We start from the raw sequence: 114,019 nt of genomic DNA, 5'->3' as shown, positions 1-114,019 counted from the left end.
GCCCCGGAGTGCGCTCCATGCACTCCGGGGCCGCTGGGCATTCGGCCCGCGGCGGCGACGATGTCCCGCGGGCATTCGGCGAAGGCAAAAGGCAGAGGAACGTACCAATGCGTCAGGTAGCGAAAAAGAGCCTGATCACCGTGGCGGCCGCGAGTGGCCTGCTGGCCATCGGCGGCGGCCACGCGCACGCCGGCTCCGGGGCCGGAGGCTCCGCGTCGGATTCTCCCGGTGTTCTGTCCGGGAATTCCGTGCAGGCTCCCGTGCACGTCCCCGTCAATGTGTGCGGGAACACCGTGAATGTGGTCGGGGTGCTCAATCCGGCCATGGGCAACAGCTGTGTGAACCACTCGCACGGCTCGAAGCCCGGCAAGAACCACGGCGGCGGATCGACGGCCGAGGGGCGCGCGAGCGATTCGCCCGGAGTCGCCTCGGGCAACCAGGTCCAGGCGCCGGTCCACGTGCCGGTGAACGCCTGCGGCAACACCGTCACCGTCGTCGGCGGCGGCAACACCGCCACGGGCAACGACTGCGCCAACGACTCCAGCGGTACCCACAACCCTCCGGGCAAGCCGGAAGAGCCCGGCAAGCCGGGGGAGCCGGGCAAGCCCGGTGAGCCGGGGAAGCCGGGAGAGCCGGGGAAGCCGGGAGAGCCCGGCAAGCCCGGTGAGCCGACCGAGCCCACGCACCCCGGCAAGCCCGGAGAGCCCGGCAAGCCCGGTGAGCCGACCGAGCCCTCGCAGCCCGGCGTGCCCGCCGACCCCGACGAGCCGGCCGCGCCCGGCGAGCCCGGCGGCCCCGACCCGCAGACCGTCACCCAGCCCCACGGCCTCGACGCCCTCGCGCAGACCGGCGCCGGCGCTCCGCTCGGCGTGGTGATCCCCGCCGGTGCGGGCCTGCTGCTGGCCGGTGCGGTGCTCTACCGCCGCTCGCGTTCCGCGGCGTAGCACGGGAAGAACGCCGGTGCGATCCGTGCCGGAAACGGAGCGGGCCCCGCCATCGCGGGGCCCGCTCCGTCTCACCAGGTGGCGCGCACCTGTCGGATGATGCGCCTGCGCAACCGCACGCGGCGGCTGCCGTCCCGGCGCAGACTCAGTCGGTCCAACTCCCAGTGTCCGTACTCGGCATGGTCGGTCAGCAGACGGGTCGCCTCCTTGCGGGAAACCCCGCGAGGGACGTACACGTCGACAAATTCGTATTCCGGCATCGCATCTATTGTGCGGGCAGAGCCCCGGTACGGATAGCGTCTGCACTATGTCTGATGCTGCGCAGCCCACCGCCGCCGAGGTACGCGCCGCCGCCGAGGCGGTCAAAGTCGCGCTCGACCGTCACCTCGAGGCGGTCGAACGCCGCACCGGGGACGACGACCCGGCCGTCTACGACGCGTTCAACGAGCTTGCCGCGGCCGCCGAGGCGTACGACGAGCGGCTCTACGACCGCTACGACGAGGTCACCCCCTTCGAGATCCCCGGATCCGACGACTCCCTGCCGCCCTACGCGGGGCCGGAGGAGCCCAACGCGGTGAGCGTCCTGATCCGCCGCGACTACGCCGTGGTGGAGCCCCAGCGGCTGCTCGCCCAGGCCCAGCGCATCGCCGATCTCGACCCCGACGTCGACGCTCCGGAGATCGAGATCGAGGTCGAGCTCGACACCGACGTCGACGCCGAGGAGCGCGGCAACGCCGTGGCGATCGTCGGGGGCAGCGTCCACGCCGCTCTCGGGGTGCTCTTCGGCGAGTTCGAAGCCGATGAGATCGCCTCCCGGCACAAGGAGTTCGGTCTGGAGGAGGGCGACTCCACGTTGTGGGTGGCCGCCGCGGAGGAGCTGCCCGAGCCGGGGGAGTGGCTGAACGCCCCGTTCGAGGACGCCGACGCGCAGCGGGTGGTGTGCCGCTTCGACGTCAGCTCGGTCTTCGACGACGAGTTCGACGAGACCGACGGCCCCGACCTGGGCTGAGTGGCCGGGCCGGTCGGCCCAGGCGGTCCGGGCCGTGGCCTCCCGACCGGCCCGGACAGGGGCCTTTGCGGCGGCCCGCTAGAGGGCGCCCGGCCCGGCGGCCGCCTCCGGGGCCTGCTCCGCGGCCGGCTCGGCGGGAGGCTGGAGCAGCGTGCGCAGACGCGTGGTGCGCGGCCGGTCCGGGACTTCGGCCACCGCGCGGGGCAGCGCCTGGTCGACGCCGTGCACCACGGACAGGTGGCGCTCCGCCCGGCTGAACGCCGTGTAGATCCACGGGCGGCTCAGCGCCGGGGCGGCGTCGCCGGGCAGCACGACCACGACCGCGGGCCAGCGCATCCCGGCCGCCTGGTGCGCGGTGAGCGCCCACGCGTGACGCACCGCCGTCTCCACCCGCTCCTTCGGCACGACGACGGGCGTGCCCTCGCAGTCGAGGTGCAGACCGTCGGCGTCCGCCGATCCGACCGTGCCGGGAAGCGTCCGGCCGGGCGCCGGGACGTAGGCGACCCGGTCGCCGGGGTCGAAGCCGCCGAACCGGCCCGGGCCCGGGTTGAGCCGCTGCTTGAGCGCGGCGTTCAGCGCGCGGGTGCCCGCCGAGCCGCCGTGCCCGGGAGTGATCACCTGGGTCTGCGCGGGGGAGACCCCGAAGGCGCGCGGCACGGAGTCCGCGACCAGCTGGACGGTGCGGTGCACGGCCTCGCCGGCGTCGCGGACCGGGACGATCACCACCTCCTTGCCGGGCGCCTCGACCTGGTTCAGCTCCCCGATCCCGATGCCGGAGACCAGCTCGCCGATCGGGCCGGGGTCCGGCGTACGCGACACGATGTGCGGGCAGGCGCGGGCGGCCAGCAGGTCGGCGAAGACCCGGCCCGCGCCGGCGGAGGGCAGCACGCCCGGGTCGCCGCTCAGGACGAGCCTGGTGCCGTCCGCCAGCGACTCGACGAGGACGGCGGCGGTCTCCACGTCCAGCTGCGGGGCGTCCAGCACCACCAGCAGGTCGACGGCGAGCGCGCCCTCCTCGTCCCGGCCGGGCCCCTCGGCGCCGGCGAGCAGGCCGGCGACGGTGACCGAGGCCGACGCGTCGTCGAGCGCCGCCGCCAGCCGGCGGCGGCCGTCGGGGCTGTGCGAAGCCGCGTACGCCCGCAGACCGAGCCCGCGCGCCGCGGCGACCAGCGCGGCCGGTTCGGCACGGGCGGCCTCGCCGCCGCTGTGGGCCACCAGGCCGTTCGAGGCGACCGCGCGCATCAGCTCGGCGGCCGACGGCGAGACGCCTTCCGCGTCCCAACCGCCGGTGTCCCCGGCGAACGTACTGGCCAGCCGGGCGAGCCCGTCGGCGAGGCTCTCCTCAGCGAGTGCGTACCGTTCGAGCCCCAGCAGCACCTCCACCGGCTCGTCGCCCTCGGCGGCCTCGTCAGCCGAGCCGTCCTGGAAGACGAGCACCACGCCCTCGGAGACCGCGTGCTCGACTGCCTCGTCCGGGTCGGGCACCTTGTGCTCGGCGAGCGCCTTGCGGACGGCGCCGGACTCGAGGGCGGTGTGCCCCTGGACCGCCGCCCGTTCCAGCAGCCAGCCGGTGAGGGCCGCGATCCGGCGCTCGTCGCCCGGCCCGCACTCCGCGCCGAGCAGGGCGCGGGCGAAGCCGTCGGCCTGTTCGGGCCGGACGCCCGGCACGGACAGCAGCTGCCACGGGTCGTCGCGCAGCACCTGCCCGGCCTGCTCCCCGAGTACGCCGGCCACGGCGAGAGCCAGCGCCTCCGGAGCCCCGCCCTCGGCGAGCACGGCCCGCACCGCGGCCACGGCCTCGGGTGCGGCGGCGGGCCCCGCCACCGGGACCGCCCGCGGGGCGGCCGCCGGACCCGCGCCGCGAGCCGGAGCGGGCCCGGGGGCGACGCGGCGCGGCGCGGGCGCGGGGGACGCGAAGAACGCGTCCCCGGACGTGGCGCCGCTCTCCACGGCCCGTACGGCGGCCAGCAGATCGGCCGCCTGCCCGCTCAGCTTGGCGCCGGCCTCGACCGGCGCGGTCTTCTCGGCCTTGCGCCGCTCGATCCGCTCCCGCAACGCCCGCTGGGCGGCGAGCTCGGCCTCGGCCTCGGACAACCGAGGCCCCGCGTCCGCCCCGTCGTTCTCCGGGGCGGCCGGGTCCCTGGCGTCGTCCGCCGGGGCATCGGTGCCGGCGGGCCGCCCGTGTGCTTCGGCGTCCGAGGGCTCCGACGCACCGGCCGGACGGCCCGCGAGGCGCTCGTCGGCCGCCGGCTGTCCGGCCTCGGCCGGGTCCGGGCCGGAGCTCGGGGGCGCCGGGTCCTCGCCCTCCGGAGCCGGGTGTCCGTCGGTGGCCGGCACGCCTTCGGCAGCGGGCTCCGGGGTGTCGTCGTGCTGCACGTCGGTACCTGCGTCCTCGGTCGCGTCCATCTGCTTCTCCACCGCGCCGGCGCCGGCCGGGGCCCCGGCTCCCGGGGCGGGCTCGATGTGGGGCTTCGCGGCGTCCCCGGCGGGGCCCGGCGCCGGGACCATAGGCTCGGCGGCGGGCTCGGCGCCGGGCTCCGCGGTGTCGCGGTGGTCAGCCGGGGATCCGGGGGTTGCCCCCCGGGGAAGCGCGGTCACAGCGTGCTCCAGTCCTGGTCGGGATAGCGGTGCACGGGCGCCGACACGTCGTCGAGCGCCCGGCAGATCTCGTCTGGAAGACTAAGCGCCTCCACTGACAACGCCGCCGCGAGCTGGTGCGCGTTGCGCGCCCCCACGATCGGGGCGACCACGCCCGGCCGGTCGCGGACCCAGGCGAGGGCCACCTGGAGCGGCGTGGTGGCGAGCCCGTCCGCGGCCGTCGCCACCGCGTCCACGATGCGGCTCGACGCCTCGTCGAGGTACGGCGCGACGAACCCGGCCAGGTGCGGCGTTCCGCCGCGCGAGTCCGGCGGTACGGCGCGCCGGTACTTGCCCGTCAGCACCCCCCGGCCGAGGGGCGACGACGGCAGCAGCCCGACCCCCAGGTCGAGCGCGGCCGGCAGCACTTCTCGTTCCACGCCGCGCTGGAGCAGCGAGTACTCCATCTGCGTACTGGCCAGCCGTGTGCGTGAGCCGGGTGCCGCGAGCTGCCAGGTGGCGGCCTTCGCCAGCTGCCAGCCACAGAAGTTGGACACACCGGCATACCGTGCCCGCCCGCTGCTGACGGCGAGGTCGAGCGCCTGGAGCGTCTCGTCGAGCGGCGTGGCCGCGTCGAAGGCGTGCACCTGCCACACGTCCACGTAATCCGTGCCGAGCCGCTCCAGTGACGCGTCGAGCGCCGCCAGCAGATGGCCGCGCGAGCCGTCGAAGCGCCGGTCCGGGTCCGGCACGCTGCCGGCCTTGGTCGCGATGACCAGGTCCCGACGCGGAACGAGCCGTTCCACGAGCTGCCCGAGCAGGTACTCCGCCTCCCCGTCGCCGTACACGTCCGCCGTGTCGACGAGTGTGCCGCCCGCGTCCCAGAAGGCCTTCAACACGTCGGCGGCGTCGTGCTCGTCGGTGTCCCGGCCCCAGGTGAGGGTGCCGAGCCCGATTCTCGATACGCGCAGGCCCGTCCGGCCGAGATGCCTCTGCTCCATGGGCGCGAGATTACTGGCCGGGAGCCTGTGGGCAGGAGACCTGTGGACAAGTCCTGTGGACGAGTGCGCCCCCTGACGGATGGCGGCCCCGCGCGCTAGAGTCCCCGGCAACAGGGACGTTACTGATCAGTAAGGGGAGCGGCATGCGGCTCGGCATCAACCTCGGTTACTGGGGCGCGGGAATGGACGGCGACAATCTGGCCGTCGCCCAGGAAGCGGACCGGCTCGGCTACGACGTCTGCTGGGCCGCCGAGGCGTACGGCTCGGACGCCGCCACGGTGCTCTCCTGGGTCGCCGCCCAGACCGAGAACATCGACGTCGGTTCCGCCATCTTCCAGATCCCGGCCCGTACGCCCGCGATGACCGCGATGACCGCCGCGACCCTCGACTCCCTCTCCGGAGGCCGCTTCCGCCTGGGCCTCGGCGTCTCGGGCCCGCAGGTCTCCGAGGGCTGGTACGGCGTGAAGTTCGACAAGCCGCTGGCCCGCACCCGCGAGTACGTCGAGATCATCCGCAAGGCCATGACCCGCGAGCGCCTGTCGTACGAGGGGCAGCACTGGACGCTGCCGCTGCCGGGCGGCCCGGGCAAGCCGCTGAAGCTCACCGTTCACCCGCAGCGCGAGCACATCCCGCTCTACATCGCCGCGATCGGCCCCAAGAACCTGGAGCAGACGGGCGAGATCGCCGACGGCGCGCTGCTGATCTTCCCGTCCGCCGAACACATCGAGGACACGGCGATCCGGCACATCCGCGCCGGCCGCGAGAAGGCCGGAAAGACGATGGACGGCTTCGACGTGTGTCCCACCCTGCCGCTCGCGGTCGGCGACGACATCGACGCGCTGGCCGACATGTTCCGCCCGTACACCGCCCTGTACGTCGGCGGCATGGGCAGCCGCAAGCAGAACTTCTACAACCAGCTCGCCCAGCGCATGGGCTACGAGAAGGAAGCCGCCGAGATCCAGGACAAGTACCTGTCCGGCGACAAGGCGGGCGCCGCCGCCGCGATCCCGCAGCGGCTGATCGACCAGACGGCCCTGCTGGGCTCGGTCGAGCGGATCGCCGAGCGGATGCAGGGCTACGCCGCTGCCGGGGTGACGACGCTGACGCTGGCCCCCGCGGGCTTCACGCTCGACGAGCGGATCACCGCCCTGCGGGCCGGCACCGACGCCCTGGAGCGCGCCGGTCTGGCGTAGTCCCGCAGGGGACGGGGGCGGAGAGAAAGTCTGCGGCCGTGGTGGGGGCTCGGGGGTCTTCCCCGCCACGGCCGTCATGCACAACAACGCCGCACGACCCCAAGGGGTTACGCGCCCGTACCACCCCGGGGTTCATTCTTCCGGCGCAGTTGACCGCCGCCCCTGTTGCCTGCCCTCCCGTACCGTTTTTGACTTGTTCTTTGCGGACGCCCGCACGGAGGTACACGGAGGTTCAGTGATGCTGTCGGCCCGAAGTCTCTTCCAGGAAATCCTGGACAACGACGATTCCTTCCAGCTCTTCTGCTCCATAGCGGCCAGCGGCGAGACCCAGGGCGGCTGGGAGAACGGCCGGATCGCGGCCCTGGTGCCCGAGAGCATGAGGCACCTCGCTCCGAAGATCACCCGGCACGGCGCCGACGAGGACAAGCACGGCCGGCTCTTCAACGCGCTGCTCAAGAAGCGCGAGCTCGACCCGGTCCCGGTTCCGCCGGACACCGACTACACGATGCTGCTCGAACAGCGCGGCATCGGCCTCGCCCACGACAAGCTCCGCCGCGACGAGCCGCTGACCGAGGAGGACATCCTCGTCTACCTCTCGCACAGCCGGGTGACCGAGCAGCGGGCCGCCGACCAGATGGACATGCTGGTCAAGCACTTCGGCGACCACCCGGAGGCGGGCCGGCCGATCAGGATGATCTGCGAGGACGAGGAGAGCCACCTCGCGTACTGCCACGAGGAGCTGCTCCGGCTCGCGGGCGCGGGACACGGCCGTACGATCCAGCGCGTGCTGCGCGAGTGTGCCATGGAGGAGTGCCGCGTCTACCGGGACGTGAGCCTCGCCGTCATGGCTCACATGGGCCGCATCCTCACGTGGCCGAAGGCCAAGTCCGCCGCGCTCGCCGCGGGCATCCACGCCATGTACGCGTACGAGCGCCTCGGCGGCTGGCGGCGCATGGTCAGCCTGTCGATGCCGGAACGCCGCGACGCGCTGGGCGGCCCGGCGACGTCGGCCGCCGGAGTCGTCTGACCGGCGCCGCGGGCGGCGGCGGTCAGAGCCAGCCGCGGCGCTTGAACAGCCGGAACAGCCCGACCTCGCAGAACACCATCAGCAGGATCACGGCGGGATAGGCCCACACCCAGGTCAGCTCGGGCATGTGCTCGAAGTTCATGCCGTAGACGCCCGCGACCATCGTCGGGACGGCGGCCATCGCCGCCCACGCCGAGATCTTCCGCATGTCGTCGTTCTGCCGCACGCTCATCTGCGCCAGATGCGCCGACAAGATGTCCGACAGCAGCCGGTCCAGACCGTCCACCTGCTCGTTCGCGCGGGTCAGGTGGTCGCTGACGTCCCGGAAGAAGGGCTGCGCGTGCTCGTCGACGAACGGCAGCCCGGGGCTCGACAGCCGCAGCATCGGCTGCGCGAGCGGTCCCGTCGCGCGGCGGAACTCGAGCACCTGCCGCTTGAAGGTGTAGATCCGCGCCGCGGTGTTCGTGGAGTCGCGGCCGACCGGGGCGAAGACCTCCGCCTCCAGCTCCTCCAGGTCGGTCTGCAGCTCCGCGCCGACCTCTATGTAGTGGTCGACGACGGCGTCGCTGACGGCGTACAGGACCGAGGTCGGGCCGTGCCGCAGCACCTGCGGCTCGGCCTCCAGACGGTCGCGCACGGCCGCCAGGGGGGCGCCCTCGCCGTGCCGCACCGTCACCACGAAGGAGTCGCCCACGAACACCATCAGCTCGCCCGTCGTCACGGTGTCGCTCTCCGGTTCGTACATCACCGGCTTGAGCACCGCGAAGAGCGAATCGTCGTACACCTCCAGCTTGGGCCGCTGATGGGCGCGCAGGGCGTCCTCGACGGCCAGCGGGTGCAGGCCGAACTCGGTCGTCACGAGGTCGAATTCCTTCTCGGTCGGCTCGTGCAGACCGATCCACAAGAAGGAGTCGCCGCCCGCCCGCGCCTCGGAGAGCGCCTCGGAGAAGTCGGAAGGGCCCTCCGTGCGGCACCCTTCCCGGTAGATGGCACAGTCGACGATCACGCGGCGCATCCTCCCCGCGCCGGGGCCCCGGCACACCCCGGAGCCGTCTTCCGCCTAGGCTGGCGGCCATGGCCACGCTGATCCTCGTACGCCACGGACGTTCCACCGCCAACACCGCGGGACTGCTCGCCGGCTGGACGCCCGGCGTCACGCTCGACGAGCGCGGCGCCGCACAGGCGGCCGCGCTGCCCGGCAGGCTGGCCGACGTGCCGCTCGCCGCCGTGGTGACCAGCCCGCTCGAACGCTGCCGCGAGACGCTCCAGCCGCTGCTCGACGCGCGCCCGGGGCTGCCGCTGCACACCGACGAGCGGATCGGGGAGTGCCACTACGGCGACTGGTCGGGCCGCAAGCTCGCCGAGCTCTCCGACGAGCCGCTGATGGCCGCCGTGCAGCAGCACCCGTCCTCCGTGACGTTCCCCGGCGGCGAGTCGATGCGGGCCATGCAGGCCCGCGCGGTCGACGCCGCACGGGACTGGAACGCGCGCGTCGAGGCCGGGCACGGCGAGGACGCCGTGTACCTCATGTGCTCGCACGGGGACATCATCAAGTCCGTCGTCGCGGACGCGCTCGGCCTTCATCTCGACCTCTTCCAGCGGATTCACGTCGACCCGTGTTCCCTGACGGCCATCCGGTACACCGGGCTCCGCCCCTTTCTCGTGCGGCTCGGCGACACCGGGGACCTCACCGCCCTGGCGCCGCGCGAGAGCGGGAGCGACGGGGACGCGGCCGTAGGGGGCGGCGCGGGCGCACCGTGATCGCTCCGCGCAGTAGGGTGGACGCGCCCCCACCGCGCATAGAGACGATTTCGACACTTTCGACACCGGCTTTTCGACATCGACTTCTGAGTCGACGATTTCAAGGGAGACAGGACGTGTCCCGTCAGGTATTCCTCTACGACCCGCCGGACCGCTTCGTCGCCGGTACGGTCGGGCTGCCTGGACGCCGTACGTTCTTCCTGCAGGCATCCGCGGCCGGCCGCGTCACCAGCGTCGCCCTGGAGAAGACCCAGGTGGCCGCGCTCGCGGAGCGGATCGACGAGCTGCTCGACGAAGTGGTACGCCGCACCGGCGGCAACGCCCCCGTACCGGCCGTGGCCCCGGCCGACGTCACCGACAGCGCCCCGCTCGACGCCCCCGTCGAGGAGGAGTTCCGCGTCGGCACGATGGCGCTGGCCTGGGACGGTGAGGAACAGCGCATGATCGTCGAGGCCCAGGCCCTCGTCGAGCTGGACGTGGAGACCGAAGAGGATCTCGCGGAGGCCGAGGAACGGCTGCTCCAGGACGAGGAGAACGGCCCGCCGATGCTGCGGGTCCGACTCAGCGGCGCGCAGGCCCGTGCCTTCGCCAAGCGCGCCCTCGACGTCGTCAACGCGGGCCGGCCGCCGTGCCCGCTGTGCAGCCTGCCGCTCGACCCGGAGGGACACGTATGCCCGCGCCAGAACGGATACCGCCGCGGAGCGTGACTCCGCCGGACGACCTGCTCACCGTGCTGGCGAAGGGCCGGCTCACGGTGCGCGGACGCGTGCGTGAGGCATCCAACGCCGTCCTCTACTGCGACGTCGAGCACGACGGCGTGTCGGCGTCCTGCGTCTACAAGCCCGTCGCCGGCGAGCGGCCCCTGTGGGACTTCCCCGACGGCACGCTCGCGCAGCGCGAGGTGGCGGCGTACGAGATCTCCGAGGCGACGGGGTGGGGCCTCGTCCCGCCGACCGTGCTGCGCGACGGGCCGTACGGCGAGGGCATGTGCCAGCTGTGGATCGAGACGGCCCCCGAGGGGCCCGACGGGGGGCTGCTCGCCCTGATCGAGGACGAGGAGCCCGCCGAGGGCTGGAAGGCCATCGCCTACGCCGAGGTGGGGGAGGGGCGCACGGCGCTCCTCGTGCACGCCGACGACCCGCGCCTGCGCCGGCTGGCGGTCCTGGACGCGGTCGTCAACAACGCCGACCGCAAGGGCGGGCATCTGCTGCCGGCCCCGGACGGGCGGCTGTACGGCATCGACCACGGGGTCACGTTCCACGCGGACGACAAGCTCCGCACGCTGCTGTGGGGCTGGGCGGGCGAGCCGCTGACGGCCGAGGCCGTCGCGGTGGTGGGCCGGCTCGTGGAGGAACTGGCCCCGGGGCGGCCGCTCGCCACCCGGATGGCCGAACTGATCACTGCGGCGGAGGTGGAGGCGCTGCGCGGGCGGGTGGCGGCGCTGCGGGCGACGGCGCGCCACCCGGAGCCGAGCGGGGACTGGCCCGCCATTCCGTGGCCGCCGGTCTAGGGCACGGCGGCGGGCTCGCGCAAGAGTGGCTTACCGGACACGTTTCCGTATCCGGTTCGTATCCGGAACCTGCGTCCGGTTACGCTCAAGGCATGCATGCCTGGCCCGCTTCTGAGGTCCCCGCCCTGCCTGGCAAGGGCCGCGACCTCCAGATCCACGACACCGCGACCGGCGGGTTGATCACCCTCGACCCCGGTCCCGTCGCCCGAATCTATGTCTGCGGCATCACGCCGTACGACGCGACCCACATCGGTCACGCGGCGACCTACAACGCGTTCGACCTCGTGCAGCGCGTGTGGCTCGACACCAAGCGGCAGGTTCACTACGTGCAGAACGTCACGGACGTGGACGATCCGCTGCTGGAGCGGGCGATCCGCGACGGACAGGACTGGACCGAACTGGCGGAGCGCGAAACCGCGCTGTTCCGCGAGGACATGACCGCCCTGCGGATGCTTCCGCCGCGGCACTACATCGGCGCCGTCGAGGCGATACCCGGCATCGTGCCGCTCATCGAGCGGCTGCGGGACGCGGGCGCGGCGTACGAGCTCGACGGGGACGTGTACTTCTCCGTCGAGGCCGACCCGCGCTTCGGCGAGGTCTCGGGGCTGGACGCCGACGCGATGCGGCTGCTGTCCGCCGAGCGCGGCGGCGACCCGGACCGCCCCGGCAAGAAGAACCCGCTCGACCCGATGCTCTGGATGGCGGCCCGTGACGGCGAGCCGAGCTGGGACGGCGCCTCGCTGGGACGCGGCAGGCCCGGCTGGCACATCGAGTGCGTGGCGATCGCCCTCGACCACCTCGGGATGGGCTTCGACGTGCAGGGCGGCGGGTCCGACCTGGCCTTCCCGCACCACGAGATGGGCGCGTCCCACGCCCAGGCGCTGACCGGCGAGCACCCGTTCGCGAAGACGTACGTGCACGCCGGCATGGTCGCCCTGGACGGCGAGAAGATGTCGAAGTCCAAGGGCAACCTGGTCTTCGTGTCGAAGCTGCGCCGCGACGGTGTGGACCCGGCCGCGATCCGCCTCACGCTGCTCGCGCACCACTACCGGGCCGACTGGGAGTGGACGGACCAGGTGCTTCAGGACGCCCTGGAGCGGCTCGGGCGCTGGCGCGCGGCCGTGTCCCGCCCCGACGGACCGTCCGCGGACGGCCTGGTGGAGGAGATCCGCGAGGCGCTCGCCGACGACCTCGACGCCCCGGCCGCACTGGCCGCCGTGGACCGCTGGGCCGCCCTCCAGGCGTCCGGGGGCGGTACGGACGAAGGCGCCCCCGGCGTCGTCTCGCGTGCCGTCGACGCCCTCCTCGGCGTGGCCCTGTAACGCCGCGCGACCCGGCCGCCCCCGGTCCTCCACGCGGAGGGCCGGGGGCGGCTCAGTCGGCGTACCCCTCGGGCGCACGACGACGGGGCGGCGCCCGACGGCGCCGCCCCGCACGTTCACCGTCCGTACGCCCTACTCCTCGGGGGAGTCGTCCGCTCCGTCGGTGTCCTCCGCGCCCCGCGGGGGCTCGGACTCCGCGCGCGGGGGCTTCGGGGGCCGCGTACGGCCGCTGGAGCTGTCGCGCAGGTACGTCCCCGTGCCCTCGCTCCCGTCGGTCGCGTGACCGGGGCCGGGCCCGCCGTCACGCCGCCGCAGGTACCGCTCGAACTCGCGGGCGATCGCCTCGCCGGACGCCTCGGGCAGCTCCGCGGTGTCCCGCGCCTCCTCCAGCGACTGCACGTACTCGGCCACCTCGCTGTCCTCGGCGGCCAGTTGGTCCACGCCCACCTGCCAGGCCCGTGCGTCCTCCGGCAGTTCGCCGAGCGGGATCCGCAGGTCGATGAGGTCTTCCAGGCGGTTCAACAGGGCCAGTGTGGCCTTGGGGTTGGGCGGCTGCGACACGTAGTGCGGCACGGCGGCCCACAGGCTCACCGCCGGCACGCCCGCGTGCGTGCAGGCTTCCTGGAGGATTCCGACGATGCCGGTGGGGCCCTCGTACTTGGTCTCTTCCAGGTCCATGGTCCGCGCCAGGTCCGCGTCCGACGTCACGCCGCTGACCGGCACCGGCCGGGTGTGCGGGGTGTCGCCGAGCAGCGCGCCCAGGATCACGATCATCTCGACGCCCAGCTCGTGCGCGAAGCCGAGGATCTCGTTGCAGTACGAACGCCAGCGCATGGACGGCTCGATGCCGCGGACCAGTACGAGGTCGCGGGGCTTGTCGCCGCCGATGCGCACCACGGAGAGCCGTGTGGTGGGCCAGGTGATCTTCCGGACCCCGTTCTCGAGAAACACCGTGGGCCGGTTGACCTGGAAGTCGTAGTAGTCCTCGGCGTCGAGCGCCGCGAACACCTCGCCCTTCCACTCCCGTTCCAGATGCGCGACCGCGGTGGAGGCGGCGTCGCCGGCGTCGTTCCAGCCCTCGAACGCGGCCACCATGACCGGGTCGATCAGCTCGGGAACCCCCTCGAGCTCGATCACCCAGTGCCCCCTTTCGACGTTCCCTTGTGCACGCACCAACCTTACGGCTTCCACCAGGTGCGGTGACGCCTGATGCGCATGTGGGAAGCGTGCCCGGCGCCCGTCGGATCAACCGCCGGATCCTCAGCACGGGTAAGGGGCAGCCGCCCAGGCGGCTGCCCCTTACCCGTCCCCCCGTGACGCGGGGTCTCAGGCCCTGCGGCCCAGCACGTCCTCGACCTTCGCACGGACCTCGTCCGTGGCCAGGCCGCGGATCGTCAGCGTCGTACGGCGGCGCAGCACGTCGTCCGCGGTCTCGGCCCACTCGTGGTCGCGGGCGTACACGACCTGCGCCCAGATCTCCGGCGCGTCCGGGTGGACGCGCTCGGCCAGCGCCGGGTCCTCGTTGGCCAGGCGCGCGATGTCGAACGACAGCGAGCCGTAGTGGGTGGCCAGGTGGCGCGCGGTGTCGGCCGCCATCCGCGGACCGGGCGTGCCGCCGTCGACGAGCAGCCGGTGCGCGACCGCGTTCGGGTTGGATATACCCGGCAGCGGCTGCCGCTTGGGCAGGCTGGAGATGGGTTCCATGTCCTCGCCCAGCGGGTGGCCGGGCAGCTCCGCCAGCTTGTTCATGACGGTGCGGCCGATGTGACGGAACGTCGTCCACTTGCCGCCCGCTACCGACAGCATGCCGCCGCGTCCCTCGGTGACGACCGTCTCGCGCTTGGCCTTGGAGGTGTCACCGGGCCCGCCGGGCAGCACCCGCAGACCCGCGAAGGAGTACGTGATGAGGTCGCGGGAGAGCTGCTGGTCGCGGATCGAGAAGGCGGCCTCGTCCAGGATCTGGGCGATGTCCTTCTCGTTGACCGAGACGTCCCCGGGGTCGCCCTCGTACTCCTCGTCGGTCGTGCCGAGCAGGAGCTGGTCCTCCCACGGCAGCGCGAAGGTGATGCGGTACTTGTCGATGGGCGTCGCCAGCGCGGCCCGCCAGGGGGCGGTTCGCTTGAGGACCAGGTGCGCGCCCTTGGAGAGCCGGATGGAGGGGGCCGCGGCCGGGTTCTCCATCGTGCGCAGGTGGTCGACCCACGGTCCGGTGGCGTTGAGCACCAGGCGGGCCGTCACGCCGAACTCCACGCCGTCCAGGCGGTCCTTGAGCTCCGCGCCGGTGACCCGGCCGTTGGTGAAGCGCAGCCCGGTGACCTCGGCGTGGTTGAGGACGGTCGCGCCCGACTCGACGGCCGCGCGGACCGTCATCAGGGCCATGCGCGAGTCGTTCATCTGGTCGTCGCCGTAGACGGCGACGGCCCTCAGATCGTCCGTACGCAGCTCGGGAACCGCACGGGCGGCCTTCGCCGGGCTGATGACGTGGCCGACACCGTCCCCGAAGGCGGACAGCGCCGAGTAGGCGAAGACGCCCGCGCCGAGCTTGGCCGCGCCGTGCGGACCGCCCTTGTAGACGGGGAGGTAGAAGGTGAGCGGGTTGGCCAGGTGCGGCGCGACGTCCCGGGAGACGGCGCGCCGCTCGAAGTGGTTCTCCGCGACGAGCTTGACCGCGCCGGTCTGGAGGTAGCGCAGTCCGCCGTGGAGCAGCTTGGAGGAGGCGGAGGAGGTGGCGCCGGCGAAGTCGCCGGCGTCCACCAGGGCCACCCGCAGTCCCGACTGGGCGGCGTGCCAGGCGGTGGAGATGCCCAGGATGCCGCCGCCGATCACCAGGAGGTCGTACGTCGCCTTGGAAAGGTGTTCCCGGGTCTCGGCGCGACTCGTGGAACAGCCGTCGGCCGGGCGCGTCCCGAGGGCCGGGACGCTCTGCAGGGTGGTCATGTTCGTAACTCCTCGTCAGCTCTCGTCTTCGAGCCAGCCCATGGACCGCTGAACGGCCTTGAGCCAGCTCTTGTACTCGCGGTCCCGCGTGGCCGCGTCCATGCGGGGGGTCCACTCGGCGGCCCTGCGCCAGTTGGCACGCAGCTCGTCGGTGCTGGACCAGAAGCCGACGGCGAGGCCGGCGGCGTAGGCGGCGCCGAGGCAGGTGGTCTCGGCGACCATCGGGCGCACGACCGGTGCGTCCAGGAAGTCGGAGAGCGTCTGCATCAGCAGGTTGTTGGAGGTCATTCCGCCGTCGACCTTGAGGGCCGTCAGCTCGACGCCGGAGTCCTTCGTCATGGCGTCGCTGATCTCGCGGGTCTGCCAGGCGGTGGCCTCCAGGACGGCACGGGCGATGTGCGCCTTGGTGACGTACCGGGTGAGGCCGGCGATCACACCGCGGGCGTCGGGACGCCAGTACGGGGCGAACAGTCCGGAGAAGGCGGGCACGAAGTACGCGCCGCCGTTGTCCTCGACGGAGGAGGCCAGCGTCTCGATCTCGGCGGCCGACTTGATGAGGCCCATCTGGTCGCGCATCCACTGGACGAGCGCGCCGGTGATGGCGATCGAGCCTTCGAGGGCGTAGACGGGCTTCTGGTCGCCGATCTGGTATCCGACGGTCGTCAGCAGGCCGTTGTACGAGTTGACCGGCGTGTGACCGGTGTTCAGCAGCATGAAGGTGCCGGTGCCGTACGTCGACTTGGCCTCGCCCTGGGCGAAGCAGGTCTGGCCGAAGAGCGCCGCCTGCTGGTCACCGAGCGCGGAGGCGACGGGCACGCCCGCCAGCGGACCGGCCTTGGCGACGCCGTACACCTCGGCGGAGGAACGGATCTCCGGCAGCACGGCGGCCGGGATGTCCATGGACTGGAGGATCTTCTCGTCCCAGCGCATCTCGTGCAGGTTCATGAGAAGGGTGCGCGAGGCGTTGGTGACGTCGGTGACGTGTACGCCGCCGTCCGTGCCGCCCGTCAGGTTCCAGATGACCCAGGAGTCCATGGTGCCGAAGAGGATGTCGCCGGCCTCGGCGCGCTCGCGCAGGCCCTCGACGTTGTCGAGCAGCCAGCGGACCTTGGGTCCGGCGAAGTACGACGCGAGCGGCAAGCCGGTCTGGCGGCGGAAGCGGTCCTGGCCGACGTTGCGGCCGAGGTCCTTGCAGAGGGCGTCGGTGCGGGTGTCCTGCCACACGATGGCGTTGTGGACGGGCTCGCCGGTGTTCTTGTCCCACAGCAGCGTGGTCTCGCGCTGGTTGGTGATGCCGATCGCCTTGACGTCGGCGGGCGTGATGCCCGCCTTGCCGATGGCGCCGGCCACGACTTCCTGGACGTTGGTCCAGATCTCCGTCGCGTCGTGCTCGACCCAGCCCGGCTTCGGGAAGATCTGCTCGTGCTCCTTCTGGTCGACGGCGACGATCCGGCCGTCCTTGTCGAAGACGATGCAGCGGCTGGAGGTGGTGCCCTGGTCGATGGCCGCGATGAACGGGCCGGTGGTGTGTGCGTCGGTCACGGTGTGCTCCCGGAGGTCTGTAGAGGGTCGGCCGGTCGGCTCAGGCGAACGCGATGTTGTAGATACCCGCGGCGACGGCTCCGCCGATCAGCGGGCCCACGACGGGGATCCAGGCGTAGCTCCAGTCGGAGCCGCCCTTGTTCGGCAGCGGGAGCAGGGCGTGCACGATGCGCGGCCCCAGGTCACGGGCCGGGTTGATCGCGTAACCGGTCGGGCCGCCGAGCGAGAGGCCGATCGAGACGACGACGAAGGCGGTGATCAGCGCGCCGAGCACGCCGAGGCCCTTGCCGCTGTCGTTGAGGCCCTGGGTGAGCACCGCGAGAACGAGCACGACGGTGCCGATGATCTCGGTGGCGAGGTTCTGCCAGACGTTCCGCACCTCAGGACCGGTGGAGAAGACGCCGAGCACGGGGCCGGCCTTGGGCGCGGCCTTCTGGTCGACCATGCCCTCTTCGGCCGGCTGCTCCGCGAGGATCTCCGGGTCCGTGAGGTGGGCCTGGAACTGGCCGTAGTACGCGACCCAGACCAGTGCGGCACCGATCATGGCGCCGAGTATCTGGCCCGCGAAGTAGACCGGAGCGTTGCTCCAGTCACCGTCCTTGATCGCGATGCCGACCGTGACCGCCGGGTTGAGGTGAGCGCCGGAAAGCGTGCCGGTCATGTAGACGGCGGTCATGACGGCGAATCCCCACCCGAAGGTGATGGCGAGCCAGCCGGCGTTCTGGGCCTTCGAGCGCTTGAGTACGACGGCGGCGACCACGCCACCGCCGAGCAGGATGAGCACGGCGGTACCGATGATCTCGCCGATGAAGATGTCGGAGCTGGACACCCGCGACTCCTTTGTCCTTCGTTCCAGGGGAAAGGCGAACCCCGGGTCCCTCCGGGTGGTCCGCGCCCTCGGTGAGGGCCTAGCCGGTCCCTTGGCGTTGCCACACTCTAGCGCGTATTGCCGGTAGGTGTTCGGCATTGCCGACCGATGAACGGCAGTTTTGCCCCCGGTTAAGACGCGCGTCAAGAGTTGTGTGGCCGGTGTCCCGATCGTTACCCGCTCGGCGGGCACGGGCGGGGGCCCGCCTCAGAAGCGGCTGGCGCCCAGGTCCCGCGACACGGCGCGGGCGCAGTCCCGTACGGCCGCCACGAGGTCGTTGCGCAGGCCCTCGTCGCTGCGGACTCTTTCCACCGCGCCGGTGATGCCGACCGCGCCGACCGGCATCCGCCGGCGGTCGTGGATGGGGGCGGCGATCGAGGCCACCCCGTCCCAGGTCTCCTCCACGTCGGCGGCCCAGCCGCGCGCGCGGGTCAGGTCGAGCACCGCCTCGAACTCCTCCGCGTCCGTGATCGTGTGCGGAGTGAAGGACTTGCGCTCGTTCTCGACGACCTCGTTGTGCGCGACCGGGTCGTAAGCGGACAGCACCTTGCCCAGCGCGGAGGAGTGGAGCGGCTGCATGGCCCCGACCTCGAGCACCTGCCGGCTGTCGTCCGGACGGAAGACGTGGTGGACGATCAGTACGCCCTGCTGGTGCAGCACGCCTAGGTAGACGCTCTCGCCGCTGGAGCGGGCCAGGTCGTCGGTCCACACCAGCGCGCGGGCGCGCAGCTCGTGCACGTCCAGGTACGTACTGCCCAGGCGCAGCAGCTCGGCGCCGAGCTGATAGCGGCCCGAGGCCGGATCCTGTTCGACGAAACCCTCCGCCTGGAGGGTGCGCAGGATGCCGTGGGCCGTACCCTTGGCAAGACCGAGGGACGAGGCCACCTCGGACAGCCCGAGCCTGCGCTCGCCCCCCGCGAGCAGGCGCAGCATCGCCGCCGCCCGCTCGAGCGACTGGATGTTCTTCGCCACGCTCGGCCACCTCCACCTCGGTTCGACAATGCTGAACACTATCGGCTCATGCCGACCTGGCGTCACCGTCCGAGGCCCACCCGGCGACCGTGAGCCATGAGAACACGCCACACACACGACACCGTCCGCCCCGTGGGACGCCTTCACGCCACGGACGGGGTCACGGCTACGCTGGCCAGGTGCGCCTTCCGCCGGGAAGGCGCAAAGCCGACAGCCGTCGCACCCCAGGGAGCAGATCCATGGCCTCGTTGCCAACCCCCACGCCTGCCAGCCACAGCAGCCGCGCCGACGCCCTCCGCGAAGCACTCGCCAGCCGTGTAGTGGTCGCCGACGGGGCGATGGGCACCATGCTCCAGGCGCAGGACCCCAGCCTCGAGGACTTCGAGAACCTCGAAGGCTGCAACGAGATCCTCAACATCACCCGCCCCGACATCGTGCGCACCGTCCACGAGGAGTACTTCGCGGTAGGCGTCGACTGCGTCGAGACCAACACCTTCGGCGCGAACTTCGCCGCGCTCGCCGAGTACGACATCCCCGAGCGCGTCTTCGAGCTGTCCGAATCGGGCGCCCGCATCGCCCGCGAGGTCGCCGACGAGTTCGCGGCCAGGGACGGCCGCCAGCGCTGGGTGCTCGGCTCGATGGGCCCCGGCACCAAGCTGCCCACCCTCGGGCACGCCCCGTACGTCACGCTGCGCGACGCGTACCAGCAGAACGCCGAGGGCATGCTCGCGGGCGGCGCCGACGCGCTCCTGGTGGAGACCACCCAGGACCTGCTCCAGACCAAGTCGGCGATCATCGGCGCCCGCCGCGCCATGGACGTCGCCGGCGTCAGCGTCCCCCTGATCTGCTCCGTGACCGTCGAGACCACCGGCACCATGCTGCTGGGCTCCGAGATCGGCGCCGCCCTCACCGCGCTGGAACCGCTCGGCATCGACATGATCGGCCTGAACTGCGCCACCGGCCCCGCCGAGATGAGCGAGCACCTGCGCTACCTCGCCCGCCACTCGCGCGTCCCGATCTCCGCCATGCCCAACGCCGGCCTCCCCGTCCTCGGCAAGAACGGCGCGCACTACCCCCTGTCGGCCCCCGAGCTGGCCGACGCCCAGGAGTCGTTCGTCCGCGAGTACGGCCTGTCCCTGGTGGGCGGCTGCTGCGGTACGACGCCCGAGCACCTGCGCCAGGTCGTCGAGCGGGTGCGCGACCTCACCCCGGCCGCGCGCGACCCGCGCCCCGAGCCCGGCGCCGCCTCGCTCTACCAGACCGTCCCCTTCCGCCAGGACACCTCGTACCTGGCCATCGGTGAGCGCACGAACGCCAACGGGTCGAAGAAGTTCCGCGAGGCCATGCTGGAGGGCCGCTGGGACGACTGCGTGGAGATGGCCCGCGACCAGATCCGCGAGGGCGCGCACATGCTCGACCTGTGCGTCGACTACGTCGGGCGCGACGGCGCCGCCGACATGGCGGAGCTGGCCGGCCGGTTCGCCACCGCCTCCACCCTGCCCATCGTGCTGGACTCCACCGAGCTGGACGTCCTGCGGGCCGGCCTGGAGAAGCTGGGCGGGCGCGCGGTCATCAACTCGGTCAACTACGAGGACGGCGACGGTCCGGAGTCCCGGTTCCAGAAGGTCACCGAGCTGGCGCGGGAGCACGGCGCCGCGCTGATGGCGCTGACCATCGACGAGGAGGGCCAGGCCCGTACGGTCGAGCACAAGGTCGCCGTCGCCGAGCGGATCATCGCCGACCTGACCGGCAACTGGGGCATCCACGAGTCGGACATCCTCATCGACTGCCTCACCTTCACCATCTGCACCGGTCAGGAGGAGTCCCGCAAGGACGGCGTCAACACGATCGAGGCGATCCGTGAGCTCAAGCGGCGCCACCCCGACGTGCAGACCACGCTCGGCCTGTCGAACATCTCCTTCGGCCTGAACCCGGCCGCCCGCATCGTCCTGAACTCCGTCTTCCTCGACGAGTGCGTCAAGGCGGGCCTCGACTCGGCGATCGTGCACGCGAGCAAGATCCTGCCGATCGCCCGCCTCGACGAGGAGCAGATCAAGGTCGCCCTCGACCTGATCCACGACCGCCGCGCGGAGGGCTACGACCCGCTGCAGCGGTTCCTGGAGCTGTTCGAGGGCGTCGACACCAAGTCGATGAAGGCCGGCAAGGCCGAGGAACTCCTGGCCCTGCCGCTCGACGAGCGCCTCAAGCGCCGCATCATCGACGGCGAGAAGAAGGGCCTGGAGGCGGACCTCGACGAGGCGCTGACCGAGCGCCCGGCCCTGGACATCGTCAACGACACGCTCCTCGAGGGCATGAAGGTCGTCGGCGAGCTCTTCGGCTCCGGCCAGATGCAGCTGCCGTTCGTACTCCAGTCCGCCGAGGTCATGAAGACGGCGGTGGCCTACCTGGAGCCGCACATGGAGAAGTCGGACGACGAGGGCAAGGGCACGATCGTGCTGGCCACCGTGCGCGGCGACGTCCACGACATCGGTAAGAACCTCGTCGACATCATCCTGTCCAACAACGGCTACACCGTCGTCAACCTCGGCATCAAGCAGCCCGTCTCCGCGATCCTCGAAGCCGCCGAGGAGCACCGTGCCGACGTCATCGGCATGTCCGGTCTCCTGGTGAAGTCGACCGTGATCATGAAGGAGAACCTGGAGGAGCTCAACCAGCGAAAGATGGCCGCCGACTTCCCGGTCATCCTCGGCGGCGCCGCGCTGACGAGGGCGTACGTCGAACAGGACCTGCACGAGATCTACGACGGTGAAGTCCGCTACGCCCGCGACGCGTTCGAGGGCCTGCGTCTGATGGACGCCCTGATCGGCGTCAAGCGCGGCGTCCCCGGCGCCAAGCTGCCCGAGCTCAAGCAGCGCCGCGTCCCGAAGAGCGCCCCCACCGCCGTGCTCGAGGTCGAGGAGCCCCAGGGATCCGTACGCTCCGACGTCGCCGTCGACAACCGGATCCCCGAGCCGCCGTTCTGGGGCACCCGCGTCGTCAAGGGCATCGGCCTGAAGGAGTACGCCTCCTGGCTGGACGAGGGCGCGCTGTTCAAGGGCCAGTGGGGCCTCAAGCAGGCACGCACCGGCGAGGGGCCGACGTACGAGGAGCTCGTCGAGACCGAGGGCCGCCCCCGGCTGCGCGGCTGGCTGGAGCAGCTCCACACCCGGAACCTGCTCGAAGCCGCGGTCGTCCACGGGTACTTCCCGTGCCACTCCAAGGGCGACGACCTGATTCTCCTCAACGACGACGGATCCGAGCGCACCCGCTTCACCTTCCCGCGCCAGCGCCGGGGCCGCCGCCTGTGCCTCGCCGACTTCTTCCGCCCGGAGGAGTCCGGCGAGACGGACGTGGTCGGCCTCCAGGTCGTCACCGTCGGATCGAAGATCGGCGAGGCGACGGCCGAGCTGTTCGAGTCGAACTCCTACCGTGACTACCTCGAACTGCACGGCCTGTCCGTCCAGTTGGCGGAGGCTCTCGCCGAGTACTGGCACGCCCGCGTCCGCAGCGAACTCGGCTTCGGGGCCGAGGACCCGGCCGCCGTCGAGGACATGTTCGCCCTGAAGTACCGCGGCGCGCGGTTCTCGCTCGGTTACGGCGCCTGCCCCGACCTGGAGGACCGCGCCAAGATCGCGGACCTCCTGCGGCCGGAGCGGATCGGCGTACACCTGTCCGAGGAGTTCCAGCTGCACCCGGAGCAGTCCACCGACGCGATCGTCATCCACCACCCCGAGGCGAAGTACTTCAACGCGCGATAGACCCGGACGAGTCGTACACTGGTCGGTCCAGCGCAGGCCGGTCGCCTTCCCACCACGGGAGACGGCCGGCCTTCTCGTCCCTTCAGGAGGTGTGCCCGGATGACCAGTACCGTCCCCGCGCCCAGTACCCGTACGGCCGAAGGCTCCGCCCTGCAGGCTGTCTTCCTCGACATGGACGGCACCCTGGTCGACACCGAGGGCTTCTGGTGGGAGGTCGAGGCCGAGGTCTTCGCGGACCTCGGGCATGTGCTGGACGAGGCGTGGCGCGACGTGGTGGTCGGCGGGCCCATGACGCGCAGCGCGGGCTACCTCATCGAGGTGACCGGCGCGGACATCACGCTGCCCGAGCTCACGGTGCTGCTCAACGACCGCTTCGAGAAGCGGATCGGGCGGGGCGTGCCGCTGATGCCGGGCGCCGCGCGGCTGCTCGCGGAGCTGGCGGCGCACGAGGTGCCCACCGCGCTGGTGTCGGCCTCGCACCGGCGCATCATCGACCGCGTCCTGCAGACGCTGGGGCCGCAGATGTTCACGCTCACGGTCGCGGGCGACGAGGTGGCCCGTACGAAACCGCACCCGGACCCGTATCTGTACGCCGCGGCCCTGCTCGGCGCCGACCCCGGGAGATGCGCGGTCGTCGAGGACACGGCGACCGGCGTGGCGGCGGCCGAGGCGGCCGGCTGCCGGGTGGTGGCCGTTCCCTCCGTGGCGCCGATCGCGCCCGCGCGCGGCCGGGTGGTCGTGGGGTCCCTGGAAGAAGTCGATCTCGCTTTTCTCACCACCCTGATCACCCGGATGAACTGAGCCGTTCACCGACGGTGCCTTCGCCGGGAGGTGGAAACTCTCGGCATTGGGCCGTGCATTTTCCGTCACAAGCGGAAATAGAAATGCGCAATGGGACAGAAGTATTCAGAAGGTGACCTTGGTCACCCTGTGTGAGATCCGGTGCGGTCCCCGGCGGTGTCAAAGCGCCTCCGTGGGGCCGCATTTGGCGTCCTTGTGTCCCGATTGGTGAAGCGGTGTACGAATCATTCCGGCCCCACCGGGCCGGCGCGCCGGGATCCATGACCGCGGGCCGATGACGCGGAGGCACCGGCCCGGTCCGGCCCGCCCGGCGATTCCCACTAATCTCAAACCCGAGAACTTCGCCGCATCACCACGGGTTCCAGCGCTCAACCAGTTGCTGGGGCAACCGAACCGATCGCTCTGATCCGGCCCGATCGCTCCGCCCCGACCGGGCGGCCGCGGCGGAGTATCCCGTACACCGCTGAAGAACTCAGTGCCGGATGAGGGAGAACGTCCAGGATGAACCGCAAGACCTTGGTGCTGCCGGCCGTGATCGGCCTGCTCGCGCCCGCGCTGGCCGCGTGCGGCGCCGCGGACGTCGGCGGGAAGGGCAGTGACGCCATCGTCGTGGGCACCACGGACCAGTTCGTGGCCACGAAGGACGCGCCCGCGCCCTTCGACCCGGCGTTCGCCTATGACGCCGGCGCCTGGAACGTCCTGCGGCAGACCGTCCAGATGCTGATGCACGTCCCGCGCGGCGGCGGCGAGCCGGTGCCGGACGCGGCCTCCAAGTGCGGCTTCACCGACACCCAGAACGAGAGCTACCGCTGCACCCTGCGCGACGGGCTCCGGTTCGCCGACGGCGACGCGCTCACCGCGGAGGACGTCAAGTTCTCGATCGAGCGCGTGCTGAAGATCAAGAACAACAACGGTCCGGTCGCGCTGCTCTCGAACATCGACATGATCGAGACCAAGGGCGAGCACGAGATCGTCTTCCACCTGAAGACGCCGGACGCCACGTTCCCGTACAAGATCGCGACTCCGGCCGCGGCCATCGTGGACCCCGACGCCTACGAGGCCGACACGCTGCGGGACGGCTTCGCCGCCGACGGCTCGGGCCCGTACACGCTGGAGACCGAGACCGAGGGCGACCGGGTCGTCAAGGCGGTCTTCACCAAGAACCCCGAGTACAAAGGCGACTTGAAGCTCCGCAACGACAAGGTGGAACTGCGGTCGTTCGCCGACACCGAGTCCATGGAGAAGGCGCTGAGGGACGGCGACATCAGCATGATGACGCGCACCCTCCAGCCCGACCAGATCAAGGACCTGTCGGAGAAGCCGGCCGAGGGCATCGACCTCATCGAGATGCCCGGCCTGGAGATCCGCTACCTCGGCTTCGACACCGAGGACTCCACCGTGAAGAGCAAGGCGGTGCGCCAGGCCCTGGCCGCCGTCGTGGACCGCGGGGACCTCGCGAGCAAGGTCTACCCGGCCACGGCCGAGCCGCTGTACTCGCTCATCCCGAACACCATCACGGGGCACCAGAACGCCTTCTTCAACAAGTACGGCGAGCCCAGCCGCACCAAGGCCGCCGGGATCCTCAAGGCGGCCGGCATCGGCACGCCGGTGAAGCTGACGCTCAACTACACGACCGACCACTACGGCCCGGCCACGAAGAGGGAGTTCGAGGTGCTCAAGGAGCAGCTCAACGCCACGAACCTCTTCGACGTCGGCATCAAGGGAACCGAGTGGTCGAAGTTCCGTGACAGCCAGAAGCGCGGCGAGTACGCCGTCTACGGCATGGGCTGGTTCCCCGACTTCCCGGACGCCGACAACTACGTCGCGCCGTTCCTGGACGAGGACAACTTCCTCAACTCCCCGTACGTGAGCAGCGAAGCCAGGAACAAGCTCATCCCCGAGTCGCGCCGCGCGGCGGACCGGGCCACGGCCGCCGGGCCGTTCGAGCGGATCCAGGAGATCGTCGCCAACGACGTACCGGTGCTGCCGCTGTGGCAGGGCAAGCAGTACGTCGCCGCGCGCGACGACATCACCGGCGTCGAGTGGGCCATCAACTCCTCGGCGGACCTGCAGCTGTGGGAGCTGGGCCGCGGCGTCTCCTGACGCCGGCAGGCAGCAGTGCTTCAGAAGCCGGGCCGCGAAGACCGCGCGGCCGGTAGGCAATTCATCGAATCTGTGAGGCAAGGATCCGTGAAAAGGCGTAACCAGTGGCTGACGGCCCCGCTCGCGGCGGGACTGGCGGCGGGGCTGCTCAGCGGTTGTGGAACCGAGAAGGGCGGCTCGGGGGGCACTGACGGCGGTGTGGTCATCGGAATGTCGGACGAGGTGCTGGCCACCGACCCGGCATCGGGTTACGACCCGGGCTCCTGGCTGCTGTTCAACAACGTCTTCCAGTCGCTGCTGAGCTTCCCCAAGGGCAGCTCCTCCCCGCAGCCCGAGGCCGCGAAGACGTGCGACTTCGACAAGGGCGGCAGTACGGTCTTCCGCTGCACCCTGCGCGACGGCCTGACGTTCAGCAACGGCAACGAGCTGACCTCGAAGGACGTCAAGTACTCCTTCGAGCGCTCGCTGAAGATCAACGACAAGGCCGGCCCCGCGGCGGTCATGCTCGGCACCATCGACACGATCGAGACACCGGACGAGAAGAACGTCATCTTCCGCCTCAAGGTTCCGGACGCCACCTTCCCGAGCAAGATCGCCTCCGGCGCCGGCTCCATCGTCGACCACCGCGAGTACGCCTTCGACAAGCTCCGCACCGACAACAAGGCGGTCGGCTCGGGCCCGTACAAGCTGGACTCCTTCGGCCGGTCCGACGCGTCGTTCTCCGTCAACGAGAACTACGAGGGCACCGCCGAGACGAAGAACAACGGCATCACCGTGAAGTTCTTCCACGGTGACCAGAAGGCGCTCGCAGCCTCCCTCAAGCGGCGCGACGTCGACATCGCCTACCGTGGCCTCACGGCCGGTGACATCGCGGACCTCGAGAACTCCACGGCCGACCGCGACAAGGGCATCGAGGTCGTCGAGGGCTCCAGCGCCGAGGTCCAGCACCTGGTCTTCAACGTCAACGACCCGGTCGTGGGCAAGCCCGCGGTGCGCAAGGCCATGGCGTACCTGATCGACCGCGACGCGCTCGTGCGGGACGTCTACCAGTCCACCGCCACCCCGCTGTACTCGATCATCCCGAGCGGCATCGGCGCCCACAACACGGCGTTCTTCGACACCTACGGCGGCAGCCCCCAGCCGGCCAAGGCCGAGCGGGTGCTGCGCGGCGCCGGCATCACCGGCAAGGTGAAGATCACCCTCTGGGCCACGCCCAGCCGCTACGGACCGGCCACCGTCGCGGAGTTCAAGGCGATCGCCAAGCAGCTCAACACGAGCGGGCTGTTCGACGCGAGCGTCGAGTCGGTCGAGATCAACGAGTACGAGAAGAACATCGCGGCCGGCAAGTACGGCGTGTACGTGAAGGGCTGGGTCCCCGACTACCCGGACCCGGACAACTTCACCCTGCCGTTCTTCGGCAAGGACAACGTCCTCGCCAACAACTACGAGAACCGCCGCATCACCGACGGGATCATCCCCGACACCGCCGCCGCCACCGACCGCCCCATGGCGGAGGAGGACTTCAACAAGCTCCAGGACATCGTCGCCGACGAGGTGCCGATCATCCCGCTGTGGCAGGGCAAGCAGTACGCCGTGGCGTACGACGACGTCTCGGGCCTGGAGTGGACCCTGGACGCGTCGACCGTCTTCCGGTTCTGGGAGATCAGCAAGGGCTGAGTCCCGGCCGCCCGGCACACGAGAAGCCGGACCCAGCCCTCCCGGGGGCCGGGTCCGGCTTCCGTCGTACGGTGCTACTGCGCGCCCGGCCTGACCAGGCCGCTCTCGTAGGCGTACACGGCCGCCTGCACCCGGTCGCGCAGCCCGAGCTTCGTCAGCACATGCCCGACGTGCGTCTTCACGGTCGTCTCGCTCACGAACAGGTCGGCGGCGATCTCCGCGTTCGACAGCCCCCGGGCCACCAGCTTCAGCACCTCGAGCTCGCGCTCGGTCAGCGTGTGCAGCGTGTCCGGAACCTGCTCCTCGCCGGACGGGAGGTGATCGGCGTACTTGTCGAGCAGCCGGCGCGTGATGCTCGGCGCCAGCATCGCCTCGCCCGCCGCGACCACCCGGATCGCCTGCACCAGCTCAGTGGCGGGCGCGTCCTTCAGCAGGAAGCCGCTGGCCCCGGCGCGCAGCGCCTCCACGACGTACTCGTCGAGGTCGAACGTGGTCAGCACGAGCACCTTCGCCGGGCCGTCCTTGCCGGGACCGGTGATCTGGCGCGTCGCCTCCACGCCGTCCATCCGCGGCATCCGGATGTCCATCAGGACGACGTCGGGCTGCAGCGCCCGCACCTGGTCGAGCGCCTGGAGACCGTCACCGGCCTCACCGACGACCGCGAGATCCTGCTCGGCCTCCAGAATCATCCGGAAGCCGGTGCGCAGCAGGGGCTGGTCGTCGACCAGTAGGACGCGGATAGCCACGGAGGACTCCTTCTCTAGACCGCGTCCATTCTGCCCTGGCCGTCCCCGGCCGGATCGGCCGGGCGCACCGTCAGCTGCACGGGCAGCGGGTACGCCGGGGGAGTGCCGCCGAATTCCGGACACACCGCGCGGTGGTCGCACCAGCCGCACAGCTTGGTCGGCCGGGGCCGCCACTCACCGGTCTCCGTGGCCTGCTTGATGGCCTCCCACAGCGCGAGCAGCTTGCGCTCCACGCGCTCCAGATCCCCCTCGGCCGGGTCGTACGTCAGCACGTCGCCACTGCCGAGGTACACCAGCTGGAGCCGGCGCGGTACGACGCCCTTCCACCGCCAGATCACCAGCGCGTAGAACTTCATCTGGAACAGCGCGCCCTCGGCGTACTCGGCCCGCGGCGCCTTGCCCGTCTTGTAGTCGACGATCCGCACCTCACCGGACGGCGCCACGTCCACCCGGTCGATGATGCCGCGCAGCCGCAGTCCCGACTCCAGCTCCGTCTCGACGAAGAGCTCCCGCTCGGCCGGCTCCAGCCGGGTCGGGTCCTCCAGCGTGAACCACCGCTCGACCAGCTCCTCGGCCTCCACCAGCCAGCGCGACAGCCGCTCACCCTCCGGGTCCTCGGCAAACAGCTCTGTGAGCTGCGGCTTCGACTCCAGCAGCCGGTTCCACTGGCCGGGCACCAGAGCCTTGGCCCGCCCCGCCGTACGCTCCGTCGCCGGGACGTCGAAGAGCCGCTCCAGCACGGCGTGCACCAGCGTGCCCCGGGTCGCCGCCTCGCTCGGCTTCTCGGGGAGCTTGTCGATGACCCGGAACCGGTAGAGCAGCGGGCACTGCATGAAATCGCTCGCCCGCGAAGGGGAGAGCGACATGGGGCGCCGGGCCGCGTCGGCCCCACCGGAACTCGTCGTCATGCCCAAGACCCTAAGGGCCGCCACTGACAGCCCCGGCACCAATGGCCGCGAAAAGGCCGCAAGGGGGGAGCCGAGGCGGATCGCGCGGGGGCAGTCCGCATACCATCGACGGCAGACCCTCTCGCGCTGCGTGGCCGGCGGACGCCGCGCGAGGACGCTGCGGACGAAGGGCCCCTGTGAACGAGAGCGGCGAGCGCGACAAGCGCGGCGAGAGCGGCGGGAGCGGCGGCAAGCCGCAGAGCCCGCGCGAGCCGGGCGGCGGCCTCCTCATGGGCCGCCCGTTCGGCGTGCCGGTCTACGTCGCCCCCAGCTGGTTCCTCGTCGCCGCCCTCATCACCTGGGTCTTCGGCGGCCAGCTCGACCGCGTCCTGCCCGAGTTGGGCAACCTCCGCTACCTGGTCTCGCTCTTCTTCGCCGTCGCCTTCTACGCCTCCGTGCTGGTCCACGAGCTGGCGCACACGGTCGCGGCCCTGCGCTTCAAGCTGCCCGTGCGCCGCATCCAGCTCCAGTTCTTCGGCGGGGTGTCGGAGATCGAGAAGGAGTCGGAGACGCCGGGGCGCGAGTTCGTCCTCGCCTTCGTCGGCCCGCTGCTCTCGCTCGTCCTGGGCGGCGTGTTCTACGCCGGCATGCGCATCGTGGAGCCCGGCACGGTGCCCGGCGTCCTGCTGGCCGGGCTGATGATCTCCAACCTCATCGTGGCGGCGTTCAACCTGCTGCCGGGCCTGCCGCTGGACGGTGGCCGGATGCTCCGCGCCGTCGTGTGGAAGATCACCGGCAAGCCCATGAGCGGCACCATCGCCGCCGCCTGGGTCGGCAGGGCGCTCGCCGTCGCGGTCCTCATCGGCCTGCCCCTGCTCACCCACACCGGCGCCCTCGGCAACAACACCGAGGACATCGGCGGCATGGAGACCGTCACCGACGCCCTGCTCGCCGCCATCCTCGCCGCGATCATCTGGACCGGCGCCGGGAACAGCCTGCGCATGGCCCGGCTGCGCGAGCACCTCCCCGACCTGCGCGCCCGTACGCTCACCCGGCGTGCCGTCCCCGTCGAGTCGGCCACCCCGCTCTCCGAGGCCCTGCGCCGCGCCAACGCCGCCGGCGCCCGCGCCCTGGTCGTCGTCGACGGCCAGGGGGAGCCCACCGGCGTCGTCCGCGAGGCGGCCATCGTCGGCGTACCGGAGCACCGCAGGCCGTGGGTCGCGGTCAGCGGTCTCGCCCAGGACCTCACGGAGGACATGAAGATCGCGGCGGAGCTGGCGGGCGAGGCGCTGCTGGAGCGGCTGCGGGCGGCCCCGGCCACGGAGTACCTCGTGGTCGAGGAGACGGGCGAGATCTACGGCGTACTGTCCACCGCCGACGTGGAGCGCGCGTTCGTGTCGGCCATGGCCCGCCCGCAGTAGACCGCCCCGGCGCGGCCCGGCCCCTCCCGACGGGGCACCGCGGCGAATCGGGCCGTCAAAAGACCGGTAGGCTGGTCACATGTCCGAACCGACCGGTGCCGCCCGCCGTCGCGGCCCCTTCCAGGTCGGGGACCAGGTCCAGCTCACCGACCCCAAGGGACGCCACTACACGTTCACGCTCGAGGCCGGGAAGAATTTCCACACCCACAAGGGTTCCTTCCCCCACGACGAGCTGATCGGCGCCCCCGAGGGCAGTGTTGTCCGTACCACGGGAAACGTCGCCTACCTCGCGCTGCGCCCCCTGCTCCCCGACTATGTCCTGTCCATGCCCCGCGGCGCCGCCGTGGTCTACCCCAAGGACGCGGGCCAGATCCTGGCCTTCGCCGACATCTTCGCCGGCGCCCGCGTCGTCGAAGCGGGGGTCGGCTCCGGCTCGCTGAGCAGCTTCCTGCTGCGCGCCATCGGTGACCAGGGCATGCTGCACTCCTACGAGCGCCGCGAGGACTTCGCCGAGATCGCCACGCAGAACGTGGAGCGCTATTTCGGCGGCCCGCACCCCGCCTGGCAGCTGACCGTCGGAGACCTTCAGGACAACCTGACCGACACCGACGTCGACCGCGTGATCCTGGACATGCTCGCCCCGTGGGAGTGCCTGGAGGTCGTCCGCAAGGCGCTCGTCCCCGGCGGCATCCTCTGCTGCTACGTGGCCACCACCACGCAGCTGGCGCGCACCGTCGAGTCCATCCGCGAGATCGGCTGCTTCGCGGAGCCGACCGCCTGGGAGTCGATGATCCGCAACTGGCACGTCGAGGGCCTGGCCGTCCGTCCCGACCATCGGATGATCGGTCACACCGGCTTCCTCCTCACCGCCCGCCGCCTCGCGGACGGCGTGGAGCCGCCGCTGCGCCGCCGCCGTCCCGCCAAGGGCGCGTACGGCGAGGACTACACCGGCCCCGGCAGCGAGAGCGGGTCCGCCTCCCGCGGCTGACCCGGCAACGAGCCAGCGCCGCCGCCGAGTTCCCCGACCGACCGGGGAACTCGGCGGCGGCGCTTTTCCGTTACCGGCCCGGGTGCTTTCCGTCACCGGCCGTCGCCCCGCCGGAACCTCACGTGCCGGTCACCGGTACGGACCCTGCCGTTCCGCCGCGCTGTGACGTGTGGCACTATGCTCGCCACCCCACCGGTACAGCCCCAGGAGACATCCGGCGTGCAGACCTCCGCAGCCCTGGACCTCGCGCACACCCGGCCCCGCCCGGTGCACTGGCTCGCCACCGCCGCCGCCATGGCCGCGGTGGTGGCCGCGGCCGGTTTCCTCCAGCCCGAGGCCGCCACCGCCTCCCAGACGGCCCCGGCGGCGGCATCCGGGCCGGTCAGCGCCGCGGCGGCGCCCGCGCCCGACGCGGCGGGCGCGGTGTATCCACTGGAGTGCCACGGGGAGAAGCCCGCCGTGGTCGAACAGGGCTCCGGCGACCTCGACGGCGACGGCCGGCCCGAGACCGTGGCGGTCGTGCGGTGCGTCTCAGGGATCGGCACCCCGCCGAGCGGCGTCTTCGTGCTGAGCGGGCCCTCGCGCGTCGTGGCGACCCTGGTCGACCCGGCCGACGGGCTGGGGATCAGCGATTTCGCCGTGGGCGGGGGAGCGGTCTCCGCGACGCTGCTGGGCTACTCCTCGCCGGATGTGCCGCGGTGCTGCCCGGACCGGCGGGAGAAGGTCAAGTGGCAGTGGAAGGGCGGCAAGTTCGCCCGGACCGTCCTTCCGGACGCGCGCAGTATGTGATCCGTCACTCCGCGTCGGGACCGTAGACCTCGACCTGGTCCGCCACGCGCCGCACGTGGATGCAGTCGCCCGGGCACTCCTTGGCCGAGTCGACCACGTCACGGAGAAGAGTCAGCGGGACGGGCGTTGTGGCGCCCGGGCTCTGCAGCAGCTCGTCGCCGGGGCTCTTCACGTAGGCCAGGCCGTCGATGTCGAGCTCGAAGACCTCGGGGGCGTACTGGACGCAGATGCCGTCGCCGGTGCAGAGATCCTGGTCGATCCACACCTCGAGCGGGTCGCCCGTCTGTGCGCCGTCGTCGGTGGGAGCCTTCTGCTGCACGGTCATATCTCCTGCCGTTTTCTGCGCGGTTGTAGCAATTCGAGCCAGCCCTGACGGGTGTTGAACACTTCGACGATACAACCGGCCGCTTTCCGATGTTGATGGGTGGGTATTCCCCTGACGTGAGGGAGTACGCAAGGGTGAAGATCGGACACACCCCGCAGTCTTTGTGATCTAGGGGTTTCAACCCGCACCCGCCCAGGTAGGGTCAGGAAGCGTCCAGCTCCCCTTGGAGGAGGTGAGGACCGTGGCAGCCCACGACGACGACATCAACCGCGGCATCCGGCCCGGGCGAGGGTCTGAGGACCCCGCCGGACAGGTTGCCTATCTCGAGCAGGAAATCGCCGTCCTGCGCCGCAAGCTCGCCGACTCTCCGCGTCATACGAGGATTCTCGAAGAGCGGATCGTCGAGCTGCAGACCAACTTGGCCGGCGTGTCCGCTCAGAACGAGCGGCTCGCCAATACGCTCCGTGAGGCCCGCGACCAGATCGTGGCCCTCAAGGAAGAAGTCGACCGGCTCGCGCAGCCGCCGGCCGGCTTCGGTGTCTTCCTCACGGCGAACGAGGACGGCACGGCCGACATCTTCACCGGTGGCCGCAAGCTACGGGTGAACGTCAGTCCCAGCGTGGAGCTCGAAGAGCTCAGGCGTGGCCAGGAGGTCATGCTCAACGAGGCCCTCAATGTGGTCGAGGCCATGGAGTTCGAGCGCGCCGGGGAGATCGTCACCCTCAAGGAGGTCCTTGAGGACGGCGAGCGCGCCCTGGTGCTGGGGCACACCGACGAGGAAAGGGTGGTGCGGCTCGCCGAGCCGCTGCTGGACGTCACCATCCGCCCCGGCGACGCCCTGCTGCTGGAACCAAGGTCCGGTTACGTCTACGAGGTCATCCCCAAGAGCGAGGTCGAGGAGCTCGTCCTCGAAGAGGTCCCGGACGTCGACTACGACAAGATCGGCGGTCTGGGCAGCCAGATCGAGATGATCCGCGACGCGGTCGAGCTTCCGTACCTCTACCCCGACCTCTTCAAGGAGCACGAACTGCGGCCGCCGAAGGGCATCCTGCTCTACGGTCCGCCCGGCTGCGGCAAGACGCTGATCGCGAAGGCCGTCGCCAACTCCCTTGCCAAGAAGGTCGCCGAGGTGACCGGCCAGCCCGCGGGGAAGAGCTACTTCCTCAACATCAAGGGCCCCGAGCTCCTCAACAAGTACGTCGGCGAGACCGAGCGGCACATCCGCCTCGTCTTCCAGCGTGCCCGTGAGAAGGCGAGCGAGGGCACCCCCGTCATCGTCTTCTTCGACGAGATGGAATCGCTCTTCCGCACCCGCGGCTCCGGTGTCAGCTCGGACGTGGAGAACACCATCGTCCCGCAGCTGCTCGCCGAGATCGACGGTGTGGAGGGCCTGGAGAACGTCATCGTCATCGGCGCCTCCAACCGCGAGGACATGATCGACCCCGCGATCCTGCGGCCCGGCCGGCTCGACGTCAAGATCAAGATCGAGCGTCCGGACGCGGAAGCGGCGAAGGACATCTTCGCGAAGTACCTCCGCTCCACCCTGCCGCTGCACTCGGACGACCTGGCCGAGCACACCGGCTCCAGGGAGGCCGCGGTCCACGGCATGATCCAGTCGGTCGTCGAGCAGATGTACGCCGAGTCCGAGGAGAATCGCTTCCTCGAGGTCACGTACGCGAACGGCGACAAGGAAGTCCTGTACTTCAAGGACTTCAATTCCGGCGCGATGATCCAGAACATCGTCGACCGGGCCAAGAAGATGGCCATCAAGGCCTTCCTCGACCAGAACCAGAAGGGTCTGCGGGTCTCCCACCTCCTCCAGGCATGCGTGGACGAGTTCAAGGAGAACGAGGACCTGCCGAACACCACCAACCCGGACGACTGGGCCCGTATCTCCGGCAAGAAGGGCGAGCGGATCGTGTTCATCCGCACGCTCGTCACCGGAAAGCAGGGTGCGGACACCGGACGCTCCATCGACACGGTGGCGAACACCGGTCAGTACCTGTAGATCGCAGACGGGCTGCGGGTACCCGCTGGGGTATCCGCAGCCTGCTGTTTTCCAGTCACACCGGCCGCCACAGCGAAACACCAGGGCAATGACGGAATTGATCTCCCTACCGGGGCAGAGGCGTTCTAGGCTCTTCGGTACCGCCGAGTCGCGCAGTGCGGGGCCGGGCGCCGCACACGCACCGGAGAACCAGCGGTACTTGAGTGCCGCCCCCGTCCGGGGGCGACGCCGGGCAAGGAGGGCCGCATGACCGTACGGCGAGTAATGGGCATCGAGACGGAGTACGGGATCTCCGTCCCCGGCCACCCCAACGCCAATGCCATGCTCACCTCGTCCCAGATCGTCAACGCCTACGCGGCGGCGATGCACCGGGCGCGCCGCGCCCGCTGGGACTTCGAGGAGGAGAACCCGCTGCGGGACGCGCGAGGCTTCGACCTCGCCCGGGAGGCCGCCGACAACAGTCAGCTCACCGACGAGGACATCGGCCTGGCCAATGTCATCCTTACGAACGGCGCGCGGCTGTACGTCGACCACGCGCACCCCGAGTACAGCTCCCCGGAGGTGACCAGTCCGCTGGACGCGGTGCTCTGGGACAAGGCCGGCGAGCGGATCATGGCGGAGGCCGCCGAGCGGGCCGCGCAGCTCCCCGGCGCCCAGCCGATCCACCTCTACAAGAACAACACAGACAACAAGGGCGCGTCCTACGGCACGCACGAGAACTATCTGATGAAGCGGGCGACCCCCTTCTCGGACATCGTGCGCCACCTGACGCCCTTCTTCGTGTCCCGGCAGGTCGTGACGGGTGCGGGCAGGGTGGGGATCGGCCAGGACGGCCACGAGCACGGCTTCCAGATCAGCCAGCGCGCCGACTATTTCGAGGTCGAGGTCGGCCTGGAGACCACGCTCAAGCGCCCCATCATCAACACCCGCGACGAGCCGCACTCCGACGCCGAGAAGTACCGCAGGCTGCACGTGATCATCGGCGACGCGAACCTCTCCGAGATCTCGACGTACCTCAAGCTGGGCACGACGTCCCTGGTGCTGTCCATGATCGAGGACGGCTTCATCAACGTCGACCTGGCGATCGACCAGCCGGTGCGCACCCTCCACCAGGTCTCCCACGACCCGGCGCTGGAGCGGCTCATCACGCTCCGCAGCGGCCGGACACTCACCGCCGTCCAGCTGCAGATGGAGTACTTCGAGCTGGCGCGCAAGTACGTCGAGGAGCGGTTCGGCGTCGACGCGGACGACCAGACCAAGGACGTCCTCGGGCGCTGGGAGGACGTGCTGAACCGCCTGGAGAACGACCCGATGAGCCTGTCGGGGGAGCTGGACTGGATCGCCAAGCGGGAGCTCCTGGAGGGCTACCGCAGGCGCGACAGCCTGGACTGGGACGCTCCCAGGCTCCACCTGGTGGACCTCCAGTACGCCGACGTCCGCCCCGAGAAGGGCCTGTACAACCGTCTGGCGGCCCGCGGGAAGATGAAGCGGCTGCTGGACGAGGAGGCCGTGCTGCGGGCCGGTACGAAGCCTCCTGAGGACACCAGGGCGTATTTCCGGGGGCGCTGCCTGGAGCAGTACGCGGACGACGTCGCGGCGGCCTCCTGGGACTCCGTGATCTTCGACCTGCCGGGCCGGGACTCGCTCCAGCGCGTGCCCACGCTGGAACCGCTGCGTGGTACACGTAATCACGTCAAGGAGCTTCTCGACCGGTGCAGGACGGCGGAAGACCTGGTCCGGGTGCTCTCGGGCGGCTGAAAGGGCCGCCGGGTGGGAATCATCGAGATGGTCCCCACGCGTTGTGAAAGTACGGCGCGGATGTCAGACCCCGCTTGTAGGGTCTGATCAAGGACATCGAACCGAGCGAGCGGGGTGAGGTAGAGATGGCGACCAAGGACACCGACGGCGGACAGCAGAAGGCGACGCGCTCCACCGAGGAGGTCGAGGAGACCGCGCAGGACGCGCAGGCTTCCGAAGACCTCAAGGAGCGCCAGGAGAAGCTGTCGGACGACGTCGACTCCGTACTCGACGAAATCGACGACGTGCTCGAGGAGAACGCCGAGGACTTCGTGCGTTCCTTCGTGCAAAAGGGCGGGGAGTAGAGCCCGTTGTCCGTCCCGGTGGCCGTGGACCGAGGTCCGGCACACCGGGACGGATGACCGGCGGCCGTACGGGTATCGTCCCAGCACAGTTCGCAAGATCGGCCCGGCCTCCCAGTGGCGGGCCGCCGCCTATCCGGAAGGAAACGCGTGGAAGCCAACCCTCGTAGCACCGGGCGTCTGCCGGCTGCCTTCCTGACGCCCGGCTCGTCGTCGTTCATGGACTTCCTGGGCGACCATGCGCCCGACATGCTGCCCGGAAGGCGCGTCATGCCGCCCGTCAAGGGCGTCATAGAGGCCCCGCACGGCACGACGATCGTCGCCGCGGCGTTCCCTGGCGGCGTGGTGCTCGCCGGTGACCGGCGGGCCACCATGGGCAACATGATCGCCCAGCGTGACATCGAGAAGGTGTTCCCCGCCGACGAGTACTCGGCGGTGGGCATCGCGGGCACCGCCGGTCTGGCGGTGGAGATGGTCAGGCTCTTCCAGCTGGAGCTCGAGCACTTCGAGAAGGTGGAAGGCGCCCAGCTCTCCCTGGAGGGCAAGGCGAACCGGCTCTCCACGATGATCCGCAGCAACCTCGGCATGGCCATGCAGGGCCTGGCCGTCGTCCCGCTCTTCGCCGGCTGGGACGTCGACCGGGAGAAAGGCCGCATCTTCTCGTACGACGTCACCGGCGGCCGCTCGGAGGAGCAGGGGTACGCGGCCACGGGCTCGGGCTCCATCTTCGCCCGTGGCTCGATGAAGAAGCTCTACCGCGACGATCTGACGGAGCAGCAGGCGACCACGCTGGTGGTCCAGGCGCTGTACGACGCCGCCGACGACGACTCGGCGACAGGCGGTCCGGACGTGGCCCGCCGCATCTATCCGATCGTCACCGTGATCACCGAAGAGGGGTTCCGGCGGCTCACCGAGGCGGAGTCCTCGGAGCTGGCCCGCTCGATCCTCGAGCGGCGGCTGGAGCAGCCCGACGGTCCCCGGGCCGCGCTGCTCTGACGGCACCTGTGCTCCGCATCAACGTGATCGTGACAACGACAGAAAGGGACGGATAGCCGGTGTCGACGCCGTTCTATGTCTCACCCCAGCAGGCCATGGCCGACCGGGCGGAATACGCCCGGAAGGGCATCGCCCGCGGTCGCAGCCTTGTCGTGCTGCAGTACGCCGACGGCATCGTGTTCGTCGGCGAGAACCCGTCCCGCGCGCTGCACAAGTTCAGCGAGATCTACGACCGGATCGGCTTCGCCGCCGCCGGCAAGTACAACGAGTACGAGAACCTGCGGATCGGTGGCGTCCGGTACGCCGATCTGCGCGGATACACCTACGACCGCGAAGACGTGACGGCCCGTGGCCTCGCCAACGTCTACGCGCAGACCCTCGGCACGATCTTCTCCAGCAACGCGGAGAAGCCGTACGAGGTGGAGCTGGTCGTCGCCGAGGTCGGGGCCCGCCCCGAGGGCGACCAGATCTACCGGCTGCCTCACGACGGTTCGATCGTCGACGAGCACGGCTCGGTCGCGGTCGGCGGCAACGCGGAGCAGATCAGCAGCTTCCTCGACCAGCGGCACCGGGACGGGATGACGCTGGCGGAGGCCCTCAAGCTGGCCGTGCAGGCGCTCTCGCGGGACACCAACGGCAGTGAGCGGGAGATCCCCGCCGAGCGGCTCGAGGTGGCCGTCCTGGACCGTACGCGGCCGCAGGAGCGGAAGTTCAAGCGCATCGTCGGCCGTCAGCTGGCCCGCCTCCTGGAGGCGGACGGCGACGCGGCCACCCCCACCGACACCCCTTCGGACACCGAGGAGCCGTAGCCGCTCCGACATCACCCTCCGGGCGCCCCGGGCCGTCCAGCGGCCCGGGGCACCCGTGTGACGCCCCGCGCCTCAGGCCTGGGCGGTGGAGCCGCGGACCATCAGTTCGACGGCGATGTCGCCGCCCTCGGGCCGCCGGCCGTCCAGGACGGCCAGCAGCGCGGCCATGCCCCGCTCCCCGACCTGCTCGGCGGGCAGTCGCACGGTGGTGAGTTCCGGCTCCACGGCGGTCGCCAGGGCGAGGTCGTCGAAGCCGGTGACCGACACGTCCTCGGGCACCCGCAGACCGAGGCGGCGTACCGCCTTGCACGCGCCCGCCGCGACGATGTCGTCATCGCAGACCAGCGCCGTCGGCCGCGGACCCGGGCCGGTCAGGGCCAGTTCGGCGGCCCTTCTCGCACCGCGCACGTCCAGCGGCGCGTGCACCGTGTGCACCACGGCGTCGGGAACCCGGCGCAGAGCCTCCTGGAGAGCGGCCGCGCGCACGTCGAACGTCCAGGACCCCACGGCCGACGCGAGATGGGCGAACCGCCGGTGCCCGAGGGCGAGCAGATGGTCCGTCACCAGGCGCATGCCCTCGGCGATGGCGAGGTTCACGTACGCGGCGGCCCCAGGGTCCGCCGGGTCGCTGTCGAGCATCACGAGCGGCAGTCCCGTGCCCCGGATCGCGCCGAGCGCGCCCGTGGCCATGGAGGACGCGATGACCCCGTCCAGTGCCGCCTGCGCCGAGGCGAAGGGGTCCCTGGCCGGTCCGGTGCCTTCGGGCGACGGGTAGAGGACGACGCCGAAGTCGTGCTCGGCGGCCGTGCGGGCAGCGCCCGCGTAGACCCGGGCGAAGAACTCGTTGGTCAGCGCGGGCACGACGAGCAGTGCCGTCCTGGTCCTGCCCAGCCGCAGATTCCGGGCGGCCAGGTTGGGGCGGTACCCGAGCTCCCGCGCGGCCCGGCGCACTGTGTCCGCGGTGCGCTCCGAGACCCGGCCGCGCCACTTGTCGCCGAGCACCAGCGAGACGGTCGCCTGCGAGACGCCCGCGGCGCGGGCGACGTCCCTGCTGGTCGGGGGAGTGGGGGGCGTCCCGGCGCCTGCGGCGGCGGTGTGGTCCGGGGGGCCGTCCGGGCTGGTCACTCGTGCCTCCGCAGCAAGGGCTCTTCGCCGCGAGGTGGACCCGCGGTCTGGCTCATGGTACGTATGACATCTGACGTTATACGTAAAACTTCGGCGTGCGCCGGAGTGGAGAGGGGCAGACATGGCCGCGGGATACGCGGAACTGCTGAGGACGCGCCACGCCGCGCGACTCCTGGCGGGCACTCTGGTGGGGCGGCTGCCCAACGCCACCGCCCCCATCGCGATCGTGCTGCTCACCCGCGCCGAGGGCGGCAGCTACTCCCTGGCGGGCGGTCTCGCCGCCGTGTACGGCCTGGCCAACGCCGTGGGGCAACCGCTGCTCGGCCGCGCCGTGGACCTGTACGGCCAGCCGCACGTGCAGCTTCCCGCCGCCGTCCTGTCCGCGCTCGGCATGGTCCTGCTCACCCTCTCCGGAATCGACCCGCTGCCGCCGGCGTACGCCGCCGTGATCCTCGCGGGCGTGTTCACCCCGCCCCTCGAAGGGGGCCTGCGGGCCCTGTGGCCCGACGTGCTCGGCCGTGAGGACCGGGTGCACCGCGCGTACGCCATGGACGCGGTCGCGCAGGAGATCATGTTCACCGTCGGCCCGCTGCTCGTCACACTGCTGGTGGCCCTCTGGTCGCCGGCGGCGGCGCTGCTGGTCATCAACGCCATCGGCGTGCTGGGCGCGCTCTCCGTCGTCGTCTCCGAGCCGTCGCGCGCCTGGCGCTCGGCGCCCCGCGAGGCGCACTGGCTGGGCGCCCTGCGCTCGCCCGGCCTGCTGGCCCTCCTCGGCTCGTTCTTCTTCGTCGGCCTCGCGCTCGGTTCCATCACCGTGGCGGGTGTCGCGTACGCCGACGACCACGGCCGCGAGGCGGTGTACGGGTGGCTCATGGCGGCGCTCGGGCTCGGCGCGCTCGTGGGCGGCATGGCGTACGGCGCCCGGCAGTGGGCCGGCGCCCCCGAGCGGCGGCTGCGGTTCATCGTCGCCCTGCTCGCGGCCGGTTACCTGCCGCTGATGCTCACCCCCGGCATCCCGGCGATGGTCGTGCTCGCCGCCGTCTCCGGCGTTTTCCTCGCCCCGGCGCTCGCCTGCGCGTTCATCGTCGTCGACCGGCACGCCCCGCGCGGCACCGTCACCGAGGCGTTCTCCTGGCTGGTCACCACCTTCGGCGTAGGCGCCGCGGTCGGAACCGGAGCGGCCGGACCGGCCGTCGAGTACGGCGGCACCGCGGCGAGCTTCGCCGTCGCGGCCGGGGGCGGAGTGGCCGCGCTGCTGGTGCTGCTGACCACCCGGCGGGTCCTCACGATTCCCGTCGCCGCTCCCCTTCCCCAGGACTCTGTCGCAATCCCTTGCGAAAATGATCGAATCGGAGCGGCCGAACCCGGTTTCAGGACAGGCCATCAGGCGTAATGTTCAGTCATGGACCGCCGCATTTTCGGGCTGGAGAACGAGTACGGCGTCACGTGCACGTTCAGGGGACAGCGCCGACTGTCTCCTGACGAAGTGGCGCGCTACCTCTTCCGCCGTGTTGTGTCATGGGGCCGCAGCAGCAATGTCTTCCTGCGGAACGGCGCCCGCCTCTACCTCGACGTGGGATCGCATCCGGAATACGCAACTCCCGAATGCGACAACGTGACCGAGCTCGTCACCCACGACAAGGCCGGCGAGCGCATTCTCGAAGGCCTGCTCGTCGACGCTGAACGCCGCCTGCACGAGGAGGGAATCGCAGGCGACGTCTATCTGTTCAAGAACAACACCGACTCTGCGGGAAACTCCTACGGCTGCCACGAGAATTACCTGGTTGCCCGCCACGGAGAGTTCTCCAGGCTCGCGGACATCCTCATCCCGTTCCTCGTCACCCGGCAGCTCATCTGCGGCGCCGGCAAGGTGCTGCAGACCCCGCGCGGCGCGGTCTTCTGCGTCAGCCAGCGCGCCGAGCACATCTGGGAGGGCGTCAGCTCCGCGACGACCCGCTCCCGGCCGATCATCAACACCCGCGACGAGCCGCACGCCGACGCCGAGCGCTACCGCAGGCTCCACGTCATCGTCGGCGACTCCAACATGTCGGAGACGACGAACCTCCTCAAGGTGGGCGCCACCGACCTCGTCCTGCGCATGATCGAGGCGGGCACGGTGATGCGCGACCTCACCCTGGAGAACCCCATCCGGGCCATCCGCGAGGTCAGCCACGACATCACCGGCGCGCGCAAGGTACGCCTGGCCAGCGGACGTGAGGCGTCCGCCATAGAGGTACAGCGCGAGTACTACGAGAAGGCCGTGGACTTCGTGGATCGCCGCGGGATCCGCACCGGCACGGTCGAGCAGGTCCTCGAACTGTGGGGCCGCGCGCTCGACGCCATCGAGGCCGAGGACCTCGACCGGATCGGCACCGAGATCGACTGGGTCATGAAGTACAAGCTCATCGAGCGCTACCGCGCCAAGCACAACATGACCATGTCGCACCCCCGGGTCGCCCAGATAGACCTCGCGTACCACGACATCCACCGTCGGCGAGGGCTGTACTACCTGCTGGAGAAGAAGGGACAAGCCGCTCGCATCTGCAACGACTTGAAAATCTTCGAAGGCAAGTCGGTGCCGCCGCAGACCACCCGCGCGCGGCTGCGCGGCGACTTCATCCGCAGGGCCCAGGAACAGAGGCGGGACTTCACCGTCGACTGGGTGCACCTCAAGCTCAACGACCAGGCACAGCGGACCGTGCTGTGCAAGGACCCCTTCCGGTCGGTCGACGACCGGGTGGAAAAGCTCATCGCCGGTATGTGATCCGGCCATTCCGGGATCTCCGGAACACGACCCGGGCCCCGCACGTTCCTCGTGCGGGGCCCGGGCCACGCCTTAGAGTGGCGGGCGACTACTGTGCCGTCTGAGATCTGAGGAACACGTGCGCCGACTTGCCGGCCTACTTGTCGTCCCCCTGCTGCTGCTCTCTACAGCGGCGTGCGGCAGCGACGACAAGGGCTCCGACTCCACCTCGTCAAAGAACGGACTGCCGGCGATCACCGCGGGAGCCAAGTTCGGGGAGAAGCCGACCCTCGCCAAGGGGGAGGGTGATCCGCCCAAGGAACTGAAGACCGAGGTCCTCAGCAAGGGCAAGGACGATGCTGCGACCCTCAAGAAGGGCGACGCCATCGAGGTGAACTACCTCGGCCAGCAGTGGGACTCCACGAAGCCCTTCGACAACAGCTTCGACCGCAAGCAGCCGTTCCCGCTCACCCTCGGCGCGGGCATGGTCATTCCCGGCTGGGACAAGGGTCTGGAAGGCCAGAAGGTCGGCAGCCGCGTCGAGCTGGTCATCCCGCCGGAGCTCGGCTACGGCGCCCAGGGCCAGCCCCCCACGATCAAGCCCAACGCCACCCTCGTCTTCATCGTGGACATCCTGAAGGCGAAGTCCATCCCGGCGTCCGCCAAGGGCACCGCGGTCGCGCAGGACAACATCGACCTGCCGAAGGTCGGCACCAACACCGACGGCAAGGCGCCGAAGGTGACCGTGCCGAAGAAGTCGGACCCGCCGAAGAAGCTGGTCTCCAGCTACGTACTGGAGAGCGACGGCCCGGCGGTGAAGGACAGCGACACCGTCTCCGTCGCCTACCAGGGGCTGCTCTGGAAGGACGGCAAGCTCTTCGACAGCACCTACGCGCAGGGCAAGACGCAGCAGTTCGCACTGCCGCAGGTCACCCTGAAGGGTCTCAAGAACGGACTGATCGGCAAGAAGGCCGGCAGCCGCGTGCTCCTCGTCATCCCGCCGGACCAGGCCTTCGGCGACAAGAAGCAGCAGTCCATCCCCGCCAACTCCACGCTGGTGTTCCAAGTGGACATTCTCGCGGTGATGTAAGACTGTCCAGGTTGCCCAGTTCGTAGTACAGAGGAGCATTTTCCGTGAGCATCGAGAAGCCCGAGGTCGACTTCCCGGGTGGCGAGCCGCCGAAGGACCTGCAGATCAGGGACATCTGGGAGGGCGACGGCGAGGTGGCCAAGGCGGGTCACAACGTCAAGGTCCACTACGTGGGTGTGGCCTTCTCCACCGGTGAGGAGTTCGACTCCAGCTGGAACCGCGGCACCCCGCTGCAGTTCCCGCTCGGTGCCGGCCGCGTCATCGCGGGCTGGGACCAGGGTGTGCAGGGCATGAAGGTCGGCGGCCGCCGAGAGCTGATCATTCCCCCGCACCTCGCCTACGGCGACAGCGGCGCCGGCGGCGTCATCAAGCCGGGCGAAACGCTGATCTTCGTCTGCGACCTGGTCGCGGTCTGACCGAGGCGCTCTCTGATCAACTGAGAGCGGTACGAGGGCCCATGCCGTCCGGCATGGGCCCTCGGCTTTTGCCGCGACACCCCGGGGCGGTACGGTCGAGGGTCGAAGAGCAAGAGAGAGGGTGCCGATGGCGATCGCCAAGGCCGAACGGTTGATGAACCTGGCGTTGTGCCTGCTCGGCACCCGGCGCCCGCTCAGCAAGCGGGAACTGCGGGCGTCCATCGAGGCGTACCTGGAGGCCGGCACCGACGAGTCCTTCAACCGGATGTTCGAGCGCGACAAGGACGATCTGCGCGAACTCGGCCTGGTCATCGACACTGTCGAGAACCTCGACGGCGAAGCCGGCTACCTGGCCCGTCGCGACAGCAACCGCCTGCCCGCGATCACCCTCGACGCCGAGGAGGCCGCCGCCCTCGGCCTCGCCGCCAAGGTCTGGCAGCAGGCCCGGCTCGCCGGCGCCGCCAGCGGCGCCCTGCAGAAGCTGCGCGCGGCGGGCATGCCGGAGGCGGAGGACCCCTACGAAGGCCACCAGAGCGCGCTGGAACCCCGCATCCCGGTCCACGAAGCGGCCTTCGAACCGCTGATGCTCGCCTGCCGCGACCGGCGCCCCGTCGTCTTCGACTACCGCAAGGCCAACGCCGCCCGCCCCGAGACCCGGCACGTCGAGCCGTGGACGCTGGAGTGCTGGCGCGGCCACTGGTACCTCGCCGGCTGGGACCGCGAGCGCGGCGCCGAGCGCGTCTTCCGGCTCTCCAGGATCACCGGGAAGGTCCGCTCCCGCGCCGGTGCCTTCACGGCCGAGGTCCCGGACGTGGTGACCGTGCGCGAGACCGTCGAGAGCTGGGCCGGCGAGACCGCCACCCGCAGCGCCCTGATCAAACTGCGCCAGGGCTCCGGCTACCCGCTGCGGGCCAGGGCCACCGCCGTACGGGACCTGGGTGACGGCTGGGACGAGCTGGCCGTTCCGTACGGTCACGGGCTCGACGCCTGGCTCGCGGAGCTCGGCCCCGAAGTCGTCGTACTGGAGCCCGCGGACCTGCGGGCGGACGTCGTGGACCGGCTGCGCGCCGTGGCCAAGGACTGAGAAGGACTGAGAGGAACGCCTTCATGGCCACGAACGCGATCGACCAGACCCGGCGGATGCTCTCCCTGGTGACGTATCTGCGCGAGCGCCCCGGCGCGCACGTCAGCGACGTCGCCCGGGCCTTCGGAATCACCGAGGACGAGCTGATCTCCGACCTCGACGTGCTGCCCATGTGCGGCACCAGCTTCCGGGGCGGCGACCTGCTCGACATCGACACCGACGGCGACCGGATCTGGTGGCGCAACCCGGACGCCTCCGGCTCCAGCACGGCCGAGCCGCTGCGGCTCGCCGCCGACGAGGCGACCGCGCTGCTTGTCGCCGCCCGCGCCGTCTCCACGCTGCCCGGCCTGCGCGAGGGCGACCGCCAGGCGCTGCTGCGCGCCACGGCGAAGCTGGAAGCCGCGGCGGGGGAGGCGGCCGGCGCCAGCTCCCGCCTCTCGGTGACCTTCGAGTCCGAGGGCGGGGTCTTCGCGGACGTCGACCGGGCGATCGCGGAGCGGCGCCGGCTGTGGCTGCGCTACTACTCGCCGGCGCGCGACGAGCTCACCGAGCGGGAGGTGGACCCGATCCGGCTCTTCGCCGTCGGCCACACCTACATGGAGGCGTGGTGCCGCCTCTCGGAGGCGCGGCGTACGTTCCGGCTCGACCGGGTGGCCGAGATCAGGCTGCTCGACGAGCCGTCGGTGCCGCCGGAGATCGAGCTGCGGGACCTCTCGGAAGGGCTCGTGCACCCCTCGGCGGACGATCCCGAGGTCGTGGTGGAGGTCGGGCCCGGCGGGCGCTGGGTCGCCGAGTACTACCCGCACGACAGGGCGGACGAACTGCCCGACGGCGGTCTGCGGATCACCCTGCGCACCCCGGAGCCGGCCTCGCTGCGGCGGCTCGCGCTGCGGCTCGGCAGGGACGGGCACATCGTGTCGCCGCCGGAGCTGGCGGTCAGCGCGCGGGAGGCGGCCCGCGAGGCGCTCGCCGCGTACGAGAGCGCCGGCCAGGTCTGAGGAGAGGGTGGACATGACGCTACTGCCAGCTATCCCCACGCAGGTGGGCCCGGTCCTCTTCAAGGCGGGCTGCCCCGACTGCGGCGCCCGCTTCGAACTGTCGGCGGGCTCGCTGCGCCTCGCGATCGGCGCCAGCCGCCGTACGACCTTCTACTCCTTCACCTGCCCGGAGTGCGAGGCGGCGGTGCGCAAGCCGGCCGGGGAGCGGATCGTCGAGCTGCTCACGGGGGGCGGAGTGCGGACGTTGCGGCTCCACTCGACCGTCTGAGCGTCTAGGCTCTGCGCATGCTCTGGCCGATGCTCGCAATCGCTCTTGGTTTCTGTGGTCTTGCCGTACTGGGCGTGCTGGCGATCCGCGTGTTCGTCGAGGTCCAGCGCCTCGGACGGCAGGTCGCCACCACCTCGCGGGAGATCAACCGAGCCGCGGAGAACCTGGAGCGCGCGGCGGAGGACCTGGCGCGCACCGGCGAAGCATGGCGGTAGCCCGGCGCGGCTGCGGCCGGTCCCGGGCGGGGGCGTACGCTGGTCGGGCGGCTCCTGAGCGAGGCGCGGGCCGCAATCCGTAGTACGCACGGGCATTGCCCCGCGTTTACTCCTACGGGTTACGATCGCTTACAGCGTTGAAGGGCGGACACAGGTCCGACCGGAGGGACAGCCCCGTAGTACCAACCCAGCCGCCTCGGTGAGAAGGAAGTCGCACATGATCGGCAATATGAAGCCCCTCGAGATCATTCTGATCCTCGCCGTCATTCTGTTGCTCTTCGGTGCCAAGAAGCTTCCGGACATGGCACGTTCCCTCGGCAAGTCCGCTCGAATCCTGAAGAGCGAAGCCAAGGCGATGAAGAAGGACGACGAGGCGGCGGCTCCGGCGGACGTCACGCCCACGGCCCCCGAGCAGCATGCACCGGCACCGCGCACGATCAAGGCCGCGCCCGGCGACGTCACCAGCGCGCGTCCGGTGAACGACCCGAGCCACACCACACAGAGCTGACGCGGTTCAGCCGAAGCATCAACTGACAGCTGCCGCACGAGACGAGGGGCGTGGGTTGCTCAAGTCTGCCCGCAAGCAGGTGAAGGACGACGAGGGGCGCATGCCCCTCGCCGAGCACTTGCGTGAGCTGCGTAACCGACTGCTGAAGTCTGTGCTCGCCATCGTTGTCATGGTGATCGTCGCAGCGTTCTATCAGCGCGAGATCTTCCGGTTCCTGATGCAGCCGATCCTGTCCTCGGTCGGTTGCGTCGACGGCGCCCTCACCATGCGCAACGGCAAGCCGTGCGCGTCGATGACGACCAACGGCCTGCTGTCCCCCTTCACCATCGCGCTCAAGGTCTCGCTGATGGCGGGCGTGCTGGTGGCCACTCCGGTATGGCTCTACCAGCTCTGGGCGTTCGTCGCGCCCGGCCTGCACCGCGCGGAGAAGCGCTACTCGCTGGCCTTCGTGGCGGCGGGGGTCCCGCTCTTCGCGGGCGGCGCCTACCTCGCGTACGCGATCCTCCCGCAGACCGCCGAGATCATGCTCAGCTTCACGCCCGACGACGCGCAGAACCTTCTGCCGCTCGACGACTACCTCGACCTGATCACCCGCATGGTGATCGTTTTCGGTCTGGCCTTCGAGCTGCCGCTGCTGCTCATCCTGCTCAACATCACCGGCGTCCTCACGGGCACGCGCATGCTGCGCTGGTGGCGCGGGATGCTCGTCGGCCTCACCGCCTTCGCGGCCATCGCGACTCCGGGCGGCGAGCCGATCTCCATGCTGCTGCTGGCGGGCCCGCTGGCCGTCCTCTACTTCATCGCGGTCGGCTTCTCGCTGCTCAACGACAAGCGGCGGGCCCGCAACAACCCGGACGCCGAGCTCGACGACGACGAGGCGTCGCGGCTCGACCTGACGCCCGAGGCGATCGGGGAGATCGAGCCCGTGCCCGCCGCGCGCGCTCTGCCCGAGCAGGCAGGCAGCCCCGAGAACGCCGGGCCGAAGCAGCTGAACGGCTACGACGACATCACGTGACCTTGTAGGGTCCGCCGGGTGGCCAGTGAGATCACCCTCTTCGTCAATCCCACCGCCGGACGCGGCCGGGGCGCGCACGCCGCGCAGCCGGCCGCTTCCGCTCTGCGGGACGCGGGATTCTCCGTACGCACGGTCCTCGGCCAGGACGCGGACGACGCCCTGCGGCGGGCGCGCGACGCCGTGGCGGAGGGGACCGGAGCGCTCATAGCCGTCGGCGGGGACGGGATGGTCTCGCTCGCGCTGCAGGCCGTCGCCGGGACGCGGACGCCGCTGGGCGTGGTCGCCGTCGGGACCGGAAACGACTTCGCCCGTACGCTCGGCCTGCCCGTGCGCGACCCGGCCGGCGCCGGGTCCCTGGCCGCCGAAGCGCTCAAGGGCGGGCGGATCGCGGACGTGGACCTGGGGCGGGTGGGGGAGAAGTGGTTCGGGACCGTCCTCGCCTCCGGCTTCGACTCGCGGGTCAACGACCGGGGGAACCGGATGCGGTGGCCCAGCGGGCGGCTCAAGTACGATCTCGCGATGATCGCGGAGCTGGCCTCCTTCAAGCCCGTCCCGTACCGGATCACGCTCGACGACGGTGACGTGCGCGAGGTCGAGGCGACGCTGGTGGCGGTCGGGAACGGCACGTCCTACGGCGGCGGGATGCGGATCTGCGCCGGCGCCCGGACCGACGACGGGCTCTTCGACCTCACGGTGGTGGGGGACTGCTCCCGTACGACACTGATCAAGGTTTTCCCCAAGGTCTACCGGGGCACGCACCTCGGCCACCCCAAGGTCTCCGTGCACCGCGCGGCCAAGGTCGAGCTGGTCGCGGCCGGCGTCACCGGCTACGCCGACGGGGAGCCGCTGGGGCCGCTGCCGCTCACGGCAGAGTGCGTGCCCGGCGCGGTCCGGGTGCTCGGCGGACGGGTTTCTCCGGGCTGAATTAAAGATCGGGCTGACTGTCATACGTGGCGGGTAGGCTCGAAGACAAGATGACAGAGGACCTTTCTCCAGCTGAGCGTTACACCGCTGCCCGGATCCGCGCCGCCGAGCAGGCCACCGCGCTCGCCCCCTTCCGCGAGCTGTACGACTTCGATCTGGACCCGTACCAGGTCGAGGCATGCAAAGCCCTGGAGGCCGGGAAGGGCGTGCTCGTCGCCGCCCCGACCGGTTCGGGCAAGACCATCGTGGGCGAGTTCGCCGTGCACCTCGCGCTGGCCGAGGGCCGTAAGTGCTTCTACACCACGCCCATCAAGGCGCTGTCGAACCAGAAGTTCCAGGACCTTGTGCGGCGCTACGGCGCCGACAAGGTCGGGCTGCTGACCGGCGACAACAGCGTCAACGCCGACGCCCCGGTGATCGTCATGACCACCGAGGTCCTGCGGAACATGCTGTACGCGGGGTCGCAGGCGCTGCGCGGGCTCGCCTACGTGGTCATGGACGAGGTGCACTACCTCTCCGACCGGTTCCGCGGCGCCGTCTGGGAAGAGGTGATCATCCACCTCCCCGATTCGGTGACGCTGGTGTCGCTGTCGGCGACCGTGTCCAACGCCGAGGAGTTCGGCGACTGGCTGGACACCGTCCGCGGGGACACCGAGGTGATCGTCTCCGAGCACCGGCCCGTGCCGCTGTGGCAGCACGTGCTCGCCGGGCGGAAGATGTACGACCTCTTCGAGGAGTCCGACGACGGCAGGGGCGGCCGGCGTGAGGTCAATCCCGACCTGGTGCGCATGGCCCGCATGGAGAACAGCAGCCCGTTCGCGCGCGGCCGCGGCCGCGGGAACCTGCGGGAGGCGGACCGGGAGCGGGAGCGCAGGCAGCGCAGCCGCATCTGGACGCCTGCCAGGCCCGAGGTCATCGAGCGGCTCGACAACGCGGGCCTGCTGCCCGCGATCACCTTCATCTTCAGCCGGGCCGGCTGCGAGGCCGCCGTACAGCAGTGCCTGTACGCGGGCCTGCGGCTCAACGACCAGGACGAGCGCATGCTGGTGCGCGAGATCGTCGAGGAGCGGACGGCCTCGATCCCGGGCGAGGACCTGCACGTCCTCGGGTACTACGAATGGCTCGAAGGTCTGGAGCGGGGCATCGCCGCGCACCACGCCGGGATGCTCCCGACCTTCAAGGAGGTCGTCGAGGAGCTGTTCGTACGGGGCCTCGTCAAGGCCGTCTTCGCCACGGAGACGCTGGCGCTCGGCATCAACATGCCGGCCCGCTCGGTGGTGCTGGAGAAGCTCGTCAAGTGGAACGGCGAGCAGCACGCCGACATCACCCCCGGCGAGTACACCCAGCTGACCGGCCGGGCCGGGCGGCGCGGTATCGACGTCGAGGGCCACGCGGTGGTGCTCTGGCAGCGCGGAATGGACCCGGGGGCGCTCGCGGGCCTCGCCGGAACGCGTACGTACCCGCTGCGCTCCAGCTTCAGGCCGTCGTACAACATGGCGGTCAACCTGGTCGAGCAGTTCGGGCGGCACCGCTCGCGCGAACTGCTGGAGACGTCGTTCGCACAGTTCCAGGCCGACAAGTCGGTCGTCGGGATCTCGAAGCAGGTCCAGCGGAACGAGGAGGGCATCGAGGGCTACCGGGAGGGCATGACCTGCCACCTCGGAGACTTCGAGGAGTACGCGCGGCTGCGCCGCGAACTCAAGGAGCGCGAGACCGAGCTGGCCAAGCAGGGCGCGACGCAGCGAAGGGCGGCGGCGGCCGCCTCGCTGGAGAAGCTCAAGCCCGGCGACGTCATCCATGTGCCCACCGGCAAGTTCGCGGGACTGGCGCTGGTGCTCGACCCGGGGCTGCCCGCGGGGCGCGCCAACGGGCACCGCGGGTTCGACCAGCACGACGGTCCGCGGCCCCTGGTGCTGACCGCCGAGCGGCAGGTCAAGCGGCTGGCCTCGATCGACTTTCCGGTGCCGGTGGAGGCGCTGGAGCGGATGCGGATCCCGAAGTCGTTCAACGCGCGGAGCCCGCAGTCGCGGCGTGACCTGGCCTCCGCGCTGCGGACCAAGGCCGGGCACATCGCGCCGGAGCGGCACCGCAAGCAGCGCGCGGCGGCGGCCGACGACCGCGAGATCTCGCGGCTGCGCACCGAGCTGCGCGCGCACCCGTGCCACGGTTGCGACGAGCGTGAGGACCACGCCCGCTGGGCCGAGCGCTACCACCGCCTCCAGCGCGACACCAAGCAGCTGGAGCGGCGCATCGAGGGGCGCACGAACACCATCGCCCGTACCTTCGACCGCATCTACGCCCTGCTGACCGAGCTGGACTACCTGCGCGGCGACAAGGCCACGGAACACGGCAAGCGGCTCGCGCGGCTCTACGGCGAGCTGGACCTGTTGGCGTCCGAGTGCCTGCGCGAGGGCGTGTGGGAAGGGCTCAAGCCCGCCGAACTGGCGGCCTGCGTCTCGGCGCTGGTCTTCGAGGCGCGCCAGGCGGACGACGCCGTCGCGCCGAAGGTGCCGACCGGGCCCGCGAAGGTGGCGCTGGCCGAGATGGTCCGCATCTGGGGCAGGCTCGACGCCCTGGAGGAGGACTTCAAGATCAACCAGGCCGAGGGCGTCGGTCAGCGCGAGCCCGATCTCGGCTTCGCCTGGGCGGTGTACATGTGGGCCTCCGGCAAGGGGCTCGACGAGGTGCTGCGCGAGGCGGAGATGCCGGCGGGGGACTTCGTCCGCTGGTGCAAGCAGGTCATCGACGTACTGGGGCAGATCGCGGCGGCGGCGCCGTCCTCGGCGGAGGGCAGCACCGTCACGAAGAACGCGCGCAAGGCGGTCGACGCCGTGCTGCGGGGCGTGGTCGCTTACTCGTCTGTGGGCTGACGGGTTGCCGAGTCGAAGCTGACGGGCCGGTGAGCCGACGGTTCGTCGGCCCGGGCGGGGTCTTCGGTGCGCCGCCCTCTCCTGGGCCTCGTGGGTGAGGCCGGAGGGGGCGGCGCACTGGTATGCGTGGGGTCAACGGGGCCTGTGTGACGCGTGGTTGAGAGTTGTCCACAGGGGTGGTGCGGTGTCGGACCTGTGCGCTTCCATGGGGTCATGCGCGGCGTACGACACGGTGTGCGCCACCTGAGCAGGGGAGACCCGTCATGACCACGGAAACCGGTGCCGACTCCGGCGTGCGGCCCAAGGGGCCGGGCGCGCCAGGGACGACCGTGGAGGGTCCGCGCGGGGTGCCGGTCCTGGGGAATCTGCCGCAGTTCGGGAAGGACCCGCTCGCGTTCTTCGAACGGCTGCGCGCCCGGGGGGACCTGGTGCGCTGGAGGTTCGGCCCGACACCGTCGCTGTTCCTCGCCGATCCGGAGCACATCGGTGAGCTGCTGAGGGAGACGGAGGGGACCTTCGACCAGCCGGACCTGGGCATCGCGTTCCGCACCGTGATGGGAAACGGGGTGGTGGTGGCGCGCGGACCGGAGTGGCGGCGGAAGAGGTCGCTGGTGCAGCCGTCCGTGCGGCCCAAGCAGGTGCGGTCGTACGCCGCCACGATGGCGGGGTGCACGGTGGAGCTCGCCGACCGGTGGTCGGACGGCGAACGGGTAGACATCAAGCGGGAGATGGCCGTCCTCACCCAGCGGATCGCTGTCCGCACCATCTTCGGCGCGGACACCGGCGCGGACGCCGACGCGATCGGGCGGGCGATGGATGTGGCGCAGCGGGAGATCGGCGCGGAGTTCAGCGGGATCGGCGCGCTGCTGCCGGACTGGGTGCCGACCCGGGGGCGGGCCAGGATCAAGCGGGCCGCGGAAGTCATCGACGCGGAAGTGGCCCGTGTGGTGGCACAGCACCGGCAGGGCGACGAGGACCGGCCCGACCTGCTGAGCAGGCTGCTCACCGCGCAGGACGAGACGGGGGCGCGGCTCTCGGACGCGGAGATACGCGACGAGACGGTCACCCTGTACATCGGCGGCCACGAGACCACCAGCAGCACGCTGGTGTGGGCGTGGTACCTGCTGGCACGCAACCCGAGGGTGCGGGAGGCCCTCGCCGGCGAGCTGGACCGGGTGCTCGGCGACCGCGAGCCGGGCTTCGAGGACTACGCGCGACTGACGTACGCGCAAGCGGTGGTGAAGGAGACGCTGCGGCTGTACCCCACGATCTGGCTGCTCACCGGGGTGGCCAGAGAAGGGGCGCGGATCGGAGGACTGCCGCTGGTGCCGGGGACGCGGGTGTGGAGCAGCCAGTGGGTCACCCATCGCGACGCCCGGTGGTTCCCGGAGCCGGAGGAGTTCCGGCCCGAGCGGTGGGATCCGGACACCGGCGACGAGATACCGGAGTACGCCTGGTTCCCGTTCGGCGGCGGGCCACGGGTCTGCCTCGGGGCGCGGTTCGCCATGGTCGAGGCGGTGCTGGTGCTGGCGGTGCTGGCGCGGCGCTTCGAGCTGGACGTCGACCCCGGGGAGATACGGCCGGCGCCGTCGCTCACTCTCCAGCCGGACCGCGAGGTACGGGCCACGGTGCGGGCCCGGTAGGGCACGGGCGGTGGGGGTGCGGCGGGGCGCCGGGCGCGCGCCGGGGCAGGTCAGCGGCCTGTGTGCGACGATCGGCGGCATGAGCACCACAGGACGGCGGGTCGGACGGCCGCGCGTCCGGCCACGGCCGGACAACGGATTGACGCCCCGTGAGGAACTCCTCGAAGCGGCGGCGGAGTTGTTCACCACCCACGGTTACGCGGCCACGACGACCCGGGCCGTCGCCGAGCGCGCGGGGATGCGACAGGCGACGATGTACCACTACGTCGCCGGCAAGGAGGAGCTGCTGGCCGGCCTGCTCGAGTCCACCGTCGCCCCGTCCCTGGCGCTGGCCCGCCGGCTGCTCGCCGACGGGACGGCCCCGGCCGAGGCGAGGCTTTGGCAGCTGTGCCGCTCCGACGTGGAGCTGCTGTGCGGCGGCCCGCACAACCTCGGCGCGCTGTACCTGCTGCCCGAGGTGAGGACCGAGGCGTTCTCCCCGTTCCGACAGGTGCGGGCGGACCTGAAGAAGGCCTACGGGCAGCTGCTCGCCGCGACCGAGGTCTGCGGCGCCCTCGGCCCGGACGAACTGGCCCTGCGTACGGACCTGGTCTTCGGGCTCATTGAGGGCGTCATCCTGATCCACCGCTCCGACCCGGGCCGCCCGCCGGAGTCGTTCGCCGCCGCGACGGCGGACGCGGCACTGCGCATCGCGGGCGTCGCGGAGCCCCCGGCCGGCTGAGGGGCGACGGCCGCCCGGGGCGCCGTGCGCCGGCACCGGCCAGGGGCGGCTGGGCCGCCCGGGCCGGTCACGGCGTCGGACGTCGGTTACTTGGGCATCAGGACGGTGTCGATGATGTATACGGTCGCGTTGGCGGTCCGGACGTTGCCGCAGACGACGTTCGCCGTGTCGTTGACCTTGTACGACTCACCGGAGCCCGAGGTCGTCAGCATGCCCTTCTGGAGCGTCTCGAACGAGCCGTTCTCGAGCTGCTTCGGTGTGAGCTTCTGGCCCACCACGTGGTAGGTCAGGATCTTGGTGAGCGTCTCCTTGTCGTTGAGCACCTTGTCGAGGTCCGCCTTCGGGATCTTCGCGAAGGCGTCGTTGGTCGGCGCGAACACCGTGATGTTCTCGGCGCTGTTGAGCGTGTCGACCAGTCCTGCCTTCTTCACCGCGGTGACGAGGGTGGAGAGCGCGGGGTTGTTCGACGCGGCGGTCGCCACCGGGTCCTTCGCCATGCCGTCGAAGCTGCCGGCCCCGTCCTTGGGAACGGTGGCGCATCCGGGGCCGAACGGCTTGTCCGCCGTCGCCGCCTGGTCACCCGTCGTGGGCTCGGAGGACTCCTGACCCGCACTGGGCGAGCCGGCGGCGCCGCTGTCGCCACCGTCGTCGCTCGAACAGGCGGTCAGCGACAGGGGAAGCAGCGCGGCCCCCGCGACGACGACGGCGATGCGCTGGAAGCGGGTGGTCTTCATGGTGTTCTCCTTGCAGGGAAACGTACGAAAAGGGGGGGCCGAGAGAGGTCTGCTGGGCGTCGGGCCGGCGCTGAGCTGCCTTGCCCCGTACCGCCGTTGCTTTCCGGTCCCGGCTCACACCCCCTATTCGGCGCCGTCCCTGCCGCGGATTGGTTGTTCCCCCGATCCGGTCAATCTCCGTACGGGTGATCGGAGGATCGGGCGGGTGCGGCGCACGGGCGACCGTGATCCGCACTGTGCCGCCCACGCCTCGCTCGCCCGCCCCGCCCTCGTCCGCCCCGCACTCACATCAGGCCCCCACTCACAACAGTCCCCGCGCCCGCTCGAACCGGGCGCGTCCCTCGGCGAGGTCCACCACCGGGTCCGGGTAGTCGATCCCGGCCCGGCCCGCACCCGTGAGCGTCCACGGCTGATGGACGGCCGCTCCCGCGACGCCCGCGAGTTCGGGCACCCAGCGCCGCACGTAGTCGCCCTTCGGGTCGAAGCGCCTGGCCTGGGCGAGGGGGTTGAGCAGCCGGTTGGGGCGTGTGTCGGTTCCGGTGCCCGCCACCCACTGCCAGTTGAGCTGGTTGTTGGCGATGTCCCCGTCCACCAGCAGGTCCAGGAAGTGCCGTGCGCCAACCCGCCAGTCGACGTACAGCGTCTTGCTCAGGAAGCTCGCCGTCAGGAGCCTGCCCCGGTTGTGCATCCATCCCTCGTGCCGCAGCTGGCGCATGGCCGCGTCGACCACCGGATAGCCCGTGCGGCCCTCCTGCCAGGCTGCGACCTCCTGGTCGTCCGTACGCCACCGGTCGCCGCGCGGGCGGTAGTCGGTCCAGGACGCGGCGGGCCGGGCCGCGAGGACCTGGTAGTGGAAGTCCCGCCAGGCGAGCTGACTTACGAACGCGTCCGCGCCCGGGCCCCCCTTCTCCCGCGCGCGGTGGACCATTTCGGCGGCCGAGAGGCAGCCGAAGTGGAGGTGGGGCGAGAGCCGGGAAGTGGCATCGCCGGCGAGGTCGTCCTGACGTTCTCCGTACTCCCCGACGCTGTCCGCCAGCCAGGCGCGAAGCCGCTTCCGCGCCTCCGGCTCACCGCCCTTCGCGAGGGCGGGCGACGTTCCCGTGACGGCGTCGCGCGACGGCAGGGGCCCGCTTTCGACCGCGTCGGGCACGCGCAGGGTCCGGGGCGCCGGCGCCGTGGCACGTACGCCGACCGCCTCCCACCTGCGCAGGAACGGCGTGAAGACCGCGAAGTGGCCCTTGCCCTGCGGCGTGACGCGTCCGGGGGCCACCGCCGTCACGACCGCGTCGTGGACGTGCAGGGCGCACCGGACCTCATCGAGGGCGGTGCGCAGCCGTTCCTCCCGGCGGGTGGCGTACCCGCTGACGCCGCCCGCGACGTGCACCTCCCCGGCCCCCGTCAGGGCCACCACCCGGCAGACCTCCTCCACCACGTCCCCGGTGCGGACCACCAGGCGCCCGCCCCGCTCCCGCAGTCCGTCGTCCAGGGCGGCCAGGCAGTCGGCCAGGAAGGCGCGCCGGTTGGGCGCGCCGAAACCGGCCTCCGTCACCCCCCGGTCCTGTACGAACAGGGGCACCACCTCGTCGGCCCGGCGCAGCGCCGCGCCGAGCACCGGCTGGTCGTGCAGCCGCAGATCGGAGGTGAACAGCACCACGGCGACACTCATACGCGCTTCCTTCGTCCTCTGGTGTCTTTTCGGTCGGCTCGTGGCCGGCGCCCGGTCCCGTCCGGTCAGGCGCCGGAGAAGGCCATCAGCGCCAGGGGAGCGGTCGTCGGGCGCGGGGAGCCGCCCGCCGGTTCGACGGTGATGCCCATGCCCTCGGCCGAGTCGACGGGGCCCTGCATCAGCACCGAGGTCGCCCGCCCGGCCTGCGCCGACCGGTCCATCAGGCCGGCGGACCGCATCGTGCCGCCGTCGTCGAACCACAGCTGGTACACCTTGCCGCTGGGCGGCTCCGGCATCCCGGAGGCCAGGAAGACCGCGCGGTTCCGGTCGCGCGAGACGACGACCGTGCCGGTCGCCCCGTCCGTCAGCTTCCCCGTGGTGACCTCGGCGTCCGGGGCGGCGAGCACCGAGGCCAGCGCCTCCGAGCGCTGCTCGGACCGCTGCGCCTGCTCGCGGGCGTCGCGTGCCTCCTGGTGCTGCCACACCGCGGCCCCGCCGAAGGCGGTGGCCGCCGCCAGGCAGGCGGCGAGCACCAGGCGCGGCAGGGCCCGACCCCGGCCGCGGGTGGCGGCGACGGGTGAGGGCTGCCGCACCTTGGGCGGGTCCTGGCGCTCCGTGGTGATCCGCCGCATCACCTGATCCTTGAGGGCGGCGGGCGGCGTCACGGTCACCGCGAGTCCCAGCCGGGCGGCGGTGGCGGTGAGTTCGCGCACCTCCTGGGCACAGGGCGCGCAGTCCTCCAGGTGCCGTTCGAACTCCGCGCGCTCCTCGGCGCTCAGCGCGTGCAGTGCGTACGCTCCGGTCAGCGTGTGCAGCTCAGCCGTGTTCATGCGCTCACCCCCAGGCAGTCGCGCAGCCGGATCAGTCCGTCGCGCAGGCGTGTCTTGACCGTGCCGAGCGGTACGGCGAGCAGTTCGGCCACCTCGCGGTAGGCCAGTCCGCGGTAGTAGGCGAGCGTCACGGACTGCCGCTGGAGTTCGGTGAGGGTGCGCAGGCAGCGCCGTACCTGCTCGCGTTCGAGACGGCTCTCCACCTCCTCGGTCACCTCGTCGAACGCGGGCGTCTGATCCAGCAGCGCCGCCCTGCGCTCGCGGTCCGAGGACGCCTGCGCGGATCGCACGCGGTCGACCGCCCGCCGGTGCGCCAGCGTCAGGACCCAGGTCATGGCCGAGCCGCGGGACGGCTGGAAGCGCGCGGCGCCCCGCCACACCTCGATCAGCACCTCCTGGGTGACCTCCTCGGACTGGGCCGGGTCGCGCAGCACGGCGCGCACCAGACCGAGGACGGGCCCGCAGACCGCGTCGTAGACCTGGCTGAAGGCGTCACGGTCGCCGCGGGCCACCCGTCCCAGCAGCTCCTGGAGATCGGGCGGCGCCGAGGCGATGCCCCCGATGTGCACGACTTCGTTCACGCGGCTTTCCTCCACGGTGCGGACCGGCGGGCCCGGAACGGGCTTCACCCCGCATTCGGAGCCGCGGGTCGCCCGGATTGGTCCTCGGCGAAGATCGTTCCACCGTGGCGGGCCGTCCGCCGTCCGCCGCGCGCGGGGCGGGCCGTTCCCGTGAAAACGCCACGGCCCCCGCCGACGCCGGCGGGGGCAGCGAAGAGGGAGCCGGTGATCAGGCGGCGGACTCCTGCTCGCGCTCGACCTGCTCGTTCCACTCGCGCTTGACCGCGCGCCACGCGTCGTCGTCCTGGCCGAGACGCCAGTACCCGGAGACGGAGAGCCGCTCGCGCGGGATGCCGCGCTCCATGCGCAGGTGGCGGCGGAGGTCCTTCACGAAGCCGGCCTCGCCGTGGACGAAGGCGTGCACGTCGCCCGCCGGGAAGTCGAGACCGCGCACCGCCGCGATCAGGGCCTCGCCCACCGGGGCGCCGCCGCGGTGCAGCCAGGAGACCGCCACCCCGTCGGGCGTGACGATCTTCTGCTCCTCCTCGGGACCCGCCACCTCGACGAAGGCGTGCACGACGGCGCCTTCCGGCATCCGTTCCAGCGAGGCGGCGATCGCCGGCAGCGCGCTCTCGTCGCCCACCAGGAGGTGCCAGTCGGCCGCCGGGTCCGGCGCGTAGCCGCCGCCGGGACCGAGGAAGCGCACCCGCTCGCCGGGCCGCGCGGCCGCCGCCCACGGGCCGGCGAGGCCCTCGTCGCCGTGCACCACGAAGTCGACCGTCAGTTCCCCGAGCGCGGCGTCCCAGGCCCGGACGGTGTACGTCCGGGTGACCGGCCACTGCTCGGCCGGGAGCTCCTCGCGGATCCGCGCCATGTCGAACGGCTCCGGGTAGGTCACGCCGGCCGGCGGGAACAGCACCTTGATGTAGTGGTCGGTGAACTCGTCGGCCGCGAAGCCGGCCAGCCCCTCACCGCCGAGGACGACGCGCACCATGTGCGGCGTGAGCCGCTCGGTGCGCACGACCTCCGCCTCGCGGGCCTGCGGTGTCCTGCGGGCCGGTCGTTCTGCCACGTGGCTCTCCCTGACTCTCGCTTGCTCGACGCATGCTTAGGGTTACCTAAGTTAGCAGCCTAGCGTCGCAATGTCGCCAGCAGCCGCTCCAGGGAGCCGCCGAGCCCCCACCGCGCCGCCAGCGCGTCGAGCGCGGCCGGGTCGCGCGGCTCGGTGGGCAGCGCGGGATGGAAGTCGGGCAGCGGCACGTCGGAGGCGACCCGCACCACCGTGGGCGCGACCGCGACGTAGTCCCGCGCCTCGTCGAGCCGCTTGCGCTGCGAGGGCGTCAGTCCGGAGGCGGGGTCGGCGACCGCCGCCATGATCCCCGCCAGGTCGCCGTACGCGGCGATGAGCTTCGCGGCCGTCTTCTCGCCGATCCCGGGGACGCCCGGAAGTCCGTCGCTCGGGTCGCCGCGCAGAAGCGCCAGATCGACGTACCCGGGGCCGTTCACTGCGTACTTCTCGCGGAGCCACGCCTCGTCGGTGACCTGGAGCGTGCCGACCCCCTTCAGCGGGTAGAGCACGCGGATCCGGCGAGCGTCGTCGACGAGCTGGTAGAGGTCGCGGTCGCCCGTGACGATGTCGACCGGGCCGGTGGCCCGCCCCGCGAGCGTCCCGATCACGTCGTCCGCCTCGTACGGCTCGACGCCCACCCGGGCGATCCCGAGCGCGTCGAGCACCTCCTCGATGACCGGCACCTGCGGCGAGAGCGTGTCGGGGATCTCCTCCTCGTCGGGTCCGGTGACCGTCTCCTCCGCGACTCGGTGCGCCTTGTACGACGGGATCAGCTCCACCCGCCAGTGCGGCCGCCAGTCGGCGTCCATGCAGGCGACGAGATCGTCGGGGTGGTGGTCCTGGACGAGCCGGGTGATGAAGTCGAGCAGGCCGCGTACGGCGTTGACGGGCGTGCCGTCCGGGGCGCGCACGGAGTCCGGGACCCCGTAGTACGCGCGGAAGTAGAGGGAGGCGGTGTCGAGGAGCATCAGGCGTCGCGTCACCCCCCGATCATGCCGTACGCCCCGGCGGGGGAAGAGCGACGGCCGCCGGCCGAGCCGGGGGCGCGGATGCATCACCGCAGCTCGCGGAAGGGGCGGGCCTCGTCTTGTGGCGAGGCCCGCCCCTCGGTGCTGTCCTGGACAGGGGGGTCTTCCCTGACGTATGTACGAAACCGGCGGGCGAAGCTGCGTAGGCTGCACTCAGCGTTGACGACCACGAGACAGGGAGGGAGCCGGAGCGATGGACGACAAGGAAACTCTTCGGGTCGGTACGGCCGTCCGGAGGCGCCGCAAGTCCCTGGCCCTCACCCTGGCCACCGTCGCGGCGCGCAGCGGCCTCTCGGTGCCGTTCCTCAGCCAGATCGAGAACGAACGGGCGAGACCCAGCACCCGCTCCCTGGAGAGGGTGGCCAAGGCGCTGGAGACCTCCGCGGCCGAGCTGATCGCCGCTGCCGACTCGGGCCGTACGGTCGACGTCGTACGGGCCGGGCGGTACGACGGCGGCCCGGGCGGCGAGGCCGTGCGCTGCGTGGTGCGCGGCCGGCACCAGCTGCGGGCCACCGAATACACCGGGGAGCAGGACACCGGACGCGAGTTCCAGCACCACGGCGACGAGCTCATGTACATCGCCGACGGCGCCGCCGAGGTGGAGGCGGAGGGCCGCGCGTACCGGCTGGAGCGCGGGGACACGCTGTTCCTGTCCGGCGGCGTACGGCACCGGTGGCGCGCCACAGAGGAGGGCACCCGGATCCTCGTCGTCGCGGCGGCGGGAACCGTCGGGCACGACGACGAACGCGAGACCGGGCCGGGCCTCGACGGCGGCGACGCCGGTCACGACGGCTGACGGGCCGCCGTGCGCGTCGTCTCCCTCGTACCGTCCCTGACGGAGGCCGTGGCCGTCAGCGCGCCCGGCCTGCTCGTCGGGGCCACCGACTGGTGCAGTCACCCGGCGGACCTCGACGTCGTCCGCGTCGGCGGAACCAAGAACCCGGACGTCGAGGCGGTCGTACGGCTGCGCCCGGACCTGGTGATCGCCAACGAGGAGGAGAACCGCGCGCCCGACCTCGCCGCCCTCCGCGAGGCCGGCCTCACCGTCCTGGTCACCGTGATCCGCGACCTCCCCGAGGCACTCGCCGAACTGGAGCGGGTCCTGGTCGGCGGCTGCGGCCTGAACGCCCGGCCCGGCTGGCTCGACGCGGCGGGGGAGGCGTGGAGCGGCCCGCTGTTCTCCGGCTCCCGGCTGAAGGCGGTCGTGCCGATCTGGCGCAGGCCGTGGATGGTCCTCGGCCGTGACACGTTCGCCGGTGACCTGCTGGCCCGCCTCGGCGTGGACCACCTCTACGCCGCTCACCCCGAGCGCTACCCGCGCGTGCCCCTCGACGCACTGCGCGCCGCCGGTGCGGACCTCGTCGTACTGCCCGACGAGCCCTACCGCTTCACCGCCGACGACGGCCCCGAGGCGTTCCCCGGACTGCGCGCCGCGCTCGTCAGCGGGCGCCACCTCACCTGGTACGGGCCGTCCCTGGCCGAGGCGCCCCGGGTGCTGCGAGCAGCGCTCCGCTGACCAGGCCGCGCAGCGTCCGTACGCCCGCGACCGCCCAGGCGAGGACCAGCGCCGCGTAGAGGGCCGCCGCCAGCCAGCCGAAGGCGTCGAGCCCGGTGTGGCGGGCGAGCCCGGCGGCGCCCGTCACGCACGTGCCGACGGGGAAGGTGAACGCCCACCAGGTCATGGCGAACGGCATGCCGCCGCGGGCCGCCCGCACCACCATGGCCGCCGCGAGCGCCAGCCACAGCAGCGCGAAGCCCATCACGGGCACGCCGTACAAAACCGCGAACGCGCCGAGCGCGTCGGCGTACGGCGCTCCCGTCGCGCCCGGGGCCACGTCCGCGAGGGCGTTGACGGCGGTGGTCGACTGGCCGAGCGGTCCGAGGACGAGGAACAGTGCCGGGGTGAGCACGAGCGGCAGCGGCCCGCCGTGGACGAGCCGGCCGAAGATCAGCGGCAGCATCAGCAGCGTGGCGAGCAGGCTCAGACCGAACATGGCGTAGCAGCCGAGCAGCATCGCCTCCCGCCACTGGCCCGCGGGCAGGTGGGGGACGAGCTGCGGTCCCAGCGCCGCCGACACCATCGGCGCCACCACCGGGAGCAGCCACACGGGCGAGGCGCTGCCGGGCTCGACCCGGTGGCGTACGACCATCAGGTACGGGATCACGACGGCGGCGGTCAGGCCGACGGCCGTCCCCAGGCACCACAGCACCGCGCCTGCGGCGAGGGCGGCCTCCGGACCGACGGCGTCCGCGCCCACCGTCACGGTCGCGCCGCCGACCGCGAGCAGGGCCATGGCCAGGCAGCCGTAGAAGGGGGCGACCGCGGGGTCGAGGAGGTGCGCCCCCGCCTGGTCGCGGTGGTACGTCCAGTGGCCGGCGCGCGCGAGCAGCAGGGCCCCGAGCAGCACCGCGGACAGCGCCCATACGCCGGTGAGCACCGGGCGCGCGCCGGCGACCGTGAAGGGCAGTGCCGCGCCGGCGTTGGCGACGATGGCGGTGCCCATGACCGCGGCGTACCAGTTGGGGCCCAGGTGGCGCAGCGCGGGCAGGCGCGGGGAGACGACGAGGGGACGCGGCTGCGCACAGATGGCCATACGCCCACGGTGGACGCGCGAAGGGGCCCCCGCCAGAGACGGTAGGTGTATGAGGTCATAAACTGACGTTATGAGCGTCAACGGTCAGGGTCACGAGCGCGGTCACGGTCCCGAAGCGGGTCACGGGCCGGGCGCCGGCCACGAGCCCGGTCCCACGTCCGGCGAACGGGCTCCGCTCGCCCACCGGGTGCCCGACCTCGGCGCGATGGAGCTGCTGCTCGGTGTGGCCCGGCTCGGCAGCCTCGGGCGGGCGGCGCGGGAGCTGGGCATCAGCCAGCCCGCCGCGAGCAGCCGCATCCGCTCCATGGAACGCCAGCTCGGCGTCGCCCTCGTGGACCGTTCGCCGCGCGGCTCGCGCCTCACCGAGGCGGGCTCGCTCGTCACCGACTGGGCGCGCCGGGTCGTGGAGGCGGCCGAGGCGTTCGACGCGGGGGCGCAGGCGCTGCGCGGGCGGCGGGACTCGCGGCTGCGCGTCGCGGCCAGCATGACGATCGCCGAGTACCTGCTGCCGGGCTGGCTGATCGCGCTGCACGGACAGCGCCCGGGTACGGCGGTGTCGCTGCTCGCCGGGAACTCCTCGGCCGTCGCGCAGCGCCTGCTCTCCGGGGAGGCCGATCTGGGCTTCGTGGAAGGGCTTTCGGTGCCCGACGGGCTCGACGGGGTCGTCATCGGACACGACCGGCTCGTCGTGGTCGCCGCCAAGGAGCACCCCTGGGCCCGCAGGCGCCGCCCGGTGGCCGCGTGGGAACTGGCGGAGGCATCGCTCATCCTGCGCGAGAAGGGCTCCGGCACCCGGCAGGTTCTGGACGCGGCGCTGGCCGGGTACGGAGGGCTGGCCGTACCCCTGCTCGAACTCGCCTCCACCACGGCCGTGAAGGCGGCGGCCGTCAGCGGCGCCGGGCCCAGCGTGCTGAGTGAACTGGCCGTTCGGGAGGAGCTGGCGTCCCGCCGCCTGGTCGAAGTACCGGTCGAGGGCGTACGGCTGAGCCGCGATCTGCGCGCGGTCTGGCCCACGGGGCCGAAGCCCACCGGGCCCGCTCGTGACCTGCTGGGCCTGACGCGTCCGGCGCGGGAAAAGGGTTGACTGTTTGTCACGGCCTCGAACGGATACCCGAAGGGTATGACTGAACAGGACAAGAACACCAAGACCAAGGCCAACGCCACCGCGACGCGCGCCGCGAACGGCGCCACCGGCAAGGCCGCCAACGCGGCCGGCACCGCCAAGTCCGCCGCCTCCGGCACCACCGGCAAGGCCGCGGGCACGGCGAAGGCCGCCGCCTCCGACACCACCGCCAAGGCGGCGAACATGGCCGGTTCCGCGAAGGCCGCCGGCCTCAAGGGAGTCGAGGCGAGCCGTCAGGCCCTCGGGTCCGCGGCCGGCAAGGTGGCGTCGACCGCGTCCACCGCCTGGGTGCTGCTCAACGCCCGCAAGGCCGTCGTCGCGGGTGCGGGCGCGGGTGCGGTGGCGATCGGCGCGGCCTCGTACGTGGCGGGCCGCAAGGCCGAACAGCGGTCCCTGGGCCCGGTCACGCGCCTGCTGGCGGGCCGCATCTGACGTCGCGTCCGATGCCCGATCGGAGCCGGTGGCGGTCCCGCCGCTCAGCGCCGCGCCGCTCGGGCCCCGGCGCGGCGCACCCCGGCCCGTACGCAGATGCGCCGACGCGATATGCCCGATACGCCGATGGCGAGGCGCGCGGCGGCTGTCAGGGCGACAACTCCGCAGCGCGGAGCGTGACAGGCCGCCCCCGGCCCCCTGATGTCAGACCCGGACCTGCTGTTCCCTCAGCACCGAACGGCCGACGGCGGCAGCCGCCACCAGCGCCTCCATCACCCGCGCGTCCTCACCCGCCTCCGGGTGCCACTGGACCCCCAGCACCCAGGGTCCGCCGATCAGTTCGAGCGCCTCGGGCGTCCCGTCCTCGGCGTACGCCGACACCACCAGGCCGTCACCGATCCGGTCGGCGGCCTGGTGGTGGTACGTCGGTACGCCGGTCTCCTCCGGCACGGCCGAGGCGTAACGCGTGCCCGGTACCGGCCGCACCGTGTGCCGGCCGAAGACGCCCGGGCCGCCGGTGTGGCCGTCCAGGTGCTGGACGAGGGTGCCGCCGCATGCGACGTTCAGCAGCTGCATGCCCCGGCAGATGCCGAGCAGCGGTGTGCCGGACGCCAGTGCGGCGTCGATCAGGGCGAGTTCCCAGGCGTCCCGTTCCCGGGCCGGCGGCCCGGTGCGCGGGTCCGGCTCGGCGCCGTACCGTACGGGCTCGACGTCCGGCCCGCCCGCGACGACCAGGCCGTCGAGGCGGGCCACCACCTCCTCGGCGTACGACGGCGCGTCGGGCGGGACCATCGCCGCGAGACCCCCCGCCGCCTGCACGAGACGCGGATACCCGGCGGGGAGCAGGGCGGCGGGCAGGTGCCACACCCCCCACCTGGCGGGCTCCAGGTAGGTGCTGATGCCGATGAGCGGCTTGGACACGGATCCTCCGGACGGTGTGGGGCGTGTTGCTCGGGGCGGGCGGCGGTACGTCGGCCGGCCGGTCAGCCGCGTTCGAGTTCCGCCTCGGCCTCGGCCAGGGCGGCGAACTCCTCCTCGGGCGCCGTGGCGACGAGCCGGTGCCGACTGTAGAACGCGAAGTAGGCGAGGGCGACGCCGTACACCACGAGCGCGATGAACGCCGCGTCCTTGTCCACGAGGAACGTGGCCACCAGCGCGGACAGCGCCAGCACGAAGGCCACGGACGAGGTGAGCACGCCGCCCGGCGTGCGGTACGGCCGGTGCAGGCCGGGCTCGCGGCGGCGCAGCACGATGTGGGAGAGGGCCATGAGGGCGTACGAGATGGTGGCGCCGAAGACCGCGATGTTCAGCATCCGGGCGCCGTCACCGGTGCCCGCCGCCAGCGCGAAGCCGATCGCGCCGGGGATGAGCAGCCCGAGGTACGGGGCCTTGCGGCTGCTCGTCAGGGACAGGAAGCGCGGCAGGTAGCCGGCCCGGGAGAGCGCGAAGAGCTGCCGCGACCCGGCGTAGATGAGCGAGAAGAACGAGGCGACCAGGCCCGCCAGGCCCGCGTAGTTGACGAAGCGGCTGAGCGCGGTCGGATCGCCGTCGCCCTGGAGCGCCACGACCAGCGGGTTGCCCGCGTCCTGGACGGCGGCCGAGCCGCGCGCGCCGGTGGCGGCGAAGAAGGTGACGAGGGCGAGCAGCGCGAGGACGGCCATGGAGATGGCCAGGGCACGCGGCATGGAACGCACCGGGTCCTTGGCCTCCTCGGCGGCCAGCGGCACGCCCTCGACCCCGAGGAAGAACCACATGCCGAACGGGAAGGCGGCCCAGATCCCCAGCAGTCCGAACGGCAGCCAGGAGTTCGCCCCGAACGCCCCGGCGTCGACCGGGATGTCGTTGAGCCGCTCCGCGCTGAACTCGGTGAACGCGCCCACGGCGAAGATCAGCAGCGCCGCCACGGCGATGGCCGTCACCACGAGGCTGAAGCGCAGCGCCTCACCGACGCCCCACAGGTGGATGCCGATGAAGACGGCGAAGCAGGCGAGGTAGACGGGCCACCCGGCCGTGAGCCCGAAGAGGTTCAGGGACTCGACGTACTGGCCGATGAAGATGGAGATGGCCGCGGGAGCCAGGATGTACTCGATGAGGATGGCGGTGCCGGTGAGGAAGCCGCCCCAGGTGCCGAGCGCGCGGCGGGCGAAGCCGTAGCCGCCGCCGGCCGTGGGCAGGACGGCCGACAGTTCGGCCAGGGAGAAGACCAGGCAGGCGTACATCACGCCCATCAGCAGCGTGGCGATCGCCAGGCCGCCGAAGCCGCCCTCGGCGAGGCCGATGTTCCAGCCGGAGAAGTCGCCGGAGACGACGTAGGCGACGCCGAGTCCGGTGAGCAGCAGCCATCCGGCGCTGCCCCGGCGCAGGGTGCGCCGCTGCAGGTAGCCGCTGTCGGCGGCGGCGTCGGGGGAGGCCGGCGCCGCGGGGGGTGGTGGGGTGCGCGAGTCGGTGCTGTCGGCCATGAGCCGCTCCTGCCTCGGGTCAATGGTGGGTGGCCATACCTTTGTGGTTCGGCAGGTCCCCGCGCAAGCCCTCTGCGGCAAGCAGCTGTTACGGATCCGCATCGCCCGGCGCGCGCCGGTGGAGCGCGGCCGGGGTCACATGAGGAAGCCCCGCAGGAGTGCGGCCGTGCCCGAGCAGTGCTCGCGCATCACCTCGCGCGCCCCGTCCGCGTCGCCGTCGAGCACCGCCTCGACGAGTGCGGCGTGCTGCTGCTGGGAGTGCTCCAGGTTGCGTACGAGCAGCGGGATGCAGTCGAGCAGCCCGTTCACCGTGGCCCGTACGGCGGCGTACTGCGCGGTCAGCGTCGGCGACCCGGACAGCTCCGCCAGCGTCAGGTGCAGCAGGGTGTCCAGCCTGCGGTAGTCCGCCAGCGGAGCGTCGTGCGTCGCCGCGAGCGCCGCCCGCAGCCGCCGCTCGCCTTCGTCGCCCAGCCCGTACGCCGCGCACAGCCCGGCCGCGCCCACCTCCAGCACCTCGCGGAAGCGCAGCGCGTCCTCCACGTCGACGGCCGCCACGCGCCGGCGCAGCTCGTCCTGTCCGGAGGCGTCCGGGCGCGGCAGTACGAACGTTCCGCCGTACCTGCCGCGCCGGCTCTCCACGAGCCCCTGGTCCTGGAGCACCTTCAGGACCTCGCGCAGGGTGACCCGGCTGATCCGCAGGCGGTCGGCGAGCTCGCGCTCGGCGGGCAGCCGCTCCCCGACGGGCACCAGGCCGAGGCGCAGAACCTGCAGGATCTGCTCAAGCGCTTCCTCGAAGCCGTTCCCCGCCCGCACGGGGCGCAGCACCGGCGTCAGGCGGTCCGCGGAATCGATTTCGCTCGCCACGTTGCGGTTTCCCCTTCCCAAGCAATGGTCTTCAGCAATACCTTATGGCTTCCGGCTGACCGAAGGAGGAAGTTTCCGTGGCAGACCGCACACCCCCGCTCGCTCTTGAGGAGCTCCGCGCCCTCGTCGCGAGCGGCGAGATCGACACAGTCGTCCTGGCCTTTCCCGACATGCAGGGTCGCCTCCAGGGCAAGCGGTTCGCCGCCCAGTTCTTCCTCGACGACGTACTGGACCACGGCACCGAGGGCTGCAACTACCTTCTCGCCGTCGACACCGAGATGAACACCGTCGACGGGTACGAGATGTCCTCCTGGGACAGCGGCTACGGCGACTTCGCCATGCACGCCGACCTCTCCACGCTGCGCCGCGTGCCCTGGAACGAGGGAACCGCCCTGCTCGTCGCCGACCTGGCCTGGAACGACGGCTCACCCGTCGTCGCCGCACCCCGCCAGATCCTGCGCCGCCAGCTGGAGCGCCTCGCCGAGCACGGCTATACCGCGCACGTCGGCACCGAGCTCGAATTCATCGTCTTCAAGGACAGCTACGAGGAGGCCTGGGACCGCGGCTACAAGGACCTCGTCCCCGCCAACCAGTACAACATCGACTACTCGGTCCTCGGCACCGGCCGCATCGAACCCCTCCTGCGCCGCATCCGCAACGAGATGACCGCGGCGGGCCTCACCGTCGAGTCGGCCAAGGGCGAGTGCAATCCGGGCCAGCACGAGATCGTCTTCAAGTACGACGAGGCCCTCGTCACCTGTGACCAGCACGCCGTCTACAAGACCGGCGCCAAGGAGATCGCCTCGCAGGAGGGCTTCTCGCTCACCTTCATGGCGAAGTACAACGAGCGCGAGGGCAACTCCTGCCACATCCACCTCTCCCTGCAGTCCATCGAGGAGGCCGGCCGCACCGTCATGGCGGACGCCGCCGCCTCCGACGGGATGTCCCCCGTCATGCGGTACTTCCTCGCCGGGCAGCTCGCCGCACTGCGCGACTTCTCCCTCCTCTACGCGCCCAACATCAACTCCTACAAGCGCTTCCAGCCCGGCTCCTTCGCCCCGACCGCCGTCGCCTGGGGACACGACAACCGCACCTGCTCGCTGCGCGTCGTCGGACACGGCCGCTCGATGCGCTTCGAGAACCGGCTCCCCGGCGGCGACGTCAACCCGTACCTCGCCGTGGCCGGTCTGATCGCGGCCGGCCTGCACGGCATCGAGCACCAGCTCGAACTGCCCGAGGTCTGCACCGGCAACGCCTACACCGGCGACTACGCGCACGTCCCCACCTCCCTGCGCGAGGCCGCCGAGCTCTGGGAGAACAGCCCCATCGCCAAGGCCGCCTTCGGAGACGAGGTCGTCGCGCACTACCGCAACATGGCGCGGGTCGAACTCCAGGCGTTCGACTCCGCGGTGACCGACTGGGAGCTCCGCCGCTCCTTCGAACGACTGTGAGGCCCGCCGTGACCTTCGAGCACCACATCCTCAATCCGGCCACCGAAGAGGTCGTCGCCACCGTCGCGGCCTCCACCGCCGCGGACGTCGACGCGGCCGTCGTACGGGCCACCGCGGCGCAGCGCGCCTGGGCGGCCGCCGCCCCAGCCGACCGCGCCCGCCTGTTGCGCCGCTTCGCGGCCACGGTCGACGAGCACGTCGAGGAACTCGCCCGGCTTGAGGTTCGCGAGGCGGGCCACACCCTGGGCAACGCGCGCTGGGAAGCGGGCAACGTACGCGACCTGCTCGACTTCGCCGCCGGGGGAGTGGAGCGGCTCAGCGGCCGCCAGATCCCGGTCGCCGGCGGCCTGGACATCACCCTCCTCGAACCGCTCGGCGTCGTCGGCGTCATCGCCCCCTGGAACTTCCCCATGCCGATCGCGGCCTGGGGCACGGCACCCGCCCTGGCCGCGGGCAACGCCGTCATCCTCAAGCCCGCAGAGACGACGCCGCTGACCGCCCTGCGGCTCGCCGAACTCGCCCTCGACGCCGGGCTGCCCGAGCACCTGTTCCAGGTCCTGCCGGGAGCGGGCGACGTGGTGGGCGACGCCCTGGTCGAGCACCCCGGAGTGGCGAAGATCGTCTTCACCGGATCGACGCGCGTCGGCAAGCAGATCATGGCCAAGTGCGCGGACCGCGTGAAGCGCGTGACGCTCGAACTCGGCGGCAAGAGCCCCAACATCGTCTTCGCCGACGCCGACATCGAGACGGCCGCCGCCGCCACCCCGATGTCCTTCCTGGACAACTCGGGCCAGGACTGCTGCGCCCGTACGCGCATCCTCGTCCAGCGCACGGCGTACGACCGCTTCCTGGAGTTGCTCGCGCCGGCGATCGAGGCCGTCGTCGTGGGTGACCCGTCGGACGACAAGACGCAGATGGGTCCGCTGATCTCCAGGTCCCAGCTGGAGCGCGTGCGTTCGTACGTCCCCGAGGACGCGCCGGCGCTGCGGGGCAACGCCCCCGAGGGACCCGGGTTCTGGTTCCCGCCGACGGTCCTCACGGGCACCGGCCCGGACGCGCCCGCCGCGACGGAGGAGGTCTTCGGCCCCGTCGCCGTGGTCCTGCCCTTCGACGACGAACAGGACGCCGTCCGCCTCGCCAACGCCACGCAATACGGGCTGTCCGGATCCATCTGGACGCGGGACGTGGGCCGTGCCCTGCGCGTCTCCCAGGCCGTCCGGGCGGGCAACCTGTCCGTCAACTCCCACAGCAGCGTGCGCTACTCCACGCCCTTCGGCGGCTACAAGCAGTCGGGACTCGGCCGCGAACTGGGCCCCGACGCGCTCACCGCTTTCACCGAAACCAAGAACATCTTCATCAGCACGGAGGCCTGAGACCATGACCGGAACTGTTGAGAGCGCCGGAACCGACGCCGCCGTCTGCCGCCGGCTGGTCGGCCGCACCGCCGTGGTCACCGGCGCAGGCAGCGGCATCGGCCTCGCCGCCGCCCGCCGCCTGGCCTCCGAGGGCGCGCGCGTCGTCTGCGGCGACATCGACGAGAGGGCGGGCAAGGCCGCGGCCGACGAGGTGGGCGGCACGTTCGTACGGGTCGACGTCACCGACGCCGAGCAGGTCGAGGCGCTCTTCAAGGCGGCGTACGACACCTACGGCTCGGTCGACATCGCGTTCAACAACGCCGGCATCTCGCCGCCCGAGGACGATTCGATCCTGACCACGGGCCTGGAGGCGTGGAAGCGCGTCCAGGACGTCAACCTCACCTCCGTCTACCTCTGCTGCAAGGCCGCCATTCCCTATATGCAGCGCCAGGGCCGCGGTTCCATCATCAACACCGCGTCGTTCGTCGCGATCATGGGAGCGGCGACCTCCCAGATCTCGTACACGGCGTCCAAGGGCGGCGTCCTCGCGATGTCGCGCGAGCTGGGCGTGCAGTTCGCCCGCGAGGGCATCCGGGTCAACGCGCTCTGCCCGGGGCCGGTCAACACCCCCCTCCTCCAGGAGCTGTTCGCCAGCGACCCGGAGCGGGCGGCGCGCCGGCTCGTGCACATCCCGGTCGGCCGTTTCGCGGAGGCGGACGAGATCGCGGCGGCGGTGGCGTTCCTGGCCAGCGACGACGCGTCGTTCGTCAACGCCACCGACTTCCTGGTCGACGGAGGCATCGCGGGCGCGTACGTCACCCCGCTCTAGCCCGTGAACGGGAGGCCGGGCGCCCGGCCCGGCCTCCCGCCCTACAGGAAGGTCCGCCCCTCACCCCGGTACGTCGGCACGGTCGCCGTCACCGCGTCGCCCTCTATGAGCCGGAGCGCGTCGAACCGCTCGCACAGCTCGCCGGCCTTCGCGTGCCGGAACCACACCTTGTCACCGATCAGCAGATCGTCGGCGGGGGAGCCGATCAGTGGCGTCTGCACCTCGCCGGCCCCCTCCTGGGGGTCGTACCGCAGACCCTCCGGCAGGTACGGCACGGGCGAGCGGTCGGGCCCGGCGACCCCCGATGCGGGGTAGCCGCCGCCGAGCACCGTCACCACCCCCACGCCCGGCCTGCGGACGACGGGCTGCGCGAAGAGGGCGGCGGGCCGTCCCCTGAACGACGAGTAGTTGTCGAAGAGCCGGGGGAGATAGAGCCCCGAGCCCGCCGCGATCTCGGTCACGGCGGGTTCGGCGGCGGTGTGCTGGACGCTGCCGGTACCGCCGCCGTTGACGAACTCCAGCTCCGGGGCGACGGCGCGCACCGCCCGTACGACCGCCGCCCGGCGGGCCGCGAGCTCCTTGCGCGCCGCGTCCTGCATGACCCGGATCATCCGGGAGCGCAGCGGCCGCCCCACGACCGCGTCGCCGACCCCGGCGACATGACCCTCGTACGCCATGATGCCGACCAGCCGGAAACCGGGGCGGCGGGCCACCGACCGGGCCAGTTCGGCGAGCTGGGCGGGCTCACGCAGCGGCGAGCGCAACGCGCCGATCCGGACACGGCCGCCGAGCAGGCGCAGCGACGTGTCCAGTTCCAGGCAGACCCGGATCTCCTCGCGGCCGCCGTCCCTCGCCCGGTCGATCAGTTCCAGCTGCGCCGGGTCGTCGACCATCACGGTGACGGCGGCGGCCAGTTTGGGATCGGCGGCGAGCTCCGCGAACGCGCCCCTGTCCGCCGACGGATAGGCGAGCAGGACGTCCTCGAAGCCCGAGCGCGCGAGCCACAGGGACTCCGCCAGCGTGAACGACATGACGCCCGCGAACCCGTCGCGCGCCAGTACGCGCTCCAGCAGGGCCCGGCAGCGTACGGACTTGCTCGCCACCCGGATCGGTTTGCCGGCGGCCCGGCGCACCAGGTCGGCGGCGTTCTCGTCGAAGGCCTCCAGATCGACGACGGCGACGGGAGCGTCGAGGTGGGCGGTGGCCCGGTCGTACCTGGCCCGGTCGGCAGCGCGCGGTGTCATGGCCAGAGCTTGCCAGAGCGGATTACCACTGGGTAGGGGGATCATCCGGTCAGATGCCGCGAGGCCGGGGACTGGTTCCCGCCGGTCCCCCGTCAGCCCGTAGAGTGACGCCCACGCGGTGAGGACGGCTCGAACGGACCTGCCCCGAAAGGCGATCGGGCACCGCGGGGCACAGGCCGGGCGGACCATGAACTGGGGGGCGGATGAACACCGAGGCACACCGCGCCCCGCTCCCCCCGACCCGGCCCCCGCACCCCCCTGCGGCCTCCACCCCGCCGACACCCCCGCAGAGCACGGGTACGCCGCAGGGCCGGCCCGCAGGCGACCGGATCCCGCCCGCCCCCGCCGCACCGCCCCACCGCGCACCGACGCCACCGGGCGAGCAGCGCGCGCACACCCCTGCCGCACCGCGCCCCCCGGCATCCGCTGGCGGCCGGCACCCCGGCGCCGCTCCCACCGGGCCCTCCGGCGGCGCGAGCGCTGGTTCTCCTGCGGCCCAGCGCCATCCCGGCTCCGCCCCCGTCACCGGCGGAGAGCCCTCCGGCGTCGAGACGGCCGCCGCCCCCGCCCCGTCGCCGCGGAACCCCGGTCCGATGCCGCCGCATGCCGTGCCCGGCGGGACCCCGGCCGAGACCACCGCGCGCCTCCGGCCCGTGCCCGCCGCGCCGGGCGCGCTGCCGGCGCAGGCCCCGCCGCCGCCCGCGGCCCCGCCGGCGGGCGGCCCCGTCGCGCCCCGTCGCAGGCCCGTTGGCTCCATCGACCTGGGCCCGCAGCCCGGCGCGCCCCGGCCCGCCCACTTCGCCGCGCCCCGGCACTGGCCGGCGCCCGAGACGCCGGCCGAGACCACCACCCGGCTGCGACCGGTCCGCACCCGCCGCCCCGCCCGCGTCGCCGCCGCCGCGGCCTGCCTCGTACTGGGCGTCGGACTGATCGGCGGCGCGGTCACCGGGAGCTGGCTCACCGGAGGCGCGGACGCCGAGGCCGCCGCGCCCAGCGGGTACGCCGAGGCACGCGGCCTCTGGCACAGCACGCCCGTCGACAAGCTCTTCCCGCCGACGCTCGAAGGCGACGGCGCGGGCCCCGGCGGCGCCGACCGCGTCTGGACGCGCATCGCCGTCGCCCCCGACAGCGGCTGCGCGAAGGCGTTCGACCCGCTGCTGCTCAAGGCGCTGGAGCCGGTCGGCTGCCTGCGCCTCCTGCGCGCCACCTACACCGACGCCACCACCAGCGGCGTCACCACCGTCGGCCTGCTGTTCACCGAGGCCGACGCCTCCGCGATGACGGCACTGCGCACCCGCTTCACCACCGAGGGCCTCGGCGACCGTACGGACCTCATGCCCCGCACCTACCCCGCCGAGGGAACGGCCGCCGCCGGGTTCGGCTCCCGGCAGCGCGCGAGCTGGACGGTGCGCGTGCTCACCGACGTACCCGTCGTCGTGTACGCCGTCTCCGGCTTCGCCGACGGCCGCACGGTCCCCGACCCGCAGCCCGCCGGCCGGGCCACCGTCGCCGGCGCGACGAACGCCCCCGCCCAGGCCGGCCTCGGCCACGAGGCGAAGGGCGTCGCCGACCGCATCGAACGAGGTCTCCGCAGGACCGCGCACCCGGCCACGGAGCCGCCCCGATGAACCACCCGACCGACGCCCCCCGCACGCCCGCCCACCACGCACCCGTCCGGGCGGTCTCGGCGGCCCCGCCCGCCGAGACCGCCCGCGCCGCCGCCCCCCGCCGCACCGCCCGCCGCGCCCTCGCAGCCGCCCTGGTGGCCGTCGCCGTAGCCGTGCTGCCCGCGCCGGCCGCGTACGCCGACAGCATCCGGGCCCAGCAGTGGGCGCTCGACGCCCTCCACACCGAGCAGGCGTGGCGTACGACCAAGGGCGAGGGCGTCACCGTCGCCGTGCTCGACACCGGCGTGGACGGCAGCCATCCCGACCTCACGGGCCGGGTACTGAAGGGCAAGGACCTCATAGGCTTCGGCGCGGGGAAGGGCGACCGGGCCTGGGCCAGACACGGCACCGCCATGGCCGGCATCATCGCCGGCCACGGCAGCGGTCCGGGCCGCGCCGACGGCGTCGTCGGCATCGCGCCCGAGGCGAAGATCCTCCCGGTCCGGGTGATCCTCGAAGGCGGCGACCCGGCGCGCAAGCGGGCCCGCAGCACCCGCGGCAACGCCCTCGCCCAGGGCATCCGCTGGGCCGCCGACCACGGCGCCGACGTCATCAACCTCTCCCTCGGCGACGACAGCAAGTCCGCCCACCCCGAGCCCGCCGAGGACGCCGCCGTCCAGTACGCCCTGGCCAAGGGCGCCGTCGTCGTGGCCTCCGCCGGCAACAGCGGCGAGGAGGGCGACCACATCTCGTACCCCGCCGCCTACCCCGGCGTGATCGCGGTGGCCGCCGTCGACAGATCCGGCACCCACGCCTCCTTCTCCACCAGCCGCTGGTACGCCACCGTCAGCGCCCCCGGCGTCGACGTGATCATCGCCGACCCGGACCGCCGCTACTACGAGGGCTGGGGCACGAGCGCCGCCTCAGCCTTCGTCTCCGGCGCCACCGCGCTGATCCGCGCGGCGCACCCCGACCTGACCCCCGCCCAGATCAAGAAGCTCCTCGCGGACACCGCCCGCAACGCGCCCGAGGGCGGTCGCGACGACGCCCGCGGCTACGGTTTCGTCGATCCCGCCGCCGCGCTGGAGGCCGCCGCCGAGCTGCGCCCCGCACGGCTGCGCCCGGCCTCCGCCCCGCACGGCGAGAAGTACTTCGGCGCGGGCCCCGACCCGCTGCGCCAGCCCGGCGAACCGGCGGGCTGGTTCGCCCCCGCGGCCGGCGGCGCCGGCGCCCTCCTACTGGCCGGCGCGGTGGCCCTGTGGCGCACCAGCCGTCCCACGGCCTCCCGCCACTTCCACTGACGTCCGCTCGACCACCGCGATCCCCGCCTCCCTGGTGGCGTGCCCCTCCGACAGCACGGCCATCAGCAGCACCCGCCCGTCCGCCGCCCGCACCCGCCCGACGCTGTGCACCGCCCACAGCCCGGTGGCGTCCCGCGGCATCCACCCGTTCTTCAGCGCGGCCCCGCGGCCGGCCGCCGACACGCCCCAGTCCTGCCCCGGCGCGACCTGCCCCATAAGGGCCGCGATGTACGTACGCGCATCCTCGCCCAGCACACCCGCCCGGCCGCCCCGCCCGCTCCCCCCGGCGTTCCCGAACACCGCCCGCAGGAGGGTCACCTGATCCCGCGCCGTGGTCCGCGTACGCCCCCAGGCCCGGTCCGCCGTCGTCTCCGTGAGGCCGAGCCGCGCGTGCGCCGCGTCCAGCCCCGCCGGGCCGCCGATCGCCGCCCACAGCGCCGACGCCGCGTCGTTGTCGCTGCGCCGGATCATGGCCGCAGCGCCGCCAGGATGCCGACCTTGACGACGCTCGCGGCGGGGAAGCGCCCGTCCCCGTGCCAGGCGTCGTCCCGGCCCGTGCACGAGGAGACGGCGTAGGAGAGCTTCACGTCAGGGGCGGTGCCCGTGGGCCCCGTGCGGAAACCCGCGCCGCCCGGCGGATAGTCTCGTGACGTGGCGCTCAAGAACATCCCGGACCCCGGTTTCTCCGACGACGACGGCACCGCCGACCCGCGGCTCAGCGCCGCGCTGGCCGCCTGGGCCGAGGACCCGGCCGCCGAGCCGCAGGTGCTCGCCGCGCTGGCCGGCGCCCGGCTCCTGGTCCCCGTCGTCGCCGTGCTCGGCGAGGCCGAGACCGACGAGGAGACGGGGCTGCGGCGCGAGAAGAGCAGCGACATGGCCGTGCCGACGCTCCAGGCCGGCGAGCGCCGCGCCCTGCCCGCCTTCACCTCCACCGAGGCCCTGGCCCGCTGGAACCCCCAGGCGCGCCCCGTCGCCGTACCCTTGCACCAGGCGCTTCAGGCGGTCGCCCACGAGCGGGCCGACACGCTGGTCCTGGACCTGGCGGGCCCCGTGCCGTACCAGCTCACCGGGTCGGCGCTGCTCGCCGCCGCCGAGGGCCGCACCAGCGCGGTGCCGCTGGACGACCCGGCCGTCACCGAAGCCGTACGGGCCGCCGTCGCCGCCGAGCCCGCCGTGCTGCGCGCCCACCTCGGACCGGGCAGCGCCGACGGCACCCTCGCGCTGGTCCTCGCCCCAGGAGCCGAACCGGCCGGGGCGGCCCGCCGCGTCGCCGGGGCCCTGGCCGCCGACGAAACGCTGAGGGCCCGCCTGGTGCGGGGCCTCGACCTGGCACTGCTGCCAGCCGGTGCCACGCCTCCCGGCGAGCCCTTGTTCGTACGCGGGTAAGAAGTGAAGGGGCCGGTCAGCCGTACACCGGGCCCGTGTACTTCTCGCCCGGCCCCTGGCCGACCTCGTCCGGCACGGCCGACGCCTCGCGGAAGGCCAGCTGCAGCGACTTCAGCCCGTCGCGCAGCGGTGCCGCGTGGAAGGAGCTGATCTCGGTCGCGCTCGCGTCCAGCAGACCGGCCAGCGCGTGCACCAGCTTGCGGGCCTCGTCGAGGTCCTTGTGCTCGTCGCCGTCCTCGGTGAGACCGAGCTTCACGGCGGCGGCGCTCATCAGGTTGACCGCCACCGTAACGATCACCTCGACTGCCGGTACTTCCGCGATGTCGCGCGTCATGGCGTCGAAGTCGGGAGATTCATTGGGGGAGGTCGCGTCACTCATGACGCACACGATATGCCCCGCCCCGCGGGCGGCCACCGCCGCGACCGGGGTCGCCGCTTCCCGGCGGAGCTGCTAACCTTGTGTAACGACCGGCCGGACACCTGTGTGCCCGGCCCACAAGTGGAGGCTCCGATCTCCCACCTGGCTGTCCTCACGGACGGCGGGTCACCGGTCAAGCGGTCCCCATCGTTCCGTACGGACGATGGAGCGCCGCTCGATGTGCGCCCCGCGGTTGATGCGCGGTGGTGCTCCGGTATTTCCAGGAGCCCCGCCTGTGTTCCCGTCCGGGGCATTTTTCATGGCTCCCTGAGGTTGGTCTCACGAAACAGACGTTACGCGGCTGTCTGCCAGACAGTCGTGTGGTGCTACTGAGGAGGATCCATCAGCGCTGAGCCCCGCATTAACGACCGGATTCGCGTTCCCGAGGTGCGACTCGTCGGACCCAGCGGCGAGCAGGTCGGCATTGTGCCTCTTGCGAAGGCCCTGGAGCTTGCGCAGGAGTACGACCTCGACCTGGTCGAGGTCGCGGCGACCGCCCGTCCGCCCGTGTGCAAGCTCATGGACTACGGGAAGTTCAAGTACGAGTCGGCCATGAAGGCCCGTGAGGCGCGCAAGAACCAGGCGCACACGGTCATCAAGGAAATGAAGCTCCGGCCGAAGATCGACCCGCACGACTATGACACCAAGAAGGGTCATGTCGTCAGGTTCCTCAAGCAGGGCGACAAGGTCAAGATCACGATCATGTTCCGTGGTCGTGAGCAGTCCCGCCCCGAGCTCGGCTTCCGACTGCTTCAGCGTCTGGCTTCGGACGTCGAGGACCTTGGCTTCATCGAGTCGAATCCCAAGCAGGACGGCCGGAACATGATCATGGTTCTCGGCCCGCACAAGAAGAAGACCGAGGCCATGGCCGAGGCACGCGAGGCCCAGGCGGCCCGCAAGGCCGAACGCCAGGGCAGCGCGACCGACGACGCCGAGCAGGCGGAGTCGGCGGACGAGGTCGCCGAGGCTCCGGCCGAGGCCCAGTCCGAGACCCCTTCCGAAGCGTGATCCGCGGGGCTGCCATCCAGGTGGCCCCGGGTTCGGCCAGGAAGCCCAGCCCCCATATCACTGACTGACGCTCCCGCTCTCCGGTACACGCACCGGGGGAGCGCCACTGACGAGGAGAGAACGGCGCTATGCCGAAGAACAAGACGCACAGCGGTGCCAGCAAGCGCTTCAAGGTCACCGGCTCCGGCAAGGTCATGCGCGAGAAGGCAGGCAAGCGCCACCTCCTGGAGCACAAGTCCTCCAAGAAGACCCGCTCGCTGACCGGCGCTGTCGTGGTGTCCCCGGCGGACGCCCCGAAGATCAAGAAGCTTCTCGGCAAGTGACGTCGCGGCTCCGGGTGACCGGAGCCCCTCGTCGGACCGACCGAGACCAATACGTTTCCGGGCCGTGTGAGTTCCACCGCGGCCCCGCTACAAGGAGTTAACAAGTGGCACGCGTCAAGCGGGCAGTCAACGCCCACAAGAAGCGCCGGGCAATCCTCGAGGCGGCCAAGGGCTACCGCGGTCAGCGTTCGCGCCTGTACCGCAAGGCCAAGGAGCAGGTCACCCACTCCCTGGTCTACAACTACAACGACCGCAAGAAGCGCAAGGGCGACTTCCGTCAGCTGTGGATCCAGCGCATCAACGCCGCTGCCCGCCAGAACGGCATGACGTACAACCGCCTCATCCAGGGTCTGAAGGCCGCCAACATCGAGGTGGACCGCAAGATCCTGGCCGAGCTCGCGGTCAACGACGCCAACGCGTTCGCCGCGCTCGTCGAGGTCGCCCAGAAGGCGCTCCCGAGCGACGTCAACGCCCCGAAGACCGCCGCCTGATTCCAGGCAGCCCCTCTTCGTCCACCGGACCCGCAGGCGTTCGCCGCCTGCGGGTCCGGTGCGTTGTACCGGACGTGCACGACCCCTTTCGTACGCAGAGATACGCAGAGAAGTGAGCCGCCGACCATGGGCACCCCCGAGCTGATCTCCCCGCGATCCCCGCGCGTCACCGCCGCCAAGCGGCTGGCCAAGCGGAGCTTCCGCGGCAAGGAGCGCCGGTTCATCGCCGAGGGGCCGCAGGCCGTGCGCGAGGCGGTCGAGCACCGCAGCGACGGCGAACCGACGCTGATCGAGCTCTTCGCCACCGCCGAGGCCGCTGAGCGGTACACCGACATCGTCGCCGCCGCCCGCGCCGCCGGAGCCCGCGTGCACCTGGCCCCCGACGAGGTGCTCGCCGAGGTGTCCCAGACCGTCACCCCGCAGGGCATCGTCGGCGTCTGCCGCTTCCTGGACTCGCCCTTCGAGGAGATCCTCGCGGCCGGGCCCCGGCTGGTCGCAGTCCTCGCGCACGTCCGCGACCCCGGGAACGCCGGCACAGTGCTGCGCTGCGCGGACGCCGCCGGAGCCGACGCCGTCGTCCTCACCGACGCCTCCGTCGACCTCTACAACCCGAAGTCGGTCCGTGCCTCGGTCGGCTCCCTCTTCCACCTGCCGGTCGCCGTCGGCGTCCCCGTCGAGCAGGCCGTCAGCGGGCTGAAGAGCGCCGGCGTACGCATCCTGGCGGCCGACGGCGCGGGTGACGAGGACCTCGACGACGAACTGGACGCGGGCACCATGGGCGGGCCCTCCGCCTGGGTCTTCGGCAACGAGGCGTGGGGCCTGCCGGAGGAGACCCGGGCGCTGGCCGACGCCGTGGTGCGCGTCCCGATCCACGGAAAGGCCGAGAGCCTCAACCTCGCCACCGCCGCCGCCGTGTGCCTCTACGCCTCCGCTCGTGCGCAGCGCGCTTCCGGAGGGTGCCGCAGCGTCACCTCCAGCTAGTAGGGTGGCGGGCTCGGGGGCCCTCCCCCACGCTCTCGGCTTCTCCCCAGGTTCTCGGCTTCGCCCGAACAAGGGGACCCCCTTGGGCGGGGAGGCACCCCCACCGCCATTCGGAAGAGGTGGGATACGGGGATGGCTGTCGGCACGAGCGGTCCGTCGCGGGCGAACGAGGCTTTACCGCACCGGTACGCGCAGGACGGACACGGGATCGATCCCGACGACCTGCCCGACGGCCTCGCCGTCGCGGACGAGAACGGCCGCGTCGTCTGCTTCAACGCCGCCGCCGCCCGGATCACCGCCATCCCCAGGGAAGCCGCCCTCGGCAGGCCCCTGGAGACCGCGCTGCCGCTCGAGGACCTCGAAGGCCGGCGCTGGTGGAGCCTGACCGATCCGTACGGCGGACTGGCCACCCGCGCCGGGCAGCCCGAACGCAACCTGCTGCTGCCCGGCGGCCGCGAGGTGCTCGTCTCCGCGCGGTACGTGCGCCACGAGCCGACCGGGCCCGTGCGGCGGGTCGTCGTGTCCCTGCGCGGCACGGAGGCCAGGCGGCGCACCGAACGCAGCCACGCCGAGCTGATAGCCACCGTCGCCCATGAACTGCGGTCCCCGCTGACCTCCGTCAAGGGGTTCACGGCGACGCTGCTCGCCAAGTGGGAGCGCTTCACGGACGACCAGAAGAAGCTGATGCTGGAGACAGTCGACGCGGACGCGAGCCGGATCACCCGGCTGATCGCCGAGCTGCTCGACATCTCGCGCATCGACTCCGGCCGCCTGGAGGTGCGCCGTCAGCCCGTGGACCTCCCCTCGGCCGTAGGCCGGCACGTCCAGGCGCACATCTCCAACGGCCAGCCCGCGGACCGCTTCCTGGTCCGTGTCCAGCAGCCGCTGCCCGATTGCTGGGCAGACCCGGACAAGATCGACCAGGTGCTGGGCAACCTGCTCGAAAATGCGGTGCGCCACGGCGAGGGAACGGTCACCATCGAGGTGGGCGCGACCCCGACGAAGAACACCGACCCCACAGCGAAGGGAACAGCCGTCACCGTGAGCGACGAAGGCACCGGCATTCCCGAGGAGTCGATGGGGCGCGTCTTCACCCGGTTCTGGCGGGGGAGCAAGCGCGGTGGCACCGGCCTGGGGCTGTACATCGTCAAAGGCATCGTCGAGGCGCACGGCGGCTCGATCACCGTCGGCCGCGGGCCCGGCGGCGGCGCCGAGTTCCGATTTATCCTGCCCGTCGGCGCTCCGGCCTACCTCGCCTGAGCAGCCCACGGGCTTCTTCACCCCTCACGGCCTTTAGACTCGACCTTTGGCACCTTTGCGTCCTCAGTCGTCGAGCGGGGGCCACGCCACCAGCCAATCGGAAGTACGGGAAGAGATGTCCGCACCCAATAAGTCGTACGACCCTGTTGAGGTCGAGGCGCTGAAACCGGAAGAGATCGAGCGCATGCGGGACGAGGCGCTCGCCGCCTTCGACGCCGCGGCGGATCTCGACGCGCTCACCCACGCGAAGACCGCGCACACCGGCCCCACCTCGCCGCTCTCGCTCGCCAACCGTGAGATCGGCGCCCTGCCGCCGGCCGCCAAGGCCGAGGCGGGCAAGCGCGTGGGCATGGCCCGCGGCGTGGTGAACAAGGCCCTCGCCGCCCGGCTCGCCGCCCTGGAGGCGGAGCGGGACGAGCGCGTGCTGGTCGAGGAGGCGGTGGACGTCACGCTGCCGTACGACCGCGTCCCGGCCGGCGCCCGGCACCCGCTGACCACGCTGATGGAGCGCGTCGCCGACGTCTTCGTGGGCATGGGCTACGAGGTGGCCGAGGGCCCCGAGGTCGAGGCGGAGTGGTTCAACTTCGACGCCCTCAACTTCGTCCCGGACCACCCGGCGCGCCAGATGCAGGACACCTTCTTCGTACAGGGCGCGGACGGCTCCAAGAGCGACGAGTCCGGTGTCGTCCTGCGCACGCACACTTCTCCCGTCCAGGCCCGCGCGCTGCTCGACCGTGAGCCGCCCGTGTACGTCGTGTGCCCCGGCCGCGTGTACCGCACCGACGAGCTCGACGCCACGCACACCCCCGTCTTCCACCAGATCGAGCTGCTCGCCGTCGACGAGGGCCTCACCATGGCCGACCTCAAGGGCACCCTCGACCACATGGTCCAGGCGCTCTTCGGCGAGGGCATGAAGACCCGGCTGCGCCCGAACTACTTCCCGTTCACCGAGCCGTCCGCCGAGATGGACATGGTCTGCTACGTCTGCCGCGGCGAGTCCGTCGGCAAGCCGGACCGTCCCTGCCGCACCTGCGGCAGCGAGGGCTGGATCGAGCTGGGCGGCTGCGGCATGGTCAACCCGAAGGTGCTCACCGCCTGCGGCGTCGACCCCGCGAAGTACAGCGGATTCGCCTTCGGGTTCGGCATCGAGCGGATGCTCATGTTCCGCCACAACGTAGAAGACATGCGAGACATGGTCGAGGGTGACGTCCGGTTCACTCGGCCCTTCGGGATGGAGATCTGATGCGGGTCCCGCTTTCCTGGCTGCGGGAGTACGTCGATCTCCCCGCCACCGAGACCGGCCGTGACGTACAGGCCAAGCTCGTGTCCGCGGGCCTGGAGGTCGAGACGGTCGAGCAGCTCGGCGCCGGCCTCAAGGGCCCCCTGGTCGTCGGCAAGGTCCTCACCATCGAGGAGCTGACGGAGTTCAAGAAGCCGATCCGCTTCTGCACCGTCGACGTCGGCACGGCCAACGGCACCGGCGAGCCGCAGGAGATCGTCTGCGGCGCCCGCAACTTCACCGTCGGCGACAAGGTCGTCGTGGTCCTGCCCGGCGCCGTCCTGCCCGGCGACTTCGCGATCGCCGCGCGCAAGACGTACGGCAAGACCTCGCACGGCATGATCTGCTCCGGCGACGAGCTGGGCATGGGCGACGACGGCAGCAACGGCATCATCGTGCTGCCGCCCGAGTACGAGGTCGGCACCGACGCCATCGAGCTGCTCGAACTCGTCGACGAGGTCCTCGACATCGCCGTCACGCCCGACCGGGGCTACTGCCTGTCGATGCGGGGCGTCGCCCGCGAGGTGGCCACCGCGTACGGCCTGCCGCTCCGCGACCCGGCGCTGCTGGACGTGCCCGCGCCCAACTCGTACGGCTACGCCGTGAAGATCGCCGACCCCCGGGGCTGCGACCGCTTCACCGCGCGCACCGTCGTCGGCCTCGACCCCGAGGCCCGCTCCCCGATCTGGCTGCGGCGCAGGCTGCAAAAGGCCGGGATGCGCCCGATCTCGCTCGCGGTCGACATCACCAACTACGTGATGCTGGAGCTCGGCCAGCCGCTGCACGCCTACGACCGGTCCCGCATCGACGGGCCGATCGGGGTGCGCCGCGCCGAGCAGGGCGAGAAGTTCACGACGCTCGACGGCACCAAGCGGGTCCTCGACGCCGAGGACCTGGTGATCACCGACAACCGCGGCCCCATCGGGCTCGCGGGTGTCATGGGCGGCGCCAACACCGAGATCGCGGACTCCGTGACCGACCCGGAGACGGGCGTGGTCAGGGGCACCACCGAGGTCGTCGTCGAGGCGGCGCACTTCGACGCGCTCTCCATCGCCCGTACCGCCCGCCGGCACAAGCTCGCGTCCGAGGCGTCCAAGCGCTTCGAGCGCGGCACCGACCCGCAGGCCGCCTCCGCGGCGGCCCAGCGGACCGTCGACCTGCTGGTGCTGCTCGCGGGCGGCACCGCCGAGGCGGGCGTCACCGAGGTCGTCGCGCCCTCCGGACCCCGCACGGTCACCATGCCCGCGAACCACCCCGACCGGGTGGCGGGCGTGGACTACGGCCGGGAGACCGTCGTACGCCGCCTCCAGGAGGTCGGCTGCGACGTGTACGGGCAGGACGAGCTGGTCGTCACCGTGCCGTCCTGGCGCCCCGACCTGGCCTACCCGAACGACCTGGCCGAAGAGGTCATCCGCCTCGAGGGCTACGAGAACCTCCCGTCGACCCTGCCCACGCCGCCCTCGGGCCGCGGGCTCACCGACCGGCAGCGGCTGCACCGCCGCATCGGGCGCGCGCTGGCCGGGGCGGGTTACGTCGAGGCGCTGAACTACCCGTTCATCGGCGACGCGGTGCTCGACCAGTTCGGCCTGGACGCCGACGACGCGCGCCGTCGTACGGTCAAGCTGGTCAACCCGATCTCCGACGAGGAGCCGGCGCTGCGCACCACGCTGCTGCCCGGCCTCCTCGGCGCGCTGCGCCGCAACGACGGCCGCGGCTCGCACGACCTGGCGCTCTTCGAGACCGGCCTGGTCTTCAGGCCGACGGGTGTAGAGCACAAGGCCGCGCGGCTGCCCGTCGACCGGCGTCCGACCGACGAGGAGATCGCCGGTCTCAACGCCACGCTGCCGCGCCAGCCGCGCCGCGCCGCCGTCGTCCTCGCGGGCGCCCGCGAGCAGACCGGCTGGTGGGGCAAGGGCCGCCCGGCCACCTGGGCGGACGCCGTCGAGGCGGCGCGTACGCTCGCCCGCGAGGCCGGCGCCGAGCTGACCGTCCGGGGCGACCGGCACGCGCCGTGGCACCCCGGCCGCTGCGCCGCGCTGTACGTCACGGTGAACGGCGAGGAGACCCTGGCCGGGCACGCGGGTGAGCTGCACCCGCGCGTCATCAAGGCACTCCACCTGCCGGAGCGCACCTGCGCCATGGAGCTCGAGGTCGACGTACTGGAGCGGGCGGGCACCGGCGCCGTCCGGGCTCCGCGCATCTCGGCCTTCCCGGTGGCGACCCAGGATGTCGCGCTCGTCGTCGCCGACGACGTCGCCTCGGCGGACGTCGAGGCGGCGCTGCGCGAGGGCGCCGGCGAACTGCTCGAATCGCTGCGGCTGTTCGACGTGTTCACGGGTGCGCAGCTCGGCGAGGGCAAGAAGTCGCTCGCCTACGCGCTGCGCTTCCGCGCCGCCGACCGCACGCTGACGGTCGACGAGGCCACGGCCGCACGCGACGCCGCCGTGGCGCTCGCGGGCGAGCGCACGGGCGCGGTGCTGCGCGGGGTGTAACACCTGGTGAAGCGGTAGTACCGAGGGGCGTGTCCGGGTCACGGACGCGCCCCTCACTCATTCGGGTGAGAAGTGGGGGCGAGGCGCCCGGAGGGACCCGGACGCTCGACACAATCGTTGCGGCCGACGGGGGCCGGCGTCGTTCGGGCAGCGGGGTACAGGGCCAGGGCCTAGGGGGCCGTCGGGATGATCCGTACAACAACCTGGCGAGACGTGCGGCGCGCGTGCGCTCCCTTCGCGCGGCGCGCTCTGGTCTTCGGGCTTCCCGCCGTCTGGCTCGTCGCCGCGACCGTCTGGGAGCTGGCCTGCCCGTTCGGCTCCCACGACGGGATGGCGCCGCGCTTCGTCACGTGTGCCGCCTTCCTGGCGCTGGTCGCCTATCTGCTGACGAGCGTACGGCTCGGCCTCGTACGGGAGTTGCGGCGCACCCGCGAGATCGCGCGCGCCGCCCAGCAGGTGCTGCTGCGGCCGCTGCCGCCCCGCCTGGACGGGCTCGCCCTCGCCGCGGGGCAGCTGTCCGCGAGCCGAGGCGCGACCGTCGGGGGCGACCTGTACGAGGCGGTGGCCACCGTGCACGGGGTCCGCGTGGTCATCGGAGACGTACGGGGCCACGGGCTGCCGGCGATCGGGGCGGTGGCCGCGCTGCTCGGCAGCTTCCGGGAGGCGGCGCACGACGAGGCCGAACTGGCGGGCCTCATGCGGAAGCTGGAGCGGGCGCTGCGACGGCACCTGCGCGAGAGGTCGCGCTCCGAGCACCCGTCGGTGAGCGGCACCGATCCGGACAACCCGCTGGCGGAGGAATTCGTCACCGTGCTCCTGCTGGAGATCCATGAGGACGGCGAGGTGCTGGCGCTCAACTGCGGCCACCCGTGGCCCTACCGGCTGCACGGGGCGGCCGAGCCCGTCGCGGGCGGGGAGGTGCTGCCGCCGCTCGGGCTGTTCCCGCTGCCCGACGGCCTGTCGGCGAGCCGGTGCACGCGTCTGCTTCCCGGCGAGGCGCTCGTCCTGCACACCGACGGGGCGGAGGACGCGAGAAACGCCGACGGGGCGTTCTTCTGCCTGCGGCGTGCCCTCACCGAGGCGGCGGCGCTGGGGTCGCCGGTCTCACCGGCCGTCGTGGTGCAGCGCGTTCACACCGCGCTGCTGCGGCACACCGGCGGCCGGCTCGCCGACGACGTCGCGCTGCTCGTGCTGCGCAACGACCGCAGCCGCGTGCCGGCGCAGCCCGGGGATCAGGGGCTGCGCCGTTCGCGCGCGGAATCCTCCAATCGGTGACCGGCCGTCGCTCCGGACCCGCTGGTACTGCTCCGTCCGCTCTGCCGTGGAGTGTCGGGCAGACCGGCAGGGCGGACGGAGCGGGATCGGGCCGCCGCACTGTACGAGGGGGGAGCCGGCGGCCCGGCCGCCTCCGTGAAGAGGCAGAACGAAGTCAATCGGACCCGGGGGCGCAGCGGGAGAGCACGCGGGGCCCGAGTGCGGGCATTCGGTTCACACCCCGTGTGAACGGGGCTCCACTACGCTGACCCCACCGAGCCACCGGAGAGGCCCATGCAGCCGAACACCCTGCTCGACGCCCTGCTCGACGAAGCGGGAATCTCCCACGCCGGCCTCGCCGCCCATGTGAACCAGGCGGGGAGCGCGCGAGGTCTGGCGCTGAGATACGAACACACCGCCGTGGCACGCTGGTTGAAGGGCCAGCGTCCGCGCGGCCAGGTGCCCGACCTGATCTGTGAGGTCCTCGCGGCCCGGCTGCACCGGCCGATAACGCTGGACGACATCGGCTTCGGCATGCCGGGCGAGGCCGCGATGCCGCACGGCTCGCCGCTGACCGGGTTCGTGGAGCGGGCGACCGCGCTGTGGCGCTCGGACGAGCAGCAGCGGCCCCACATCCTCGGCGCCCCGGCGGTGACCGGGACGCCGGCGGTGATGCCCGTGTGGGAATGGGAGAACCCGCCCGAGGACGCCGACGTCTCACGCAAGGGCCAGACGCGGGTCAGCGTCGCCGACATACAGATGCTGCGCGCGGCGAGAGCGCACTACGAGCTGATGTACCGCAAGGCCGGGGGCGTCGCCACGCGGGCGCGCGTGGTGGGCTTCCTCAACGCCGAGACGGCCCCTCTGCTGCGCGGCAGTTACTCCAACGCCATGGGGCGCCAACTGCACCGCGCGACGGGCGGCCTGGTCGCCGTGGCCGGCATCTGCGCATACGACTCGGACGCCCAGGGGCTCGCCCAGCGGTACTTCCACCAGGCCCTGCGGCTCGCGAAGGCCAGCGGGGACCGGGGGCTCGGCGCGTACATCATCGCGCTGCTGGTCAACCAGTCGCTGTTCATGTCCGAGTACCGGCAGGCGGTGGCCTTCGCGGAGGCGGCGCTGCGGACGGCGGGCACGCAGATCACCCCGGCGCTCGCGGCCGACCTGCACGCGATGCAGGCCAAGGCGTACGCCCATCTCGGCGACAGCAAGAACGCGTTGTCCTGCATCCGGCGTGCGGAGTCCGAGGCCGAGTCCATCAGACCGGGCAGCGAACCGGACGAGACGGGCTACGTCCAGCCGGGCCTGGTGAACGTTCAGGTGGCCGAGGCACTGCTCAGTCTGGGTGATCTGCCGGCGGCGCGCGAGCACGCCGACGCGGCGGTCGGCTCGCCCGCGCACGACCGGGGCCGGGTGCACCGGCTCGCCATGCTCACCCACATCGAACTGCGCCAGGGCAAGGCCGACCGGGCCGTGGAGATCGCCACGGAGATGGCGCAGCGGGCCCAGGGGATGGAGTCGCAGCGGATGCGCGATCGCCTGCGGGCGGTCCGCGAACACCTGGTGGGCAGTGGCTGCGCCGGCGCGGAAGAGGCGGCCGAACTGATCGACGGGGCTCTGCGCGTTCCGCTCTGACCGTCCTCCTGCTGCGATATTGCCACCTACTTGTCGGAAGGTGGCAGAACAATGCAGTGGACGAACTTAAGCGAACAGACTGTGTACAAGAACCGTTGGTTCCGCATCAACCTCGCGGACGTCGAACTCCCCGACGGCCGGCACCTCGACCACTTCGTCATACGGCTGCGCCCGGTGGCCGTGGCCACGGTGGTCAACGAGGCCAACGAGGTGCTGATGCTGTGGAGGCACCGCTTCATCACCGACAGCTGGGGGTGGGAGCTCGCCGCCGGAGTCGTCGAGGACGGCGAGGAGATCGAGGCCGCCGCCGCCCGCGAGATGGAGGAGGAGACCGGCTGGCGGCCCGGGCCGCTGACCCCGCTCCTCACGGTCGAGCCGTCCAACGGCCTCACCGACGCCCGCCACCACCTCTACTGGGCGCAGGAGGCGACGTACATCGGGCACCCCGAGGACGACTTCGAGTCCTCACGGCGCCAGTGGGTCCCGCTCAAGCTGATTCCCGACATGGTGGCCCGCGGCGAGGTCCCGGCCGCCAACATGGCGGCCGGGCTGCTGATGCTGCACCACCTGCGCCTCGGCTAGCGGCGCGCGCCTGCCCCGGCGGGAGCGGACTAGCGGCCGAGGGCCTGCCAGAAGGTCACCGCGAGCGCGCCGGCCGCGGTGAGCGCCGAGACGGTGGGCAGGGGCCATCGGGAGTGTTCCAGTGCCGTCACGCGCGCGGCCAGGCCGGCCAGGTCGCTGTCGGCCTGGTCGCCCCGGTGGGCCAGCAGCGCCAGATGGCCGTCGATCCGGGCGAGCCCCACGTCGAGGCTGCGGCGTAACTCGGCGAATTCCTCTACGGCCAGGGTCTGGTCGGGGTCGATGCTCACGGTCGGCTCCTTCTTCCGCCAGGGCGTTGTGGCGGCCCTGTGCATGTGCCACCGATCCAACTCGACCGGTGGCCACGGCGGGAGCGTGTGTGCGGGGCATATGCGTGTACGCCCCGCACACTCCGTGCGAATCGCGGTCAGGAGTACGGGTAGAACCCGGAGCCCGTCTTGCGTCCCAGGCGGCCCGCGTCCACCATCCGCTGGAGCAGCGGCGGAGCGGCGTACAGCGGCTCCTTGAACTCGGAGTACATCGAGTCGGCGACCGAGGCGACCGTGTCCAGGCCGATGAGGTCCGCGAGCTTGAGCGGGCCCATCGGGTGGGCGCAGCCCAGCTCCATGCCGTTGTCGATGTCCTCACGGCTCGCGATGCCGGACTCGAACATCCGGATCGCCGAGAGGAGGTACGGGATCAGGAGCGCGTTCACCACGAAGCCCGAGCGGTCCTGGGCGCGGATCGCGTGCTTGCCGAGCACGTTCTGCACGACGGCCTCGGCGCGCTTGATCGTCTCCTCGGAGGTGGTCAGCGCGGGGATCAGCTCGACGAGCTTCTGCACCGGCGCCGGGTTGAAGAAGTGGATGCCGATGACCTGGTCCGGACGGGAGGTCGCGACGGCCAGCTTCACCAGCGGGATCGAGGAGGTGTTGGAGGCGAGAATCGCGTCCGGCCGGGTCACGACCTGGTCGAGGACCTGGAAGATCTCCGTCTTGATCGCCTCGTTCTCGACGACGGCCTCGATGACGAGGTCGCGGTCGGCGAACTCCCCGAGGTCGGTCGTGAAGCTGAGGCGGGCGAGGGTCTCGTCGCGCTCCTCATCGGTGATCTTGCCGCGTTCGGCGGCCTTCGAGAGGGAGTTGTAGAGCCGGGTGCGGCCGATCTCCAGGGCTTCGCCCGTGGTCTCGGCGACCTTCACCTCGAGGCCGCTGCGGGCACACACCTCGGCAATGCCCGCGCCCATCTGGCCGCAGCCCACTACTCCGACGCGCTGCACATCCGCCATGGAGTCCGTCACATCGTGCCTTTCGCTGATCAACAGTTCGGCAGGCATCCGGTTGTGCCGGTGCCCGCCTCGGCCCCCGACGTTACTCCGGACCTACGTGTGCGTGAGGGGCCGGGGCGGGCATGCTCTGCGGATACGACGGGACGTATGCACCTAGTAAGGGGCGACATATGGTTCAGATCGGTCGAAGAGGGTTGCTGGCGGTGGCCGGGGCGCTGTCCGTACTGGCGGTCACCGGGGACTCCGCGGCGGCCGCCGGCCCGCGGCGACGGAATCCGAAGCGCGAGTTCCGGGGGATGTGGCTGGCGAGCGTCGCCAACCGCGACTGGCCCTCCAGGGCCGGTCTGACCGCGGACCAGCAGAAGGCCGAGCTGCTGGCCCACCTGGACACGGCGGTACGGCGCCGGCTGAACGCGGTGGTCTTCCAGGTGCGGCCGACCGCCGACGCACTGTGGCCCTCGCCGTACGAACCCTGGTCGCAGTACCTCACCGGCGTACAGGGCAGGGACCCCGGCTGGGACCCGCTGGGGACGGCGGTGGAGGAGGCGCACAAGCGGGACCTGGAGCTGCACGCCTGGTTCAACCCGTACCGCGTGGCGAACCACACCGACCCCTCGCGGCTGGTGGAGTCGCACCCGGCGCGCGTCCACCCGGACTGGGTGCTGCCGTACGGCGGCAAGCTGTACTACAACCCGGGGCTGCCGGAGGTCAGGCGCTTCGTGCAGGACGCGATGCTGGACGCCGTGGAGCGCTACGACGTCGACGCCGTGCACTGGGACGACTACTTCTACCCGTATCCGGTGGCCGGGCAGGTCTTCGGGGACGACGAGGCGTACGCGCGCCACGGCGCCGGGTTCCCGGACAAGGCTGCCTGGCGGCGCGACAACACCGACCGGCTGGTCAGCGAGACGGCGGCCCGGATCAGGGCGCTCAAGAAGAAGGGCGGGAAGGTCCGCTTCGGGATCAGCCCCTTCGGGGTGTGGCGCAACGCCTCGACCGACCCCCTCGGCTCGCCCACCCGGGCGGGCGTGCAGACGTACGACGATCTCCACGCTGACACGCGCAAGTGGGTGCGGGAGGGGTGGATCGACTACATCGTGCCGCAGCTGTACTGGAACATCGGCTTCGAGGCCGCCGACTACGCGAAGCTGGTGCCCTGGTGGTCGCGGACCGTGAGCGGCACCGGCGTGGACCTGTACGCCGGTGAGGCGCTCTACAAGGCCGGCGACCCGGCGCAGCCCGCGGCCTGGCAGGATCCGGCCGAACTCTCCCGGCATCTGACCTTCGCCGAGGACTATCCCCAGGTGCGTGGCCACGTCTTCTTCTCGGCGAAGGAGGTCGCGGCCGACCGCATCGGGGCGATGGACCGGGTGGTGGCGGACCACTACCCGTCCCGGGTGCGGCCGCCCGCCTGACCTTCCCCGGCTATTGCGCCGTTCCGCCGTGCTCCGTGCGCCGTACGACGGAGTCGGGGCCCGGCGAGACCAACGCCTCGTGCCCGTCGTCGAAGCGGACACGGTACGGCGGGGTGCCCTCGGAACCCAGCACCTCGACGATCTTCGCGACCTTGTCCTCGTGACCCACGGTCCTGCCGTGCACCAGCAGCTGGTCGCCCACGCTCGCTTGCATCGGGAGTGCCCTTCTCGAGGCGGACTCTAGGTACGGCCAGTCTATGACCGGCGGCGCGAGTCGGCGCATTTCGTTCGGCCGTCCGGTCCTTCGGCCCGGGCCGTCCCGCCGCGCACGGACCGGGGCGGTTCGGGTCCGGGTGCGCTGTGGGTCAGGTCCGGGCGCGCTGGGTGACCGCGATGCAGACGAGTACGCCGACGGCCGCGAGCGGGGCGGCGGGGGAGAGGTGCTCGCCGAGCAGGACGACCGACCAGAACAGGGTCAGCAGCGGCTGGGCGAGCTGGAGCTGGCTGGCCCTGGAGACGCCGATCTCGGCCATGCCGCGGTACCAGACGACCAGGCCGAGGAACTGCGAACCGACCGCGACCCACAGGAGCCCGGTGACGCCGTGCCCGGTCAGGTGCACCGGTTCGATGGTGAGGGCCACGGCCGCCGCCGGCGCGGCGAGCGGCAGGCACATGACCAGCGCCCAGCCGATGACCTGCCAGCCCGGCATCTCGCGCGCGAGACGGCCGCCCTCGGTGTACCCGGCGGCGCAGACCAGCAGCGCGCCGAAGAGGCAGAGGTCGCCGGTGGACACCGCGCCGCCGCTCTGCCCCACGGTGAACGCGATCACCACGGCGGCTCCGGAGAGGGCCGCCGCCCAGAAGGCGCGGGACGGCCGGTTGCCGGTCCGCAGCGCCGAGAGGGCGGCGGTGGTCAGGGGCAGCAGGCCGACCACCACGGCGGCGTGGGACGTCGTGGACGTCCGGAGCGCCAGCGTGGTCAGCAGCGGGAAGCCGAGGACCACCCCAGCGCCGACCACGGCGAGCCCCGCCCAGTGGCGGCGGGCCGGTACGGATACGCGCAGGACCAGCAGGGCGGTGCCGGCGACGAGGGCCGCGAGGACGCTGCGTACGGCCACGAGCGACCAGGGTCCGAAACCTTCGAGGCCCCAGGCGGTGGCCGGGAAGGTGAGCGAGAAGGCGACGACTCCCAGGGCGGCGAGCAGGGTCCCGCCGCGCGCCGAGCCCTTCGGTCCCGGGAGCCCCGGACCGACGCCGCTGTCACTGCTGACCGCTACCGACCTCGCACGAGTAGCGCTATTCTCTGCTGTCATGCACGAGCGTAGCAGTGTCATGGAACTGGCGGAATCCCTGAAGCGTGAGCTCAGCCGCTACTCGCCCGGTGGAAAGCTGCCGTCCAGTCGGGTGCTGGTCGAGCGCTACCGGGTGAGCCCCGTGACGGTCGCGCGCGCCCTCTCCCAGCTCGCCGCCGAGGGGCTGGTCGTCACCCGTCCGGGCGCGGGCGCCTTCCGCGCCGAGCCCCGTACGGACGCGGCGGCGCCCGGCGACACGTCCTGGCAGGAGGTCGCGCTCAGCGCCGACGGCGCCACCGACCTCGTACCGCGCTCGGTCGACGCGTCCGGCGTGCTGGTCACGCTCGCCGCGCCGCCGCCCGGCGTCATCGAGTTCAACAGCGGTTACCTGCACGCCGCCCTCCAGCCCGAGCGCGCCATGGCCGCCGCACTCGCGAGGGCCGGCCGCCGCCCCGGCGCCTGGGGGAGGCCGCCCACCGACGGCGTCCTGGAACTGCGCGAGTGGTTCGCCCGGGGCATCGGCGGCGCGATCACGGCCGCCGAGGTGCTCATCGCCGCTGGCGGGCAGAGCGCCCTGACGACCGCGCTGCGCGCCCTGGCCCCGCCCGGTGCGCCGGTGCTGGTCGAGTCGCCGACCTACCCGGGCATGCTGGCGATCGCCCGCGCGGCGGGACTGCGCCCGGTGCCGGTGCCGGTGGACTCCGACGGCGTACGGCCCGAGCTGCTCGCCGCGGCGTTCCGGGCGACCGGCGCCCGCGTCTTCGTCTGCCAGCCGCTCTTCCAGAACCCGACCGGCGCGGTGCTCTCGGCCGAGCGCCGCCCCGAGGTCCTGCGGATCGCCCGGGAGGCCGGGGCCTTCGTCGTCGAGGACGACTTCGTACGGCGGTTGGTCCACGACGACGCGGGGCCGCTGCCCCGGCCGCTCGCCGCCGACGACCACGACGGCGTCGTCGTGCACGTGTGCTCGCTCACCAAGGCCACCTCGCCCAGCTTCCGGGTGTGCGCCCTGGCGGCCCGGGGACCGGTGCTGGAGCGGCTGCGGGCCATCCAGGTGGTCGAGAGCTTCTTCGTGCCCCGGCCGCTCCAGGAGGCCGCCGTGGAGCTGGTCGGGTCGCCGGCCTGGCCGCGGCACCTGCGGACGGTGTCGCACGAGCTGCGGGACCGCCGGGACACCATGGCGGCCGCCCTGCGCCTCGGCCTCCCCGAGCTGGCTCTTCCGCACGTCCCGGCGGGCGGCTACCACCTGTGGCTGCGCCTGCCCGACGGCGCGCAGGAGAACGCCATGGTCTCGGCGGGACTGCGCGCGGGCGTCGCGATCGCGCCCGGCCGCCCGTACTTCAGCGCCGAACCCACGGCCGCGCACGTACGGCTGAGCTACGCGGGGGTCGCGGGCCCGGCGGAGATCACGGAGGGCGTACGGCGGCTGCGCGGCGCGTGGGAGGGGATGCGGGGGGCGTCGTAGGGCCTTCCGGAGGGGACGCGCGGGTCGCGGGCCCTGCGGTCGCCCCGCGCTAGCGCTTCACCGCGCGCAGGACGACGAACTTCGGGTCGCTCGCGACCAGTTCGCTGCTGCCGAAGATGCGGCGCAGTGCCACGTGGTAGCCGAGATGCCGGTTGCCGACCACCCACAGCTCACCGCCCGGGCGCAACGCGTCCCGCGCCCCGGCGAACATGCGCCGCGCCGTCGCGTCCGTCGTCGTCTGGTGACTGTGGAACGGCGGGTTGTTCAGCACGAGGTCGACCGTGCCGTCCGGTACGCCCGACAGGCCGTCGCCCACCAGGAACTCCGCCTTGCGGTCCGCTCCCGCGTTCGCCCGGAACGTGGCCTCGGCCGACGCCACCGCCTGGAACGACTCGTCGGTGAACGTGAGTTCCGCCCCGGGATTGGCCAGTGCCGCCGCCGTACCCACCACACCGTTGCCGCAGCCCAGGTCCACGACCCGCTCGGCGCCCCGGCGACGCGGGAGGTGCCCCAGGAAGAACCGGGTGCCGATGTCGAGGCGCTCGGCGCAGAAGACGCCCGCGTGGTTGGTCACGGTGAGGCCGGACGCCGCACCGGCGTCCAGGGGCAGGGTGTACGTGTACGGCCAGGGGGCCCCGCCCCGGGCCAGGCCCGGGTCCGGTGTGCAGAAGATGAGCCGTGCCTTGCGCACCGCCAGCGACGTCCGGGTCGTACCGAGGATCCGTTCGAACAGCCTGAGCGTCGAGGTGTGGATCTCCTTGACCATCCCCGTGCCGACGACGACGGTGTCCGCGTGGACGTGCGGGGCGAGCCGGTGCAACTGGTCCTCCAGCAGTGCCAGACTCTTGGGCACGCGGATCAGCAGGACGTCGATCCGCTCCGGCGGCGGCTCCTGGGTGGAGAGCAGCCGTACGGCGGACACGTCGGCCCCGTTGCGCTCCAGGTTCACCCGGGTCGCCCGCTGGGTGAGGAACGAGTCGCTGATCTGGGTCGGGCGGCAGCCGGCGAGGGCGGTCGCCAGCGCGCCCCAGCGGTCACCGACCACGACGACGGTGCCCGACAGATCCACGGGCGGGGCGCCGTCCGCGCCCTCGAGGTGCCGCAGCAGGTACGCGTCGGCCGCGTCCCAGGCGCGGAGCCGGTCGCGGGGGTCCTCGGGGAAGCGAACGAGGTCGTACTCGCCCTGTGACGTCGTCAAATGGTTCATTGTGCCCTCAGGCTAACCGAGCGCCCGCCGCCCTCACTCCCGCCGGGCGGGGCGGCGGCGCCGCCCCTGCCTCGCGATGCACCCGGCTCCGGCACGCGCGGGCAGCCGGCCGGCCGTTCAGGGCGAACACTCAGGCACGCGGGGCGTCCGGAATCCGACCACCGCACGCGCCTTCGGCTGTCGGGCTCACCCCGGCCCTTCGCCGCCCGCCAGCAGCCGCAGCGCCCGGTCGAGCCGGACCTGCCGGGTCTCGGGCGTGAGTGCCTGGAGCAGCGGCAGGATCACTTGGTAGCGCCCGGTCCTGTCCAGTGCCTCGAACGCCTCCCTGGCCCCGGGGTCCGCCTCCAGCGCCGCCGCGAGGTCGGGCGGCACGGCCGCCGTCCGCTGGGACGCGTACGCCGCCGCCCACCGCCCGTCCTGCTGCGCCCGGCGGACCTCGGCCAGGCCGGGCTCGCGCATCCGGCCGGCGGCCGTCAGCGCCGCGACCTTGTCCACGTTCACCCGCGACCACAGGCTCCGGGGCCGGCGGGGGACGTACTTCTGCAGGTAGTGCTGGGCGTCGAGCGACCGCCGCTGCCCGGAGATCCACCCGTAGCACAGGCCGACGTCGACCAACTCGTCGTCCGTGACCGACGGGATGCCGGACTTCTTCTTGGCCACCTTGATCCACAGACCCTCGGTGCGCGTGTGGTTCCCGGCCAGCCAGCTCTCGAACGCCCCGGCGTCCGCGAAGGCGACGATCTCCACTCCGTCAAGCTCGCGATCTTCCACGCGGCTCAGGCTATCGCCGGCCCGGCCGGCGACCCCCCGAACGGAAAAAAACAAAGACAAGGAGGTCGTCCGCTCCTTGCCACTCTCAACCTATAGCGCACCGGGGGCCTTGCGGCAAGACCCCCGTCTTGCCGCAGAATCTCCCGTCGAAGCCGGAACCCCCGCACACCGGGGGACCGGCCACGTACGTGAGGCGTTGATTGCGGGCTCGCGCGCGGGCGCTCGTGTAAAAAACGCCCCGCGCCGAGTGCCGGGCTGCGCCGAGCAGTCGGCCGCCATGCGGCCACGGGGAACAAGGGGGACACATGACAGACGTGATCATTGCCGGCGGCGGACCGACCGGCCTGATGCTGGCCGGCGAGCTGCGGCTGCACGGCGTGGACGTGCTCGTACTGGAGAAGGAGGCGGCGCCGACCCTGCAGTCCCGCGCGCAGGGGCTGCACGCGCGCAGTGTCGAGGTGATGGACCAGCGCGGACTGCTGGAGCGGTTCCTGGCGCTCGGCAAGCAGTTCACGGTCGGCGGTTTCTTCGCCGGCCTCGGCACATCGTGGCCCGAGCGGCTGGACACCGCGCATTCGTACGTCCTCGCCATCCCGCAGCAGGTCACCGAGCGGCTGCTGACCGAGCACGCCACGGAACTCGGCACCGAGATCTCGCGTCGCCGCGAACTGGTCGGGCTGAGCCAGGACGAAGAGGGGGTGACCGTCGAACTGGCTGACGGCACGCGGCTGCGCTCGCGCTACCTCGTCGGCTGCGACGGCGGCCGCAGCACCGTGCGCAAGCTGCTCGGCGTCGGCTTCCCCGGTGAGCCCGCCAGGGTCGAGACGCTGCTGGGCGAGGTGGAGGTGGGCGTGACGCCGGAGGCGCTGGCCGCCGCCGTGGCCGAAGTCCGCAAGACCCAGCTGCGGTTCGGCTTCATGCCTCTGGGCGAAGGGGTGTACCGCGTCGTCGTCCCCGCCGAGGGGGTGGCCGAGGACCGCACGGCCGCGCCGACCCTCGATGAGCTCAAGCAGCAGCTGCGGGTCGTCGCCGGCACCGACTTCGGCGTGCACTCACCGTGCTGGATCTCCCGCTTCGGCGACGCCACCCGGCTGGCCGAGCGCTACCGCGTCGGCCGGGTGCTGCTGGCCGGCGACGCGGCGCACGTCCACCCGCCGACCGGCGGCCAGGGGCTCAACCTCGGCGTCCAGGAGGCGTTCAACCTCGGCTGGAAGCTGGCCGCGGAGGTCAACGGCTGGGCGCCGGAGGGTCTGCTGGACAGCTATCACGCCGAACGGCACCCGGTGGCCGCCGACGTGCTGGACAACACCCGCGCGCAGATGGAGCTGATGTCCACCGAGCCGGGCGCCCGGGCGGTGCGCCGGATCCTTTCGGAACTGATGGACTTCGAGGAGGTGAACCGGTACCTCATCGAGAAGATCACCGCCATCGCGGTCCGCTACGACTTCGGCGAGGGGCACGAGCTGCTCGGCCGCCGGATGCGGGACGTCAGGCTGAAGCGGGGCCGCCTCTACGAGCTGACGCACGGCGGCCGCGGGCTGCTGCTCGACCAGACCGGCCGCCTGTCGGTGGCGGGCTGGGCGGACCGGGTCGACCACGTCGTCGACGTCAGCGAGGAACTGGACGCGCCCGCGGTGCTGCTGCGGCCGGACGGCCACGTGGCGTGGGTCGGTGACGACCAGGAGGACCTGATCGGCGCGCTGCCCACGTGGTTCGGGTCCGCCACCGTCTGAGCGCGGCGCGCGCGGGCGGGGTCTCCACCCGGGTCCGGCGCCCTCCGGTGCCGGACCCGCCCCCTTACGAGGGTGCGGACCCCTGCTCGGCGTCAGTCGCGCGCAGGCGGCCGGCGTGCGGTGAGTTCCGCCTCCCGCAGCCAGTCGGTGTACCAGCGGGCGAAGGTGACCGGCTCCCCGCTGTCGTCGAGCAGTGGGACGAGGTCGGCGTCGTCCACGCGGCAGTCGGACCAGACCGCGCCGCGGTGGGTGCCGCTGATGATCAGCCACTCCCGCTGGGCGCAGCCGCGGTGGGAGATCACGACGGCGCCGGCGGTGCGCTCCGGGGCGAACATCAGGGCGTCCCAGCGTTCGTCCCACGCCTCGACGGCGTCGTCGAAGTCCTCGATCTCGTCGAAGTCCTCTTCCTCGGGGCGTTCGGCGAGGAGCGCGTCGAGTGCTTCGGGGTCGGGGCCGTGGTCGGGAAAGGGCCGGGCGAGCAGGGAGAGGTCGGCCAGGTCGGCGCCGTCGCCCTCCCAGCGCCAGCGGCCCCGCACGCGCCGCACGGGGAAGAGGCCGTACGCGGGACCCGCCCCGCCGGCGCCCACGCAGGTGAGGAAGGCCCGGTAGGCGTCCGGCAGTCGCACACCCACTTGCGCCTCGAGTTCGGCAAGCGCGTCATCGGTCAGCGGGTCGTCCAGGACCCACCTGTGCCCGAACGAGCCGAACACCTTGCCGCTCGACGGCTGCGTGCTCAACGCGGTCACCCGCTGCCGTACGCCGTTCCACTGCTGATCAACCATGGGCAGACCGTAAGCGCAGCCACTGACAGCCGAAGCGGGTCCCGTACGCCGCCGGGCCCAGGACGCTCAGCCGGGCCCTGCGGAAGCCGGCGTGCGCCCGGTGCGCCGGCAACAGTTCGTTGCATAAAAGTGCGGTGTTGCGTATAGTCATGCCATCGACGAGGAGGATTTCGATGGCGGTACGTGCAGCAGTGGCAGGAGCGAGCGGATACGCGGGCGGGGAGCTGCTCCGCCTGCTGCTCGCCCACCCCGGCGTGGAGATCGGCGCCCTCACCGGCCACTCCAACGCCGGACAGCGCCTGGGCTCGCTCCAGCCGCACCTGCTGCCGCTGGCCGGACGGGTGCTGGAGCCGACCACCGCCGAGGTGCTCGCCGGGCACGACGTCGTGTTCCTCGCGCTTCCGCACGGCCAGTCGGCCGCCGTGGCCGAGCAGCTGGGCGACGACGTGCTCGTCGTCGACATGGGCGCGGACTTCCGGCTCCGGGACGCCGCCGACTGGGAGAAGTTCTACGGCTCCCCGCACGCCGGCACCTGGCCCTACGGCCTGCCCGAGCTGCCCGGCGCCCGCGCCGCGCTCGAAGGGGCCAAGCGGATCGCCGTGCCCGGCTGCTACCCGACCGCCGTCTCGCTCGCGCTCTTCCCGGCGTACGCCGCGCAGCTCGCCCGGCCCGACGCCGTGATCGTCGCCGCGACCGGCACGTCCGGCGCGGGCAAGGCCCTCAAGCCACACCTGCTCGGCAGCGAGGTGATGGGCTCCATGTCGCCGTACGGCGTCGGCGGCGGCCACCGCCACACGCCGGAGATGATCCAGAACCTCAGCGCCGCCGCGGGAGAGCCGGTCACCGTCTCCTTCACGCCGACGCTGGCACCCATGTCCCGCGGCATCCTCGCCACGTGCAGTGCCCGGGCGCAGCCGGGCGTGACGGCGGCGCTCGTACGGGAGGCGTACGAGAAGGCGTACGCGGACGAGCCCTTCGTGCACCTCCTGCCGGAGGGGCAGTGGCCCGCGACCGCCTCCGTGTACGGCTCCAACGCCGTCCAGATCCAGGTCGCGTACGACGAGGCCGCCGGCCGCGTCATCGCGATCAGCGCCATCGACAACCTCGCCAAGGGCACGGCCGGCGGCGCGGTGCAGAGCATGAACATCGCACTCGGACTTCCCGAGGACACGGGTCTTTCCACCACGGGAGTGGCTCCGTGAGCGACGCGCGCGCAGCCGCCGGGCTGCGGGTTACGACGAAGGCCGCGCCGTGCGCGGACGACAGAGACACCAGCCGCGACCACGGCTGGGTGAACGAGGAGATGCAGTGAGCGTCACGGCAGCGAAGGGATTCACCGCGGCGGGCATCGCCGCGGGAATCAAGGACAGCGGCGGCCCGGACCTGGCCCTCGTGGTCAACAACGGGCCCCGCCTGGCCGTCGCGGGCGTCTTCACCTCCAACCGCGTGAAGGCCGCGCCGGTCCTGTGGTCCGAGCAGGTCGTCAAGGGCGGCCGGATCTCCGCCGTCGTCCTGAACTCCGGCGGCGCCAACGCCTGTACGGGCCCGAAGGGCTTCCAGGACACCCACGCCACCGCCGAGAAGGCCGCCGAGGTGCTGAACGCCGGGGGTCGGGAGAACCACAGCGCCGGTGAGATCGCCGTCGCCTCCACCGGGCTCATCGGCATCAACCTCCCCATGGACAAGCTCCTGCCCGGCATCGAGAAGGCCGCGGCCGAACTCTCCCCGCACGGCGGTGAGAAGGCCGCGATCGCCATCAAGACCACCGACACCGTCCACAAGACGGCCGTCGCCGGCGGTGACGGCTGGACCGTCGGCGGCATGGCCAAGGGCGCGGGCATGCTCGCCCCCGGCCTCGCCACCATGCTCGTCGTGCTCACCACCGACGCCGACGTCGAGGCCGGCGTACTCGACAGGGCGCTGCGCGACGCCACCCGCCAGACCTTCGACCGCGTCGACTCCGACGGCTGCATGTCGACGAACGACACCGTCCTGCTGCTGGCCTCCGGCGCGTCCGGAGCGACCCCCGGCCAGGACGACTTCGCCGCCGCCGTACGCACCGTCTGCGACGACCTGGCCCGCCAGCTCATCGGCGACGCGGAGGGCGCCAGCAAGGACATCCGAATCGAGGTCGTGGGCGCCGCGACCGAGGACGACGCCGTCGAGGTGGGCCGCTCCATCGCCCGCAACAACCTCCTCAAGTGCGCCATCCACGGCGAGGACCCCAACTGGGGCCGTGTCCTGTCCGCGATCGGCACCACCAAGGCCGCGTTCGACCCGGACCGGCTCAACGTGGCCATCAACGACGTGTGGGTCTGCCGGAACGGCAGCGTCGGCGACGACCGCGACCTGGTCGACATGCGCTACCGCGAGGTCAGGATCACGGCGGACCTGGCCGAGGGCGAGGAGTCGGCCGTCATCTGGGCCAACGACCTCACCGCCGACTACGTCCACGAGAACAGCGCGTACAGCTCATGAGCACACGCAAGCACACCGCACTGCCCAAGGCGCAGATCCTCGTCGAGGCGCTGCCCTGGCTCACCCGCCACCACGGCCGGACCGTCGTCATCAAGTTCGGCGGCAACGCCATGGTCGACGAGGACCTCAAGGCCGCCTTCGCCCAGGACGTCGTCTTCCTGCGGCACGCCGGTCTCAAGCCGGTCGTCGTGCACGGCGGCGGGCCCCAGATCAGCGCGCAGCTCGACCGGCACGGCCTGGTCAGTGAGTTCAAGGCGGGCCTGCGGGTCACCACGCCCGAGGCGATGGACGTCGTACGCATGGTCCTGGCCGGACAGGTGCAGCGCGAGCTGGTCGGGCTGCTCAACCAGCACGGGCCGCTCGCCGTCGGCATGACCGGCGAGGACGCGCACACCATCACCGCCACCCAGCACTTCCCGCAGATCGACGGCGAGTCCGTCGACATCGGGCGGGTCGGCGAGATCACCGCCATCGACACCGGCGCGATCCAGGCCCTGCTCGACGACGGTCGTATCCCGGTCGTCTCGTCCATCGCCCGCAGCGCCGACGACCACCACGTGTTCAACGTCAACGCCGACACCGCGGCTGCCGCGCTCGCCGCCGCGCTCGGCGCCGAGACGCTGATGGTCCTCACCGACGTCGAAGGTCTCTACGAGGACTGGCCGAACAGCGACGAGGTGATCAGCCGGCTCACCGCCAGGGAACTGGAGAAGCTGCTGCCCGAGCTCTCCAGCGGCATGGTCCCGAAAATGGAGGGCTGCCTGCACGCCGTGCGCAACGGGGTCAACACCGCCCGTGTGATCGACGGCCGCGTCCAGCACTCGATCCTGCTGGAGATCTTCACCGACGAGGGCATCGGCACGATGGTCGTGCCCGACGGACACGAGGGGGGAGCGAAGTGACGCAGGACGGACCGACCGCCCACCAGGAGCTGACCCGGCGCTGGCAGGGCGTCATGACGGACAACTACGGCACGCCCGGGCTGTCCCTCGTGCGCGGTCTCGGCGCGAAGGTCTGGGACGCCGACGGCAAGGAGTACGCCGATTTCGTCGGCGGCATCGCCGTGAACGCGCTGGGCCACGCCCATCCCGCGATCGTCGAGGCCGTGTCCGGCCAGATCGCCTCCCTCGGCCACGTCTCGAACCTGTTCATCGCCGAGCCGCCCCTCGCACTGGCCGAACGGCTGATCCAGATCTCCGGCCGGCCCGGCCGCGTCTTCTTCTCCAACTCGGGCGCCGAGGCCAACGAGGCCGCCTTCAAGATCGGGCGCCTGACCGGCCGTACGCACATGGTCGCCACCGACGGCGGCTTCCACGGCCGCACCATGGGCTCCCTCGCCCTCACCGGCCAGGAAGCCAAGCGGACGCCCTTCCTGCCGCTGCCCGGCGACGTCACGCACGTCCCCTTCGGTGACGTCGACGCGCTGCGCGCCGCCGTCACCACCGACACCGCGCTGCTGATCATCGAGCCGATCCAGGGCGAGATCGGCGTCGTCGTGCCGCCCGAGGACTACCTGACGGCCGCCCGCGAGATCACCCGGGCCACCGGCACCCTGCTCGTCCTGGACGAGGTGCAGACGGGCATCGGGCGCACGGGACGCTGGTTCGCGTACCAGGGGCACGAGGCCGTCGAACCCGACATCGTCACTCTCGCCAAGGGCCTCGGCGGCGGCCTCCCGATCGGCGCGACGCTCGTCTTCGGCCCCGCGGCGGACCTCCTCAAGCCCGGCCAGCACGGCACGACCTTCGGCGGGAACCCTGTCGCCTGCGCCGCGGGGCTCGCCGTGCTGGAGACCGTCGCGGCCGACGGACTGCTCGACCACGTCAAGCGGATGGGGGAGAAGCTGCGGGACGGAATCGAGTCACTCGGGCACCCGCTCGTCTCCCACGTCCGTGGGGCCGGCCTGCTCCTGGGTATCGTGCTCACCGAGTCGCTTGCTCCCCAGGTGCAGCAGGCGGCTCAGGACGCCGGTCTCCTGGTGAACGCGCCCGCACCCGATGTCGTACGGCTCATGCCGCCGTTCGTCGTCGGAGACGCTGAGGTGGAATCGTTCCTCCGGGCTCTCCCCGGCGTTCTCGACACCGCACACGGGGACCGACGAGCCGGAGAATGACACCGATGACCGAGGCGCAGGCGCAGGACAACGAGCACGGCGGCCCTGCCGTACCGCAGACCCGCACCGCCAGGCACCGCCGGATCGTGGACATCCTGAACCGGGCTCCGGTGCGCTCGCAGAGCCAGCTGGCGAAGCTCCTCGCCGACGACGGGCTGAGCGTCACCCAGGCGACGCTCTCCCGCGACCTCGACGAGCTGGGCGCGGTGAAGATCCGCAACACGGGCGGCGAGCTGATCTACGCCGTGCCCAGCGAGGGCGGCTTCCGCACCCCGCACGCGCCGCTGGGGGAGTCCGCCAAGGAGGAGCGGATGCGTCGCCTCTCCGGGGAACTGCTCATCTCCGCCGAGGCGTCGGCCAACCTCGTCGTCCTGCGTACGCCGCCGGGGGCCGCCCAGTTCCTGGCCTCGGCCATCGACCAGGCCGAGCTGAACGCCATCCTCGGCACCATCGCGGGCGACGACACTCTGCTCCTGATCAGCCGCGACCCGGCGGGCGGCCAGGCGCTGGCCGACCACCTGCTGCGCCTGGCCCAGAACGACCGCTAGCGCCGGCGCCCGCCGGGGCGCGGGCCGGTTAGGGAGCGGCCCGCGCCGGGGCGTCCTCGGGGGCTATCAGCGTCATGGTGAGGGGGACGCGGGCGAGCGCGACCACTCCCGCCGCCACCAGGGCGACGCCGAGCAGTTCGGGCAGCAGCCACCAGCCCGTACGGACGTGCTCCTCGTACAGGAAGATGCCGAGCGCCAGGCTCACCGTGGCGTCGCCGAGGGTGAGGGCCGGCTGCGACGCGACCAGCGGCCCGGCCTGCATGGCGTTCTGCAGGAGGAAGAGGGCGCACACACCGGCCGCCGCGAACCCGTACGTCTGCCAGGCGGTCAGGAACGCCACCGCCCCGTGGTCGTCCAGGGTGTGCATCGACTCCTTCATCAGCGCCGCCGTCAGCGCGTAACTGATGGCCGTGCCCGCCCCGAAGCAGGCCGCGCGGGCCCGGCCCTCGGGGCGCCGCAGGGCCGCCAGGGTGAGCGCGGCCACCGCCCCCGCGCAGACGGCGAGTGCCACGACCCACCGGTCCGGTGGGACGTCGGTGCGGTTGCCCGAGGGCGACGCGGCGGCGAGAGCGACGCCGAGGCCCACCACGACGGCCGCGACGGCCGCCCAGCCCCGGCCCGGCAGACCCCGGTGCATCACCACGGACGCGATGACCAGCGCGAAGGGCAGTTCGAGGACGAAGAGCGGCTGAACGATCGTCAGCGGTCCGGTGGCCAGGGCCACGGCCTGGCACACCCCGGCCGCGATCACCGCGAGGATGCCCGCCAGCCATACGGGCCGCCGCATCAGATCCAGCAGCAGACCGGCACGCAGTCCCTCGGAACGGGGCACGCTCAGCGCGGCCTTGCGCTGCAGCACCGTCGCCAGGGCGTTGCTGAGCGCCGCGCCCAGCGCGAACAGGACGGGCAGCAGTAGGTGCACCGGTGGGCCTCCGCGGTCGGGGGAAGAGCTGCCGTCGCGCGCCCGCACCGCCGTCGCGCGCGGGTGGGATCCGGCGCCTTTCAGTGTCTGGCGGTCAGCGGCCGGCTGTGTTCGCGCACCTGGTCCGGCGTCAGGTAGGAAGAGGAGTTCTCGAAGTCCTGGAGGGTGCCCGGCCTGCGGGACTGGAAGTCCGTGCGGACGAAGTCGTCGCCCGCCACGGCGTTGAGCGTCCAGTTCGTCATGACGCGGGTCCTCGCGGTCACCGTCGGCAGCGCCAGCAGGTGGTACCCGCGGGCCACGGCCTGCGCGGGCAGGCCGTGCAGTTCCAGGCCCAGCGGCTTGGAGACCGCGTCGACGCCGCCGAGGTCCACGACCAGGCCCAGGTCCTTGTGGACGTACGGCTTCAGCGGGGCGCCGCGCAGCCGGGCCATGATGTTGTCCGCGAGGGCCTTGCCCTGACGCTGGGCGTGCTGGGCGGTCGGCGGGCACACGGCGTCGCCGCCCTTCGCCAGGTCAGGTACGGCGGCCGCGTCGCCCGCCGCGAACAGCCCGTCGAAGCCGGGGACGGTCAGCTGCGGCGTGGCGGCGAGACGGCCGCGTACCGTCTCCGCCCCCAGCGTCGCCACCAGGGGACTCGCGGAGACGCCGGCGGTCCAGATCAGGGTGTGCGAGGGCAGCGTGCGGCCGTCGGTGAGCTTCACCGACGTCGCGTCGACCGAGGCGACCGAGGTGCCCAGGGAGAACTCGATGCCCCGGTGGCGCAGGGTGGCCATCGCCTTCTCGCCCAGCTTCTCGCCCAGTTCGGGAAGGAGGCGCGGGGCCACGTCCACCAGGTGCCACCGGATCTGCGCGCGGTCCAGACGCGGATAGCGCTGGACGGCGGCGGAGGTGAGGCGTTGCAGGTAGGCGGCCGTCTCGGTGCCGGCGTACCCGCCGCCGACCACCACGAACTGCAGCCGTGCGGCGCGCTCCGCCTCGTCCGTCGTGGCGGCGGCGATGTCCAGCTGCGCGATGACGTGGTCGCGCAGGTACGCCGCCTCGGCCAGCGACTTCATGCCGCGCCCGTGATCGCGCAGACCGGGGATGTCGAAGGTGCGGGTGGTGCTCCCGGCCGCAAGGACGAGCTGGTCGTACGGCTCCGCGACCACCTCGCCGGTGACCTTCCTGACCACGCACACCTTGGCCCCGGCGTCGATGCCGATCGCCCCGCCCGGGCAGATCCGCGTACGGCGCAGCCTGCGGCGCAGCGACACGGCGACCGACTGCGGAGTGAGCACCCCGGCCGCCACGTGCGGCAGCAGCGGCAGGTACAGCTGGTAGTCGGACGGCGACACGAGCACCAGCTCGGCCTCGCGAGGGGCCAGCCTGCGCTCCAGCCGCTGGAGGCACTCGACACCGGCGAATCCCGCGCCCACCACGAGGATCTTCGGTCGCGTCATGGGTTCCACGGCTCCTTACGGTTCGCGACAGCGTTCCTCCCACCTTCGGCGGACGAAGGGCCCGCCGCCCGCCGGCGCGGGGCATTCGGGCGGCTTCCGCGCCGGCCGGCGGGCGCGTTGACGAAACATACGGTGGAGTGCATACTTATACCCATCACCGCATGCATCGTAAGGAGAAACCCGTGACCGAGCGCGTCGTACTCGCCTACTCGGGCGGCCTGGACACCTCCGTCGCCATCGGCTGGATCGCCGAGGAGACGGGCGCCGAGGTCATCGCCGTTGCCGTGGACGTCGGCCAGGGCGGCGAGGACCTGGACGTCATCCGCAAGCGCGCGCTCGCCTGCGGTGCCGTCGAGGCCGAGGTCGCGGACGCCAAGGACGAGTTCGCCGAGGAGTACTGCCTCCCGGCGATCAAGGCCAACGCCCTCTACATGGACCGCTACCCGCTGGTCTCCGCCCTCTCGCGGCCGACCATCGTCAAGCACCTCGTCGCCGCCGCCAACAAGCACGGCGCCTCGATCGTCGCCCACGGCTGCACCGGCAAGGGCAACGACCAGGTCCGCTTCGAGGCCGGCATCTCCGCGCTCGGTCCCGACCTGAAGTGCATCGCCCCGGTCCGCGACTACGCGATGACCCGGGACAAGGCGATCGCCTTCTGCGAGGAGAAGAACCTCCCGATCGCGACCACCAAGAAGTCCCCGTACTCCATCGACCAGAACGTCTTCGGGCGCGCGGTCGAGACGGGCTTCCTGGAGGACATCTGGAACGCCCCGATCGAGGACATCTACGAGTACACCTCGAACCCGGCGCTCCCGCGCGAGGCCGACGAGGTCGTCATCTCCTTCAAGGAGGGCGTCCCGGTCGCGCTCGACGGCAAGCCCGTCACCGTCCTCCAGGCGATCCAGCAGCTCAACGAGCGCGCAGGAGCCCAGGGCGTCGGCCGGATCGACATGGTCGAGGACCGGCTGGTCGGCATCAAGTCCCGTGAGGTGTACGAGGCCCCGGGCGCGATCGCGCTGATCACCGCCCACCAGGAGCTGGAGAACGTCACCGTCGAGCGCGAGCTGGCCCGCTACAAGCGGCAGGTCGAGCAGCGCTGGGGCGAGATGGTCTACGACGGTCTGTGGTTCTCCCCGCTCAAGCGCGCCCTGGACGGCTTCATCAACGAGGCCAACCAGCACGTGACCGGCGACATCCGGATGACCCTGCACGGCGGCCGCGCCGTCGTCACCGGCCGGAAGTCCGACGAGTCGCTGTACGACTTCAACCTGGCGACGTACGACTCGGGAGACACGTTCGACCAGTCCAAGGCGCAGGGCTTCATCGAGATCTTCGGCCTGTCGTCGAAGATCGCCGCCAAGCGTGACCTGGCGTAGCCGAGACTCGTTCGCCAGCCGCCTCCCACGTCCTCAGCGGCGGGGAGGCGGTCGCACATCCCCACCCTTGAGGAGCAGTAGCTGTGAGCAGCAACAACGGTGACGTCCGGCTCTGGGGCGGCCGCTTCGCCGACGGTCCTGCCGAGGCCCTGGCCAAGCTGTCCGCGTCCGTCCACTTCGACTGGCGTCTGGCCCCCTACGACATTGCCGGATCCCGCGCCCACGCACGCGTGCTGCACAAGGCGGGGCTGCTCACCCAGGACGAACTCGACCGCATGCAGGCCGGCCTCGACCAGCTGGAGGCCGACGTCGCCGACGGCTCCTTCGTCGGCACCATCGCCGACGAGGACGTCCACACCGCCCTGGAGCGCGGGCTTCTGGAGCGGCTCGGCGCCGACCTCGGCGGCAAGCTGCGCGCCGGCCGGTCCCGCAACGACCAGGTCGCCACGCTCTTCCGGATGTACCTGCGCGACCACGCCCGTGTCATCGGCGGTCTGCTCGCCGAGCTCCAGGACGCCCTCGTCGGCCTCGCCGAGGCGCACCCGGACGTCTCCATGCCCGGCCGTACTCACCTCCAGCACGCCCAGCCGGTGCTCTTCGCCCACCATGTCCTGGCCCACGTCCAGTCCTTCTCCCGGGACGCCGAGCGGCTGCGGCAGTGGGACGAGCGCACCGCCGTCTCGCCGTACGGATCGGGCGCGCTGGCGGGCTCGTCGCTCGGCCTCGACCCGGAGGCGGTCGCCGCCGACCTCGGCTTCGAGCACGGCTCCGCCGCCAACTCGATCGACGGCACGGCCTCGCGCGACTTCGTCGCCGAGTTCGCGTTCATCACCGCGATGATCGGCGTCAACCTCTCCCGGATCGCCGAGGAGATCATCATCTGGAACACGAAGGAGTTCTCCTTCGTCACCCTCCACGACGCCTTCTCCACCGGCTCCTCGATCATGCCGCAGAAGAAGAACCCGGACATCGCGGAGCTGGCGCGCGGCAAGTCCGGCCGGCTCATCGGCAACCTCACCGGCCTGATGGCGACCCTGAAGGCGCTGCCCCTCGCGTACAACCGCGACCTTCAGGAGGACAAGGAGCCCGTCTTCGACTCCTGCGACACGCTGGAGGTCCTGCTGCCCGCGTTCACCGGCATGATGGCCACCCTCACCGTCAACCGCGAGCGCATGGAGGAGCTGGCGCCGGCCGGCTTCTCGCTCGCCACCGACATCGCGGAGTGGCTGGTCAAGCAGGGCGTGCCGTTCCGGGTGGCGCACGAGGTCGCCGGCGAGTGCGTCAAGGAGTGCGAGCAGCACGGCATCGAGCTGGACCGGCTCACCGACGAGCAGTTCGCCAAGATCTCCCCGCACCTGACCCCCGAGGTGCGTACGGTCCTGAACGTGGCCGGCGCCCTCGCCTCGCGTGACGGGCGCGGCGGCACCGCCCCCTCGGCGGTCGCGGTCCAGCTCGCCGAGGTGAAGGACGACCTGGCGAAGCAGCACGCCTGGGCCAACGCCAAGAACTGAACGACGCGGTCCGGTTGAGTACGGTAGTGAGGGACCGTACTCGACCGAACCCGCGGGGAGGCCACGATGCCGTTCGCCCGGCTGTCGGCGGCGACCACTGCCACCGCCCACTTCGGACTCGGCCTCGCGGCCGTCGGCCGTCCGGCGTACATCACGCCCGACCGGGACCGTGACCTGCCCGGCGGCCGCACCCCCGGCGCCCTGCGCGAGCGCGCCCACGAACTGCTGGACGCCGCCTACGCGCAGGGCGTCCGGTATTTCGACGTCGCCCGGTCCTACGGCCGCGCCGAGGAGTTCCTCGCGCGGTGGCTGAGCGCCAGGCCCGAGGTCCGGGACGTCGTGATCGGCAGCAAGTGGGGTTACGCGTACACCGGCGACTGGCGCACCGACGCGGAGGTCCACGAGGTCAAGGACCACAGCGTGGAGGCGTTCGAGCGGCAGCGGGCCGAGACCCGCGAGCTGCTGGGCGAGCGGCTCGACCTGTACCAGATCCACTCCGTCACCCCCGACAGTCCGGCGCTCACCGACCCCGCGCTCCACGCGCTGCTGGCGGAGTACGCCGCCGGTGGCGTCACGGTCGGCGTCTCCACGAGCGGCCCCGGTCAGGCGCAGGCCGTGCGGGCCGCGCTCGCCGTGACGGTGGACGGCGAACCGCTGTTCCGTACGGTTCAGGCCACGTACAACCTGCTGGAGCCGTCTGCCGCCGCGGCGCTGGCCGAGGCCCACGACGCGGGGCTCACCGTGATCGTGAAGGAGTCCCTGGCCAATGGCAGGCTCGCCGGCCCCGCCGCGCCGCCCGCCCTGCGGGCCGTCGCCGAGGAGACGGGCGCCACGTGCGACGCCGTCGCCATGGCGGTGATCCTGCGGCTGCCCTGGGCCGGTGTCGTCCTGTCGGGCGCGGCGACCGCGGTCCAGCTGTCGTCGAACCTGCACGCGGCCGTGGTGGACCTCGACGAGGGGCAGCTGGCCCGCCTCGCCGAGCTGGCGGAGGAGCCCGCGGCGTACTGGAAGCGGCGCGCGGAACTGCCCTGGAGCTGACCGGACCGGCCGCGCGAACGCCGGTTGGACGGGCCGCGCACCCACGGTGATGCGAGACATTGTTGTCTCATTCGGGTTATCGTTGTCTCATGACTGTCGATCGCGAGCAGGTGCTCCGCACCGCGGCCGCCCTCCTCTCCCGCAAGGCGACCGCGACCATGGACGAGGTCGCGAAGTCGGCCGGCATCGGCCGTGCCACCCTGCATCGCCACTTCGCCGGCCGGGACGCCCTGGTCAAGGCGCTCGAAGAACTCGGCATCCGCGAGTTCGAAGCGGCGCTCGACGCCGCCCGGCTCGACGAGGGATCCGCCGAGGAGGGGCTGCGCCGCCTGGTCGCCGAGGTCGAGCCGGCCGCCGGTCTGCTCGCCTTCCTCGTCACCGAGAACCAGCTCTTCGAGGGCGCCCACGTCAACGAGGGATGGGGCCGTCTGGACGCGCGGGTCTCCGCGCACTTCCGGCGCGGACAGCAGCAGGGCGAGTTCCGGATCGACCTCACCCCCGCCTGGCTGACCGAGGCGCTGTACGGGCTCATCGGCACCGGCGCGTGGGCCGTCCAGGACGGACGGGTCGCGGCCAAGGACTTCCAGTACATGATCGTCGAGTTGCTGCTCGGCGGAGCACGTCGGAACGTGGAGCAATGACCAGTAGCGGCCGGCACCAGATGGCGCGCAACGCCGTCCACCATCCCGGCCGCTGGCTTGCCCTCGGCGTCCTCGTGCTGGCCGTGCTGCTGGTCGCCATCGACGCGACCGTCCTCGGCCTGGCGACGCCCTTCCTGAGCGAGGACCTTCAGCCGTCGGGCACCCAGCTGCTGTGGATCGGCGACATCTACTCGTTCGTCATCGCCGGTCTGCTCGTCTCGATGGGCAGCCTCGGCGACCGGATCGGCCGAAAGAAACTGCTGCTCAGCGGCGCGGTCGCGTTCGGGGCGGTCTCCGTCCTGAACGCCTACGCCAGCAGCCCCGAGATGATGATCCTCGCCCGCGCGCTGCTCGGCGTGGCCGGTGCGACGCTGATGCCGTCCACCCTCGCGCTGATCCGCAACATCTTCCACAACGCCGAGGAACGCAGCTTCGCCATCGGCGTCTGGGGCGCGGCGGCCTCGGCCGGAGCGGCCGTCGGCCCGGTCGTCGGCGGCTTCCTCCTGGAGAACTTCTGGTGGGGGTCGGTCTTCCTCATCAACGTGCCGGTGATGCTGATCCTCGTCGTCGTCGGCAGCAAACTGCTGCCCGAGTCCAAGGACCCGTCGCCGGGCCCCTGGGACCTGCTCAGCGTCGGGCTCTCCCTAGTCGGCATCGTCAGCTTCGTATACGCCGTCAAGGAGGCGGCGGCGCACGGCCTCGCCTGGGGGATCGGGCTCACGGGGCTGGCCGGGCTGGGGGCGCTCTTCTGGTTCGTTCGGCGCCAGCTCACCCTTCCCTCGCCCCTGCTGGACATACGGCTCTTCCACCACCGGGGGTTCTCCGGCGCGGTCCTCGCAGACCTCCTGACCATCCTCGGCCTCTCCGGCCTGGTCTTCTTCCTCTCGCAGTTCCTGCAACTCGTCCAGGAGCGCAGCCCCCTGGAATCGGGTCTCATCGAACTGCCCGCGGCGGCCGGGGCGGTGGCCGCCGGTCTCGCGGCCGGTTACGTGGCGCGCAGGGTGTCGGTCCGCAGCGCGGTGACCGGCGGCCTGTTCGCACTCGGACTCGGCCTGCTGACCTGCACCGTCGTCACGGCCGACACGGGCGTGCCGATGCTCGTCGCGGCCATGGTCGTCGGTGGCATCGGGGCGGGCCTGGCCTTCACCGTGACGGCGGACGTCATCCTCTCCAGCGTCCCCAAGGAACAGGCGGGAGCCGCTTCGGCCGTCTCCGAGACGGCGTACGAACTGGGCGCGGCACTCGGCATCGCGCTGCTCGGCTCGATCGTGACGGGCATCTACCGCAGCTTCCCCGTGCCCGCAGGAACGCCCCCCGACGTGGCGGACGCCGCTCACGAATCCCTCGGCGGAGCCGTGGAGGCGTCCGAGTCCCTCCCGCCCGACCAGGCCGCCTCGCTCGTCGCGGCGGCGCAGGACGCCTTCACCGACGGCTTCCAGGCGGGCGCGTGGGTGGGCTCCGTGGTGCTGTTCGCGACAGCGGTCGCCGCGTGGTTCATGCTGCGCGGCCAGAAACTGGCGAAGGGCATCGTCGACGACATCCCCTGAGACGCGGGCCGCCGAGGCCGCCACGACGGCGGCTCGGGCGGCCGGAGGTGTCCCGAGGCGGGGCGCTGTTCCGGCGGCGTACGCGGAGGGGGCCGGTCACCCTTCGGTGACCGGCCCCCGGGCCCCGCTTGTGCCGCCGCCCCGGGCGGCCGCGCTCAGGCCGCCTTCGCCTTGGTCGCGTACATGTCGACGTACTCCTGGCCGGACAGCCGCATGACCTCGGCCATGACCGAGTCCGTCACGGCGCGCAGGACGTAGCGGTCGCGGTCCATGCCCTCGTAGCGCGAGAACTCCATCGGCTCACCGAAGCGCACGGTCACCTTGCCGGGGCGCGGCAGACCCGCGCCGCCCGGCTGGAGCTTGTCCGTGCCGATCATCGCGAAGGGCACCACCGGCGCGCCGGTCATCAGCGTCAGGCGGGCGATGCCCGTGCGGCCCCGGTACAGGCGGCCGTCGGGGGAGCGGGTGCCCTCCGGGTAGATCGAGAAGATCTTGCCCTCTTCCAGCACCCGGCGGCCGGTCATCAGCGCCGCGACACCGCCGCGGCCGCCGTCGCGGTCCACCGGGATCATGCCGCAGCTGGTGAAGAACCAGGCCATCAGCCGGCCCTTCAGCCCCTTGCCGGTGACGTACTCGTCCTTGCCGATGTAGTACACCTGCCGGTCGCAGCAGATCGGCATGATCATCGAGTCGATGAACGTCAGGTGATTGCCCGCCAGGATGACCGGACCGGTCCCGGGAATGTTCTGGGCGCCCTCCACCTGTGGGCGGAACATCAGGCGCAGGATCGGTCCGAGCACTGCCTTGATGAGCGCGAGACGGGACAACGGTTCCTCCGGTGTCGTGGCCGGGTGGGGCTCGGCGGCCTGTTCTGTATGAAGTCTGTGCAGGTGAGGACGATACTCGCGGGTTCCCGCTGATCGCACATCGGGTTCATCACTTCGATACGCAGTGTTGACGTGTGTTTCCACTGCGTTCTGTCCAGAGCCTCGTCCACGTAAGGCGTAGACGCCTACGATCAGGCCCTCGATTCTTGGCAGGTGCGGGACATTTCATCAGAAGGAGCGTTCATGACACAGGGCGGACAGACGAACCCCGGGCGCCGCACGGTTCTCGGCGCGGCCGTGCTCGGGGCGGGCGGCGTCACCCTCGGGCTGCCGGGTACGGCGAGCGCCGCCCCGCCCAGGGATCACGGTTCGTACCGCGATCTTCCCGTACCGACCGTCGTGGCGCACCGCGGCGCCAGCGGTTACCGCCCGGAGCACACCATCGGGTCCTACCAGCTCGCGCTCGACATGGGCGCGCACGTCATCGAGCAGGACCTCGTCCCGACCAAGGACGGGCACCTCGTCTGCCGCCACGAGAACGACATCACCGGCACCACGGACGTGGCGGCGCACCCGGAGTTCGCCTCCCGCAGAACGACCAAGTCCGTCGACGGTGTGTCGCTGACCGGCTGGTTCACGGAGGACTTCACGCTGGCCGAGCTCAAGACGCTGCGCGCCAAGGAGCGCATCCCGGGCACCCGGCAGGAGAACACCCTGTACGACGGCCGCTGGACGATACCCACCTTCGAAGAGGTGCTCCGCTGGGCCGAGCGGGAGGGCCGCGCCAGGGGCCGGCGGATCTGGCTCCACATCGAGACCAAGCACCCCACGTACTTCCGCGAGCGTGGCCTCGGCCTCGAAGAGCCCCTCGCCGACCTGCTGCGCGCGTTCGGCCGCCACCGGAAGAACGCGCCGAACTTCCTCCAGTCCTTCGAGCCCAGCAGCATGCGGCGTCTCGGCGAACTCGTCGCGGCGCCGCGCATCGTGCTGCTCTCGGGCCCCCAGACCCGTCCCTGGGACTTCCAGGTGGCGGGTGACCCCCGCACCGTCGCCGACCTCGTCACGCCGGACGGCCTGAAGTGGATCGCCGGCTTCGCCCAGGGCATCGGCCCCACCCTCGACCTCGTCATCCCCAGGGACGCCTCGGGCCGGCTGGGGACGCCGACGACGCTGGTACGGGACGCGCACGCGCGGGGCCTGGTCCTGCACCCGTACACCATGCGCAACGAGAACAGCTTCCTGCCCGCCGACTTCCGGCGCGGCACCGACCCGGCGGCGTACGGGGACGCCTTCGGCGCCTTCCGGGTGTACTTCGAGCAGGGCATCGACGGGATCTTCTCCGACAACCCGGACACGGCGCTGCTGGCGGCGGCGGACTTCGCCCGCCGCCGCTGACCGCACGGGCCCGCGGTTGACGGGCGGAGCGGGGGCGGTACGGCGGCCGGCGGCCGGGATTCCGGGCGGTCGGCGGCCGGCGGCCGGGTGAAGGCGCTCGGGCGGCTGACGGGCCTACAACCGGGGACACCGCCGCCGGTGTCCACGGACGGGTGACTGTGGCGGGGGGGGGGGAAACCCCCACCAAAAACAACAACCCCCCCCCCCCCCCCCCCCCCCCCCCCCCCCCCCCCCCCCCCCCCCCCCTCCCCCCCCCCCCCCCCCCCCCCCCCCCCCCCCCCCCCCCCCCCCC

General features: G+C 72.0%; 104 protein-coding genes. 68 read left to right on the top strand and 36 right to left on the bottom strand.

What is annotated here, in order from left to right:
- Positions 1–107: 107 nt before the first annotated feature.
- Entirely contained in the window at positions 108–944 is an 837-nt protein-coding gene (locus AC07FK_RS20780; RefSeq protein WP_479106378.1) for a chaplin, read from the top strand.
- A gap of 71 nt (positions 945–1,015) precedes the next feature.
- Here the strand turns inward: AC07FK_RS20780 and AC07FK_RS20775 are convergent, their stop codons facing one another.
- The gene (locus tag AC07FK_RS20775) at positions 1,016–1,204 is read right to left on the bottom strand and encodes a DUF5703 family protein (protein WP_018535088.1); all 189 of its coding nucleotides are present in this window, start codon (positions 1,202–1,204) and stop codon (positions 1,016–1,018) included.
- Positions 1,205–1,251: 47 nt separating this feature from the next.
- Here AC07FK_RS20775 and AC07FK_RS20770 point away from each other — a divergent pair, with 47 nt between their 5' ends.
- Positions 1,252–1,953: a hypothetical protein gene (locus tag AC07FK_RS20770; RefSeq protein ID WP_479106377.1), complete on the top strand. Its 702-nt coding sequence runs from the start codon at positions 1,252–1,254 to the stop codon at positions 1,951–1,953.
- Positions 1,954–2,031: 78 nt separating this feature from the next.
- On the opposite strand, the gene AC07FK_RS20765 is transcribed toward AC07FK_RS20770, so the two are convergent.
- A complete protein-coding gene (locus tag AC07FK_RS20765; RefSeq protein WP_479106516.1) occupies positions 2,032–4,359 on the bottom strand; it encodes a helix-hairpin-helix domain-containing protein in 2,328 nt (775 codons plus the stop codon).
- A 188-nt stretch (positions 4,360–4,547) separates the two neighbouring features.
- Positions 4,548–5,531 (bottom strand): aldo/keto reductase, encoded by a 984-nt coding sequence (locus AC07FK_RS20760; protein ID WP_479106376.1) that lies wholly within the window; start codon positions 5,529–5,531, stop codon positions 4,548–4,550.
- A gap of 143 nt (positions 5,532–5,674) precedes the next feature.
- On the opposite strand from AC07FK_RS20760, the gene AC07FK_RS20755 reads away from it, so the two are divergent.
- Positions 5,675–6,724 (top strand): LLM class F420-dependent oxidoreductase, encoded by a 1,050-nt coding sequence (locus AC07FK_RS20755; RefSeq protein WP_479106375.1) that lies wholly within the window; start codon positions 5,675–5,677, stop codon positions 6,722–6,724.
- Between the two features lie 238 nt (positions 6,725–6,962).
- Complete coding sequence (locus AC07FK_RS20750) at positions 6,963–7,751, top strand: ferritin-like domain-containing protein (RefSeq protein WP_479106374.1); 789 nt, start codon at positions 6,963–6,965, stop codon at positions 7,749–7,751.
- Positions 7,752–7,773: 22 nt separating this feature from the next.
- On the opposite strand, the gene corA is transcribed toward AC07FK_RS20750, so the two are convergent.
- The gene (corA, locus tag AC07FK_RS20745; RefSeq protein ID WP_479106373.1) at positions 7,774–8,766 is read right to left on the bottom strand and encodes a magnesium/cobalt transporter CorA; all 993 of its coding nucleotides are present in this window, start codon (positions 8,764–8,766) and stop codon (positions 7,774–7,776) included.
- A gap of 59 nt (positions 8,767–8,825) precedes the next feature.
- Between corA and AC07FK_RS20740 the strand changes: the two genes are divergently transcribed.
- The 4 genes from AC07FK_RS20740 (at position 8,826) to mshC (ending at position 12,344) form a co-directional block, all read left to right on the top strand.
- The gene (locus tag AC07FK_RS20740; protein ID WP_479106372.1) at positions 8,826–9,512 is read left to right on the top strand and encodes a histidine phosphatase family protein; all 687 of its coding nucleotides are present in this window, start codon (positions 8,826–8,828) and stop codon (positions 9,510–9,512) included.
- A 116-nt stretch (positions 9,513–9,628) separates the two neighbouring features.
- Entirely contained in the window at positions 9,629–10,219 is a 591-nt protein-coding gene (locus AC07FK_RS20735; protein ID WP_138894543.1) for a DUF3090 domain-containing protein, read from the top strand.
- Positions 10,183–11,022, top strand: a complete 840-nt coding sequence (locus tag AC07FK_RS20730; protein WP_479106371.1) for an SCO1664 family protein — start codon at positions 10,183–10,185, stop codon at positions 11,020–11,022. Before AC07FK_RS20735 ends, AC07FK_RS20730 begins: the two co-directional genes overlap by 37 nt.
- Positions 11,023–11,114: 92 nt before the next feature.
- On the top strand, positions 11,115–12,344 hold the full coding sequence (gene mshC / locus AC07FK_RS20725) for a cysteine--1-D-myo-inosityl 2-amino-2-deoxy-alpha-D-glucopyranoside ligase (RefSeq protein ID WP_479106370.1): 1,230 nt from the start codon (positions 11,115–11,117) through the stop codon (positions 12,342–12,344).
- Between the two features lie 132 nt (positions 12,345–12,476).
- Here the strand turns inward: mshC and AC07FK_RS20720 are convergent, their stop codons facing one another.
- The 5 genes from AC07FK_RS20720 to AC07FK_RS20700 form a co-directional block, all read right to left on the bottom strand.
- Positions 12,477–13,481 (bottom strand): PAC2 family protein, encoded by a 1,005-nt coding sequence (locus tag AC07FK_RS20720; protein ID WP_479106369.1) that lies wholly within the window; start codon positions 13,479–13,481, stop codon positions 12,477–12,479.
- Positions 13,482–13,670: 189 nt separating this feature from the next.
- Positions 13,671–15,281, bottom strand: coding sequence for a glycerol-3-phosphate dehydrogenase/oxidase (locus AC07FK_RS20715; RefSeq protein WP_479106368.1), 1,611 nt, complete (start codon positions 15,279–15,281; stop codon positions 13,671–13,673).
- Positions 15,282–15,296: 15 nt separating this feature from the next.
- Complete coding sequence (glpK, locus tag AC07FK_RS20710) at positions 15,297–16,823, bottom strand: glycerol kinase GlpK (protein ID WP_479106367.1); 1,527 nt, start codon at positions 16,821–16,823, stop codon at positions 15,297–15,299.
- 40 nt (positions 16,824–16,863) lie between these two features.
- Entirely contained in the window at positions 16,864–17,652 is a 789-nt protein-coding gene (locus tag AC07FK_RS20705) for an MIP/aquaporin family protein (RefSeq protein ID WP_479106366.1), read from the bottom strand.
- Positions 17,653–17,898: 246 nt separating this feature from the next.
- Positions 17,899–18,663 (bottom strand): IclR family transcriptional regulator, encoded by a 765-nt coding sequence (locus tag AC07FK_RS20700; protein ID WP_479106365.1) that lies wholly within the window; start codon positions 18,661–18,663, stop codon positions 17,899–17,901.
- A gap of 239 nt (positions 18,664–18,902) precedes the next feature.
- Between AC07FK_RS20700 and metH the strand changes: the two genes are divergently transcribed.
- The 4 genes from metH (at position 18,903) to AC07FK_RS20680 (ending at position 27,002) form a co-directional block, all read left to right on the top strand.
- A complete protein-coding gene (metH, locus tag AC07FK_RS20695; RefSeq protein WP_479106364.1) occupies positions 18,903–22,421 on the top strand; it encodes a methionine synthase in 3,519 nt (1,172 codons plus the stop codon).
- A gap of 99 nt (positions 22,422–22,520) precedes the next feature.
- Complete coding sequence (locus AC07FK_RS20690) at positions 22,521–23,222, top strand: HAD family hydrolase (RefSeq protein WP_479106363.1); 702 nt, start codon at positions 22,521–22,523, stop codon at positions 23,220–23,222.
- A 501-nt stretch (positions 23,223–23,723) separates the two neighbouring features.
- Complete coding sequence (locus tag AC07FK_RS20685) at positions 23,724–25,325, top strand: ABC transporter substrate-binding protein (RefSeq protein ID WP_479106362.1); 1,602 nt, start codon at positions 23,724–23,726, stop codon at positions 25,323–25,325.
- Positions 25,326–25,412: 87 nt separating this feature from the next.
- Positions 25,413–27,002, top strand: a complete 1,590-nt coding sequence (locus AC07FK_RS20680; RefSeq protein ID WP_479106361.1) for an ABC transporter substrate-binding protein — start codon at positions 25,413–25,415, stop codon at positions 27,000–27,002.
- 74 nt (positions 27,003–27,076) lie between these two features.
- On the opposite strand, the gene AC07FK_RS20675 is transcribed toward AC07FK_RS20680, so the two are convergent.
- Positions 27,077–27,748, bottom strand: a complete 672-nt coding sequence (locus tag AC07FK_RS20675; RefSeq protein WP_479106360.1) for a response regulator — start codon at positions 27,746–27,748, stop codon at positions 27,077–27,079.
- Between the two features lie 14 nt (positions 27,749–27,762).
- Positions 27,763–28,656, bottom strand: a complete 894-nt coding sequence (locus tag AC07FK_RS20670; RefSeq protein ID WP_479106359.1) for a RecB family exonuclease — start codon at positions 28,654–28,656, stop codon at positions 27,763–27,765.
- 176 nt (positions 28,657–28,832) lie between these two features.
- Here AC07FK_RS20670 and AC07FK_RS20665 point away from each other — a divergent pair, with 176 nt between their 5' ends.
- From AC07FK_RS20665 to AC07FK_RS20655, 3 genes are all read left to right on the top strand, one after another.
- The gene (locus tag AC07FK_RS20665) at positions 28,833–30,056 is read left to right on the top strand and encodes a site-2 protease family protein (RefSeq protein WP_479106358.1); all 1,224 of its coding nucleotides are present in this window, start codon (positions 28,833–28,835) and stop codon (positions 30,054–30,056) included.
- A 79-nt stretch (positions 30,057–30,135) separates the two neighbouring features.
- Positions 30,136–31,044, top strand: a complete 909-nt coding sequence (locus AC07FK_RS20660; RefSeq protein WP_138894557.1) for a tRNA (adenine-N1)-methyltransferase — start codon at positions 30,136–30,138, stop codon at positions 31,042–31,044.
- A 219-nt stretch (positions 31,045–31,263) separates the two neighbouring features.
- Positions 31,264–31,833, top strand: a complete 570-nt coding sequence (locus tag AC07FK_RS20655; protein ID WP_479106357.1) for a hypothetical protein — start codon at positions 31,264–31,266, stop codon at positions 31,831–31,833.
- A gap of 4 nt (positions 31,834–31,837) precedes the next feature.
- Here AC07FK_RS20655 and AC07FK_RS20650 read toward each other — a convergent pair whose 3' ends face one another.
- The gene (locus tag AC07FK_RS20650; RefSeq protein ID WP_479106356.1) at positions 31,838–32,158 is read right to left on the bottom strand and encodes a ferredoxin; all 321 of its coding nucleotides are present in this window, start codon (positions 32,156–32,158) and stop codon (positions 31,838–31,840) included.
- Between the two features lie 241 nt (positions 32,159–32,399).
- Here AC07FK_RS20650 and arc point away from each other — a divergent pair, with 241 nt between their 5' ends.
- From arc to prcA, 5 genes are all read left to right on the top strand, one after another.
- A complete protein-coding gene (gene arc, locus AC07FK_RS20645) occupies positions 32,400–34,166 on the top strand; it encodes a proteasome ATPase (protein ID WP_479106355.1) in 1,767 nt (588 codons plus the stop codon).
- A 246-nt stretch (positions 34,167–34,412) separates the two neighbouring features.
- Complete coding sequence (gene dop, locus AC07FK_RS20640; protein ID WP_479106354.1) at positions 34,413–35,924, top strand: depupylase/deamidase Dop; 1,512 nt, start codon at positions 34,413–34,415, stop codon at positions 35,922–35,924.
- A 125-nt stretch (positions 35,925–36,049) separates the two neighbouring features.
- Positions 36,050–36,268: a ubiquitin-like protein Pup gene (locus AC07FK_RS20635; RefSeq protein ID WP_028815460.1), complete on the top strand. Its 219-nt coding sequence runs from the start codon at positions 36,050–36,052 to the stop codon at positions 36,266–36,268.
- Positions 36,269–36,415: 147 nt separating this feature from the next.
- Positions 36,416–37,261, top strand: a complete 846-nt coding sequence (gene prcB, locus AC07FK_RS20630; RefSeq protein WP_479106353.1) for a proteasome subunit beta — start codon at positions 36,416–36,418, stop codon at positions 37,259–37,261.
- Positions 37,262–37,320: 59 nt separating this feature from the next.
- Positions 37,321–38,070, top strand: a complete 750-nt coding sequence (gene prcA / locus AC07FK_RS20625) for a proteasome subunit alpha (RefSeq protein ID WP_051338729.1) — start codon at positions 37,321–37,323, stop codon at positions 38,068–38,070.
- A gap of 72 nt (positions 38,071–38,142) precedes the next feature.
- Here the strand turns inward: prcA and AC07FK_RS20620 are convergent, their stop codons facing one another.
- Positions 38,143–39,195: a LacI family DNA-binding transcriptional regulator gene (locus AC07FK_RS20620; RefSeq protein ID WP_479106352.1), complete on the bottom strand. Its 1,053-nt coding sequence runs from the start codon at positions 39,193–39,195 to the stop codon at positions 38,143–38,145.
- 121 nt (positions 39,196–39,316) lie between these two features.
- Between AC07FK_RS20620 and AC07FK_RS20615 the strand changes: the two genes are divergently transcribed.
- The 14 genes from AC07FK_RS20615 (at position 39,317) to AC07FK_RS20550 (ending at position 53,690) form a co-directional block, all read left to right on the top strand.
- Entirely contained in the window at positions 39,317–40,588 is a 1,272-nt protein-coding gene (locus tag AC07FK_RS20615) for an MFS transporter (RefSeq protein WP_479106351.1), read from the top strand.
- Positions 40,589–40,597: 9 nt separating this feature from the next.
- A complete protein-coding gene (gene pafA, locus AC07FK_RS20610) occupies positions 40,598–41,959 on the top strand; it encodes a Pup--protein ligase (RefSeq protein WP_479106350.1) in 1,362 nt (453 codons plus the stop codon).
- A gap of 118 nt (positions 41,960–42,077) precedes the next feature.
- Positions 42,078–43,028 carry an FKBP-type peptidyl-prolyl cis-trans isomerase gene (locus AC07FK_RS20605; RefSeq protein WP_479106349.1) on the top strand — a complete coding sequence of 317 codons (951 nt, stop codon included), beginning with the start codon at positions 42,078–42,080 and terminating at the stop codon, positions 43,026–43,028.
- A 44-nt stretch (positions 43,029–43,072) separates the two neighbouring features.
- Positions 43,073–43,444 (top strand): FKBP-type peptidyl-prolyl cis-trans isomerase, encoded by a 372-nt coding sequence (locus AC07FK_RS20600; protein ID WP_069929582.1) that lies wholly within the window; start codon positions 43,073–43,075, stop codon positions 43,442–43,444.
- Positions 43,445–43,571: 127 nt separating this feature from the next.
- Positions 43,572–44,528, top strand: coding sequence for a helix-turn-helix transcriptional regulator (locus AC07FK_RS20595; protein WP_479106348.1), 957 nt, complete (start codon positions 43,572–43,574; stop codon positions 44,526–44,528).
- A gap of 23 nt (positions 44,529–44,551) precedes the next feature.
- Positions 44,552–45,526, top strand: a complete 975-nt coding sequence (locus AC07FK_RS20590) for a helix-turn-helix transcriptional regulator (protein ID WP_479106347.1) — start codon at positions 44,552–44,554, stop codon at positions 45,524–45,526.
- A 13-nt stretch (positions 45,527–45,539) separates the two neighbouring features.
- On the top strand, positions 45,540–45,794 hold the full coding sequence (locus AC07FK_RS20585) for a hypothetical protein (RefSeq protein WP_479106346.1): 255 nt from the start codon (positions 45,540–45,542) through the stop codon (positions 45,792–45,794).
- 17 nt (positions 45,795–45,811) lie between these two features.
- On the top strand, positions 45,812–46,009 hold the full coding sequence (locus AC07FK_RS20580) for a hypothetical protein (RefSeq protein WP_479106345.1): 198 nt from the start codon (positions 45,812–45,814) through the stop codon (positions 46,007–46,009).
- Positions 46,010–46,226: 217 nt separating this feature from the next.
- Positions 46,227–46,517, top strand: a complete 291-nt coding sequence (tatA, locus tag AC07FK_RS20575) for a Sec-independent protein translocase subunit TatA (RefSeq protein WP_479106343.1) — start codon at positions 46,227–46,229, stop codon at positions 46,515–46,517.
- Positions 46,518–46,572: 55 nt separating this feature from the next.
- Positions 46,573–47,532 carry a twin-arginine translocase subunit TatC gene (tatC, locus tag AC07FK_RS20570; RefSeq protein WP_479106342.1) on the top strand — a complete coding sequence of 320 codons (960 nt, stop codon included), beginning with the start codon at positions 46,573–46,575 and terminating at the stop codon, positions 47,530–47,532.
- An 18-nt stretch (positions 47,533–47,550) separates the two neighbouring features.
- A complete protein-coding gene (locus AC07FK_RS20565) occupies positions 47,551–48,456 on the top strand; it encodes a diacylglycerol kinase (RefSeq protein ID WP_479106341.1) in 906 nt (301 codons plus the stop codon).
- Between the two features lie 50 nt (positions 48,457–48,506).
- Positions 48,507–51,326, top strand: a complete 2,820-nt coding sequence (locus tag AC07FK_RS20560) for a DEAD/DEAH box helicase (protein WP_479106340.1) — start codon at positions 48,507–48,509, stop codon at positions 51,324–51,326.
- A 263-nt stretch (positions 51,327–51,589) separates the two neighbouring features.
- Complete coding sequence (locus tag AC07FK_RS20555; RefSeq protein WP_479106339.1) at positions 51,590–52,969, top strand: cytochrome P450; 1,380 nt, start codon at positions 51,590–51,592, stop codon at positions 52,967–52,969.
- A 79-nt stretch (positions 52,970–53,048) separates the two neighbouring features.
- Positions 53,049–53,690, top strand: a complete 642-nt coding sequence (locus AC07FK_RS20550) for a TetR/AcrR family transcriptional regulator (RefSeq protein WP_479106338.1) — start codon at positions 53,049–53,051, stop codon at positions 53,688–53,690.
- An 86-nt stretch (positions 53,691–53,776) separates the two neighbouring features.
- Here the strand turns inward: AC07FK_RS20550 and AC07FK_RS20545 are convergent, their stop codons facing one another.
- From AC07FK_RS20545 to AC07FK_RS20520, 6 genes are all read right to left on the bottom strand, one after another.
- On the bottom strand, positions 53,777–54,424 hold the full coding sequence (locus AC07FK_RS20545; RefSeq protein ID WP_479106337.1) for a fasciclin domain-containing protein: 648 nt from the start codon (positions 54,422–54,424) through the stop codon (positions 53,777–53,779).
- 301 nt (positions 54,425–54,725) lie between these two features.
- Positions 54,726–56,090, bottom strand: coding sequence for a cryptochrome/photolyase family protein (locus AC07FK_RS20540; RefSeq protein ID WP_479106336.1), 1,365 nt, complete (start codon positions 56,088–56,090; stop codon positions 54,726–54,728).
- Positions 56,091–56,155: 65 nt separating this feature from the next.
- Positions 56,156–56,920, bottom strand: a complete 765-nt coding sequence (locus AC07FK_RS20535; RefSeq protein WP_479106335.1) for an anti-sigma factor — start codon at positions 56,918–56,920, stop codon at positions 56,156–56,158.
- On the bottom strand, positions 56,917–57,501 hold the full coding sequence (locus AC07FK_RS20530) for a sigma-70 family RNA polymerase sigma factor (RefSeq protein WP_479106334.1): 585 nt from the start codon (positions 57,499–57,501) through the stop codon (positions 56,917–56,919). Before AC07FK_RS20530 ends, AC07FK_RS20535 begins: the two co-directional genes overlap by 4 nt.
- A 208-nt stretch (positions 57,502–57,709) precedes the next feature.
- The gene (locus tag AC07FK_RS20525; RefSeq protein WP_479106332.1) at positions 57,710–58,552 is read right to left on the bottom strand and encodes a siderophore-interacting protein; all 843 of its coding nucleotides are present in this window, start codon (positions 58,550–58,552) and stop codon (positions 57,710–57,712) included.
- A 59-nt stretch (positions 58,553–58,611) separates the two neighbouring features.
- Positions 58,612–59,517, bottom strand: a complete 906-nt coding sequence (locus AC07FK_RS20520; protein WP_479106515.1) for a 5'-3' exonuclease — start codon at positions 59,515–59,517, stop codon at positions 58,612–58,614.
- A gap of 253 nt (positions 59,518–59,770) precedes the next feature.
- Here AC07FK_RS20520 and AC07FK_RS20515 point away from each other — a divergent pair, with 253 nt between their 5' ends.
- Positions 59,771–60,373 (top strand): helix-turn-helix domain-containing protein, encoded by a 603-nt coding sequence (locus tag AC07FK_RS20515; RefSeq protein ID WP_479106331.1) that lies wholly within the window; start codon positions 59,771–59,773, stop codon positions 60,371–60,373.
- Positions 60,374–60,382: 9 nt separating this feature from the next.
- Positions 60,383–61,093, top strand: coding sequence for a helical backbone metal receptor (locus tag AC07FK_RS20510; protein WP_479106330.1), 711 nt, complete (start codon positions 60,383–60,385; stop codon positions 61,091–61,093).
- On the opposite strand, the gene AC07FK_RS20505 is transcribed toward AC07FK_RS20510, so the two are convergent.
- On the bottom strand, positions 61,032–62,171 hold the full coding sequence (locus tag AC07FK_RS20505) for a TDT family transporter (protein ID WP_479106329.1): 1,140 nt from the start codon (positions 62,169–62,171) through the stop codon (positions 61,032–61,034). The two genes, AC07FK_RS20510 and AC07FK_RS20505, sit on opposite strands and share 62 nt — an antisense overlap.
- Positions 62,172–62,376: 205 nt before the next feature.
- Between AC07FK_RS20505 and AC07FK_RS20500 the strand changes: the two genes are divergently transcribed.
- Together AC07FK_RS20500 and AC07FK_RS20495 are read left to right on the top strand one after the other, a co-directional pair.
- Positions 62,377–63,255, top strand: coding sequence for a LysR family transcriptional regulator (locus tag AC07FK_RS20500; RefSeq protein WP_479106513.1), 879 nt, complete (start codon positions 62,377–62,379; stop codon positions 63,253–63,255).
- A gap of 36 nt (positions 63,256–63,291) precedes the next feature.
- Positions 63,292–63,726: a hypothetical protein gene (locus AC07FK_RS20495; RefSeq protein WP_479106328.1), complete on the top strand. Its 435-nt coding sequence runs from the start codon at positions 63,292–63,294 to the stop codon at positions 63,724–63,726.
- 204 nt (positions 63,727–63,930) lie between these two features.
- Here the strand turns inward: AC07FK_RS20495 and AC07FK_RS20490 are convergent, their stop codons facing one another.
- The 3 genes from AC07FK_RS20490 to AC07FK_RS20480 form a co-directional block, all read right to left on the bottom strand.
- The gene (locus tag AC07FK_RS20490; RefSeq protein ID WP_479106327.1) at positions 63,931–64,647 is read right to left on the bottom strand and encodes a gamma-glutamyl-gamma-aminobutyrate hydrolase family protein; all 717 of its coding nucleotides are present in this window, start codon (positions 64,645–64,647) and stop codon (positions 63,931–63,933) included.
- Between the two features lie 62 nt (positions 64,648–64,709).
- Positions 64,710–66,185, bottom strand: coding sequence for an ethanolamine permease (gene eat, locus AC07FK_RS20485; protein WP_479106326.1), 1,476 nt, complete (start codon positions 66,183–66,185; stop codon positions 64,710–64,712).
- A 135-nt stretch (positions 66,186–66,320) separates the two neighbouring features.
- Positions 66,321–67,049 (bottom strand): FadR/GntR family transcriptional regulator, encoded by a 729-nt coding sequence (locus AC07FK_RS20480; protein ID WP_479106325.1) that lies wholly within the window; start codon positions 67,047–67,049, stop codon positions 66,321–66,323.
- Positions 67,050–67,126: 77 nt separating this feature from the next.
- Between AC07FK_RS20480 and AC07FK_RS20475 the strand changes: the two genes are divergently transcribed.
- Genes AC07FK_RS20475 through AC07FK_RS20465 form a run of 3 tightly spaced genes read left to right on the top strand, consistent with a single transcriptional unit; the run spans position 67,127 to position 70,684 of the window.
- The gene (locus tag AC07FK_RS20475) at positions 67,127–68,500 is read left to right on the top strand and encodes a glutamine synthetase family protein (RefSeq protein WP_479106324.1); all 1,374 of its coding nucleotides are present in this window, start codon (positions 67,127–67,129) and stop codon (positions 68,498–68,500) included.
- 8 nt (positions 68,501–68,508) lie between these two features.
- Entirely contained in the window at positions 68,509–69,873 is a 1,365-nt protein-coding gene (locus AC07FK_RS20470) for an aldehyde dehydrogenase family protein (protein WP_479106323.1), read from the top strand.
- Positions 69,874–69,877: 4 nt separating this feature from the next.
- Positions 69,878–70,684, top strand: a complete 807-nt coding sequence (locus AC07FK_RS20465; RefSeq protein WP_479106322.1) for a 3-oxoacyl-ACP reductase — start codon at positions 69,878–69,880, stop codon at positions 70,682–70,684.
- Between the two features lie 41 nt (positions 70,685–70,725).
- On the opposite strand, the gene AC07FK_RS20460 is transcribed toward AC07FK_RS20465, so the two are convergent.
- Positions 70,726–71,928 (bottom strand): amino acid deaminase/aldolase, encoded by a 1,203-nt coding sequence (locus AC07FK_RS20460; protein ID WP_479106321.1) that lies wholly within the window; start codon positions 71,926–71,928, stop codon positions 70,726–70,728.
- A gap of 755 nt (positions 71,929–72,683) precedes the next feature.
- Between AC07FK_RS20460 and AC07FK_RS20455 the strand changes: the two genes are divergently transcribed.
- Together AC07FK_RS20455 and mycP are read left to right on the top strand one after the other, a co-directional pair.
- Entirely contained in the window at positions 72,684–73,556 is an 873-nt protein-coding gene (locus tag AC07FK_RS20455) for a hypothetical protein (RefSeq protein WP_479106511.1), read from the top strand.
- On the top strand, positions 73,553–74,836 hold the full coding sequence (mycP, locus tag AC07FK_RS20450) for a type VII secretion-associated serine protease mycosin (protein WP_479106320.1): 1,284 nt from the start codon (positions 73,553–73,555) through the stop codon (positions 74,834–74,836). The genes AC07FK_RS20455 and mycP overlap by 4 nt, the downstream gene beginning before the upstream one ends.
- Here mycP and AC07FK_RS20445 read toward each other — a convergent pair.
- Positions 74,771–75,307 carry a serine hydrolase gene (locus AC07FK_RS20445; protein WP_479106319.1) on the bottom strand — a complete coding sequence of 179 codons (537 nt, stop codon included), beginning with the start codon at positions 75,305–75,307 and terminating at the stop codon, positions 74,771–74,773. The genes mycP and AC07FK_RS20445 overlap by 66 nt on opposite strands.
- 180 nt (positions 75,308–75,487) lie before the next feature.
- Here AC07FK_RS20445 and AC07FK_RS20440 point away from each other — a divergent pair, with 180 nt between their 5' ends.
- Positions 75,488–76,222, top strand: a complete 735-nt coding sequence (locus AC07FK_RS20440) for an SseB family protein (RefSeq protein ID WP_479106318.1) — start codon at positions 75,488–75,490, stop codon at positions 76,220–76,222.
- 16 nt (positions 76,223–76,238) lie between these two features.
- Here the strand turns inward: AC07FK_RS20440 and AC07FK_RS20435 are convergent, their stop codons facing one another.
- The gene (locus AC07FK_RS20435; RefSeq protein WP_138898716.1) at positions 76,239–76,601 is read right to left on the bottom strand and encodes a DUF1844 domain-containing protein; all 363 of its coding nucleotides are present in this window, start codon (positions 76,599–76,601) and stop codon (positions 76,239–76,241) included.
- Positions 76,602–76,982: 381 nt separating this feature from the next.
- On the opposite strand from AC07FK_RS20435, the gene infC reads away from it, so the two are divergent.
- From infC to AC07FK_RS20385, 10 genes are all read left to right on the top strand, one after another.
- Complete coding sequence (infC, locus tag AC07FK_RS20430) at positions 76,983–77,648, top strand: translation initiation factor IF-3 (RefSeq protein ID WP_479106509.1); 666 nt, start codon at positions 76,983–76,985, stop codon at positions 77,646–77,648.
- Between the two features lie 128 nt (positions 77,649–77,776).
- Entirely contained in the window at positions 77,777–77,971 is a 195-nt protein-coding gene (gene rpmI / locus AC07FK_RS20425) for a 50S ribosomal protein L35 (protein WP_028815428.1), read from the top strand.
- A gap of 104 nt (positions 77,972–78,075) precedes the next feature.
- Entirely contained in the window at positions 78,076–78,462 is a 387-nt protein-coding gene (rplT, locus tag AC07FK_RS20420) for a 50S ribosomal protein L20 (protein WP_028815427.1), read from the top strand.
- 126 nt (positions 78,463–78,588) lie between these two features.
- Entirely contained in the window at positions 78,589–79,443 is an 855-nt protein-coding gene (locus tag AC07FK_RS20415; protein WP_479106317.1) for a TrmH family RNA methyltransferase, read from the top strand.
- A 132-nt stretch (positions 79,444–79,575) separates the two neighbouring features.
- Positions 79,576–80,703, top strand: a complete 1,128-nt coding sequence (locus AC07FK_RS20410) for a sensor histidine kinase (RefSeq protein ID WP_479106316.1) — start codon at positions 79,576–79,578, stop codon at positions 80,701–80,703.
- A gap of 115 nt (positions 80,704–80,818) precedes the next feature.
- The gene (gene pheS / locus AC07FK_RS20405; RefSeq protein ID WP_479106315.1) at positions 80,819–81,946 is read left to right on the top strand and encodes a phenylalanine--tRNA ligase subunit alpha; all 1,128 of its coding nucleotides are present in this window, start codon (positions 80,819–80,821) and stop codon (positions 81,944–81,946) included.
- Positions 81,946–84,474 carry a phenylalanine--tRNA ligase subunit beta gene (gene pheT, locus AC07FK_RS20400; protein ID WP_479106314.1) on the top strand — a complete coding sequence of 843 codons (2,529 nt, stop codon included), beginning with the start codon at positions 81,946–81,948 and terminating at the stop codon, positions 84,472–84,474. The genes pheS and pheT overlap by 1 nt, the downstream gene beginning before the upstream one ends.
- Before the next feature lie 186 nt (positions 84,475–84,660).
- Positions 84,661–85,749, top strand: coding sequence for a PP2C family protein-serine/threonine phosphatase (locus tag AC07FK_RS20395; RefSeq protein WP_479106313.1), 1,089 nt, complete (start codon positions 84,661–84,663; stop codon positions 85,747–85,749).
- Between the two features lie 273 nt (positions 85,750–86,022).
- Entirely contained in the window at positions 86,023–87,363 is a 1,341-nt protein-coding gene (locus AC07FK_RS20390) for a tetratricopeptide repeat protein (protein WP_479106312.1), read from the top strand.
- 51 nt (positions 87,364–87,414) lie between these two features.
- Positions 87,415–87,945 carry an NUDIX domain-containing protein gene (locus AC07FK_RS20385; RefSeq protein ID WP_479106311.1) on the top strand — a complete coding sequence of 177 codons (531 nt, stop codon included), beginning with the start codon at positions 87,415–87,417 and terminating at the stop codon, positions 87,943–87,945.
- Between the two features lie 29 nt (positions 87,946–87,974).
- Here AC07FK_RS20385 and AC07FK_RS20380 read toward each other — a convergent pair whose 3' ends face one another.
- Positions 87,975–88,232: a hypothetical protein gene (locus AC07FK_RS20380; protein WP_479106310.1), complete on the bottom strand. Its 258-nt coding sequence runs from the start codon at positions 88,230–88,232 to the stop codon at positions 87,975–87,977.
- Between the two features lie 137 nt (positions 88,233–88,369).
- Positions 88,370–89,230: a 3-hydroxybutyryl-CoA dehydrogenase gene (locus AC07FK_RS20375; RefSeq protein ID WP_479106309.1), complete on the bottom strand. Its 861-nt coding sequence runs from the start codon at positions 89,228–89,230 to the stop codon at positions 88,370–88,372.
- Between the two features lie 170 nt (positions 89,231–89,400).
- On the opposite strand from AC07FK_RS20375, the gene AC07FK_RS20370 reads away from it, so the two are divergent.
- On the top strand, positions 89,401–90,645 hold the full coding sequence (locus AC07FK_RS20370) for a glycoside hydrolase family 10-like protein (protein WP_479106308.1): 1,245 nt from the start codon (positions 89,401–89,403) through the stop codon (positions 90,643–90,645).
- A gap of 10 nt (positions 90,646–90,655) precedes the next feature.
- On the opposite strand, the gene AC07FK_RS20365 is transcribed toward AC07FK_RS20370, so the two are convergent.
- Positions 90,656–90,859, bottom strand: a complete 204-nt coding sequence (locus tag AC07FK_RS20365) for a DUF1918 domain-containing protein (protein ID WP_479106307.1) — start codon at positions 90,857–90,859, stop codon at positions 90,656–90,658.
- A gap of 151 nt (positions 90,860–91,010) precedes the next feature.
- Positions 91,011–91,958, bottom strand: a complete 948-nt coding sequence (locus AC07FK_RS20360) for a DMT family transporter (RefSeq protein WP_479106306.1) — start codon at positions 91,956–91,958, stop codon at positions 91,011–91,013.
- On the opposite strand from AC07FK_RS20360, the gene AC07FK_RS20355 reads away from it, so the two are divergent.
- Positions 91,957–93,399, top strand: a complete 1,443-nt coding sequence (locus AC07FK_RS20355; RefSeq protein ID WP_479106305.1) for an aminotransferase-like domain-containing protein — start codon at positions 91,957–91,959, stop codon at positions 93,397–93,399. The genes AC07FK_RS20360 and AC07FK_RS20355 overlap by 2 nt on opposite strands.
- Positions 93,400–93,448: 49 nt before the next feature.
- On the opposite strand, the gene AC07FK_RS20350 is transcribed toward AC07FK_RS20355, so the two are convergent.
- Entirely contained in the window at positions 93,449–94,606 is a 1,158-nt protein-coding gene (locus AC07FK_RS20350; RefSeq protein WP_479106304.1) for a methyltransferase, read from the bottom strand.
- Positions 94,607–94,792: 186 nt separating this feature from the next.
- Positions 94,793–95,377, bottom strand: coding sequence for a YdeI/OmpD-associated family protein (locus tag AC07FK_RS20345; protein ID WP_479106303.1), 585 nt, complete (start codon positions 95,375–95,377; stop codon positions 94,793–94,795).
- A gap of 305 nt (positions 95,378–95,682) precedes the next feature.
- On the opposite strand from AC07FK_RS20345, the gene rox reads away from it, so the two are divergent.
- Entirely contained in the window at positions 95,683–97,110 is a 1,428-nt protein-coding gene (rox, locus tag AC07FK_RS20340; RefSeq protein WP_479106302.1) for a rifampin monooxygenase, read from the top strand.
- Positions 97,111–97,202: 92 nt separating this feature from the next.
- Here the strand turns inward: rox and AC07FK_RS20335 are convergent, their stop codons facing one another.
- Positions 97,203–97,892 carry an SMI1/KNR4 family protein gene (locus AC07FK_RS20335; protein WP_479106301.1) on the bottom strand — a complete coding sequence of 230 codons (690 nt, stop codon included), beginning with the start codon at positions 97,890–97,892 and terminating at the stop codon, positions 97,203–97,205.
- 173 nt (positions 97,893–98,065) lie between these two features.
- Here AC07FK_RS20335 and argC point away from each other — a divergent pair, with 173 nt between their 5' ends.
- From argC to AC07FK_RS20310, 5 genes are all read left to right on the top strand, one after another.
- Positions 98,066–99,094: an N-acetyl-gamma-glutamyl-phosphate reductase gene (argC, locus tag AC07FK_RS20330; RefSeq protein WP_479106300.1), complete on the top strand. Its 1,029-nt coding sequence runs from the start codon at positions 98,066–98,068 to the stop codon at positions 99,092–99,094.
- A 106-nt stretch (positions 99,095–99,200) separates the two neighbouring features.
- Positions 99,201–100,370, top strand: a complete 1,170-nt coding sequence (gene argJ / locus AC07FK_RS20325; protein ID WP_479106299.1) for a bifunctional glutamate N-acetyltransferase/amino-acid acetyltransferase ArgJ — start codon at positions 99,201–99,203, stop codon at positions 100,368–100,370.
- Positions 100,367–101,272, top strand: coding sequence for an acetylglutamate kinase (gene argB, locus AC07FK_RS20320; protein ID WP_479106298.1), 906 nt, complete (start codon positions 100,367–100,369; stop codon positions 101,270–101,272). Before argJ ends, argB begins: the two co-directional genes overlap by 4 nt.
- The gene (locus AC07FK_RS20315; protein WP_479106297.1) at positions 101,269–102,483 is read left to right on the top strand and encodes an acetylornithine transaminase; all 1,215 of its coding nucleotides are present in this window, start codon (positions 101,269–101,271) and stop codon (positions 102,481–102,483) included. The genes argB and AC07FK_RS20315 overlap by 4 nt, the downstream gene beginning before the upstream one ends.
- A 5-nt stretch (positions 102,484–102,488) precedes the next feature.
- Positions 102,489–103,031 (top strand): arginine repressor, encoded by a 543-nt coding sequence (locus AC07FK_RS20310; RefSeq protein ID WP_138895349.1) that lies wholly within the window; start codon positions 102,489–102,491, stop codon positions 103,029–103,031.
- Positions 103,032–103,059: 28 nt separating this feature from the next.
- Here AC07FK_RS20310 and AC07FK_RS20305 read toward each other — a convergent pair whose 3' ends face one another.
- Both AC07FK_RS20305 and AC07FK_RS20300 read right to left on the bottom strand, forming a co-directional pair.
- Positions 103,060–103,953, bottom strand: coding sequence for a DMT family transporter (locus AC07FK_RS20305; protein ID WP_479106296.1), 894 nt, complete (start codon positions 103,951–103,953; stop codon positions 103,060–103,062).
- 80 nt (positions 103,954–104,033) lie between these two features.
- A complete protein-coding gene (locus AC07FK_RS20300) occupies positions 104,034–105,392 on the bottom strand; it encodes an NAD(P)/FAD-dependent oxidoreductase (RefSeq protein WP_479106295.1) in 1,359 nt (452 codons plus the stop codon).
- Positions 105,393–105,574: 182 nt separating this feature from the next.
- Between AC07FK_RS20300 and AC07FK_RS20295 the strand changes: the two genes are divergently transcribed.
- The 5 genes from AC07FK_RS20295 to AC07FK_RS20275 all read left to right on the top strand — a co-directional run bounded on the left by AC07FK_RS20295 (position 105,575) and on the right by AC07FK_RS20275 (position 111,505).
- Entirely contained in the window at positions 105,575–106,768 is a 1,194-nt protein-coding gene (locus AC07FK_RS20295) for an argininosuccinate synthase (RefSeq protein ID WP_479106294.1), read from the top strand.
- A gap of 83 nt (positions 106,769–106,851) precedes the next feature.
- Positions 106,852–108,279: an argininosuccinate lyase gene (argH, locus tag AC07FK_RS20290; RefSeq protein WP_479106293.1), complete on the top strand. Its 1,428-nt coding sequence runs from the start codon at positions 106,852–106,854 to the stop codon at positions 108,277–108,279.
- Between the two features lie 66 nt (positions 108,280–108,345).
- Positions 108,346–109,317, top strand: coding sequence for an aldo/keto reductase (locus tag AC07FK_RS20285; protein WP_479106292.1), 972 nt, complete (start codon positions 108,346–108,348; stop codon positions 109,315–109,317).
- An 89-nt stretch (positions 109,318–109,406) separates the two neighbouring features.
- On the top strand, positions 109,407–109,958 hold the full coding sequence (locus tag AC07FK_RS20280; protein WP_479106291.1) for a TetR/AcrR family transcriptional regulator: 552 nt from the start codon (positions 109,407–109,409) through the stop codon (positions 109,956–109,958).
- Positions 109,955–111,505, top strand: coding sequence for an MFS transporter (locus AC07FK_RS20275; RefSeq protein WP_479106290.1), 1,551 nt, complete (start codon positions 109,955–109,957; stop codon positions 111,503–111,505). The genes AC07FK_RS20280 and AC07FK_RS20275 overlap by 4 nt, the downstream gene beginning before the upstream one ends.
- 155 nt (positions 111,506–111,660) lie before the next feature.
- Here the strand turns inward: AC07FK_RS20275 and AC07FK_RS20270 are convergent, their stop codons facing one another.
- The gene (locus tag AC07FK_RS20270) at positions 111,661–112,332 is read right to left on the bottom strand and encodes a lysophospholipid acyltransferase family protein (protein WP_069929641.1); all 672 of its coding nucleotides are present in this window, start codon (positions 112,330–112,332) and stop codon (positions 111,661–111,663) included.
- Positions 112,333–112,575: 243 nt separating this feature from the next.
- On the opposite strand from AC07FK_RS20270, the gene AC07FK_RS20265 reads away from it, so the two are divergent.
- Positions 112,576–113,727, top strand: a complete 1,152-nt coding sequence (locus tag AC07FK_RS20265) for a glycerophosphodiester phosphodiesterase (RefSeq protein ID WP_479106289.1) — start codon at positions 112,576–112,578, stop codon at positions 113,725–113,727.
- Positions 113,728–114,019 lie beyond the last annotated feature (292 nt).

The sequence above is a fragment of the Streptomyces sp. NPDC046122 genome (assembly GCF_056429965.1).
The sequence above is the reverse complement of the archived record's forward strand: the minus strand, read 5'-3'. Positions and strand labels throughout refer to the sequence as shown.

Coding starts and splice junctions, on each gene's coding strand:
- AC07FK_RS20780 (WP_479106378.1), top strand. CDS start 108: ATGCGTCAGGTAGCGAAAAAGAGCCTGATCACCGTGGCGGCCGCGAGT.
- AC07FK_RS20775 (WP_018535088.1), bottom strand. CDS start 1,204: ATGCCGGAATACGAATTTGTCGACGTGTACGTCCCTCGCGGGGTTTCC.
- AC07FK_RS20770 (WP_479106377.1), top strand. CDS start 1,252: ATGTCTGATGCTGCGCAGCCCACCGCCGCCGAGGTACGCGCCGCCGCC.
- AC07FK_RS20765 (WP_479106516.1), bottom strand. CDS start 4,359: ATGGACGCGACCGAGGACGCAGGTACCGACGTGCAGCACGACGACACC.
- AC07FK_RS20760 (WP_479106376.1), bottom strand. CDS start 5,531: ATGGAGCAGAGGCATCTCGGCCGGACGGGCCTGCGCGTATCGAGAATC.
- AC07FK_RS20755 (WP_479106375.1), top strand. CDS start 5,675: ATGCGGCTCGGCATCAACCTCGGTTACTGGGGCGCGGGAATGGACGGC.
- AC07FK_RS20750 (WP_479106374.1), top strand. CDS start 6,963: ATGCTGTCGGCCCGAAGTCTCTTCCAGGAAATCCTGGACAACGACGAT.
- corA (WP_479106373.1), bottom strand. CDS start 8,766: ATGCGCCGCGTGATCGTCGACTGTGCCATCTACCGGGAAGGGTGCCGC.
- AC07FK_RS20740 (WP_479106372.1), top strand. CDS start 8,826: ATGGCCACGCTGATCCTCGTACGCCACGGACGTTCCACCGCCAACACC.
- AC07FK_RS20730 (WP_479106371.1), top strand. CDS start 10,183: ATGCCCGCGCCAGAACGGATACCGCCGCGGAGCGTGACTCCGCCGGAC.
- mshC (WP_479106370.1), top strand. CDS start 11,115: ATGCATGCCTGGCCCGCTTCTGAGGTCCCCGCCCTGCCTGGCAAGGGC.
- AC07FK_RS20715 (WP_479106368.1), bottom strand. CDS start 15,281: ATGACCACCCTGCAGAGCGTCCCGGCCCTCGGGACGCGCCCGGCCGAC.
- metH (WP_479106364.1), top strand. CDS start 18,903: ATGGCCTCGTTGCCAACCCCCACGCCTGCCAGCCACAGCAGCCGCGCC.
- AC07FK_RS20690 (WP_479106363.1), top strand. CDS start 22,521: ATGACCAGTACCGTCCCCGCGCCCAGTACCCGTACGGCCGAAGGCTCC.
- AC07FK_RS20685 (WP_479106362.1), top strand. CDS start 23,724: ATGAACCGCAAGACCTTGGTGCTGCCGGCCGTGATCGGCCTGCTCGCG.
- AC07FK_RS20670 (WP_479106359.1), bottom strand. CDS start 28,656: ATGACGACGAGTTCCGGTGGGGCCGACGCGGCCCGGCGCCCCATGTCG.
- AC07FK_RS20660 (WP_138894557.1), top strand. CDS start 30,136: ATGTCCGAACCGACCGGTGCCGCCCGCCGTCGCGGCCCCTTCCAGGTC.
- AC07FK_RS20650 (WP_479106356.1), bottom strand. CDS start 32,158: ATGACCGTGCAGCAGAAGGCTCCCACCGACGACGGCGCACAGACGGGC.
- dop (WP_479106354.1), top strand. CDS start 34,413: ATGACCGTACGGCGAGTAATGGGCATCGAGACGGAGTACGGGATCTCC.
- AC07FK_RS20635 (WP_028815460.1), top strand. CDS start 36,050: ATGGCGACCAAGGACACCGACGGCGGACAGCAGAAGGCGACGCGCTCC.
- AC07FK_RS20615 (WP_479106351.1), top strand. CDS start 39,317: ATGGCCGCGGGATACGCGGAACTGCTGAGGACGCGCCACGCCGCGCGA.
- pafA (WP_479106350.1), top strand. CDS start 40,598: ATGGACCGCCGCATTTTCGGGCTGGAGAACGAGTACGGCGTCACGTGC.
- AC07FK_RS20595 (WP_479106348.1), top strand. CDS start 43,572: ATGGCGATCGCCAAGGCCGAACGGTTGATGAACCTGGCGTTGTGCCTG.
- AC07FK_RS20590 (WP_479106347.1), top strand. CDS start 44,552: ATGGCCACGAACGCGATCGACCAGACCCGGCGGATGCTCTCCCTGGTG.
- AC07FK_RS20585 (WP_479106346.1), top strand. CDS start 45,540: ATGACGCTACTGCCAGCTATCCCCACGCAGGTGGGCCCGGTCCTCTTC.
- AC07FK_RS20580 (WP_479106345.1), top strand. CDS start 45,812: ATGCTCTGGCCGATGCTCGCAATCGCTCTTGGTTTCTGTGGTCTTGCC.
- tatA (WP_479106343.1), top strand. CDS start 46,227: ATGATCGGCAATATGAAGCCCCTCGAGATCATTCTGATCCTCGCCGTC.
- AC07FK_RS20560 (WP_479106340.1), top strand. CDS start 48,507: ATGACAGAGGACCTTTCTCCAGCTGAGCGTTACACCGCTGCCCGGATC.
- AC07FK_RS20555 (WP_479106339.1), top strand. CDS start 51,590: ATGACCACGGAAACCGGTGCCGACTCCGGCGTGCGGCCCAAGGGGCCG.
- AC07FK_RS20550 (WP_479106338.1), top strand. CDS start 53,049: ATGAGCACCACAGGACGGCGGGTCGGACGGCCGCGCGTCCGGCCACGG.
- AC07FK_RS20545 (WP_479106337.1), bottom strand. CDS start 54,424: ATGAAGACCACCCGCTTCCAGCGCATCGCCGTCGTCGTCGCGGGGGCC.
- AC07FK_RS20540 (WP_479106336.1), bottom strand. CDS start 56,090: ATGAGTGTCGCCGTGGTGCTGTTCACCTCCGATCTGCGGCTGCACGAC.
- AC07FK_RS20535 (WP_479106335.1), bottom strand. CDS start 56,920: ATGAACACGGCTGAGCTGCACACGCTGACCGGAGCGTACGCACTGCAC.
- AC07FK_RS20520 (WP_479106515.1), bottom strand. CDS start 59,517: ATGCTCCTCGACACCGCCTCCCTCTACTTCCGCGCGTACTACGGGGTC.
- AC07FK_RS20515 (WP_479106331.1), top strand. CDS start 59,771: ATGGACGACAAGGAAACTCTTCGGGTCGGTACGGCCGTCCGGAGGCGC.
- AC07FK_RS20505 (WP_479106329.1), bottom strand. CDS start 62,171: ATGGCCATCTGTGCGCAGCCGCGTCCCCTCGTCGTCTCCCCGCGCCTG.
- AC07FK_RS20500 (WP_479106513.1), top strand. CDS start 62,377: ATGGAGCTGCTGCTCGGTGTGGCCCGGCTCGGCAGCCTCGGGCGGGCG.
- AC07FK_RS20495 (WP_479106328.1), top strand. CDS start 63,292: ATGACTGAACAGGACAAGAACACCAAGACCAAGGCCAACGCCACCGCG.
- eat (WP_479106326.1), bottom strand. CDS start 66,185: ATGGCCGACAGCACCGACTCGCGCACCCCACCACCCCCCGCGGCGCCG.
- AC07FK_RS20465 (WP_479106322.1), top strand. CDS start 69,878: ATGACCGGAACTGTTGAGAGCGCCGGAACCGACGCCGCCGTCTGCCGC.
- AC07FK_RS20460 (WP_479106321.1), bottom strand. CDS start 71,928: ATGACACCGCGCGCTGCCGACCGGGCCAGGTACGACCGGGCCACCGCC.
- mycP (WP_479106320.1), top strand. CDS start 73,553: ATGAACCACCCGACCGACGCCCCCCGCACGCCCGCCCACCACGCACCC.
- AC07FK_RS20445 (WP_479106319.1), bottom strand. CDS start 75,307: ATGATCCGGCGCAGCGACAACGACGCGGCGTCGGCGCTGTGGGCGGCG.
- AC07FK_RS20435 (WP_138898716.1), bottom strand. CDS start 76,601: ATGAGTGACGCGACCTCCCCCAATGAATCTCCCGACTTCGACGCCATG.
- rpmI (WP_028815428.1), top strand. CDS start 77,777: ATGCCGAAGAACAAGACGCACAGCGGTGCCAGCAAGCGCTTCAAGGTC.
- AC07FK_RS20415 (WP_479106317.1), top strand. CDS start 78,589: ATGGGCACCCCCGAGCTGATCTCCCCGCGATCCCCGCGCGTCACCGCC.
- AC07FK_RS20410 (WP_479106316.1), top strand. CDS start 79,576: ATGGCTGTCGGCACGAGCGGTCCGTCGCGGGCGAACGAGGCTTTACCG.
- pheS (WP_479106315.1), top strand. CDS start 80,819: ATGTCCGCACCCAATAAGTCGTACGACCCTGTTGAGGTCGAGGCGCTG.
- pheT (WP_479106314.1), top strand. CDS start 81,946: ATGCGGGTCCCGCTTTCCTGGCTGCGGGAGTACGTCGATCTCCCCGCC.
- AC07FK_RS20395 (WP_479106313.1), top strand. CDS start 84,661: ATGATCCGTACAACAACCTGGCGAGACGTGCGGCGCGCGTGCGCTCCC.
- AC07FK_RS20390 (WP_479106312.1), top strand. CDS start 86,023: ATGCAGCCGAACACCCTGCTCGACGCCCTGCTCGACGAAGCGGGAATC.
- AC07FK_RS20385 (WP_479106311.1), top strand. CDS start 87,415: ATGCAGTGGACGAACTTAAGCGAACAGACTGTGTACAAGAACCGTTGG.
- AC07FK_RS20375 (WP_479106309.1), bottom strand. CDS start 89,230: ATGGCGGATGTGCAGCGCGTCGGAGTAGTGGGCTGCGGCCAGATGGGC.
- AC07FK_RS20370 (WP_479106308.1), top strand. CDS start 89,401: ATGGTTCAGATCGGTCGAAGAGGGTTGCTGGCGGTGGCCGGGGCGCTG.
- AC07FK_RS20365 (WP_479106307.1), bottom strand. CDS start 90,859: ATGCAAGCGAGCGTGGGCGACCAGCTGCTGGTGCACGGCAGGACCGTG.
- AC07FK_RS20355 (WP_479106305.1), top strand. CDS start 91,957: ATGCACGAGCGTAGCAGTGTCATGGAACTGGCGGAATCCCTGAAGCGT.
- AC07FK_RS20360 (WP_479106306.1), bottom strand. CDS start 91,958: ATGACAGCAGAGAATAGCGCTACTCGTGCGAGGTCGGTAGCGGTCAGC.
- AC07FK_RS20350 (WP_479106304.1), bottom strand. CDS start 94,606: ATGAACCATTTGACGACGTCACAGGGCGAGTACGACCTCGTTCGCTTC.
- rox (WP_479106302.1), top strand. CDS start 95,683: ATGACAGACGTGATCATTGCCGGCGGCGGACCGACCGGCCTGATGCTG.
- AC07FK_RS20335 (WP_479106301.1), bottom strand. CDS start 97,892: ATGGTTGATCAGCAGTGGAACGGCGTACGGCAGCGGGTGACCGCGTTG.
- argC (WP_479106300.1), top strand. CDS start 98,066: ATGGCGGTACGTGCAGCAGTGGCAGGAGCGAGCGGATACGCGGGCGGG.
- argB (WP_479106298.1), top strand. CDS start 100,367: ATGAGCACACGCAAGCACACCGCACTGCCCAAGGCGCAGATCCTCGTC.
- AC07FK_RS20310 (WP_138895349.1), top strand. CDS start 102,489: ATGACCGAGGCGCAGGCGCAGGACAACGAGCACGGCGGCCCTGCCGTA.
- AC07FK_RS20300 (WP_479106295.1), bottom strand. CDS start 105,392: ATGACGCGACCGAAGATCCTCGTGGTGGGCGCGGGATTCGCCGGTGTC.
- AC07FK_RS20285 (WP_479106292.1), top strand. CDS start 108,346: ATGCCGTTCGCCCGGCTGTCGGCGGCGACCACTGCCACCGCCCACTTC.
- AC07FK_RS20280 (WP_479106291.1), top strand. CDS start 109,407: ATGACTGTCGATCGCGAGCAGGTGCTCCGCACCGCGGCCGCCCTCCTC.
- AC07FK_RS20275 (WP_479106290.1), top strand. CDS start 109,955: ATGACCAGTAGCGGCCGGCACCAGATGGCGCGCAACGCCGTCCACCAT.
- AC07FK_RS20265 (WP_479106289.1), top strand. CDS start 112,576: ATGACACAGGGCGGACAGACGAACCCCGGGCGCCGCACGGTTCTCGGC.